The sequence below is a fragment of the Methylophaga thalassica MP genome (assembly GCF_000214595.1).
Classification (GTDB): Bacteria; Pseudomonadota; Gammaproteobacteria; order Nitrosococcales; family Methylophagaceae; genus Methylophaga; species Methylophaga thalassica.
Genome location: NZ_AFIG01000003.1, coordinates 288,358 through 403,700 on the forward strand (window position 1 = coordinate 288,358; position 115,343 = coordinate 403,700).

Sequence of the window (115,343 nt, forward strand, 5' to 3'; positions counted from 1 at the left end):
GGTGTGACAGAACTTATTGCTATGCCTCTGTTGAGTAATGCCGCAATTATTGCTTTGCTTATCAGCCCATTATTAACGATGCGCACCCTTGCTGAAGAAAGACGAAACGAGACCTTGCCTTTGCTTTCATCAGCGCCACTCAGCATATTCGATATTGTGCTTGGAAAATTCTTTGGTACCTTAACCTTTTTCCTATTAATGACATTGCTCACGGTATTCATGATTTGTTCATTGGCTGTTGGCACCACACTAGATTTTTATCAGTTAAGCGCCGGTGTACTAGGGCTTGTTTTATTAGTTGCCAGCTTTACCGCCGTTGGTATTTATATGTCCAGTCTGACCAGACAGCCAACTATCGCGGCCATCAGTACGTTTGCCATTCTCTTTTTATTCTGGATTATCGATTGGGCAAGCCACAGCACCACCGAATTCTCACTGTTTAGTTGGTTATCCCTGCTAAAGCACTTTGAACCGATGATTCAGGGACAAATCAATACACAAGATATCAGCTACTTTTTAATCATTATTGCGGCTTTTCTATTATTGACTGTACGTCGACTGGATAGAGAGCGTTTAGACTAATGAAAATCACCAAACGCGCACAACACCTGATTCGTTTTCAGCAAATCGTTTTCTATGCCTTATTAATTGCAGCTGTGGTCTTATTGAGTCAGCTGTCTATTTCAACTAATAAACAGTTTGACTGGACTCAGAATCATCGGCATACCTTATCTGACACCAGTTTAACTATTCTCCATAATTTAAAAGATAGCATCACTATCCAGGTCTTTGTTAGCCCTGACTATGAGTACCGTTCAGCTATCGTTGAGTTGCTACAACGTTATCAACAACACAGCGATAAACTGAAAATCCAGTTTGTTGATCCCAGCTTCTCACCGGATATAGTCAGACAATTTAATATTCAACAGCAAGGCGAAATGGTCATCAGCCGTGGTGAACAAAATCAGCATGTATTTGATCTCTCGGAACAATCACTGACCAATGCCATTGTCACTGTCTCCAGACAATCGCAACCCTGGTTAGTATTTATCGAAGGTCATGGTGAGAGAAGCCCTTATGACAGAAGTGATTTTGGCCTCGACACACTGGCGAAAAACTTGGAAAGTCAGGGTATAAAACTTCGGTCACAGAATCTTCTGGAAGCGCCCGAACTACCAGATAATACAGCGGCCTTAGTCATTGCCAGCCCAGAAAAAGAATGGCTTCCAGGTGAAATCAAAATCGTTCGTGACTATTTAGATAAAGGCGGTAACCTCTTATGGTTAGCCGACCCGACTCAGACAAAATCATTAGCGCCTTTAGCTGAGCAGTTAGGCATTGAATTCGTGCCGGGCACGATTCTCGATCCCAACTCCAGCATGCTGGGAATTCAAGATCCAAGATTTGTTCTGATTACTGATTATGCGAACCATCCTGTCGGGCAGGCAGTGAAAAGCGTGACCTTATTGGCAGAAGCGACAGCCATACAAAAACGTGATGAAAACACAGAAAGTCCGTGGCACTACATTAATTTGCTCAACAGTCAGCCTAACGCCTGGGTAGAATCAACACCCATTACACAAGCCAATCTTAGCCAGCAAAAATATAACGAGGGTGCTGATGTATCAGGCCCGGTTTCACTCGGCATGCTAATTGACCGTGATACAGAAAAGGACGATAGTCAGCAACAGCGCATCGCGGTTATTGGTGATGCCGACTTTGTCGCCAATAGTTATATCGGTAACGCTGCCAATCTGGACTTAGGTATGGCGCTGATTAATTGGTTAGTTGAAGATGATGGTCTCATTTCTATTCCGATAAAAACCAGTATCGGCACGCAGCTTACCTTATCAAAAACACAATCTATTATTATTGGTTTTGGCTTTTTATTTGCTGTGCCATTACTCCTCCTCACTATCGGGCTGACCTTGTGGTGGCGGAGAAAACGTCGATGAAAAGCAGCTATTTTACAAACTTCATTTTATTGTTATTAGTTGTCGGGTTGTTCTGGTTTTCGCAACATAACACTAACAAGCAAGCTGACAACTCAGTTCAGTTATTAACCTCTTTAAATCCAGAAGATATCAACACGATTGATATCCAACAACGTCAAAAAGACGATATAAAACTAATACGCAATAATCAGTCCTGGCAACTGATGTCGCCTTACCCTGCCCCGGTGAGTCAAACTCGTATTAATCTTATTCTGAGCTTGTTAAAAACGCCGGTGCATGGCGAGTTTCAGCCAATGGACACTTCATCACTTGCCCAGTTTGGTCTGAATACACCCGCCGTCATTGTCAGCATGAATAATGAGAGTTTTGCTTTTGGTGATGTGGAATCAATCAGCAAACGACGTTATGTTCTATATCAGCATATGATTTATCTGATTGAGGATGATGTCACCCCTTTATTAACAGCAAGTGCTGATAGTTTTATTGATAACAGACTGATTACTGAAAATAATACGATTGAAAAACTCAGCCTTCCCCACTCACTGAGTAACTCAGATATAGTTCAGATTGATAATGTCGATGGGCAATGGCATAGCGATGATAAAAAACTCACGGCTGACCAATTAAAAATACTGATAGATGGCTGGCAGTTTGCCTACGCCACTCAGGTAAGAAAACTCGCGCCAGAGGCTTTAACTGCGTTGCCTAGTCCTCAAATACGCGTATGGCTCAAGGATCAGCAACAGCCTGTTTCTCTTATCCTGCAAACCACAGATAATAATCTTACTCTGATTAATCCAGACTCAGGTTTGGAATATATTTTCCCTATGGCAATGAGCACGCAGTTGTTGCCGGACACACCGACTCAAACAAATTAATCGACTATGCCTGAACTACCTGAAGTAGAAACCACTCGGCGTGGTATTCAGCCCTTTATTAAAAACCAGTCCATTACCAAAATGGTGGTGCGTCATCGCGGATTACGCTGGCCGATTCCTGAAGGGCTGGAATCCATCGTAAAAGATCAAACTGTGCACACAATTGAGCGCCGAGCAAAATATTTACTCTTACACTGTGACACCGGCACCTTGATAATCCATCTAGGTATGTCCGGACGTTTACGTGTGCTCGATAATGATAACAACATCAATAAACATGATCATGTCGATATCTTTTTTCACAACGGTTATGTGTTGAGGTTTACCGACCCACGCCGCTTTGGTGCCGTTTTATGGACAGAGAAATCATATGAACACCATCCACTCATTGCCCATTTAGGGCCAGAGCCTTTGTCAGATGCCTTTGATCTTAACTATCTTCATCAGCGTGCCAAAGGTCGGACCAGCCCTATAAAAACATTTATTATGAATGGTGAAGTGGTGGTCGGCGTCGGTAATATCTATGCTAATGAAGCCCTTTTTATGGCGGGCATTCACCCGAGTACTGCTGCCGGTAAAATCAGCAAAAAACAACTTGCTGAATTAGTCGATGCCATCAAAAAAGTATTGGAAAAAGCCTTGCTCGCAGGAGGAACAACCTTACGTGATTTCAGAAAAAGTGATGGCAATCCGGGATATTTCGCACAAGAACTCCACGTCTATGGACGGGAAGGACAAGCCTGCTTACGCTGCCACACCCCGATAAGCAGTATCAGGCAAGCGCAAAGAGCTACTTATTTCTGCCCCCAATGTCAGCCTCGCTGATTATTTCTGCTCTGAAAAATACTGCGCCAGCAAACGAATCTCTTGCTCAGTATAGCCAGCGGCATGCTGTGTCATGACAGTCGCCTCTCGCTGCCCATGCTTGAAAGCCAGCATTTGCTGAACAAAATAATTTTTGTTTAAGCCAGCGAGGCTAGGCGTTCCTCCCTGACTATGACCATTGGTACCATGACAAACAGCACATGCAGATGCCAATAACGCGACATTACGGGGATCAGCCTGTGCAGTATGAATTGAAATCAACATAATCCCAGCTACCATAAAATGAGAAAAACGCATTTTTGTCTCCATAATCCAACGCCAGTTATAAGCCTACGTTATAATGTCGCTTTAATCATCAGCTAAGTTTCCATGTCAGAAAAAATTCAATTAGAAGATATCATTCCGGATGAATTGATGGGTATGCGCATCGATCAGGCGCTCGCCAAAATGTTTCCCGAATATTCACGCGGACAACTGACAAAGTGGCTTAAAGCCGGTGATGTGCTGGTCAATGGGCAGTTACTTAAACCTAAGGAAAGTATTCAGGGTGGTGAGAAAGTCACTATCGGTACAGAACTGCAAGTCCAGGATGAAAGCTGGCTGGCTGAAACAATTGCTTTAGATATCATCTACGAAGATGACGATGTCATCATTATCAATAAACCAGCGGGTATGGTCGTACACCCCGGCGCTGGAAATCACCAAGGCACCCTAGTCAATGCGTTATTAGCCCATGCGCCACAACTGGCCAATATTCCTCGTGCCGGCATCGTGCATCGAATCGATAAAGCCACAACCGGCTTATTGATGATCGCCAAAACCTTAACTGCGCATAACTCACTGGTTTCCCAGCTTCAGGCTCGTAGCGTTAAACGTGAATATCTGGCTGTCGCCTGTGGTGTTTTCACCGCCGGAGGAACTGTTGATGAAGCAATTGGTCGTCATGGTATTGATCGCAAAAGAATGGCAGTCAGCGCAACAGGGAAACCTTCAGTGACCCACTATCGTGTTGAACAACGTTATCGTGCGCATACCTTGATTAAGTGCAAGCTTGAAACCGGTCGCACGCATCAGATCCGCGTACACATGGCTCATATTAGACACCCTCTTTTAGGAGATCCGGTTTACGGGGGCCGATTTAAACAGGCAAAAGGCATGACCGAGTCTTGCCGAGAAGTCATTCAGAATTTCCGCAGACAAGCGTTACATGCCGGTTTACTTGGCTTTATCCATCCAACGACTGGCGAAGAAGTGTCATGGCAAATCGATTTACCTGATGATATGCAACAGTTGGTGGATGCTCTGGCAGCTGATGCAGAAATGATTGACTGACTTTAACCTATGACATTGCATTGAATTCTCTGTCGTGGACAATACTTCACGGTCATGAGTCAATTCATACATCAGTTGGTACGCCATTAGTATTCAGATTATCTCATCAAGGAGACAATACAGCGTGATGACTGTGAATCATCTATATCCATCTCTATCTGCTCTCATTAAAGCAGGATTGTGTGCTTTTTTGCTTTTCTTTAGCCTGTCCAGCCTGGCATCAGCTGAGAATGTCAAAGACGCAAAGTTCAGTCATCAAACAGTGCTTGATTTAGCCAAAAAATTAGCCAAGGAGCCCTATAAGCTTCCTAAACAAGCGCCCATTTCACTTACCCGCCTGGATGCCGAGACCTATCAGAAAATTCGCTTCCAGCAACATGCCGCTATTTGGGGTAACTCACCCTCCCCCTTTTCTATCCAACTATTTGCTCCCGGTTTTTTATATAAGAACCTGGTGAATATTGATATTGTTGAAAGTGGAAAAAGTGTACCAATTAATGTCACCGAATCTTCGTTCAAGGTACCTAATCCGGAAATTGCCAAAGCGCTCGCTCAAGTTGGGAAGTATGCTGGATTCCGTCTGCACTACCCGCTTAATAATAGTCAGGATAAAAATGAGTTCATTATTTTTCAGGGTGCCAGCTACTTCAGAGCCGTCTCAAAAGGTCAGCTTTACGGCATTTCAGCCAGAGGTTTAGCCATTGATGTAGCAGAGCCCAAAGGTGAAGAACACCCTACGTTCACTCACTTCTGGATAGAACGGCCAGGCAGAGAGCAAAAAGCGATCGTTGTTCATGCCCTACTTAATAGTAAAAGTGTCACCGGCGCATACCGTTTTGGGATTTATCCTGATGATCCCACCCATATGGATGTCAAAGTTACTCTATTTCCACGTGCTGATATCCCACATATTGGTCTAGCACCGCTGACCTCAATGTTCCTACATGGCGGGATGGTGCCTGCGAAATCAACGGATTACCGGCCAGAAGTGCATAATTCACAAGCATTGGCCATCACCACAGGGAATAACGAACATTTATGGCGCCCCCTGAATAACCCTAGTTCACTACAGATCAGTGGCTTTATGGATGAACATACCAAAGGATTTGGACTGATTCAGCGTGATCGTCAGTTTGTGAATTATCAGGATTTAGAAGCACATTATGAACTTCGCCCTTCTTTATGGGTAGAGCCTATTGAAGACTGGGGTAAAGGTCAGGTTCAACTATTTGAAATTCCTTCTAATGCGGATAGTAATGACAATATTGTGGCTTACTGGCGCCCGGAAGGCGGATTAAAAAAAGGCCAGACCTTTAGTTACAACTACCGTCTTATCTGGTTAAACGATATCAATCCAATGCCCGGCAAAACAAAGATTGTGCGCAGTGCCAAAGGACAATCGTCAGAAGATGGCAACAGAGTGATGATTATCGATTTTAGTCACATTAGTGCCGAACAATTGAAAACGCTGAGCATTAATGCATCCAGCAATCATGGAAAAGTTGTTAAAACAAAGCTGATAGCTAACCCTAATATCGACGGCGCTCGTGTATTTTTGACCTTCAATCCGGAAAATGCAGATGTTGCCGAATTACGATTGCAATTAATGAATAAAAATATTCCTATCAGCGAAACATGGCTATATCGTTGGATTAAGCCAGGTCTATTTACAGGCGAATAATGAAAGCACATAAAGTTTTACCTGAGCGCGCACCACTAGATATGCCACGTCACCGTGTTAATGAACGCGGTCAAGCCTTACGTCAAAATTCAGTCTCCTTTTTTTATTCATTAAGTACTGTTTTTTCACGGTTATTTATTTTATTGGTCACGGTTGGCTTATCCAGCTACGGTATTATCGAAATGCATGGCGTGCTCAGCACCAATAGCATTACGTCATTACAGTGGGTGTTTTTGTTTTTGTTCAGTTTGAACTTTATCTGGATATCATTTGCTTTCTCGCAGGCATTATTGGGGTTTTTAATTAATCTCAAACCACGCCTTATTAAAAAAGCCGAGACCGATCCCGCCTTCAAAACGGCCATTTTATTTCCCGTCTATAAAGAAGAACCCGGCCGAATTGTGGCAGCAATAAAAGCCATGCGTGAAGATTTATTAAAACAGGCACCCGGTAAATATGCTTTTTTTATATTAAGTGACACCAATCAAGCCAATGCCTGGCTGGCAGAAGAAAAAGCGTTTATTGAATTATTTGAAACCCAGGATGAAAACTGCCCGGTTTATTATCGCCGCCGTGCCAATAATCAGGAGCGTAAGGCCGGTAATATTGCGCATTGGGTCACTAACTGGGGTGGCGCATATGAAGCGATGATCGTGCTGGATGCAGATAGCTTGATGAGTGCACAAAGCATGCTCACATTATCTCGCAGACTGGCAGCAGCGCCCGGTGTTGGATTAATCCAGACGCTACCCACTTTAATTAGCGCCAGTAGCCTGTATGGCAAGTTACAACAATTTGCCAATCACTGTTTCGGTCCTATTTACGCTGAAGGCCTGGCCGCATGGCATGGATTGTCTTCCAACTTTTGGGGTCACAACGCCATTATTCGCACTCAAGCGTTTGCTGAATCATGCTCATTACCGATATTACCCGGTAAAGCCCCTTTTGGTGGTCATATCCTCAGTCATGACTTTATAGAAGCAGCGCTGCTTCGACGTGCAGGCTGGGGCGTCAGATTTGATACCGATATTCAACACTCTTATGAAGAAGCACCTCCGTCATTAACCGATGTGATTGTGCGTGACAGACGCTGGTGTCAGGGTAACTTACAGCATGGGCGCATTCTGCTTGCGCATGATCTGGCATTTCCAACCAGACTGCATATTTTCTCTGGCATGATGTCCTACCTCAGCGCTGTGCTCTGGTTATCGTTAATCATGGTCGGTTTAGCCATTGCTGTTCAGGCTCAGTTAGTTCGCCCCGAATATTTTGCAAACCCGTCACTGTTCCCTATCTGGCCAGTATTTGATGCTGAACGTGCACTGGAGCTGTTTATTGTGTCTATGGCGATTGTTCTCGCACCAAAACTGTTTGGCTGGTTTGCTGCTTTGGTGAATTGGCGCCGTTGCAGACAATTTGGCGGACCAATTTTATTAACCCTGAGTACGCTTTTTGAAACGTTAATGTCGGCACTCTATGCGCCTATTCTAATGGTTGCTCAGTTTGGTGTTGTCTGTCATATCCTTATGGGCAAAGACAGTGGCTGGAACCCTCAGTCGCGAGATGATGGTGCCCTGAGTTTAGGACAAGTTACCCGTGCCCACCGGGGCCATACCTTGTTTGGTTTTATCCTGGCAGGTATTTCTTACGGCTTAAGCATCGAAATGTTTTATTGGCTGTTACCCATATCCGGTGGACTGATGCTGTCTATTCCTCTTTCATGGTTAAGTGGAGGAGCAAAACGGGCGAGACCCTTTACGATTTTCGGCTTCCTAAGGGCACCAGAAGAAAAACGTCCTAGCGCCATTGTCAAAAGCCTACTTGAACAGATTAACAACACGCCTAAACAAGAGCCTATTGATACTCCGCTTATTTGTCTGGATCAACATGCCGGACTCTGTAAATGGCATCTGGCTCAGTTGCCGTTAATTGATGCGCCGAAGCCTGACGAATTCCATGCACCGACAGTAACGGCCGAATGGAAAATTCGACATGCCTCCTCTCTGCAACAACTGGAAAAGACATTAGAACCCGTTGAGTTGATTGCCTTACTCTCACAAGAGTCAGCCGTGAAACAACTCAAAACACATGGCCTGGTCAAACATCATGACTAAACCTACAAGCTAGTGGTTAGCCTTCTATGACAACACTTTTACATATATCCGACTTACACTTTGGACGTATTCTGACTGATGTTTTAGAAGGCTTAAAACGTAGTATTCGTGTCTTAGCACCCGAGATGATTATCATTAGTGGTGATCTGACCCAGCGTGCAACAGCCAAAGAATATCAGCAAGCCGCTGAATTTCTTAGCTCACTCAATACACCTTATTTTATCGTTCCCGGCAATCATGATCTCAGTACATTCCGAGTTGTCGAGCGGTTTATCTGTCCATGGCGTAATTGGAAAAAGTGGATTCAGTCTGATTTAGAGCCCCAGTTTTCAACAGAAGACTATCAGCTTATGGGTATTAACACTGCCAGAAAAGCCGGTTTTTATATGGATTGGTCCAGAGGGCGAATCAGTCCTTCACAAATACAACAAATTACACAGCAGATGAGTCATGCACCGCAGCAACAACTTCAACTGCTTGTGGCACACCACCCTTTCTGGCTACCTCCGCAATATGAAGCCAGGCATCTCATCGGCGGTCGCGATGAAGCGTTAGCATCATTTAAAGGCCGTGGTCTTGATTTAATACTCAGTGGGCATGTGCATATTGATTATTGTCACGTGCTTGACGGTATGATCATCTCTCATGCTGGCACCACCACATCAGATAGGCTTCTACCCGATACGCCAAATAGTTTTAACGTGATTCAAGGTGATAAAAACCGTTTGACTATTACCCGTCACCATTGGCAGCAAGGTGAATTTCAACTATCTCAGTCACAGACTTTTCAACGTAAAAACGGGCAATGGCATGAAGCCTAATCAAAACAGAAGGCCCGAAACCAAAATACCGGTTTTTGTGAATAAACACGCGGGTAGTGCTGAAGCCGTAATAAACAGCTTAACAGCATATGACAGCATTACTCTCCACAGCTTATCTGCCACCGATATGCAAACGGCTATTCAAAATGCCATTGATGATGGTCATAAACGCATTATCGTCTCAGGCGGTGATGGTACGTTGGCATTAGCCGCTGGGATAATCACCGGTACAGAAACTGAACTGGCCATTATTCCAGGTGGCACGCTCAACCATTTTGCCCAGCGCTTATCCATTCCGACCGATACCTCTTTAGCCATCGAACTGGCTACTCATGGTAAGGTGGCCAGCACCCATGTCGCTTATGTTAATGATCAGATATTTCTCAACACAAGCTCTGTTGGCGCTTATGTGACTTTTGTTCGCACCCGTGAATATCTGGAACGAAAAATGCGATATATGATGGCCAGCATATTGGCAGGTATCAGAAGACTCTACCATTTTCGCCATACTCACATTATTCTGAATGAACAAAAAATCAAAACGCCTCTGGTGTTTGTTGGCGTCGGTGAACGCGATCTTCAAATCCCATCAGCAGGACAAGTTAAAGCTGGTGGCCGTGAAGGTCTGCACCTTATCGTTATTCGCTGCAACAGTAGCTGGTCAGCTATCAAACTCGTTTTTAGTGCGATGTTAATGGGAATTGATCCCTTAAAAAAAGCAAAGCTTGTCGATAACGCCATTATTGACGAGGTGAAAGTGACCCTGCGTTCACGTAAGAAATGGCTTACTGTTGCTGTTGATGGGGAGTTAATCAAACTCAAACCACCATTACACTATCGTTTCAAACGCGATAGCCTGAATGTTGTTGTTCCAGATGCGAAGGATGGAGATACATGAGTAATCGAACACGGTTTATACACCGACTTAGTTGGTTTTTAGATGAATCGATCACCTTACCCGGTGGCTATAAAATCGGCGCTGACGGATTTCTAGGTCTTATTCCTGGCTTTGGTGACTTTATTGGTGGCCTGCTTTCCAGTGTGATTATTTATCAGGCTCATCAGCTAGGTGCACCAAAAATGATTCTGTTAAAAATGGCTATCAATATGTTAATTGATACCACACTTGGTGCTATTCCGGTCATTGGTGATGTCTTTGATTTTGTCTGGAAAGCTAACCGGAGAAATGTCGCTCTACTCAGCGAGTATGAGCAACAACCCCGGCAGGTATATCGTAAAACACTGCTGGAAAATATCGCTATTATTCTTATCTTAATCACCATGATTGGCCTGGCGGTAGCCTTTGTCGGCTGGATTATCAGCTTAATCTGGACGGCATTGTTTCAATCATAGTAAGAAAAACAACTATCAATAAAAGGGAGTTATTATGGACTTAATACGAATTCTGATTGCTATTTTGTTACCACCGCTTGGCGTATTCTTACAAGTCGGCTTCGGTGGTGCTTTCTGGCTAAATATCCTGCTAACTATTCTCGGCTATATTCCAGGTATTGTTCACGCAGTATGGATCATTGCCAAGCGTTAATACCGAGTATGATGCCTTTTGTAATCAAGGCATCACGTCAAAATCGAATTTTTTTTGATGCCGGGACTTATCCCGGCATTTTTGTATTTGTCTATGATCAATAATGTTGCGATCATATAACGCTAGATCCTGCAAACCTCTCTAAGGTGAAAAATGAATAAAGTATTAATTTCTGTTCTGGGAAGTGATCAACCCGGAATTATGGCCGTTATTGCAGATGTGATTAATCAGCGCAATGGCAATATTGAGAATTTGAGTCAAACGCTGCTCAACTCTGTTTTTGGTGCGTTATTACTTGTTGATGTTCAGCATGAGGAAGTGGCTGAAGAACTTCAAACAGCATTAGAAAACGCCTGTAACAACATGGGGCTATTCATCCGTGTACACCCATGGAATGAAAAAGCATCAGACTGGTATCAAAATAAACCTGAGGTTCAACCCTATATTGTCACGGTTATTGGGCCAGATCGTCAGGGCATTGTGGCTGAAGTGGCTGGACAACTGTTTAAACACGGTGTGAATATCACCAATATGCAAGCTATTTTCAAGGGTGGTAAAAACCCCATGGATAATTTAATGGTATTTGAAATTGATGTACCTAAAGCCACGATCATGAATGATTTACGTGATGCGCTTGCAGAAATCTCACAACGACTGGATCTGGAAGTCAGTGTGCAACATCGTAAAATTTTTGATTCCGTGAGCAATATACTTAATTAATCGCCGTTATATTCTTACCCGTTCATATCAGGACATAAAATGATTAATCCCAAAGACATTATTTCTACCTTACAAATGGTACGTGAAGAAAATCTGGATTTACGTACTGTGACCGTAGGGATCAGTCTTGCTGATTGTGTCAGTGACGACATTAATACTTTTAAACGCAAAATCTACGACAAAATCACCCGTATCGCCGGCAATCTTGTCAGTACCTGTAACCGTATTGAAAGACGCTACGGCATCGAAGTGGCTAATAAACGCATTTCTATTAGCCCCATCGGAGTAGTGGCTGCCCCCTTTAACTCTGATCAAATGGTGGAAATTGCGCTCACGCTTGATAAAGCTGCCTCAGAATTAGGTATCGACTTTATCGGTGGCTTCACCGCTCTAGTGGAAAAAGGTATGACACATGGTGATAGAGCACTCATCAATGCTATTCCACAAGCATTAACTGAGAGTCAGCGCGTCTGCTCTTCAGTCAATGTCGCCAGCACCCGTGCCGGTATCAATATGGATGCCATCAAAGATATGGGCGTCATCATCAAACAAGCCGCTGAGATGACAGCAAAAGACGATGGCCTGGCAGCAGCAAAACTGGTTGTGTTTGCCAATATCCCGCAAGACGTGCCATTCATGGCCGGTGCTTATCTTGGCATTGGTGAAGCTGATGCCGTTGTCAGTGTCGGTGTTAGTGGCCCAGGTGTGGTCAAAGCGGCCCTGGAACGTGCTCTTGAAGAAGAAGACGGCATGGACTTAAGTCGTGCCGCAGATGTGATTAAACAGACAGCAGCGCGCCTTACAAGAGCGGGCGAATTAGTTGGCCGTGAAGTCGCTCAATTATTAGGGTTACCCTTTGGTATTGTTGATCTTTCACTCGCCCCTACGCCGAATAAAAACGATAGCGTCGGTGAAATTTTTGAGGCTATCGGTTTACCTGCGATAGGCGCACCTGGTAGTACGGCCTTTTTATCAATGTTGAATGATGCGGTTAAAAAAGGTGGTGCGTTTGCCAGTTCACACGTCGGCGGACTCAGTGGCGCCTTTATTCCGGTTTGTGAAGATTTGACGATTGCTGATTCCGCAGTGAATGGCACATTATCACTGGAAAAACTGGAAGCCATGACAGCCGTATGTTCTGTTGGCTTGGATATGGTCGCTATACCTGGTGACACCTCTGCAGAGATGATTTCAGCCATTATTGCAGATGAAATGGCCATTGGTGTTATCAACAAAAAAACCACGGCAGCACGTCTGATTCCTGCGCCAGGCAAGAAAGCCGGTGATCATGTTGTCTATGGTGGTTTATTAGGTGAAGGCCCGGTCATGGCTGTTAACATGGGTAGTCATGAGAACCGCTTTGTTCGACTCGGTGGACGTATTCCATCTCCAATACAAAGTCTAGTTAACTAAATCTAAGGCATAAAAAAAGGGCTGATAAATCAGCCCTTTTTTATTTTCTCTAGAAATAATAACTTATTTCTTAGCAGCTTCACGCTCTTTTGTTTCTTTGATAACTTCGTCAGCTACATTACGTGGACATGGCATGTAGTGTAAGAACTCCATAGAGAACTGACCACGACCCGATGTCATTGTACGTAGTGAACCGATGTAACCAAACATTTCACTCAGTGGTACTTCAGCTTTAATACGGACACCAGTTGCACCCGCATCCTGAGACTTGATCATACCGCGGCGACGGTTTAAGTCACCAATAACGTCACCGACATTATCTTCTGGTGTAAACACGTCAACTTTCATGATCGGCTCAAGTAACTGAGGACCCGCTTTAGGAATAGACTGACGGAAACCACCCATTGCGGCTAATTCAAACGCGATGGCAGATGAGTCAACGGCGTGGAATGAACCATCAAATAAATTCACTTTAACGTCCAGTAATGGGAAGCCGGCTAATACACCTCTACCCATCATTTTCTTGAAGCCACCCTCAACAGCAGGCCAGAATTCACGAGGAACTGTACCACCAGTTACTGTAGATTCAAAAGCAAAACCGCTACCTGGTTCACCTGGTTCAATGATGTAATCAATGCGACCGAACTGACCAGAACCACCTGATTGTTTCTTGTGCGTGTAGCTGTCTTCCACACGTTGCGTGATAGTTTCACGGTAAGCCACTTGCGGTTCACCAACGATAACGTCCACACCATGAGTACGCTTCAGGATATCTACTTTGATATCCAAATGCAGCTCACCCATACCTTTCATGATGGTTTCGCCACTGTCTTCATCGGTTTCAACACGGAATGAAGGATCTTCTTTAATCATTTTACCCAGAGCGATACCTAATTTCTCTGCCGCACCTTTATCTTTAGGTGCAATAGCGATTGAGATAACAGGATCAGGGAAGACCATTGGTTCAAGTGTTGCTGCGTTCTTCGGATCACATAATGTGTGACCTGTTTGAACATCTTTCATACCTACAATAGCGATGATGTCACCCGCGTGAGCGTAATCAAGCTCGTTACGGTCGTTCGCATGCATTTCCACCATACGACCAACGCGTTCTGTTTTACCTGTGAAGGTATTCAGAATGGTGTCACCTTTGCGAATTTCACCAGAGTAGAGTCGAACGAAGGTCAGTGCACCAAAACGGTCATCCATAATTTTGAATGCCAATGCACGTAGTGGACCATTGATATCAACAGTCGCCACTTTACCTGTTTCGTTACCTTCTAAATCGACTTCTGGTTGTGGATCCACTTCTGTTGGATCAGGCAGGTAATCAACAACAGCATCTAGTACTAATTGAAGACCTTTGTTTTTGAACGAGCTACCGCAGTAAGTTGGGAAGAACGCTAATTCTAATGTACCTTTACGGATACATTTTTTCAGTTCATCAATAGAAGGCTCTTCACCTTCCAGATATTTTTCCATCAAATCATCGTCCTGCTCAACCGCAGTTTCGATAAGTTTTTCACGCCATTCTTCGATCTGGTCAGCCATCTCTGCAGGTGGCTCTTCAATGCTGTAGTTTTCAGGATCTTTTTCGTCAGGCCAGTACCATGCTTTACGCGTTAACAGGTCAACAACACCTTTGAACTCATCTTCGATACCGATTGGCAGAACCATAACTAAAGGTGTGGCAGCAAGAACATCTTCAACTTGCTTAACAACGCGGTAGAAGTCTGCACCCATACGGTCAAGTTTGTTAACGTATATCAGACGAGATACTTCTGATTCGTTAGCATAACGCCAGTTAGTTTCTGATTGAGGCTCAACACCACCACTACCACAGAAAACACCAATACCACCGTCAAGTACTTTTAATGAACGATATACTTCGATAGTGAAGTCAACGTGTCCCGGTGTATCGATAACATTTAAACGGTAACCTTTCCATGCACACGTGGTAGCAGCAGACTGAATGGTAATACCACGTTCAGCTTCCTGATCCATGAAGTCCATAGTTGATTCACCTTCGTGAACCTCACCAGTTTTATGAATTTTACCGGTCAGTTTCAGGATACGCTCAGTTGTTGTGGTTTTACCCGCATCAACGTGGGCGAAGATACCTATATTTCTGTACTTGGATAAATCAGAAGCCATAATCCTGTCTCTATTATTTAAATGAACAATTCGTGCATTTACACGGAGTTAAACCCGCCAATTCTAAACTAGAATCTTTGTATATGCACACATTTATAAGTAAAAAAGCGACAAAGACTGCTATGTCGCCATTCAATAAATCTACTATCAGGTAATGACAGCGTGATGTTAAATCATTTGCGGAATCTATAAAGGCTATTTAAACCTGTGTTGCATCGGTACCCATTGATAACGATATACAACCCCTGGTACCGACAGCACCAAAAACAAACTCAACACTGTCACAAAAAATTCCCAACCTTGTGAGTAAACATCTCCGGAAAAGCGGATTTCAAAAGCAATACCGATAAGCAGGCTGATAAAAAAATACACGACTAATTCAAGTAACCGTATCCAGTTGGATTTTTGTTCCAGTGCATAAACAAAAAATACACGTTCGCCTATCCACGGTAGATTTGCCAATATAAAAAACAGCCCTAACATAAGCCAAATAGACATGTTGTTTCCTAAGAAAAAACGGTAGAACAAACCGACATTAATAATCCTGGAAATATCCCCAGTGCTAGCACCAATAAAGTATTAATGCTCAATACAAAACCAGCTGAACCTGAGGTATTCGCTTCATGATGGTGTTCGGCATCATCAAAATACATGACTTTTATGACACGTAAATAATAAAAAGCACCAATCACTGACATCACCACCGCAACCAACGCAACGGCTAACATATCTGCATCTACCACCGCTTTAACTACACCTAATTTGGCATAAAAACCTGCTAATGGTGGTATTCCTGCCATTGAAAACATCAAAATCAGCATTAACAAAGCCAACCACGGATGTTGTTTGCTCAGTCCTTTAAAGTCATCAATATTATCTGCTTCAAAGCCGTAACGGCTCATCAACAGAATCACACCAAAACTGCCTAATGTCATGAGGGCATATACCAAGGTATAAAACATCGAAGCGGCATAACCTGCTTCCGTACCGGCAAGTACACCCATCAATAAAAAACCGACATGAGAAATCGTAGAATACGCCAGCATGCGTTTAATATTGGTCTGAGCGATAGCCACAACATTACCGATTATCATCGATAAAACAGCCATCAACATCAACATCGGTTGCCAATAGCTTTGTAAGTCTATCAGTCCATCGACTAATAATCGAATCAACAAAGCAAAAGCAGCAATTTTAGGTGCGGCGGCAATAAAAAGCGTCATCGCTGTCGGTGCACCATGATAAACATCCGGTAACCACATATGAAACGGCACCGCGCCAAACTTAAAGCCGATACCAATAATAATAAAAACCAGTGCAAAGCTTAGAATTGTGTCATTGCTGGACGATGAATACACAGCTGTAGCAATATCCTGCAACATCAAACTTCCTGTAATGCCATAGATAATAGACATGCCATATAACAACATTCCCGAAGCAATCGCACCGAGGATGAAATATTTCATCGCAGCTTCAGTCGCAATCGCCGAATCACGATGCATTGCTACCATGGCATAAAGACACAAGGACAATAACTCCAGCCCTAAATACAAAGTCAGAAAGTGATTCGCCGACACCATAATCAACATACCCAGCGTGGCGAACAAGGCTAAAACATAAAACTCGCCTTGAAGTAATTGGCGTACCCGTAAATATTCAACGGAATATAACAAGACACACATATTCACCAGACAGATGGCTATTTTTAATACATCACTCAGGCCATCTTTAACATAAGTGTCGGAAAAGGTCTTTCCGGCTTCGCCCCAGGAAGAAACCAGGATAATCAGTACAGCAAGTAAACTTAACTGGCTGAGCCCATAGACCCAACTCACTTTTCTACTGCCGGTAAAAGCAACAAATAATAAGACAACACAAGCCATTGCCAGCATGACCATTTCAGGTAATGCAAACAACATATTTGGCACTTGGTAGTTCATTATCAATTGTCCTTTTAGAGCTTGGATTGAGACACTTGTGTTAATAAATTTTCAACAGAAGCGTGCATCACGTCTAACAATGGATCAGGCCAGAGACCTAACACTAAAACAATCACCGCTAAACTCGCTAACAGCATAAATTCACGGGTATTAATATCTTCCAGTTCAGCAACGTGTTGATTTGCCACTTCACCAAAAAAGACTCGTTTCACCATCCACAAGGTATAGGCTGCACCAAGAATTAAGGTTGTCGCTGCCAGAAAAGCAAACCAGAAATTCGCCTGAAAAGCAGCCAGAATCACCATAAACTCACCCACAAAACCTGATGTGCCTGGTAGACCGGCATTTGCCATGGCAAAAAATACCGCAAATGCCGTGAATGTCGGCATGGTATTAATAACCCCACCATAGGCACTAATTTCACGGGTATGCATCCGGTCATACAATACACCGACAGCCAAAAACATCGCTGCGGAAATAAAGCCATGTGACACCATCTGCACCATGGCCCCTTCCACCGCCAGCACTGCCCCACTACCTGTTGCTGAGTTAAAAAATATTCTGAAAACAATAAATAAGCCCAGCGTCACAAAGCCCATATGAGCAATACTCGAATAGGCAATTAATTTTTTCAGGTCCGACTGTACCAGTGCCACAAAGCCAATATAAACCACAGCAATCAATGACAAGGTAATCAATAACCAGTCAAAAACCATACTGGCATCCGGTGTAATAGGTAAGGCGAATCGGATAAAACCATAACCGCCAATCTTTAAGGTAATAGCCGCCAAAATGACTGAACCGCCGGTAGGGGCTTCAACATGTGCATCTGGTAACCAGGTATGCACTGGCCACATCGGTACTTTGACTGCAAATGCAATCAAAAAGGCAAAAAACAGCCAGGTTTGCTCGGTCATGGATAAAGTGACCGCATGATAATCCAGCAATGAAAAACTGCCTGCAACGTGATGCAAATACAGCAGAGCAATTAATAAAAACACCGAACCAAAAAACGTATACAAAAAGAATTTGATCGTGGCATAAACGCGATTCGGCCCACCCCAGATGCCGATAATCAAAAACAATGGAATCAGCATGGCTTCAAAAAACACATAAAACAATATGGCATCCAATGCTGAAAATACCGCCAGCATCAAACCTTCCATAATCAAAAAGGCAGCCAGGTAATGATTTAAGCGATATTCAATGACACGCCAGCCTGCCACTACAACCAGCAATGTCGAAATCGTTGTTAAAATGATTAACGGTAAAGAAAACCCATCAATACCAAGATGATAATTAATGGCAAACGTCGCAATCCAGGGATGCAACTCCTCAAACTGCATTTGATATGAGGTATTGTCAAAACCGATATACAGAGCGATGGATAATAAAATAGTCAGTGACGCTGTCCCCACCGCGAGCCATTTACTCAGGCATTCCCGATCATTCAAAAACAGGCATAACAAGCCTGCAGCAATGGGTAACCAGATAATCAGACTTAACAATGGGAGTTGTGTCAGCATGGTTTTCTATTCCGTCCCTGTCATGCTACAAAAAAGGTGAGTAACAGGCCCACACCAATAATCATTGCAAAGGCATAGTGATACAAATAGCCAGTCTGTATCTGTCTGGCTAAACGTGAACACCATGCCACCGTCTTGGCTGAACCATTCACCAGGGCACCATCAATCAGAATACGATCACCAACTCGCCATAAAAGCTGGCCTAGTTGACGGGAGCCACCAGCAATCACCGTCTGATTAAAGTCATCAAAACCATATTTATTGATCAGGATTCGATAAATAAACTGACCTTTATTCTGTAAAACAGCCGGTAAATCAGGTCGCCGTAAATATAAAAACCAAGCTATCACGATACCCGCCATGGCCAACCAGAACGGAGCCGCCGTGAGCCCGTGCAATATAAAGCTCAACACACCATGAAATTCTGTTGCCTGCTCAGCTAGAATTTCATGAGTTGCTGCCACATAAATAGCATCCGCAAAAAACTCACCGTAGACCACGCTACCGATCCAGTAACCAGCAATAACCGAAGGGATTGCCAGCAGTATCAATGGCAAGGTGACCACCCATGGAGACTCCTTAGGCTGATGTCCGTGCTCAGTGTTAAATCGTGGCTTACCATGGAACACCATAAAAAACAGGCGGAAACTATAAAGGGATGTGATTAATACGCCCGATAACACAGAAAAATAGGCAAAGCTATGACCGGGTATATTCGAAGCATGGACAGCCTCAATGATGGCATCTTTAGAAAAGAAGCCGGCAAAACCAGGGAAACCGATCAACGCTAAGGAACCAATCAGGCTGGTCCAGTAAGTTATCGGCATATACTTTTTCAGCCCGCCCATCTTGCGCATATCCTGCTCATGATGCATAGCGATAATCACCGAACCTGCCGCCAAGAAAAGTAAGGCTTTGAAAAAAGCATGCGTCAACAGGTGGAAGACACCAGCGGCATAGGCTGACACACCTAATGCCACCGTCATATAACCTAATTGTGACAAGGTCGAATAAGCGATAACACGCTTAATATCGTTTTGAACTAACCCCAGCAGCCCCATAAAAAAGGCAGTAATGGCGCCAATAATCAGTACAAATGACAATGCCGTTTCTGAAAGCTCAAACAAAGGTGACATACGCGCCACCATGAAAATACCGGCCGTCACCATGGTCGCCGCATGGATCAGTGCTGAAATAGGCGTCGGCCCTTCCATTGAATCTGGCAACCAAACATGTAATGGTACTTGTGCAGACTTACCCATAGCGCCGATAAATAATAATATGCAGGCCAGTGTCATTACCGACCATGTCACATCAGGAAATAGGCTAATGGTTTCTTCTGCCATATATGGCGCTTGTTGGAAGACCGTCACATAATCCAGACTACCGGCATACATCAGTACCGCAGCAATACCCAGTAAAAAGCCAAAATCCCCGACTCTATTGACCAGAAAAGCCTTAAGATTGGCGTAAATCGCCGTCGGTTTTTTATACCAAAAACCAATTAATAGGTAGGACACCAGCCCTACGGCTTCCCAACCAAAAAATAGCTGCATAAAGTTATTCGCCATCACCAGCATCAGCATGGCAAAGGTAAACAACGAAATATAACTAAAGAAACGACAATAACCATCGTCATCGTGCATATAACCAATGGTGTAGATATGCACCATCAGCGAAACAAAGGTCACCACGGTCATCATGACAGCACTTAAGCTATCAATCATAAAACCGACTTCAAGCTGCAATGAGCCAGCCTGTAACCATTGATAAACCATACCGTTATAAGTCAGCCCATCAACAGTAACGAGCTTCAGTACCCAGGCAGATAAAAAGAAAGCAACACCTACAGAAAAAATAGTAATCCGATGCGTCCAGCTTCGTCCCAAATGGCGACCAAACAAACCTGCAGCGATACTGCCAAACAAAGGCGCGATGACAATGGCAAGCAGCAAGCTCTGTGGCATTCGTTACCCCTTTAACCTATCAAGGTCAGACACATTAATGGTACTGAGATTACGGAATAAAACCACCAAAATAGCCAGACCAATAGCCGCTTCCGCTGCTGCCACCGTTAAGATAAAGAACACAAACACCTGACCAGCGGGGTCTCCCAGAAAGTGCGAAAAAGCAATAAAGTTAAGATTTACCGCTAACAGCATTAATTCAATACACATCAATAAAATAATGATGTTTTTACGATTCAAAAAAATGCCCGCTAAAGACAAGCTGAACAATATGGCAGCGAGAATAAGATAGTCAGATAACACCATCATGGCTCTCTCCCCTCTCCTTCCTGTGTCTGCCGAAGATCCACCATTCTGAGCCGATCTGTCGATTTAACTGTCACCTGTTTAGCCGGATCCTGCAATTTACGGTGGTGCTCACGCAATGTCAGTGTGATGGCCGCCACAATGGCAACCGTTAAAATGACAGAGGCAATTTCAAACGGATACACATAGACGGTATACAACAAACGTCCCAACATTTTGGTATTGCTGGCATCAGTCGCTGCAGCGGCGCTAATATTAAATTGTGGAGCATTCAACACAGCAATCATCTCCACCACAATCAACGCCGCCACAATAATGCCGAGTGGTAAATAACGCGTGAAACCTTCTTTGAGTGGTGCCAGATCAATGTCCAGCATCATCACGACAAAGAGGAATAGCACCAACACCGCCCCCACATAGACAAGGACCAGACTAATGGCAAGGAACTCTGCTTCTAGCATTAGCCAGATACCAGCACTGGTGAAAAAGGCTAATACCAGAAATAACGCTGCCCGCACTGGGTTACGTACTGTTATCACCATCGTTGCAGCAAACAATAAAATAACCGCAAAGGTATAAAAGATTATGCTTTCCACTAGTCAGTCATCCTAACGATATGGTGCATCAGCCGCACGATCAGCAGCAATCTCTGGCTCATATTTATCCCCTATTGCCAGTAATTTATCTTTAGTCATAATTTGTTCGCCTCGATTTTCAAAGTGAAACTCAAAATGACGAGTTTCGACAATGGAATCGACCGGACAGGACTCTTCACAAAACCCACAATAAATACATTTAAACAAATCAATATCGTAACGTGTGGTGCGACGACTGCCGTCATCCCTGGGCTCGGTTTCGATAGTAATGGCTAATGCCGGACAGACCGCTTCACATAATTTACAGCCAATACAGCGTTCCTCCCCGTTCGGGTAACGTCTTAATGCATGAAGTCCTCTGAACCGGGGTGACTGAGGTGTTTTTTCTTCAGGGTATTGAACCGTCACCTTACCAGCAAATAAATAACGCCCGGTTAAACGAAGTCCCTGAATGAGCTCCCACAATAAAAAACTCTTAAAAAAATGACGGAGACCTGACATCATCCCCCTCCCGCAGTTAATACTGCACTTTCTGTGAACCAAGGCCCGATATCCAATACTTGAGCCGTCGACACAATCACCAACCAGACAAGTGTCACCGGAATAAATATTTTCCAGCCCAAACGCATAATCTGGTCATAACGATAACGCGGAAATGTTGCTCGAAACCACAGATACATAAACAAGAATATGGCTGTTTTTGCTAATAACCACACCAAACCAGGTACCCAGGCAAAAGCCGATTCCAACACAGGGATACCGTCAAACGGTGATAACCAGCCGCCCATAAATAACGTCGCAGCCAGCATGGAAATCAAAATCATATCGGCATATTCAGCGAGGAAAAAAATAGCAAACGCCATACCGGAATATTCCACATGGAAACCGGCGACGATTTCAGACTCCCCTTCAGCAATATCAAACGGCGCCCGGTTGGTTTCGGCCACCCCGGAGATAAAATAAACAATAAACAGCGGAAACAGTGGTATGAAATACCAGTGCCAGAAGCCACCTTGCTGAGCCAGCACAATCTCACCAAGATTCAGACTGCCAGCCGCAATGAGTACACCGACCAGAGCAAATCCCATAGCAATTTCATACGACACCACTTGTGCCGCACTACGTAATGCGCCTAAAAAGGCATAACGAGAATTAGATGCCCAACCTGCCACCACCACGCCATACACACTCATTGAGGTGATCGCTAAGATGTACAAAAGACCGGCATCAATGTCAGCCAACACCATGCCATCATCAAACGGCATTACCGCCCAGGCCGCCAGCGCCGGGCCAATCGCCAAAACTGGCGCTATCAGAAACAAATATAAATTGGATTTTGCTGGAAAAATCACTTCTTTAAGTAGCAGTTTCAGGCCATCTGCTATCGGTTGTAATAATCCCCAGGGACCGACTCTGTTAGGACCAATCCGCGTTTGTATATAACCAATCACTTTACGCTCGGCGTAAGTCAGATAGGCGACTGACAGCATTAAAGGCACAATAATTAATAAGATCTTCAGCAGATTCGGCAAGATATCCTGTAAAAACATATCGATCATGTGGCTGCCTCACTTTGAGAAACAGAGACCTGACCAAATAAGCTGACTAAGCGGTTAGCCGCATCTGTAGTGGCCGCGACATACACGCAGCCATCTGCAATATTGTCATCAATCTCTAATGGTAAGCGTACCACTTTGTCTTCTTGTGTCAGCGTCAACGGCGTTTGATGGTTCAAATCCCATTTTTCTGCTTCTTTTCTGTTGATACGGGCAAACTGGGCACGCTGAGTTTCAGGCGTTTTTTGTAATGCGTCACTGTGTCTTAGTAAAACATCAGTCCGATACATTGGCACTTCAGAAATCATCATCAACTCTGATTCCGCCGTCAACGAATCAGGAATATAAGCTGAAACCGTCTTCGCCTGCATCTCAGACTGGTTTTGTCGAATCTCATCCACCACATCCTGTGACGAAATATAGTCAAACCCTTGTATTTGGCTGACATTGCCCAGTACACGCAGAACTTTCCAACCAGGCCGACTATCACCTCTGGGAGCAACAGCACCAGCAAACTGCTGCCATTGTTTATCCATTCCGACAAACGTGCCAGATGTTTCAGTAAAACAGGCCGTGGGTAATATCACATCGGCCGTTTGTCTTAAAAATTCACTGTCAAAACTATGCAGCCCCACCACAAAACTAGCGCGTTTTAATGCCTGTTTGGCTATTACTGGCACCGCAGTATCCTGTAATGCATCAAAGTCCATCAGCACATAAGCCCGCAGACTCTGTTGCCACATTTGCAGACTATTCTTAGCTGCACCACCGGGTAGCGTATTGGCAATCAAATGAGCCTGACTATTGGCTGATGGCATAACAACACAACGGCTGCCAGATAACTCGGCAATCTTCTGCACTAAAGCACGAATTTTCGCTGCATTGGGATGGTGATTGGCTAAATCTCCTACAATAAGTGTTGCGGTAGTGGCATTGGATAATTGCATTGCCACATTTTGCTCAAACGCACTGGGCGTACGTTCCGGATACAAAGCTTGCCACTCATCATCAGTGTCATTGGCAATTGACGATAAGACTTTGGCAATACCAGCTAATGTTGTGAGCATCGCATTGATATCAACAGCCATTTCATACTCAACCGGCATCAGCATATCGGTCAGGAAAAAATTGATATTAGTTACTGCCGCTCCAACCAAGGCCGCCTGTCTTATCCGATGAGCAAGGATAGGTTGTTCAGCCCGGATATTGCTGCCAATCAAGACAACAGCATCACTTTCCTGCACTTCTGCCAATGTCCAATTATTCAGAGGATACTGTTCTGGATGATCTGAAAAATCCTGTTGACGCAGGCGATGGTCAATATTCTCAACACCTAAGCCCCGTAACCATTTCTGAAAAAGAAACGCTTCTTCCAAGGTCGCTGTCGGGGAAATTAAGCCACCCACCTCTTCTGTTCCATGTTTGTTAATAACGGTTTGCAAACCTTTTACCGCTGCTTCCAGCGCGGTTTGCCAGTCAACCACCTGCCAGTCACCTTCCACCTTAATCATCGGATCAGTGAGTCGCTTTGAATGTGCCAAGCCTTGGTAGGAGAACCTGTCTCTATCTGATAACCAGGCCTCATTGATAGACTCGTTATCTCTTGGCACCACTCGCATCACATCATTTTGTCTGACATGCAGCTCAATATTGGAACCAATGGCATCATGAGGTGCGATAGAAGGATGGGCTTTCATTTCCCAGGCACGCGCCTTATAACGAAACGGTTTTGAGGTTAAGGCACCCACAGGACAGAGATCGATAATATTGCCGGACAGCTCTGAAACCAGACTGTGCTCGACATAGGTACCGATTTCCATATGTTCGCCACGCCCAGTTGCCCCAAGCTCTTTAACGCCGGCGATTTCCACACCAAAACGAACGCAACGAGTGCAATGAATGCAGCGTGTCATATCGGTACGAATCAAAGGCCCAATATCTTTGTCTTTGACAACACGTTTGCCTTCTGTAAAGCGGCTAACGCCTTCGCCATACCCCATGGAAAGATCTTGCAACTCGCATTCACCACCCTGATCACAGATAGGGCAATCCAGCGGATGATTAATCAGCAAAAATTCCATTACACTGCGTTGAGCATTGACCGCGACTTTGGAATGAGTAAACACCTTCATGCCTTCCGTAACGGGAGTCGCACACGCTGGTAACGCTTTACGGGATTTATCAACTTCAACCAGACACATCCGGCAGTTCGCCGCTATCGACAGCTTTTTGTGATAACAAAAACGTGGAATATCAATGCCCGCCTCATCAGCAGCCTGAATAATCATTTTTGTTGAATCCACTTTCAGCGGAATACCGTCGATTTCGATATTAACCATGTCTACTCAGCCTTCACGCTGTGTTATCCATACACCGACCGTGATCGATGTGGTATTGAAATTCATCACGAAAATGTTTGATGAAACTGACAACCGGGGCCGCGGCAGCATCACCCAAGGCGCAAATCGTATTGCCATTAATATTCTCAGCAACATCCACCAGCCGATCTAAATCTTCTTGTCTGCCTTGGCCTTCTTCAATCCGTTTCACAACCCGATATAACCAGCCAGTGCCTTCTCGACATGGCGTGCACTGACCGCACGACTCCTCATAATAAAAATAAGCAATACGCTGTAAGGCCTTCACCATACAAGTTGAATCATCCATAACAATCACCGAACCGGCACCCAACATTGAACGTGCTTTTGCAATGCCGTCATAACTCATATCCAGTCCCATCATGATGTCAGCGGGCACCACAGGGGTCGAGGAGCCACCTGGAATCACCGCTTTTAATTGATGGCCATACCTGACGCCACCGGCTAATTCCAATAACTCAGCAAAGGGAGTACCGAGCGGTACTTCATAGTTACCGGGTTTATTGACATGGCCGGTCATACAGAAAATTTTGCTGCCACCATTATTCGGTGTTCCCAAGTCATGAAACCAGTCAGCACCATGCTGCAAAATCACGGGGATAGACGCCAGACTTTCAGTATTGTTAATCGTGGTCGGCCTGCCATATAAACCATAGCCGGCTGGAAATGGTGGTTTATAACGTGGCTGGCCTTTTTTGCCTTCCAGTGATTCGAGTAAGGCGGTCTCTTCCCCGCAAATATAAGCGCCAGCACCGATATGGGTATGCAACTGAAAATTAAAGCCACTGTCCAGAATATCCTTACCTAGATAACCTGCTTGCCTGGCTTCTTCCAATGCCGCCTCAAAGCGTTCTATTGGCTCATAAAATTCACCACGGATGTAGTTGTAACCCGTTTGGGCACCGATGGTGTAACCGGCGATAATCATGCCTTCTATCACCTGGTGTGGATTAAATCTGAGAATGTCACGGTCTTTACAGGTACCGGGCTCGCCTTCATCAGAATTACAGACAATATATTTATCGCCGGGCAAACGTCTGGGCATAAAGCTCCATTTCAACCCGGTAGGGAAGCCGGCGCCACCACGGCCACGTAATGCCGAGTTTTTAATCTGTTCGATGATAGATTCAGGTTTGAGTTTATTACTCAAGATATTTTCAAGCACCTGATAACCACCCACCTGACGATAGGCCTCCAAGGTCCACGATGGAGACAGATGGCTGGTACGAAAGCAGACTTGATCCAGCTTCATGACTGAACCCCATCAATTAAAGCATCAATTTTTTCTTTAGTGAGGTATTCATGATATTGCTTATCCATCAACAACATTGGTGCACCGACACAAGCCCCAAGACACTCCACCTCTTTTAGCGTGAACAAACCATCTTCTGTTGTTTCCCCTGGCTTAATGGATAAGCGTTGCTGCAAATGTTCGAGAATTTCTTCTGATCCACACAACATGCAAGAGATATTGGTACACAGGCTGATCTTATGTTTACCGACCGGCTCCAGCTCAAACATGCTGTAAAAGGTCGCCACCTCATAGACACTGATGTTTGACATGGATAAGTATTCCGCCAACGCATCCATAATGGCTCTGGAAAGCCAGCCACCATTCGCTTCTTGCAGAATATGTAAACATGGAATGACCGCCGACTGAGCCCGGCCTATCGGGTATTTGGCTATCCACTTATCCAACTCAGCACGAAGTTGCTCAGTAAATAAAGTCTGTTTAGGTCCGGTCAATACCATTTCTGTCATCGGTCAATCTCACCAAACACAATATCCATCGTACCGATAATGGCAACCACATCCGCCAACATATGACCTTTTGCCATTTCATCCATAGCTGCCAGGTGTGGGAACCCTGGCGCGCGAATTTTCACGCGATAAGGCTTATTGGCTCCATCCGAAATCATATAAATCCCAAACTCGCCTTTGGGATGTTCAATCGCAGTATAGACTTCACCTTCCGGGACACAATAACCTTCGGTAAATAATTTGAAGTGATGGATCAAGGCTTCCATATCGTTTTTCATCGTACTGCGTTTAGGTGGGGCGACTTTAGTATCGTCAACGATCACAGGCCCCGGATTCGCTCTGAGCCAATCCACACATTGTTTGATAATGCGGTTAGACTCACGCATCTCGGCTACGCGGACTAAATAGCGATCGTAGCAGTCGCCCTCCTTACCTATCGGAATGTCAAAGTCCAATTGGTCGTAGACTTCATAAGGCTGTTTACGGCGTAAATCCCATTCAATACCTGAACCTCTTAACATCGGCCCTGAAAAACCAAGTTGTAAAGCTCGCTCCGGACTGACCACACCAATACCGACAGTGCGTTGTTTCCAGATACGGTTGTCGGTTAATAAGGTCTCGTATTCGTCGACACAATGAGGAAATCGTTGTGTGAAGTCTTCTATAAAGTCCAATAGACTGCCTTCACGATTTTGATTCTTTTTCTTTATCTCTTTTTCGTTGTGCCATTTCGATGTTTGATATTGAGGCATCTTATCGGGTAAATCACGGTAAACGCCGCCGGGACGGTAATAGGTGGCATGCATTCTTGCTCCTGATACCGCCTCGTAACAATCCATCAAATCTTCACGTTCACGAAAGCAATAAAGAAAAACAGTCATTGCGCCAATATCAAGGCCATGCGCTCCCAGCCACATCAAATGATTTAACACCCGGGTAATCTCATCAAACATGACGCGGATGTATTGCGCTCTGACGGGCACATCGATACCAATCAGTTTTTCGATAGCCATCACATAGGCATGTTCGTTACACATCATCGACACATAATCGAGACGGTCCATATAACCGATGCTTTGATTAAACGGCTTGGATTCAGCCAGTTTTTCTGTACCCCGATGCAGCAGACCAACATGCGGATCCGCTCTGACAATGACTTCACCATCCATTTCTAGAATAAGGCGGAGTACGCCATGTGCAGCCGGATGTTGTGGACCAAAGTTCAGTGTGAAATTTTTTATCTCAGCCATTATTTCTCATCCCTGAGATAACGGTTATCGTCACGAATCACCCTGGGTACCAGGGTTCTTGGTTCAATGCTGACCGGTTCATACACCACGCGTTTTTTGTCTTCATCGTAACGCATCTCAACATTGCCAATAAGTGGGAAATCTTTGCGAAACGGGTGGCCGACGAAGCCGTAGTCGGTCAAAATGCGACGTAAATCAGGATGACCTTCAAATAAAATACCAAACATATCAAAGGCTTCACGTTCATACCAATCCGCACTTGCCCAGACACTTGTTACGCTGTCGACGAGGGGCTGTTCGGCAGCCAGTCTGACTTTTAGCCGTAAGCGTTGGTTATGTTTGATTGACCGCAACTGATAAACCACAGCAAAGCGATAACCATCCGTCACTGGTTCTGCATGACCCAATCCATCTACAGCGCGGCTAAAGCCAAACTCTGTTGATTGTTTCGTTTCCCAACTGCTGCCACCGTACTCTGAGTAATCCACTCCCGCCAAATCCATCAATTGCTCAAATTGATAGTCATCACGTAGTGTTGTGCAAACGTTGATAAGGTGCTCTGCTGCCACATGCAAAGTGATTTCATCTCTAACCAGCTCACAGTCCAGCAAGGCTTCTGAAAAATCCTGTTCAAGTTTAGCTTTTAGGGTTTGCATCATAAAACAGGTCGCTTTCAGGGTTGTCTGGCTATGGTATTAGTACGGTGAATTTTTTTCTGCAGTTGTAATATTCCGTACAGTAATGCCTCAGCCGTTGGGGGGCAGCCAGGCACATAGATATCTACGGGTACAATCCGGTCACAACCACGGACTACAGAATAAGAGTAATGATAATAACCGCCGCCGTTAGCACAGGAACCCATTGAAATCACCCAGCGTGGTTCAGACATCTGGTCGTATACTTTACGAAGTGCCGGCGCCATTTTATTTACCAGTGTACCGGCAACGATCATTACATCAGATTGACGAGGACTGGCTCTGAATACAATGCCAAATCGGTCCAGATCATAACGTGCAGCACCCGCATGCATCATTTCCACAGCACAGCAGGCCAGGCCAAATGTCATTGGCCATAAGGATCCGGTTCTTGCCCAATTAATCAGCTTGTCAGCAGAGGTGGTGACAACGCCTTTTTCAAGAACACCTTCTATTCCCATTCCAGCGCTCCTTTTTTCCACTCATACACAAACCCAACCACCAGAATGCCCAGAAATAAGAACATGGCTAGGAGTCCGAATACACCGATCTCATCTAATACGATGGCCCAGGGGAACAGGAATGCGATTTCTAAATCGAAGATAATAAAGAGAATAGCGACGAGATAATAACGAACATCAAACTTCATGTGAGCATCTTCAAAAGGCTCGAACCCACATTCATACGCTGAGCGTTTTTCACTATCCGGATGACGAGGTCCTAATACAAAACCAGCCAGCAATGGCAGAACACCAAAGCCGATGCCGATAATGATAAACAACAAAATCGGGAGATAATTCTCCAGCATGCTGCGCTTCCTTACGATGTCTCGACAACTCAGCATGAGGGACTTGCGTCACTGCTCATGCCCCTGATTGCATTATCAACTATGACCGCAATCATCAGGATTGATACTACACACTAAAAACGCTGATGAGAAGTCACAATATTTGATAAATAACGATTTTTACCAAGCTTATGAGACTGGACAGAACTGAATAGATTGTGCTCGAATATGCCTTACTTTGATTTGAGCAATGCTCAACTCCCAACAAACCAATGTCTCAGATAAAAAAACAATAAGGTGCATCATTTCAGGTGAATAAGAATAAGTGGTTAAGTACACCTGTTGTGGTAGCGATCATCATTTTATTAGCGGCTTTAATAGCCGCTGGTGTGGCAGCTTCGCATTTATTCTCACTGATTCAGGAGGATGTCACGTCACGTCTAAATACGGCATTAGTTACCTCCATTAACAGAGTCAAACAATCTTTCACCAATCACCAGCGAAATAGTGTTTATTGGGCAGAGAATACCGTTATTCAGCAAATCGCTTTATGCTAATAAACATGAAAACAGAGCGATGCAGCAGGATTTATATCAACTCGTTGATGGCAGTCTGAAAGCAACGATCACCAATGAAGGTTACCGAGACTACAAATTATTTAACCTCAACGGTGAGTTGATTTTGTCAGGCATCAGCGGTTTCGCAAAGCCTGAACAGAATATTACCCTGCCAGATAATATTCTTGCTGCATTATCGAAAAAGGATGTCTATACCTCTCATCCATTTATGCCTTCATCCGTATGGCAATCAACATTACGGCATCAATATCCCTTACCAACCATGTTATTTATTGCTCCTATCCATGATTGGGCGGGAAAAACAGTCGCTTTTTTTGCGTTTGAAATTAATCCAGACAAGCTGTTTAACCCGGCTTTTCATGAAAATCAGGTCGGACAAACCGGTCAAGCCTATGCCATAGATGAACAAGGGCGGATGCTGACCCAAAGTAAATTTACTAACCAATTAATTCGAGCAGGATTAATCGATGCTTCGAATCCGCTCACTGAGTTGAAACTCGAAGTCCGTGACCCCGGTTTTGATTTACTGGAGTCACCCGACAAAAAAGTGAAAAGCCCTATGCCATTGACACTGATGGCTAAGTCCCTGACCCAGCATAAAACTGGGGTCAACCTGAAAGGCTATCGTGATTATCGTGGCGTCAAAGTCATCGGCAGCTGGCGCTGGGATGAGCAACTCAATATGGGGATTGTCACAGAAACAGAGGTTTCCGAAGTATACAAACTATACCGTTCGCTGTTATTCAGCGTCATTGTCAGTATTGTGTTTATCATTTTTATGACGGCATTTGGTACCTATTTCTATCGCCGTTCCACCCAGCAACAAATTGTCTCACTGCAACAACGAGATGCCATTATTAAACAAACAGATGATGGTTTTGTCACCATCGATGATCAGGGAAGAATCACCATGGTCAATCCCGCCATCTGTTTACTATTTGGCTATCAGGAAGCCGAATTGATTGGCCAGCCGGTATCCATTTTAATAGATGAAGAACAGCGACATAAACATGATAATTATCTGAAACAAGCTGATATACATGAACCGAAAATTATTCATCGGACCCGTTCATTATCAGCGACCAGGAAAGATCGCAGTCAATTTCCGATTGAACTCAATGTCAGCCCGATGCAGTTTGGCCATCGTAAATTTTATATCGGCGTGATTCGTGATATTTCTGAACGTTATCAATATCAGCAAGAACTGATCAAAGCCATGCAGCAGGCTGAACATGCTAATCAGGCTAAAAGTGAGTTTCTTGCCAAGATGAGTCATGAGCTGAGAACACCGCTCAATGCCATTATCGGTTTCTCTCAGCTGCTACAGATGGATAAGTTAAATGATGACCAACGCGAATCGGTCAGTATGATTGAAAGCTCAGGAAATCATTTGCTGTCATTAATTAATGAGGTACTTGATCTGTCTCGTATAGAAAGTGGCCATATGTCAGTGTCTGTTGAAGATGTTGAGCTAAAACCACTCATCGATCACATCCTACCTTTTATACAAACGCATCTTAAGACACTTAATTTAAGTATTACAGAGAGTTACCCAAAACAAACCACATCCCTCTTTGTGCGTGCCGATCACGTTAAATTAAAACAGGTATTGCTTAACTTATTATCCAATGCAGCAAAATACAATAGACCTAATGGCAGTATAGAAATTATTATCAGCCACACAGATAACCAATCAACCCGCATTGCTATCAAAGATACGGGCTATGGTATTGATGAAAAATTACAGCAACGGCTATTCGAACCTTTTGACCGTCTCGACAAAGACACCTCAGATATACAAGGAACCGGAATAGGACTGGTCATTAGTCGTGAACTGATTAAGTTGATGAATGGACGTTTTGGCTTTGAAAGTGAGCCAGATAAAGGATCGACATTCTGGATAGAGCTGCAACGCTCATCTGCTAACAATAGCTCGATCTTATCTCCTGCAGATAGTGAGCCGGATCAACTGAGTGGCGCTCAAATTAAACATATCAAAATTTTATGCATAGAAGATAATCCAACCAACCTGAACCTGATGCAGCGCGTGTTTAAACAATATCCGCAATTTGCTCTGTTAACAGCCGCTGATGCAGAAGCAGGATTAGAGCTGGCCAGACAATTTGAGCCCCAAGTTATTCTTATGGATATTAACTTACCAGGCAAGAGTGGCTTTGAGGCGTTAAAAGACCTTAAGCGTTCAGCAATCACCCGGGATATTAAAACGATTGCTTTAAGTGCTAACGCGATGCCACAAGACATTGATAAAGGTCTGAAAGCAGGCTTTGATTATTATCTGACTAAACCGCTTAACTTTGAACTGTTAATTGAAACTATCAACCAAGCTATAGAAAAAGCTATCAAACACTAAGCTCAGTTGAGTCACCCTAAACAGGTATAAGTTAAACTGACCCGGCCCAAAGTTGTATGGCGTCTAACGCCTGCTGGTTTAACGCTATTGCACGTTTTTCGTGATTGGCTTCAATGTAACAACGGAGTTCCGGGGCATTGCCAGAGGGCCGAATGTGAATGATTTCATCATCAGCAAAAGACATTCTCACACCATCGGTTGTATCAACAGCTTTGACCTCACCCATGAATGGGAATAGCTGTTTAACCTGCTCTCGACTCAGCTCATTATCAGGTAATAATGTTTCAAGCAGTAAACGACTTTTTTCCAGTGCGAAGTTTTTCAGTCGATCACTACTGGTGTAAATCGCTGGCATAGAAGAATTCAGTTCAGACACGCTCTGTTGTCGTTGTTTGGCCAATAACAACACGCTTAAAATAACAATAACCGCATCCCTTGTAGGCAAAGGGCTTAATGTATTTCCTGCTAATTCAATGGCTGATTGCTGTAAAAAACCACCATTGGCTTCATAACCCACAATACGTTTTTTTGATTCTCCGACGGTCGTTTGCATGGCTGAAATAACATAAGGTGAACCTATTCGGGTACGTATGACCTGCTCAAAAAAGTCAGCATTGACAGCGGAGTTACTGCTGACAGGGGTCACGACAATATCAGCAGCAAGATAGATCGCCGTTAACAAACCGACAATATCACCTCTAAGCCAACGCCCTTTTTCATCACTGATAAGCGGTCGATCACTATCACCATCCGTGGACACAATCGCATCCAGCTCATGTTTAGAAGCCCATTGTTGAGCAAGTTGAACATCTTCAGGACGAATCGCTTCAGTATCCACTGATACAAATTGCTCACTTCGCCCGAGACAAATAGTGTTTGCACCTAACACAGATAAAATCTGTTGAAGTAAATCCCTACCCACAGCAGAATGCTGGTAAATACCAATAGTCATGCCTGACAAGCAATTTTCTGGGAAAAAATGTGAGAAGCGTTCGATATAGAGCGTTTCAGCTAATAAAGATGGCTCAGCGAAAACATCATCTTGTTTGATAAAGTGGCCGTCGTTATTAAACAACTCATCAGGAATATCAACAAACTGTTGTTTTATGGCTTGTTCATCCGCCTGCAGTATTTCCCCAATCGGCAAATTAAATTTCATGCCATTGCGGTCATCGGGGATATGACTTCCGGTCACCATAATGGTCGGCATTTTATGTTGAATACCGTACAAAGCAACCGCTGGCGACGGAATAAACCCCAGGTTAACGGGACGTAAACCATAATACTGGCAGGCTTTAGCCACGGCATTCATAATACGCGGACTGCTTAACCTCAGATCGCCACCAATACCGAACTCATCACCTGTTTGAATCTGATTACCAGCTATCAGATGCTGCAAGAATGCTGCGGTATAAGCAAAACAAACACGATCTGTCATATCAGTGACCAGACCACGGGTACCACTAGTACCAAATTTGACGCCAGAATCTGACATCAATTGTTCAATATGAATTTTCATCTGGATAGTTTAGTTGCGGTGGTAATTATCCTGGAAGCGAACAATATCATCTTCACCAAGATAACCACCGGATTGAATTTCAATAATTTCTAAAGGCACTCGCCCCGGATTATGCAGTCGATGCTTTTGTCCGACAGGAATGAAAGTTGATTCATTTTCAGAAAGTAAGAAAACCTCATCATCTCTGGTTACTTCAGCCGTCCCCTGGACTACCACCCAATGCTCAGCACGATGATGATGCATTTGCAGAGAAAGTGATGCGCCCGGTTTTACTCGGATACGCTTGACCTGAAACCGTTCACCCAAATCAATAGAATCATAATATCCCCACGGGCGGTAACAAAGACGATGATTTTCAGCTTCAGGGCGTGATTGTGATTTGAGTTTTGCAACGATATCTTTGATATCCTGCGCCTGTGCTTTACTGGCGACCATCACCGCATCCGCCGTCTCTACAATTACCAGATCTTCAACACCAATTGCGGAAACAAGTCGGTGCTCACTGTGAATATAAGCGTTTTTCACATTCTGTATTTCGACATCGCCTTTCAGTACATTATTGTTCTCATCCTGTTGTGAACACTCCCACAACGATGACCAGGAGCCGACATCATTCCAGCCAGCATCAAGCGGCACGACGACGGCCTTATTGGTTTTCTCCATCAAAGCATAATCAATGGAGTCCGATGGGCAGGCTTCAAAAGCAGTTTTATTCAAGCGGACAAAATCTAAATCCTGTTCACTTTGTGATACGGCTAAACGGCATTTTTCAACGATATCAGGATTGAATTTGTTCATTTCTTCGATCAATAGCGAAGCTTTGAACATAAACATCCCACTGTTCCAGTAATACTCGCCAGAGGCCAGGTATTGCTCAGCGGTTTCTAAATCCGGCTTTTCAACAAATTGTTTAACTGCAGAAATCGCCTCTTTTTCTTCAGCCTGTATATAGCCATAACCTGTATGGGCACAATTCGGAACAATACCAAATGTCACTAAATTTCCCGCTAATGCTTGCTGTTCAGCGATTTTTATTGCTTGATGAAAGGCTTCAATATCCGCAATAACATGATCAGCAGCCAAAACTAACAGTACCGGATCCTGTTCACGAGAAAGTGCTTGAAATGCAGCACTCACAATAGCAGGCGCTGTATTTCTACCAGCAGGCTCCAGTAAGATACTGGGAGATTCAATACCAATTTCTAGTAATTGCTCCGCCACCATAAACCGGTGACTCTCATTACATACCACTATAGGAGATGCACTATCTAAACCTTTCAGTCTAAGAATAGTTTGTTGAAACATAGAGTCATCACCAAACAAATTCAAAAATTGTTTGGGTTTATGTTTACGTGAAAGTGGCCACAAACGCGTACCACTTCCTCCAGACATTACAACAGGTATCATTTAAAATTCCGCTTTAACAAGTTAATAGCTTTAGTTATCTAGTGCACTCAATGCCGTGTCAATATCGGCCATTAAAGTACTATCATTATCTTGTGATGCTTGTTGCTTAGCCGTGTTCAGATATTGTCTGGCTAAATCATTATTGCCCTGTTTCGCATGTAAAACACCGAGGTGATAATTAAATACCGCAACATTCGGCTCTAATGAAACCGCCTGTTCCAGCACGGGTTTTGCTTCATCGAGCTTATTCAGTTTTACATTGACCCAACCATAACTATCCAGAAAATAAGGTTGTGTTGAAGACTTAAAGCGTTGGGTGATTTCCAACGCACGGTTCAAGTTTTCTGGCGACTCGAACCGATCGGTTAATAAGCTGGCTAAATTATTAGCAGCAATATCCACATTATTATTCTTTTTCAGAATTGCATCATACAAATTACGTGCTTCACCATAATTACCTCGCGACTCTTCAATAGAAGCCAGTTGTAGTGAAAAACGGATATTGTCATCTATATTATCAACCGCTTGTTTCAATACCTTTGCAGCGTCATTTAATTTGTCATTACGTAAGTAATAATCTGTTAAGAGCGAGTAACCCAGCGTCCAGTTTTTCTGTTCAGCAATTTTTTTCTCAAGAATACTGACAGCCTGTTCCGCTTTGTCGACCCTAAAGTAGTGAATAGCCAGAGTGGCATAACCATTCATCGAATTAGGGTATTTTTGGTTGAAATTGTTCAAATAACTTTCTAGTTGTTCATTTTCATCCAATGCTTCCATACTGGTAGCCAGTCCCTGCATTGCACGACTTGAATTAGGTTCCAACTCAAGAGCAGCTTCATACTCGGCCTTGGCAAGCGCGTAGTCACCCTGCCCTTCGTATAACTGTCCAGATAATAAATGGGAAAGTAAGGTATCACCTTGCTGGTCTTTAAGAAGGTCAATGGTTTCAATGCCTGCTTTCCAGTCTTTCTTAAGAATTCTGACCTCTGTCAGTTGTTGCAGCAATGTAGCGTTGGTCGGATTTTTGTCTAAAGCCGTCACCAAAACTTGTTCAGCCTTATCGTAATTACTTTCTTGAACCAACATACTCGATACTGTTAATGCAGCAGTTGCGTTATAAGGGTTGGCTGCTAAAGCTTGTCGGAAGCTGTCTTCTGCCAGAGCTTCAGAACCTTGTTTCTGATAGGCTTGTGCAAGTAATATCATAGCTTCATCAGAATCAGGCGAGTTTCTTAATACGGTTCTTAAATCCGTGACTGCCTGATCATACTTTTGATCGATTAAGTCCAGTTTGGCTCTGACCAACAATGCACCACTTTCCTCAGGAGCAACATCAAGAACCGCCTGTGCTAATTCACGTGCCTTGTTGAAATCCTGTTTTGACGCATAGTAAGACGCTAACATCACCCGCGCCTTATTTCCGTTAATACCCTGTGGGTCTTCCTCAACAATACGGTTAAGTTCGCTGACAGAACCATCCACATCACCATTTTTATCTAACAAGGCCGCTTTAGCAAAACGCAAGTCATAGTTCTCGGGTGCGGCTTTAATCATCTCGTCCAGTTTAGTGAGTGCTTCTTGAGGATTTTTCTGATTAATTAGTCCCAGTAAAAATTGCTGAGCTTCAGCGTCATCAGGATGTATTTTCAGGAAAGACTGTAAGATGTTTAGCGCATCGTCATATCTATCCAACTGTGAGACTAAAAGTTTAGCGTAAGACAATACCACTTCGCGTTCATCAGGCTTTCGCTCTAAAATCTCTTCATAGACATTAGCCATACCCTTGTAGTCTTTCATTTCGTTATAAAGACTTAATTCGATTAATCGCAACGACAGATCTTCAGGATATTTTTCAACAGCCTCTTGAGCTTTTGCCAGTGCGGCAGGTAACTGGCCTTTGTCTTTCAGGATTAAAACTTCTAAAGACAGAATGTCTTTATGATCAGGATAATCTTTTGCTACTTCAGCAAGCAGTTTGGATGCTTCATCAAACTTCTGCTCCTTAGCCAGAATAGAGGCTTTGAGAATTCGACCATCAAAACTCTCAGGTTTTAAAGACAGCGCTTTGTCGGCTCTGGTCATCGCTTCATCAAGTTTACCGCCCAGCAGGTAGAGTCGTCCCAGTTTAATCTGAGCATCTACATGGTTGGGGTCCAGCTGTTCAACCGTGGTCAGATTAGCAAACATTTGCTTCCAGTTTTTGCTTTGCTCATCTAACAGGGCTAATCGATAGTAAGGTTCTGCTTGTCGGGGATCAATCTGAATAGCATTTTTATATTCTAACCGAGCTTTGTCATAATTCCCGTTATCAAAAAACTCGTTACCACTTTCAACATAATCCGCTGCACTATCAGCAGAACTTCCACATCCCGCTGCCATCCCCAGCATCAATACCAGCAATAAACCTTTACTCGCTTTCATATCCCTACCTTATTCCGCAATATATTGTTTTAACTTTGGCTCGGCGACCTGCATAAACGACAATATTCGTTGTTCTGCCTGCGCCACTGTTTCATTGTCTGCCACCATGGTGACCATTCTCACCAATGAGCCATCAGTTCTGTTTTTAATGATTGAATCTTGTAATAAATACCACTTGTTAATGTATTCATTCGCGACAATACGACCATGCCCCTGGAACCAGTAATACACGAGTTGTTCTTGTGTGCCTTTTTTAATGATGACACGATTCGCGGGGTGGCCATTCGCTTCGATTCGGTCAAATGCAGCTATCTCCCAACCACCGCCAGGAATACATACGCGTGGTGAATGCGGTGACTCACCTTTACGTTGCGTTTCATAATAAGCCACATAAAAGTTGACTGTTTGTTTTTGCTTATTTTGATAGTTTGCTAATAAATAATCGGTCATGGCCAATTTGGACTCAACCCTGTCATCCAAAGGCATTTGATATCCTGTCCACTCCTCCAGTTGCATCGGAAAATTTACTAAGGCATTATGCTCTGGAATGATTTCCTGACGATTATCAATATAGTGTGTTACACCATAGCTGGATAAAAGAGTGAGAACAGTCAGAGAAAAAATTATCAGATTACCCGATGACGAAGCATTATTTTCATAAAATATTGGTTTGGTTTTATTATATTGCTCTACCCCGAAGACATCGGCAAACGAATAGCCCGTTGTCAGTTTTTCCATTAACCAAATCAGCAATGCAAGTAGGCCAGCACAGGCCATGAAGATAATCCAGCCCTCAAAATCATGTAAAAAACCTTCTGCTTGGGCAATACCCCAGTTATCCACCAGCACACCAATTACACCAATTCGGAAACTATTCATCAAAATCGTAATAGGGATGGTTGCCAGAAAAACGACGGCTTTTTTCCAGAAGCTGGCACGGTAAAAATAAGCTGCAATAAACCCAAGGCTCATCAATGGGAATAAGTAGCGCAAACCACTACAGGCCTCAACCACCTGAAGTTTGTAGACGCCAAGATCAATGATATTCCCTTCCAGATAAACAGGAATATCAAACAGACGAATAACCTGAACACCTAACCAGGATGACACCAACTGCAATTTCGCCGTCAGCACGACCTCAATGACGTATGGTAAAGGTATGGCAAATAACAGTAGCAAGATAGGAGCGAGTGTATATCGACTGGCTTTACCAAGAAAAATCATGGACAAGCCAACCAGAGTCAGAACAAAGGAATATTGAATCAGAATAAATAAGGCGCTTAATTCTCCAAGTATGTATACGAGTAGTGAAAGAAGAATTAAAAAATAGCCACTCCACATGGGCCGAGAGACCGATGAGAGAATCAGATCTTTTTTCTCCCAAAGTATATACAGACTGACCAGTGGAATGAGGAAACCATGACTATACTCTTCCTGTGTATTCCACCGCGTATATGCTTCAGCAATTCCCCCCCAATAGGTGATAAAAGCCAACACAAGCGTGACTATAAATACACTTGCTTTTTGATAGCTTAACACTGTGCCTGCTCCTTGCTGTTTCATGTAATGAATTAGCCTGAGATTACCTTGAATCGTTTTAAAACACCAGCTAATGACATTAATCGTTTTATTTTCTGTTTGGGGTTCAAAACAATAAGCTCACAACCTGCCAAATTAAGCTTGCCCTGAAGTGTCAATAATCTCGCCATAAATGCACTATCAATATAGCTAACACCAGACAAATCGATCTTTAATTGGGAGCGATTAGCTAACACCATGGTACTTATCAATGCATCTAATTTTTCAAGATTACTAGACTGAAAACAGCCGGCTAAAAATAAGGTGTATGTGTTTGGCTGCCAGTTGACGGCATTATCCTGACTCACACCACGCTTATACTTTTTATCGACAAAATAATAGGGAAGTTGCTTTGTCAGTAATAACCAACTCAAACTCCAGCCATCTTTTACATACCGTTTCCACAAGTTTGGCTCTTGTTTTATACGCCAAAGCCATTCCAGTCCGAATTTACGCCATTTCTCAGGCGCTCTGATAACTGAACCAGCCACGAAATTAATCACCGCCCCCAAATGGCTAATCACTGGCGCGTTTAGCTTATCCATATTATTCATAATCCAGGCCTGACCTTTTTTGGCACCCAGCGCAACAAGCAAAAAATCAGGTTCTGCGTCATTAATTTTCTGGATAATATTGTCCTGACTCATTTCTTCAATACTGATAAACCCCGGATCATAAAAACCAACACTCACCATACCCGCGGAATCAATATTAAGTTGTTTATGTGCTTTTTCGGCAATACCGCTTTCACCACCGAAGAAAAAGACTTTAATCGGCTGCTCTCTCTTTTTTTCGGACAAAAACTGAAATAAATCTGAACCGGCTACTCGTTCTTTGACCGGTAATTTCATCATTTTAGCTAGCCAAACTAAAGGCATGCCATCAATCACAGATAAATCACTGACAGCGACTGATTGATAAAATGCATCATCCTCATTCGCTGTTATGGTGAAATTAATATTTGGGGTAGAGAGAAAACAGCGTTTTTTTGATGAAACCGCCTGCTCAATTAGGCTTGCTGATTCAGCCATACTGACAAAGTCAAAAGGCAAGCCCATCAATACATGTTGTTTGTTTCGCTGATGGAGGTCAGGAAAAAAAGATGTGTTACTCATTTTATAGTCTCATCGCGAGGTAATCCCCACATTTCCTGGTGAGAGTTCCTGGCTGGTAAATCAAAACAACAATGAGCATAAATCCAGCCGATTAATTCAACCAGTACCGTTTTGGCTCCGGCACTGGTTTGCCACCAATATTGCAAAGTGAAGTCCTCAGGCACAGCACGGATAATACCAATAGGTATGGGCAAAGCATTAAAAGCCTGTTGATATAAAAACTGAGTTCTACGGCTGTGAACATCAGCAGAAAATACATTAATGCCTATCACTTTATCTCCGACAATTGATGACTCAATAAATTTTCTCACCATAACGGCACTTAAATAGGTTCTATCCTGAGCAGAAGCTGGGGTGGCAACAACCTGTAACTTATTCTCGTCAAGCCCCAATAAGGCTAGCTGATATGCCGATTGTTCGGCATATGAATCGAACTGGTCGGTAAAATTTCTTGCTTCAGGGCCGCCGGTAGTAATGACCAAATCATAATGACCTGTTTTATATTCAGTGTAAGCCTGACTGAGTGCGGCTGGCTTGAGCCAGCCTTCTACCACTAGAATATTAGCTTCAACTGGCTCTTGTTTCGCTAAAAAGAAGGCAACATTGTTTACAAGAAATACGCTTATGGTAAGCAATAACAATATAGTAATAATTACTGTCCATGGCGTAGGAACAAGAATATATCGTCGTCTGAAAAACCGTCCCTGTTTTTGCATCTAAAAACGACCGATTGTTTCAGTAAATAATGTCTGCAAACGCCTGGCGTTGATATCCTGTGCAAACTCTTGTTGAACTTTTTTCTCGGCATTACTGATCAGTGTCGTCCTTAAAGCCTCGTCCTTTATTAGCCCGAGCATCGCTACAGCCAATTGTTCGCTGTTGTCAGGCTCAATCAGCATACCGGTTTGTTCATTAACCACCAGCTCAGGAATACCTGAAATCTTTGCGGATATAACGGCCGTCCCCACCATCATAGCTTCCATCAGCACGACCGGGATACCATCCATATCGCCCTGCTTGTCTTTTTTACAGGGTAAGACAAACAAATCCAATCCAGTAACAAATTTAACCACCTGATCGTGAGGTAATGCCCCTAAAAATGTAACTTTATCGGTCAGCTCAAGTTGGTTGACTTGCTGTTTTAATTGCTCTTCCAGTGGACCTGAACCAGCAATCTCCACTTTAAAATCAGAAAATTGAGTTTGCAGAATAGCTAGAGCAGAAATAAGCGTATCAATGCCTTTTTTTTCTACCAATCTGCCGACCACACCGATCCGAACAGGATCTGATAATGCGATTGAAGACTTGCGAGTGAACACACGACTATCTACGCCACAGCGAATAATTTCTAATTTACCAGGATCAACTTGATAGGTCTGCTGAATATAGTGACGATTAAAGTCAGAAATTGTGGCAAAAAAACCTGACCTTTCGACCTTTTTATCTAACAATAAACCGCGCTCAAATATATCGTTGGCATGAGCTGTTACGCTGAAAGAAATACCTGAAAGCATACTGGCATACATCGCAATATCAGTGGGCACATGTGCAAAATGCACATGTAAATGCTGAATATCATTGTCTAATAAATCTTGTGCCAGCTTAGCTGCATAGAAGAAGCGATAAAGAAGACCTCGTGCATCACGCGATAGAATGTTCACTTGGAACATATCTTTCACACACTTACTAAGTGCTTTGATGTAGTGAATAGGTTTTTTAGTCAGTAATTTGAGATGACTAAAAAAAACAGTCTTTTTTGACATTGCATAAAGGTATATAACCTTCGACCTCAATTCATCAAGGTGTTGATCAGTGGCAGGCATGATTGGTTTATGCACAGAGAACGGTATTATCTCATGGCCTAGTTCAGTCAAGGCCAGAATTTCGTTATATACAAATGTGGCAGATAACGCAGGAATCTCAGGTGCCAGATATGCCAGTTTCAAACGTATTCCCTTCTAGCCGTGAGATTGTTGCCAAACAACAGTTTGTTGTTCGTTTAACTGTCGGGTTGCTTCAGCTTTCCCTTTGACAAGACATTGCCATTGATAATGACGAATAAACGCAACGAGAGGTTTGTCAGCAAAGCGTGGCTGACGGGTCAGCATGCTTTTCACATAGCCCCACCACATAGCAGCTCCCCCCAGAAAGTATGGAGGATGCAACATACGGAAAACCGAGGAAGCGGTCATATAAATCAGCCCAGTTCCCATAAAATACTGACCAAAACCATGACGCATACGACCAGTAAATATCCCCTTCTGACTTGACCCCATAGGTCTAAGGTGGATGAATTGTAAATCAGGCTCATCCCAGCTCACCGCTATCCAGCCCAATTGACGGCACTTATGACAGTCAATTCCATCCCACATCACCTGTCGAACAAAGCCACCAATTTCTTCAAAACAGCTTCGGCGATAAAACTTTGTCATGCCAACAGACATCTCATCACCACATTTCTCACTTATAAGCTCACCAGATTTTTTATCTCTGAAATACGCTTTACCGCTGCATGTACCAATACGTGGATTTTGCTTCATGCGGTCAATCAAAATCTCAAAATAACGTGGGGGTAAATCTAAATCCAAATCAAATTTACAGATAAAATCAAACTGACTGACATCCACCTGATCATAGCCATAATAAAAGGCTTCGATCACACCAGGCCCTACGCTACGGTGACCACGATTCTCACGTGTTATCACTTTGATGAAGGGATATTTCTCTGCGTAATCAGCCAAAATTTGTGGCGTCGCATCAGTAGAACCATCATCAACAATCACCCATAGATCAGGCTGAATAGTCTGATTCACAACACTATCCAGCGTTATCCGCATATAGTCAGATTCATTGCGACATGGTGAAACCAATAAATAGCTCATAACTTCTTCTCTATAATCCGTTAAAGGGTTTTATCTTGCTAATAACACAACACCAGACACAATAAGCAATGTACCCGCAAGTTTTTGAATCGTTATCGGTTCTTGCAGAAAAAAATGTGCAAACAGCATCGTACCGATAAAGCCAAGACCAACAAATGGATAAGCACGACTTACATCGACTCGGGTCAGTACATACAACCAAAACACCATACTCATTCCATAACACGTCAAGCCTAAAACAACATACTTATTAATGACTATATTGATAAAGTCCCATGAAAGCCATTCTGCCGGAAGAGCTAAACGACTCATGCCAAATTTTAGAAATATCTGTGCTAAAACAGAGAGTAAGACGCTAGTTAAAATGGCTGAGATAGTAATGAATTGCATTAAAACTTCGCTAGTAATGTAATAAAGATAATAAAAGCGATAGTAACTACACTCCCCTTATCCTTAATTGAAAAAACGATAGGATCATCATGCATCTCAGCGCGATTTGTTTTTAACCACATACGACAAAGCCAATAAGCGAATGCTGGTAATGTTGCCCAAAGAAGAATTGGTGTTTGATAAAAACCATCATGCAAAGATGTCTGTACATAAAAAGACATTATCAATAAGGAAACAAAAGCTGAAGTCACACCAAAAGATTGCATCAGATTGTAGTCATCAACATGATAATCTCTTCCAGATGTCTTTGTTTTGTTCATTTGTGATAATAATTTTAACTCTGCACACCGCTTGACTAAAGCTAAACTAAAAAAAGTAAACATAGAAAAAGCCAGTAACCAGAATGATAACTCGACATTAATTATCATCGTTCCGGCAATAATTCTGATAGTGAATAAACTGGCAAGTGAAATCACATCAGCAATCACATAATCTTTGAAATAAAAGGTATATGCTAAAGTTAAAAATAAGTAAGCCAACACAGCTATCTGGAAATTCAGTGGCGTCAACAATATCGACAATATTACTACTAGAAAAAATAATGCAATAGCCGTGACTATTGCATTTTGCAAAGGCCAAGAACCAGACGGGATGGGGCGATTTTTTTTACGAGGATGCAGTCTATCGGCTTCTAAATCGCTCAAATCATTTAAAACATATGTCGCAGAAGCCAACAATGAGAACAATAAAAAACCAAGAATAGAATATCCGATAGATTGTATGTCGAGATAGAGACCAGAAACAAGCAAAGGTACAAAAATTAAAAGATTTTTAAGCCACTGGTGGACACGAAGTCCTTTTAAAACAACTTTAACTGGATTTTTTTCAACTAACCAGACTCTGTCGACAGGCGTTACTTTATTTCGCGCAAGTGCCTTTGCCGTTGGATTAACCAGATATGACTGTTTAGCATGTTCAAAAATTGTAAAATCTACCGCTTCATTACCTGCATATGCAAAGTCTGGAGAAATTTCACGACACTTTTCTAATTTGGCTATGCCTTTTAAATTTGATGACGCTGAAGTTGCTATAACCCCATCAAAAATTCCCATGTGTGTAGCAATCTGATCAGCATATTTAGCAATACTTGCTGTAGCAAGATACAGTATTCTGCCTTGACGCTTTTCTTCCTTCAAAAATGCTATAAATTCATCGTTATAGGGTAGTGACTCAATATTAAGATCAACATGAAGAGCAAGTTGAGACTTAAGGTAAGCTTTTCCGTGAAATAACCAAACCAGTAAATAAATAAAGCCTAATGGGTTTTGTTTTAGAAACTTTAAAGATGATTCAACAAGCAAGTCTGAAAAAATTAAAGTACCATCCAAATCTACAAAAAGTGGCAATCGCTGATTATTTCCGTTTTTCATACCAATCCATTCATTGATTTACTCAATCTTATTTTTACATCTAAAATACTTTAAAAATATATAGCAACAGGAAGCCAAATGAAGCAGGATACATTACTCACCAAACATCTAGTATACATTCTAATACTTGCCGCTATATTACGAATCGTATGGATGTTATGGATACCTGTCGTACCAGTTTCTGACTCAGTAATGTACCATGAATTTGCTAAAAGCATCAGCGAAGGAAAAGGCTATGCCTACCCTGCAGGCAACCTAACGGCATACTGGCCTGTTGGCACTCCCGCGATTTATGGCAGTCTGTATGCGTTGTTTGGACAGCACTACGAAGTCATCGCCATATTCAACGTTTTTGTAGGAATATTAACAACGTTGTTCATCATCTTATTAGCACAACAATGGTTCTCAGCCAGAACAGCAGCCATCGCTGGTCTCATATACGCTCTCTGGCCATCACAAATACATTACACAACAATACTTGCGAGCGAACTACTCTTCAATCTTTTTATGATAATCGGACTATTTTGCTGGTACAGATTCCAAAACAAACCAGTATTATCAGTTTTGACTGCCACACTATTCTTCGTATGTGCAGCCTATGTTCGACCTATAGCTTTATTACTACCTTTCATTTTGCTCGCTCTGCACTTTCTGAATCATGCTGATTGGAAAAGGCTATTTACTTCATCTATGTTGGTGGCTATCACCATGGCAGTTCTCATTTCACCGTGGGCTGTTAGAAATTATCACCTGTTTGGGGAACCTGTTCTAATCTCAACTAATGGCGGACCAGTTTTATGGATGGGAAATAATCCGGCGTCAAGTGGCGAATACATGCCATTACCGGATATTCATTTTGACTCTGAAGTTGAAAGAGCTAATTACTTTAAAGAAAAAGCACTTGAACACATCAAACAAGAACCTATGCTATTTCTTAAACGAGCCGGCAAGCGGTTTGTGGATTACTTCCGTTCAGAAAATATTGGTGTTAATTGGAATATAGAAGGTATAAAACAAAAAGGGGCTGAAAGTTTAGTCTTGCCCATGAAACTTCTCAGTACCATCTATTGGCTTAGTTTGGTTGGCTTATCTGTATATGCGATCGGCAATCTAATCAAAAAGAATGGTTTCTGGCAGGCGTCCATCAGCACGCCAATATTTGCTTTGCTGGGATACTTTATTGTTCTTCACATAATAATTGCGTCTGGCGATCGTTATCATTTTCCAATCATCCCTCTTATTGCTTTACTATCAGCTACAAGTATTCAGGCTGCATATGAGAAACTCAAAGAGAGGAAACAGACTTAAGCGTTATTTATATTCAATTAATCGCTGCTTTTTACCTAATATGACATTTCTGTAAAACATCATAATTCCTAGAGTTTGTGGCAATTTGGAAAACACGTTGGAGACAGAGGTTATCAGCGAATGATAAACACTACCTGACTTTAATCGCTCTCGAAGTGTTAATCGTACAATTTGAATTAAATAAATAATTATTGCCAGAAAAAATAGGGGATTCCAGAATGATAAACAAAGAATTGTGAGTAATAATACCGTCCAAAACATGTTGCTTCGGACTTCTTTTAAACGAAATTTTTCTTCAGTATGTCCATGAAGAAAATAAGACTCAGCATACGCATGCCCTGCCCGTTTATGCCGTTTCCACCATTGTGAGACTTTAGTCATAGCAGCGTCATGCAGTGTCATTTCGGCATCTAAACGCCTAATTTTCCACCCCTGCTGACGCATGCGAAAACACATTTCTGGCTCTTCACCCGCGATCAAACTTTCACGGTAGCCATTCACTTGCAGGAATGCTTTTACGCGTATCAGGGCATCACCACCACAAGATTTTGTATCGCCGATAGGCGTATTCCACTCAATATCACAAAGTTTATTTAATACTGAAGCATCTGGGTAGCGTTCCCGGCGTCTCCCACAAGCAATCGCATAATCAACTGATTCTTTGAGAAAAACATAGGCTTGATCAAGCCAACCCGCTTGAACCTCACAGTCACCGTCGACAAACTGAATAAACTCAATTTGTGGGGTTAGCTTTAGTAAAGCTTTTGCCCCTTCATTACGGGCTCGTGCAGCGGTAAATGGAATAGTGAGGTCAAGATTAACTACATAAACGCCTAATGACTCGGCTAATTCGACACTAGAGTCTGTGGAACCAGAATCTACATAGATCACATATTTCAACTGCTCTCTAATTGATTCGAGACAAACTCTCAGGCGCTCGCCTTCATTTCGACCAATAACAACAGCACCTATTGAATTGTTATTCAAAATCAACTATCCATTTCTTTTGTCGAACCAATGACTTTCGCAGGTACACCAGCAACAATAGCAAAGTCTGGAACATCTTTCGTTACTACTGCATTAGCACCAATCTGAGCATGTTTGCCAATAGTGATGTGCCCGATTATTTTTGCACCTGCCCCAATATCTACATGTCCTGCAATTATAGGTGCGCCGTCATTGCTAGACTTAACGCCAATCGTGACTTGTTGATGAATCAGGCAATTAGGCCCAATCATAGCTGCAGAGTGAATAACAATTCCATTTGGATGTGGAATCAACACACCGCCACCTATCTGGCAATTCAATGGAATATCAGCTCCAGTAATCACCGTCCAGAACCTGTGACGTAAAACAGCTAGTTTCTTTAATAATTTATTCAAAAATCCCGTGTTGGCTGTATATTTCTGATAGTCTCGTGTGGCACGTAATAATTTTTTGGAAGGTGACCAAAAACATTGACTCTGTTCGCGTGTCCAGTCAGGTACTTCAGCTGAGATATTATTCATTTATCCTCACTTCTGATTTTATTTTTATTACCTTCGCTGGAATACCAACAGCAACTGCGTAATCAGGTATATCATGTGTTACAACAGCATTGGCTCCAATAGTGACATGATGGCCAATAGTCACTTTACCGAGTATTTTAGCTCCAGCACCAATATTGACATAATTGCCGATAACCGGCGCATCGAATGGCGATTCAAGACTTTTATTTCCAATAGTGACACCTTGTCGAATAGTACATCCATCGCCAATTTTGGCATTACCGTGAATCACAATGCCGTGTTGGTGCTCAAAAACGACGCATTTCCCTAGCTGAACTGTATAGGGAAGTTCGATGCCATACTTGAAGCGAACATGCCTCTCCATCATCCGATATATCAGACTCAACCCTACCCTTAAAAAGCGAGGTTGAACAGACATACGCCAACGACCAAAGCGATAAACAGTCAATGTTCTAAAACCAGCGAGGTTAATCGCTTTATTATTCGCTTTACGGTCATCCCTGATATTGGAGAAAAACATGTTACAACCTATCTAACCATGAAAAGAAAATACTATTTCGCCAAAAATCGAGCCATAAATACTTAGTATCATTTTTAAAACGGAGTCTTATCATGTCTAAAACCTTGTGGATTGTGAACATAACTCCCCACGACAAATCGGCCAATATCGTATAAAAAAAACCATAATTCTTAAGAAAATAGTACTGACGTGACTGAAACCAATATTTTGGACGCCTTCTTCGAAGACTATCACCGCTTACAATCCCAGTACTTTGTCCCACATAGTGGATTACACGACTCGAGGGAACATACCAGCATTGCCAACCTGACCTTTGAGCCTGTAAACAGTAGTCTGTTTCCTCGTAGTAAAGAAAATAGTTTTCATCCATTAATCCAATATCGTCAATGATGGAGTAACGAATGAACATACTTGCTCCTGCTAACCAATCAACAACTTCAGGCTGAGATGGGATGTCTTTCGAAGAAACTAAATATCGATGGAACAGTTTATCTGTGATCCCTAACCTTAGACCAGATAATAACTCACTTTTCAGGGAATGAAATCTAAATGAAGAACGTTGAGGCCGACCAGCTTCATCTTCTAGACGACTACCGATAATGCCTGCTCTAGAATGTTCCTCAGCGAAATTAAGCAGGTTAGTTAAAGCATCATCTAAAAGGCTTGTATCAGGATTAAGCAACCATACATATTCAGGAGAATTCATAAATTTATCTTTAGCTTCTTTTATTGCTAAATTGTTGCCATAAGAAAAGCCGCCATTTCTCTCGGCAAGGACGACCAATACATATTGGTCATATTGCGACTCCGAAACAAAAGACTTTATCTTTGCAAATGAATCGTCGGGCGACATATTGTCAACTATGATGATTCGATCACAATCAATATCAATCTGTTCAATTAACCGTGGAAGTAAGTTGCAAACATGTTCTGCTGTACAGTAGTTTACGATAGAGACTAACGTCCTAACGTCCAATATTTGTGACATGGTTACCCTCAGTTATTATTTACTTTTCAATATTGATATTGACAAGACACATACATAACTAATTACATAGCGTGTTTGCCAGAATTATCTAGTTTGACTTATTGAGTATTTAGTTGATATTAAATCGTGAACTCTACCGGCTAGGCTACCGATCACGCACCAATATAAAGGGTTGATTGATGCATTTGGCATCTGATCCATAATAATTAATCCTACAACAAGAGAATGCGCAGAGATAAGGTACTGGCTCTGAATAGGCATAGATTTGATTCGTTTATCTTTACTAAAAATCAACCAAATCGGAATAATCATAAAAAGAAAAGTAGACAAAAACCCAATCCATCCTGAAACACCAATTGATATTATCCATGCACCATCTGTTGTGCTAATGTCTTGACCAGTCTCTGGGTCAAACACTCGATTCCTTCCCCAATCTCCCCAGCCGAACCAGGGCTTTTCATTAGCATGCTCCAATAAAATATGTTCATTATCAAACCGATATTGCAATGAACCAGCCCTATCAGCACTTACAGAAGCAGCAAGTTCAACTAAGTCCTGATGAGGGAAAATTTTAGTAGCTGATAATATTGGATAAGTAACAAACACAATAGTAATCAACACTGAAACTAAAATTATTTTTCTTGGACTGGAAAATTTTATAGCTACGAACGCTAACAAGCCATAAAGCAATGCAGCAAGACTTTTGGATAAAAGCAATGTAAGAAAAACAACTAATAATCCTGAGCCTGTTTTAAATCTAAATACCTTAACTTTTAATTTGAACATACAAGTCCAAACAGCTACCCCCACGGCGAAAAACATTGCAACTAATAAGCCATGCCCCATAAATACTACGGCTCGGAACCCACCATCACGGTATTGCTGCCCCCATGCATGTGGAAAATAACCATATATCATGCTGTGTAATTGTGGACTCATTCTTATTTCATAAAGGGCCAAGAATGCATAGACAAAAGTTGCTATAGCAAAAGTTTTGAATAAATATATTTGTTGATTTTCCTCACGAAAATAAGTAGCTCCTATAAAAAAAGGAAAAAAATTCAGTAATGTAGTTATTGAGCTACTTATTCCATCATATAAGGTCAAACCAGGTAAAAAGAGATAACGTTCCTGATTACTCAAAGCCGTAAAAATGGGTGATAGTATTAGTATAAATAAAAGTACTTTATACACTCGACTTAGTAAATTTAATGAAGATAATGACCCACTGAACAGCATATACACTATTATGGTCAATATAGTGATTAGAAACCTGTCCAAGTCTGGCAGGCCACTGATTTCTATCGACATGCGAGCGGGCAAGAACATATAAGAACATAATAGCGCTAACAGTGCACCTTTCCCGATCCCATAATTGCGCAAGAGCACAAATGTTACAAATGGCCAAACAGCCATTACAAGGTAAGCAAAATTATTAGGTGTCATATTATTAAATCGGGATTGAAAATAATTCAATAAGCTTCACAAGGCGACATGTTTGCCTATATTCACTCATCTACCAATGCGCTTTTAGAATACTGCATCGCTTGACTTTTTCCATGGTTTGTATGTCACTATAAAAAGAAGATAACCAGGGTCCATTTTCATTGTGTTAAATAAGTGAAATAGAAATTTTGGAATCGAGGAAACATTGAATTGTGTATGAAAAGAAAGAACATCTCTCCAGATGCGAAGTCTGTGTCTAACTAACCTTAAATTGATTAACTCTTTAAGCTTAGAATCGGATTGAACTTCAGGATGTTCAAGTAATTTCTTAATTAATTTGACTGCATAGTAGTGCAATCTACCAGACTTTGTTATGGAATTTTCAACCCGTCTATAGACACCAAAGCCACCTTTAGTTCTTACTACCTTACCGTTACTCAAAATAATATTGAGCCTTAATGTAGAATCAGCAAATCCCTTCATGTCTTCATCATAACCACCAAATTTTCTTACTGTAGCGGCTTTATACATTTCGCAGGCAGGAAATGGGGGTGGATACAAAAGAAATAACTCTACTGGTGTGCCGGGTTCATCTGGCCAATTGATTCGATTTAGTGGACCAATCTCACCTTTCTCATCCACACCTTTAAAGTCTGAACAAAATATATCAACCTCTTGGTATGTTCTGGCCATTTTCACATGACATTCAATAAGATCCTCTGAAATCCAATCATCTGAATCTAAAAACACAACATACTCCCCCGATGCCGCTCTAAAACCTGTGTTTCGAGCGGCACTCACACCTTTATTTTTCTGTGTAATGAGAGTGACATTACTACCATACAAAGAGCTAATTACAGAAACAGAATTATCTGTAGAACCATCATCAACAACTATAACTTCTATATTTCCATAAGTTTGAGACATTGCGCTATCAATAGCGGTTTGGATATAACGCTCTCTGTTGAAACAAGGGATGATAATGCTCACTAAGGGGCTATAAGACATGATGGTTTCCATTAAACAGTTAATGATTTAAACGCTTGGAAGTAACTCGTTACTATAAAAAGAGAAGTAAAATATTGTGAATGCTATAACGATCAATATAAAAATAATATCTATATCTGGTTGCCATATTCCTTTTTTGTATGCTAAATAGGCATTTAGAGGATACATAAACCAGGTTACAAATGTGTAACCTATCACTAACCCCAATACTCCAAATAAATAATAGCCACAGATTATTGATGTGATCTGAACGAGAACTTGGGTTGTATTCAATATAGTAAGTAGTTTTGGATGACCTAATGCAAGAATAACATTTTGATATGACATCGATAACACACCAATTAGCATTGATAATGGCAATATTTTTAACATCCAAACAGCATCAGAGTATCTTTGATCGTAAAGTATTCCTATCAACTCAGACCCTAGGGTCATCATAGCAACAGAAATAGTCCATGCACTCAAAACCATCAACTTGAGTGTTTTTCTCAAGGTCACACAAACATTGGATATATTTTCTGTTCTAGCAATATTCGCAAAAGAGGGAAATAATATTTTATTGCTGATAAGTTGGATAACATTTTGTGAAACCATGTTAAACATTGCTGCTATGGTATAAACCCCAAGCATTGTCGTACCCATGAAGTATCCAAATAGCACTCTATCTATCTGTGAAAGTAAGAATGTCACCCCAGTACTCAGAAATATCCACTTTCCAAAGCCAAAAAGCTCATATATAGCAGATTTATCCCATCTGAATTTGTTCTGGATCCCATCTAATAAAAAGTGGCTCAAACCTAGCTTAACAAATACCCCTACTAAACTTCCTGCTACTAAACCCCAGACCGTAGGACTAAAATAAACCCATAATAGCGTGGCAACCACACCGAGGAGTTGTGAAGACAGATCCATTAAGGTGTATCGTTTCAAACTTAAATTGCGATTCGCTGAACTTATCGATGTCGAATAAAAACCTGAAACGATGGCTGATAGAGCAGCGATGGGGATTATATCTATCAATCTTGGTTCATCAAAAATACTCGCATAAATTGGACTCGATAAACATGCAACGGCCCAAATAATCGCCCCACGTATTATCTGCAATGTCCATGCTGTATTTAAAAAATCCGGATCCGCTCCTCTTTTATTTTGAATAATACTAGCCCCGGTCCCCAAATCAGAAAACATACTTATTCCCTGTATAAAGACATTTACAAGCATCATTAATCCAAATACTTCTGGAAAAAGTAGTTTAGCTAGAAGAACATTACTAACAAGTCTCAAAGATTGAGATATGCCATATCCAACAACGACCCAGACAGAACTGTTAATTGCTTTTTTTCTCAGGCTTGAAGAGCTTGTATCAAGGTCTTGTGTAGACATTATGTGTAGAATTATCCATGTTTTTATTATGCCTTAATTGCAAAACCATATCGCATATGACAAATTATTATTCAGATTTCAGCTCAAAACTGTTTCACTAATTCTAATCATGAAATCATATTTTATTAATTAAATGCTTGTATTCGTCGGTGAATCTTATATCGCCTTCAGGAATGCCCCATTTATCTCCAGCAAAATATCTAAAATCACTGAACGAGCTTGCTGTAATGCAATAACCCGCATTGATCACTCTCGTACTGATACCAATTTCCCCGTCTAGAATCAGTTTTTGTTTATCGTAGTTAATACTTTTATCGAGGAATCCATCAGGGAAAACATGCTCAAGTACATCCATGTTTGTATAGAGGAAGAAAGACTGTATGTGGGGCATGAATGCTTTTTCATCACTAATTGTATTATGCGAATTCAGTGAAATACCACACATTCCAGTGCTGTCATTTTTATAAAACAATAATTGATATTTTTTCAACCAATTATCGTCTTTTGGCCCAACAACTGATGAGTTTAAGAACAATACATCTCCAGTATAATTTTCCTTTCTCAATAGTTCTAACCCATAATCGTATGCGCCAATATCCATGCCTTGATTATTTCTGAAAAAGATTTTTTTAACAAATGGATACTTAGATTTCAATGAAATATATTTCTTCTTTGGAACACTTCTTTTACCGAATATTGAAGCAAATACTGAATCGGGAACTAGCTTGTCAGTGTTAATAACCAGATAAAGTTCGAAATCAACCCCAGAGTTCTGGCTATTAATTGCTCTAAGAAGCCTACCAAGTCCACAATTGATTTTGTTTCGACCTAAAACCTTTTTTCTTTTAAGTGAGTAACCATTCCAATCTGCCAATATAACTTTAACTCTATTCATCGGTAGCCACTTAAAACCTGATTACTAATATACGATAACCACATATTTATAAATCTTTGATTCAGCCATTATGCAAGTTACAAAATAAGCAACATACTTACCTAAAAGCACATAAAATGAATTTCAACAATATAACTAAAACTCAATAACAGTAAGGCATTTCCTACTAAATGTGTTTAATTATTCTAGTAACCAAGAGTCTGTAACGCAAAACTCTCTCAGTAATTTTTAAAGTATATTAGCCATACTCTAACCACACCAGTAATATATAAGCATAATTTTGTTATGAGTATAAGTCGTATACAACCCAAAAGTATCGATTTTTTAGCTGAATCATTATTAAGTGCTCACTGCCACTGTAGTCAAAAGTTTAACAAGGGGTATTTACAATGATAGCTAATCGTTTGTCAGTATTGCTGATAATGATAAATTAGAGATCTAATCTCAATATAGGCGACGTTATTGGTTTCAGAAAATATACTCGACAAATTTTTGAAAATTGAAGCTAGTAATGTTTATTAGCTTTTCTTAATGCTACCAAAATTAATGCTCACTAATGTAAGTATAAAATTTACTTCCATTAGTGAATTTCAATATCACACCTAACTCAAATTTGAATAACTATATGATCAAAATCGGTTACTTAGTACACGACAATCCGCATGATGTAAAAAGTTTCAGTGGTACAGGCTTTTATATGTTTAATGCACTCTGTAAAACTAAAAATGTCGCAGTGCATTTGTTAGGAGAAAAATATTTAAAAAAACAAAGCCTCATTAGTCAAGCAAGCAAATTACTGAGAAAACTTTTTTGTTTTTCTTCAAAGCTTAGAGAGAAAGTTGATCTGATTGAACAATATTTTTTTCTTGAAGCAATAAAAAAAGAACTCAAAGAAAATACTTTCGATTTCATCGTTGCTCCAGTTTGCAGTCACCTCATCGTAGAAATTGGTAAGCTCCCAAGTATCCCAGCAATCCTCTTTGTTACTGATGCTACTCCAAGTTTTCTGAAAGACTTCTATCAATGGGATATTCCAGATAATGCTTTTGTTACTGAACAAACGGCAATAAAAAACGCTACTTATGTCATTTACTCATCAGATTATATGAGAAAACTCGCATCTACTGAGTACGGTGAATTCGATCAGAAAAAGTTTTTAACAATCCCTTTTGGATTGAATATGAGTACTGCCCCCGAAACCATTCCAAATAAAAATTATTCGGACAAATTAAATATTCTGTTTGTTGGAAGAGATTGGGAACGTAAAGGAGGTGAAAAAGTATTATCTGCATTTAAGATTCTTGTTAGTTGGGGTTATAACGTGGATCTAACGATAATTGGCGCAAACCCGGAACAAACTCGTAATATTGACAATATCAGAATAATTGAATATGTGAATAAGAGTAGTGAAAGTGATCAAGCAATGTATTTTGAAATACTTAGCAAAGCTCACTTTTTATTACTTCCAACAAAAGCAGATTGCACCCCCATGGTGATTGCTGAAGCAAATGCTTTTGGTGTACCGGCTATCACTACCAATGTTGGTGGCATACCAACACTTGTAAAGGAAGGGCAAAATGGATTTCTATTTAATATAGATTCAACAGCAAACGAATATGCCAGTTTAATACACAAGATATTTTCAGATAAAAAACTCTATCTCGATTTATCAAAGTCATCCCGAAAAGAGTATGAAGATAGACTAAACTGGACAATATGGGCGGAACATATAATAGAAACCGGAATGACCGTCGGAAGACGAAATAAGGGCTGATTTTGAATAATTTTTTAATCGACTTAATAAATATTTACTAGTTATCCTTTGAATAAGTTATCGACTGAACACCTATGGAAATAAATCTATTAACATTAAGTCATTTTGAAATAAGTTTTATTCCCAGAAAACGGGTTTTTTTGAGCTATTTCCTAGTACCCAGTCATAAACTTGTAAACTTTTCTTTGCTTTAGCTTGCCATGCATAAAATGTCATAACATGGTTATAGGCGTTATTTGATAGTTCTTTTAAACGTAAATTATCACTAACTAGTTTTTCTAGCTCGAATATCATTTGTTTGGTAATTTCATTTTTATCAGCTAATTGCAATTTAATCCCCCTTGTCTGATCAACCAATTCGGCAGAAGCACCATAGTCGACAACAATAGGTGTCATTTTACAAGCCATAGCCTCTACTAATGCTCCAGCCCCTAGCTCTCGAATTGTTGGATATGCAAAAATAGCACACTCTCGCATATACTGGCTTACTTCAGCTTGTGTTTTCCAGCCTACAAATTTAATTACATGCTCTAAATGGTAGTCTTTAACTTTTTTCTCCATTTCTTCTCGCATAGGCCCATCTCCAACGATGACTAACTCATGCTGCTGAAGAAGTTCGCTAGAAATGAATGCTTGCAACACAACATCTGGAAGCTTATACGGAACTAATCTACTTGCGAAGAGGATCTTCTTTTTTTTCTGATAAGTTCTTTCTGAGTCATTATTAAAGAGTTTAGGGTCAATTCCTACCTCAGGGAAATTAATTATCTTTTCTCTAAATTCATTGGGTAAGTCATCAATAGAGTGTTGAAATCCTGCAAGTATAGAGGTAGCTTTTCTTAATGTTGTTTTCCTGAATGGTAAATATTTATATATATTTCTTATTGGAGAAAGCCACTCTTTTTCCTTACTTCTCTCATCATAAAAGTGTTCCGGCCATTTCAAACCACCATTAAGAGGCCCGAGAACAAATGGAGTATGTGTTTTTGTGGCAATTATGCTTGGAAGAGTGGGTGACATAGGCGTTACACGATGAATTAAAGAAAACTCTTCAGCATTAATTCTATCTTTGAGTAGCTTCCATGCTTCCCATTCAAAGGCAAGATAAGAAGGATAATTAAAGGCCATAGCCGTTGTCCACCCACCTTCGTTACCTCGTATAAACTTAGAAAGTTTATATATAGGCTTTGCAATATACTCATTATCAATATAGATGATTTCTGCATTATGAAATCCAGATTTCTCTATGTTTGCTTTATTTCTAATATGAGTTACAACCGTACAGTCGATTAATTCAGCTATGGCTTTTGATGCTTTATATCCTACAATTGGAAGAGAAGGCCACTCTGGGTTACACTGTTCTGCCAAGATCAAAACTTTCATTCTTTTAATTTATTCCTTTAACTCAAAAGTTTGTTTTACATTTATAGTCTTAGCATTAATGTAGTTAATGATATTGTCGACATTATAGTAAGATTCTGGATTGTTCTTAAGGTTATTCAACACTGAAAGTACATAAGACTGATAATCTGAAAACCCTTGGCTTGCAACAAACATATCCAATAAATTTACATTATCAACTTTTGATAAGTAGATATTGTTACTTCCTGTTACATTCTCTGCTGAGTCAAGTACGGATGAATCTTTATCAATTCCAAGATTTACATAATTGTTATTTACAATTTGAGTATCTCTAGTATGACCAATTACCTTCAGACCATATGTATTAGTGAGCTCAGCAGCATTATCAGAAACAGTATTTCCGCATATCAGCCCTGACTGCCAATCATTTGCCTCAATATTAAATGCAATATTTCTATTAGTAGGTTGTGTGCGTCCAATATTTGATAACACATTGTTAGTTATCTGGATGTTATCCCATCGGTAACCATTATCGAAGTCAGTATTTCCACCAATAGAAAACCCAACTTCACCTTCAACTATTATATTTTTATTAAGCAAGATATTGTATGAATTTATGGCATCAATTTTCGTAGCAGAATCAGAGTTCGATGTAAATTTCATGCCAATGCTTGAGGATCGAGATGACAAATTCTTTTCGATGATCAAATTTGAGCTATTTTCGATATATACATTGTGATTGAAAAATGTGGCATAGCCATAATCTTTTGTATTAATTGCAACATTTAAGGGTCTTTGTTGATACCAACCATTATGATCGAAAATATTTTCTTCTATTAAAGCCGAATTGATTTTACTGAGAAAAATCCCTTGAGAATGACTTTTAGTACTATATGAATTCAATATCTGGTTTCGTCTAATTACAATATTCTGATTTATAGCTCCGGTCATCGCACCAAGAACTACGGTACCTGCAAAGAAGTTAAAACGGTTATTTTCAAAATGCAGACCTTGAACAAACTTACCACTCACATTCGCAAATACAACTGGCGATTGTAAATCACCTGTCCATCCTACAAAACTACTAGATTTAGGATCTCGCCCACTTGCGTAAAACTCAATGCCAACGACAGTAATGAAACTTCTATCCTTAATACCCTGCATTACGTCTGCCGTATATGAATCTATTATCGGCCTTTTTGTTCCTTTGTCACCATAAGCACCAAAAACAAGATGAGCTGCTTGTGATTTACCTGATTTCAACCAGATTTTGTTCTTCAGTTCAAATACATCACCTTTTTTAAATAATATCCAATCAGGCTTACCATCTCGTATCTGCTCGTATGCTTTTTCAATCGTTTTGTATGGTTGAATAGTTTTTGGATTGAATGGATTATCCAACTCAGCACTGAGATATGTTTTTGCAGTGCTATCATTTCCGTCCGTTGAGCTAACATAAACTATTCTGGTTTCACTATCAGGAGTTATAATTGACCAACCATTGCTATCTTGTGGATAAGTTTGTATGGCCGCTCTCCATGGGGCATCTACTTCGCATTGAGGATAGTTACTGCTATCAACAACATCTGTGACAGTCTCAGCAACTGAGTCAGATTGATTATTATCGGAGGTAGCGTCGGTATCATTTAAAGTCAGTTTTTCTGACACACTGTTTCTAAAGTTCCTGGTTGATGATTTTTCTATCAGATTTTGACGTGTAGATTGTGTAGTTTCCGATGAAGCTTGACTACTACTTCCACCACCACTATTGTTTCTGCTAAATCTATTATTGCTGGTACTTGAACTGGATGTTGTGCTTGCAGAGCGATCATCAGAATATCTATCGTTTGTTTGAGTATTTGGAAATCTCAAAGATTCTGTTTCTTGTGTTCTCGCCAGAGTTACTGAATCACTACCATTACCACTTGAATACTCAGTTGCGCTTGGATTACCAGAAGGTATGGTTTCTATAACAGAAGATGGCACCCATGTTAAAGACTCCCCTTGACACTCCCCTTGAGTTAGGGAATTTGCTTTCATGACTTCTTTATTAAAATCCGAGAGCTTTTTATCTTCCCATGCTTGGTAGTTAGTCCATTGACGGCCTGTTTTTATAAGTATGAGATCACCATTACTGGCGTTGGCTAATAACTTGGCTTTTTCTATACTTTCAAAAGCTGCTACGTTATTAGCTTGGTACGGATTCCGTATATTGTTCAGTGTATAAGTTTTAGCCAGTTGATCACTACCATTATAAGGATTGACGAAGATAATTCGTGATGACTCATTAAATTTGTTATTGGTTACGATACAGTCAGCAAAAAGTTGACCAGCTGTCAGGAACATGCCAAAAAACACTAAGAATAGTTTATATTTCATATACATAACATGCACCTCAGGTAACAGATAATTCAAAAACTACTTTACCGCTATAATGCACGGAATACCAGCTTCCTTTATGATGGAGTTCTCATTTAGATTAAAATATTAGTTGTGCAAAAGTATATCTTGGTTAATTCAGCAAAGATTATACTAGATGAATATTGTAAAGCTCTAGAAGCCAACTACGAACACGTTTAACATCAGGGTTTTGGCTTTCTTTCATTTTAATAATCGTAGATGATCGTTTGTCTTTGATCATGTCAATCACTGTATTGACGTTCACCTCTTTAGAGTCGTCAGCAAATGCATAAACCAAAGCAAAATCACATAAGTTATTAATACGTCTTGGAACACCTTCGCTATAACAAAAAATGGCAGCACAGGCTTCATTGGTAAAAATCTTATGGTCAGCGCCTGCAACTTCCATCCTATGCTCAATATATTTTTGCGTTTCAGGATAACTTAAAGCTCTCAAGTGATACTCAACCCCTATTCTCTGTGCGAACTGTTCAAGTTCAGGTAAGTTTAATTTATCACTGAGCTCAGGCTGGCCCGTTAATACCAATTGCATAAAAATATCAGCATCGATATTCACATTTGATAGTAGCCTTAACTCTTCTAGTGCTTTAACCGATAGGTTTTGTGCTTCATCAACGATCAGAACAATTTTTTTACCTTTAGCGTGTTGTTCAATAACAAAGTCGACATAGTCACGATAACGCCCGGCATTATCAGTAGCAGATGAGGGAATCTCCAAAGCATCCAACACCCATTCCATTAATTGTCCGAAAGACTCACTGGTATTATTGATCAGCCCAATGAGATATTCGTCATCCAATTTGTTTAACAAGGAGCGCACTAAGGTTGTTTTCCCTGCACCAATTTCACCGGTGACCACAGTAAAGCCAGCCTGACTCATCAAGCCATATTCCAACATGGTCAGAGCTTTTTTATGTACTGGGCTAAGATATAAAAACTTAGGGTCGGGTACCAGGTTAAATGGCTTGAAGTTCAGACCAAAATGTTCTGTATACATGAATCAATAATTCTGATGGGTTGGATGTGTTTCTGCCTTGTTAAGAACAGTACCGACAAGGTGCGTGCCCTCTAAAAGCTGCAATGACTTTTTGATGTTCTCTTCATTGTTTTTACCGTCTTCCAGTACTAACAATGTGCAGTCAAAATAGTTTGAGGACATTAATACATCATCCGTTTGTAATAGAGGGGGTACATCAAAAATAATCAAACGTGAATTGTATTGTGACTTAATATCTTTCACTAACGAGGCCATTTTCGGACTGGACAATAACTCGGCAGAGTCTTCAGCCCTTCCCATACCAGGTAAGATAACCAGTCTTTCTATTCCAGGGTTGACCAGAACATGATGGAGGTACAAATCGTCTTCCAGGTATTCTTTTAAGCCCGCTTCCACATTTAGTCCAAAATAGCTGGCAATGGATGGATTACGCAGATCCATATCCACTAGCAAGACTGTCTGGTTTAACTCCATGGCAATCGCTACAGCAAGGTTAGCTGAAACCAATGATTTACCCTCTCCCGCAGTGGGGGAAGTAATGGCTATTGTCTGCCAATCATTCTGACGCATTTTCTGCAGAACCTGGGTACGCAACATCCTGAAGACAGCGGATTGTGGATTATTGTAGTGTCCAGCGATGACTCTATTATTTTCTAAAACACTTTGAGGTGTTTTAACGACTTTTGTCTGTGTATATTCAATATTCTGTAGAGGTGGCGCTAGCGGATCTTCGGGAAAAGATGTCTTTTCCTGTGTCTCCGTTTGAATGACTGTGTTATCTGGTTCGACCTCGATCCCCGCATGCTTCTGCTTGGCTTTATCTAAGGCTTTTTGAATTCTATCCATTCTTATTTCCTACTCAGAAGTATAACGTCACGATTACAGCAAGCTGACTTTACGCATCAACCGATACCAGAGCACTTCGAGATTAATGACATAAAAATGTATTGCAATGACTGAAATTATCGCGAGGATGATAGCCACTATAATCCAGCGGTTTCTTAATGTTTTCCTACGAGCAAGCTCTCTGGTGGTCGTAATCATAGGAATCACAACAAGTGGCGATTTCCCCACTATATGGGCCACCTGTGTATAGCCTCTGACACCACCAAAAAACATCTCCACTAAAAAGGCTAGACCAAGCCCTGCACCTACTGACGCGCCTAATCCCAACACTAACAATTTTGGCCTGTTAGGCTTTTCGGCTTTTGATGGAACTGCAGGAGGTTCAATCAAGGTAAAGCTTTCACCTTTATTTTCAGACTCAAGATTTTGTGCCAGCTCAGCCTGTAACTGCTTGGAGCGTAACTCACGATATTTTGCGACCGTATTCTCATGGTCACGTGTCAGCTCATCATAAGCCCGTTGTACCTGGTATGTTTCTGAAACACGACGCTCAAACTCGGCCAGTTTGGTTTTAATTTCTTCTTGCCTATTACGTAGCCTCGACACCTCATTCTCAGTAGAGTCAATTTTTGACTTAAGCTGCACATAGGCTGGATTCAAACGATCATTAGATGGTTTCGTTTGAGTCGGCTGACTATCTGCTTTTTTAAGGCGCTCCTCAAGACTAGCAATTTTATTTTTTTGCGCTTTTATATCAGGATGACTATCAGCATATTTTTCACTTAGGGTATTCAACTCCGTTTTAGCCTGCTCTAATTCAGCCTGAATCACTTGAGCATCATTGCCCGTCACGCCTAATTCTTTTTCTAAGGCATCAATTTGTCGCTTGACTCTTACCACATCAGGATGAGTTGGCTCATATTTTGATAATAAGGTGCTATATTCAATTCTTAATTGTTCTAGTCTCACTTCAGAACTACTTGGTTCATTCGTGCTGCTTGCTGTGGCACCTAAAGGCAAATACATTGGAACAGTTGAAAGTTGCAAACTCAGAGTCGTGATTTGATCTTTTAATAGTAATATTTCGTTTTGATTGGAGGTTTGTTCATCTCCTAATCTTTGGATCATTGAAAGATTGTACTGTAATAACTCTGGTAAACTGCCACTATAGCGGTCTTTAAATTCTGCAATTTGTTTTTCCAGTTCACGCACCTTTGCCTGAAACTTATCTCCTTCTTCTTTCAGGAAGTCTTTCGTTTCTGCCGCACGATCAGTTCGAGCTTTGACATTTTCATTCAAAAACTCAGTAACCAGTTCATTTGCGACCTGTTGTGCTTTTTGAGGCGATTTATCCATGAACGAGACAGTAAAAGCGATACTGGCTCGTTTTGCACGACCACTTACAGGGTCGGTAACATTCGCCTGGACTAAATCCACACTGACATTGGACTTAAACAACTCGACGATGGTTGAAGTGGCTGCAGTTTTTTGACGTTCAGTCCTGTATAAATCATATTTGCTAACCATCTCCATCACTCTGGATGTCGTCATCAATCGTTGTTTGATGACTTCGATACGTTGGTCAGCATAACTTGTGACGGTTGAACGAACTAAATCATTTGGAATTTCTTGTGATTCAATCAGGATAGTTCCCTGAGATTTATAGGTGGCAGGAAGTGAAAATACCACTATAAATGTCGCTATGGCTAACAACATAGCAGGAATAATAACCCAAACCTTCCTGCGCCAGAGAAGATTAAGATAATCCCCTAAGCCTTTTACTTCTTCTTCCATTTATTATTGCTCTTTGCTGTAGATTTAGCGAGAAAAACGAATTCCATCCCAATTGTAGTCGATGTTGAATGAAAGCGCATTGCTGTCGACATCCTTGCCATCTGACTCATCAACACTACGATACCGGTATGAAAAAACAAGTGCCCAGTCTTCAGCTAGTTTCCAAGATAGACTGGGTGAAAAATCAATGTATTTTGTCTCTGTACTATCTAGATCATCTGCGCTGCGATATTTACGATAGCTTGCTGATAGACTTCCAGAAAGTTTCTCGGTGAAGTTCCTCCGATATGAGAACCTATAGGCATCCTGTTCATTTACGTCACCTTCACTTGATGGCGTTAATGAGCGACTTGCTGAAAATGTATAACTATTTAACTCATCTTCTCTTGTTGTACTAATTGAGTAATCTAAACCAGTACTCTGATCAGATGTTTGCGGGCCAACGGCAGGGTTATTTTCGCTATCCAAATAACGTGCACCCAATAAACCATTCACTGACCAAAGTTCAGACAATTGATATTCACTTGTGAGTCCTAATGAGTAAGAGTCGTATTCATTATCCAGTCTGTCAGATTCAGCTTGATAGTTAACATAACTGACTGACAAACCCGCGTTTAACCGTTCTGTGTATTGATGTTGCGAGGCCAGGTTAAGACTAGCCGTTTCATTATCTGTTAGGTTAGACGATGAACCCAGTATAGTGTTATTGCTTCCTGAATCTGACTGTTTTCGAGTTTGGTATGAGAAGCTAAAACTTATTGTGTCTAATTCCGTCAATCTGTAGCTATATGATGGCGAGATACTTTTCGTAATTGTGGTGGATGTGTTACTAAAATCGGCCGTATCTTCTTCTGCAATATCGCGTGATTCACGTTCTGCATAATTTAAATTGAGGCCATAGGTACTTCTCTCAGTAGCATAAGATGTACTAAAACTGGCGAAGGGATTTTCTTTATCGAGCTCTTTTAGATCTTGATATCTGCTTATTCTATAACCTAAACGAACTTCTGATGTTGAGTTTTCTAATGATCGCGTTAAGCTTAATGTAGGATCAATATTTAAACTGAAATCATCTAACCTATCTTCACGAAGTAGCTCATTATCGTCATATTTAAACTTAGGATCAGCCTGTGCATTAAATACCCATTCTGCTGCTGATGCTGTATTTATGAGCAGGCAAGGCAATAATAGCGGAATATATTTTCTCATGGACATGTGTCTCTGCTATTTTGCTTAAGGTACGATGATAACGTCGCCACTTTCCAATGTAATGTTGGTATTTAATGCTTTGCCTTTTTTTATCTCTGCATACTTGACAGGTAAGACTTGTTGCTTATTCCCATCTCTGCGAAGCACGATAATGTTGTTTTCTTCTGCATAAGGTGATAAACCACCGGCTAAACTTAGCGCTTGCATGGCATCTAAGGGTTGATTCATTACAAATGAACCAGGGTTTAATACTTTCCCTAAAATATGAACTCTATTACCTTCAACATTTGTGACAGAGACCGTAACAACTGGATCTGCCAGGTATTCGCTGAGTTTTTTAGTTAATTCTTCTTCAACCTCAGCCACCGTTTTGTCTTTGGCTACAACTTCTCCAGCTAAAGGAAAGGTAATAACGCCATCAGGCAGGACCGTTACTTGTTTTTGTAAGGACTCTTCATTCCATACTGAAATATCTAACACGTCACCTGAGTTTAATAAATAGCGTTCTGCAGCAAACGTCGTTGAAGAAAATAGAGAAAAAAGTGCAACAAAAAGTACAAGGAAGCGCTTAAGCATGAGGGAAAATCCTTATCTATAAATAACATTCAAAATTGATATTAACACTCTATTTTTCAAAAAAAAAGGGAGCTTTTGCTCCCTTTCAATTTGTGACAGTTAAGTTACTGTTAACTTAAATCTTAATTCTTATGCAGCAACTGCTGATTTTCTTCTAAGCCCCAAGAAACCTACTAAGGCAGGAGCAAACAAGAATAATGCTGCTGGTACTGGTACAGCAGATACTGATACGTCATATTTCAAAATGTTAGATGCAGCATCAATGATATCAATACCGTAGTAAACACCAGCTGTTAAAAATGCTGTAAAGCTGAAATCACCTGTAATAGCGAAAGTTTGTGCACCAGGTAAATAATAACCACTAGGGCCAGAAATTTGACCAAACTTTATGGTCGCACCGGATAATGCAGTGAATGGGTTAAATGACCATTCCACTTTAATTCCAGTGTCGGTATCAGAGATAAGATCAAACTCTGAATACCAGTTACCAACTTCACCCACAGTACCACCAGCAAGAACAGTACTGTTGTTATTGACATCAACTGACTGTGTTGCGCCACTTGATCCGATACCAGTAAGAGTCAATGTTGCAGCATTAACACCAACAGAGAACATGAGAGCTACTAAAAATAGCATCGCCTTTTTCATAATAAACTTCCTTATGCATAAGTTGAAAAAACAAGCAATGCAACCCAGCCATCTTTAAAAAAGATCTGTGGCTTTCCGACCCCGCCTCACGACGAGTTTGGCTTTTGTTAAATTACCATATCCATAAGATATGATAATCACCTATCTGACTTTTTCAGATGAGTGAATGATATGGAGCATTGTCCACCCGTGTCTATTGTACCTTGGTACAATTTTGCTATTGGAATTTAAAATCAATGCTCTAAAGGATATAAAAAAAGGGAGCCAAAGCTCCCTTTTTTTATATCCTTTGTAACTTTAAATTAAGCTGCAACAGCTGTTTTTCTACGCATACCCAAAAAGCCTAATAAAGCAGGGGCAAACAAGAATAGAGCAGCAGGTACAGGTACCGCAGATACAGAAACGTCATATTTAACAACGCCTGACGTAGCATCAATAATGCTCAGGATATAGCTAGTACCTGCAGTCAACATAGCTGTGAAGCTGAAGTCTTCAGTAATTGCATATGACACAGTGTCACCCAATGTACCAAAAACTAATGTTGCACCAGTAATTGCAGGATTAAATGACCATGCGATTACAACAGGTGTATCAGTATCAGTTGTGAGTGAAAATGCTGAACCCCAGGTACTTTTCTTAGAGACAGTACCACCAGCTAAAACAACTGAACTACCAGATAAATCAACACTTTGACTTGCGTTAGTTGAACCAGCTTCAGTCAGAGATAACGTCGCGGCGTTAACGCTTACTGAAAACAATAAAGCTACGATAAATAGCATCGCTTTTTTCATAATAATTTCCTTATGCATAAGAATTCGAAAAAACAAGCAATGCAACCCAGCCATCTTTAAATGTAGATTTAAAGATCTGTGGCTTTCCGACCCCGCCTCACAGCGAGTTTGGCTTTAATTACACAACATCAAACACGCCGACATTGTGTAAGACCAGTATGATCTTGCTACAAAGCCATCACCGTTGATGTCTATTGTTCTGATTGCTATTAAGATATTTACGATAACTAGTATTATCTGGTGTATATGCTTTACACCGATACCTTAACAGTAAGGATATGATACTGTGTCTCAAAGTAAGTAACAAGTATATTTAGTAAGTAACATTACTAATTAAAACTAAACAAACAATTAATAGGCATTTTTACCGACAAACCCTTTGAACAGGGTTAAAAAAATAATCTCAAGATCGAGTAATAACGACCAGTTCTGGATATATTTCAAATCATAATGCACCCGTCCCTGCATTTTATCCAGCGTATCTGTTTCACCTCTAAAACCATTTATCTGTGCAAGCCCAGTAATGCCCGGTTTCACTTTATGTCTCAGCATATATCCCTGAATCTGCGCACGATATTGCTCATTATGTGCTACAGCATGTGGTCGTGGTCCAACGATGGACATCGACCCACCGAGAGAATTAAAAAATTGTGGAAGCTCGTCAAGAGACGTTCGACGCAGGAAACCACCAAAAGGCGTAATTCGGCTATCATTTTTTTGAGCTTGTGTGACTTTTTCACCATCTTCCGTGACTGTCATTGTACGGAATTTCCATACTTTAATTTTTTCACCATCCACACCATAACGGGTCTGTTTGAAAAATACAGGACCTTTAGATGTGAACTTCACCCCAGCGGCAATAATCAACATGGGTATAGCAATAATCATCAGAATAATGGAGCTGAGGATAATATCTTCTAATCGTTTCAATATACTATCGATACCAGCAAAGGGCGTTTCATAAACTGAAATAGCCGTGATGCCCTGATAATCCACCCAACGTGAATTAAGAAGATTGAACGTGAACAAGTCTGGTACTAAGTATACTGAGGCGGTGCTGTCTGCCAACAGCTCGGTTATATGCCGTATTCTATGCTCTGCTGACATAGCAAGAGTGATATACACCGTATCCACTTTACCTGCTTTGCAGTCCTCAATCAGCTGATTGAAATCACCCACATTTTTATTGGTAACGACTAAGTTAGGTTCCGTTTCGACTCGTTTTTGTGAGCGGTCATCGTAATAACCTACCAGCCTGAATCCTGACCAGTCCATTTCATTAAATGCACGCTCCAGACGTTTTCCCAAAGTTGTTTCACCAACGATAGCAACGTTTCTGGTGTTGACTCCGCGAGCCCGGAGGATTGCCAACGATGTTCTCACAATGGCATGCCAGGAAATTAATTCAATTGGCGTCAATAAAAACCATAAAAAAACAAAGCTATCCAGATAACTACCAGAGTGAATGAAAAAGATATCAATCATCACCAGAATGAAAACACTGGTAAACCATGAAAACATAACTGCCGAAACTTCTTCTCGCAATGCTGTGCCTCGCCATGAACGATAGGCATCTTGAGATTCGGCAAAAAAATTAAACAATAAAATAGCGAATAAGAGACTCCATATATAAAGGACATCCCATCCCGCCTTAAAAATATCAAATAAGGCTAAAAAGGTAAGCAGGATAATGCCACTATCAATCAGGCGTGATATCGCATTAATTTTTGCATCGTATTGTCTAATCCTGCCTTGAGCCATTTGTTCCTTTTTGCCTTATTAGTATTTATTGGTATTGAGTGACATCTATAGTTTAAGTATAAATGATGCAGGATTAATTCGCTTCGCTCTTGTAATAGCTTTCAAGAACAGAGATTAATCTAGGCAATTCATCTTCTTTCATGAAGTTAATACCTGCAGCTGCTTTTCTACCTCCACCAGTATCAAATTGGCCTGCAATATAATCAGCTCCTTCTTGACGTATTTTGGGTGCTCTTATGCTCACCACGTAAGCAGATGATTCAGGTATTTCAGTGAGAATTAAATGTGCCCGTGAAGGATACTGATTGCTTAAATAATTACTATAGGTACCACTAATACGTCTTGCCCATTTATCATCAGGTAGTGTGATTACTCCCACTGTCTCATTTTCATAGCTAAGCTTTTGTTGTTTGGCCTGTGCCAAATCAGAGTTGAAGCCTGAGTTCAGAGTCTCAATTATTTCAGCATTGTCATCAATAAAATCTAGCGGAGAGCGGTAGTTAACACAACATGTATACAACTCATCAGGCGCGAAGAATAAATCGTCAATACTGGCACCATAGCCGTTGTAATTAATATGCTGCCCCAGGGTTTTGAGTTTGATTATGTTACTTTCATCAAGGTGGATTTTTTTAGCATAATCTTCAGCAACACTGGCAAGATTGTCTCCAAAAGCCGCTGTTATCGCCCATAATTCATAGGCATTATTTAGGTACTCATTGATTATCAACGCAGTGCATTTATTGGGATGCATATCAATCAGTGCTTGTAAACGAGGATGACTGATTTGCTCTCCTGGGTTGTGATGATCGGCATAAAACACATCGACATCATTCAATAGCAGATTTAGCAGCGCATCATGATTTTTCTGCATTGAGACATCTAATACTGTGACTTGACACGCTTTTTCTACATCGACCCTACTCAGTAATTTTATATCTCGCTTAACACCAGTAATTAGTTCAGAGCGAATGGGATTAGCTAATCGCAATTGAACTAACGCACAAATACCATCAGCATCGCCATTAAAAACATCAAAGTTTGTCATTAGCTTTAAATAATCTCGTTTTGTTTTAAGTAGGAAATCACTCTATCAACGCACTCATTTACATTGAGTTCAGCTGTATTGAGTGTGACTTCAGGATGGTGTGGTACTTCGTAATCGGAATCAATGCCCGTAAAATTTTTTATCTGTCCACTTCTGGCTTTTTTATAGAGACCTTTCGGATCACGTTCTTCACACGTGCTTAGAGGAGTAGATATATAAACCTCAACAAACTCTTTTTCTTCAACAAGGTCACGAACCATTTGCCTATCACTGCGAAACGGTGAGATAAAAGCACTCATCACAATCAGACCAGCATCTGCAAATAACTTGGCCATTTCCCCAATTCGTCTAATATTCTCAACACGATCTGCATCTGAAAAACCCAGGTCCTTATTCAAGCCATGTCTGACATTATCACCATCAAGTAAATAAGTGTGATGTCCCAGCTCAAATAGCTTTTGTTCTACAGCATCTGCAACCGTAGACTTACCAGCACCACTTAGGCCTGTAAACCATAAAATACAGGGCTTTTGTTTTTTTTGTTTTGATCGCTCTAACTTTTCTACCTTGTGTTTATGCCAAACAATATTTTCCATAACAAAAAATTCCTCATCTAAGTAAGTAATATATTGAGGTAGATATTACCGACTTCACTAATTATTCCTAGTCCCTTGATGTAAAATTTATTATTTCGTTGTTTTTACTAAAGTCTATAGGCAAAAAAAAGAGCCTGACATTAGTCAGGCTCTTTAATTTGGTACCGACGGCCGGAGTCGAACCGGCACACCCGAAGGCACTACCCCCTCAAGATAGCGTGTCTACCAATTCCACCACGTCGGCAAGGGTAATCAAGGTTGCGTATTCTACGGTAATTCAGGCAAATCTGCAGGTGTTTTATCGACTTTTTGTTCTGTTGTTGGCGCAGACTCAGTCACACTTTTTGCTTTTCCTGGTGTTTCCACAGAAAAATAGGCTAGTGTCAGGCTGGTGATGAAAAAGATAGTCGCTAAGATCGCACTTGCACGACTTAAAAATGAAGCTGAACCCTGACTGCCGAACAGACTACCTGAAGCACCGCCACCGCCGCCACCAAATGCAGCACCTGCATCAGCGCCTTTACCGTGCTGAATCAGAACAAATCCAATCAGCAAAAGACAGGCAATAATATGAACTGTGAGAATAATCGCGTGCATGTGTTGTTAACCTAATTTTAAAACTGCGGCCTGACATATTTTAACAAATTCATCGGCGTCGAGTGATCCCCCGCCGACAAGTCCGCCATCAATATCAGGTTGTAGAAACAATGGCGCAGCATTATTACCTTTTATGCTGCCTCCGTAAAGTATTCTTATATTTTTTGCTATCTCTTTATCGTGTTTTGCTACACGTTGTCGCATAAAACTATGTACGTCTTGCGCCCATTCTGGCGTGGCTGAGCGGCCTGTGCCGATAGCCCATACCGGTTCATATGCTAAAACCGTATGAGCGAGCCCTTCAACGCCCTGATGCGCAATAACAGTATCCAGTAATCGCAACACCACTTCTTCGGTACGACCAACAGCATGTTCGTCAGGGCTTTCCCCAATGCAGATAATTGGTGTAATGCCCGCTCTGACTGCCATTTCATATTTTTCAGCGATAATACGGTCAAGTAGACATTGATCCAGGTCTAACTCAGCATATAAACAGCGTCTTTCTGAATGGCCTATTAATACATATTTGCAGCCAAAATCTACCAGCATGCTCGCCGAAATTTCGCCCGTGTAAGCCCCTTTCTCAAACTGAGATAGGTTCTGCGTCCCCCAAGATAATCCTGTACCTGTAAGGGCAGATTGTACTTGTTGCAGGTAAACAGACGGCGGAAATAACGCGACCTCGATATCCGAAAAGGTATCGGCTTTAGAGAGTATGCCTTCAAGTAGTGCTTTATTACTCTCACTAGAGCCGTTCATTTTCCAGTTACCAGCGACTAGTGGTTTACGCACTTAACACTCTCTTTCAATATAAAATGAAACATCAGACTACATACCCACTATGGATAAAGCAATGTATGAAATAGTTCTGGCTAAGCAATTACCAGAATAAGACTCAGCTAATATCAAAACATCTCATTTAATTTTTCAGCTCCTGCTCAATTACAGAGGCAAGTTCCTCAGCCAGTTGTTTGGTTAATGTCGCATCAATACCTTCGACCATGACACGGATAACCGGTTCAGTTCCTGAGGCTCTGAGTAATACTCTTCCTTCATCTCCCAGTCTTTTCTCTACCGATGAAATGGCTTGGTTAATCTCAGCATTTTTATTCAGGTCAATCATTTTATTGACTCTGACATTAATCAAATGTTGAGGATATTTTGTTACGACAGATCGTAACTCATGCAGACTATTGTTAGTTTGCTGAATTTCTGCAACCACTTGAAGCGCTGCAACAATGCCATCACCTGTTGATGTCTTGTCCAGACAAATGATGTGACCAGATGCTTCCCCACCCAGTAAACCACCGACCTGTTGTAGTTTTTCCATGACATAACGATCACCGACTTTTGCCCGATGAAGTGACATATCGAATTTCGCCAGCGCATGCTCTAAGCCAAGGTTTGACATCTGTGTACCAACAACATCAGGCATACTTGCTCCCATCCGTTGTCTTGCTCTGGCGATGATAAATAATAGTTCATCACCATCGACGATTTCCCCGCGATGATCAACCATAATGATACGATCACCATCACCATCTAAGGCAAGCCCCAGATCGGCTTTATTCTCAAGCACAGCTTGTTGTAGAAGTCGCGGTTCGGTTGAGCCACAGTTTAGATTGATGTTAAAACCATCAGGTTCTGCGCCCATAACAATGACGTGTGCGCCCAACTCTTTGAAGACATCCGGGGCGACGTGGTAGGTAGCGCCGTGCGCACAATCGACAACGATTTTCAGCCCACTTAAATCAATGCCAGTTGGTATTGTACTTTTACAAAACTCAATATAACGACCTGCCGCATCACCAATACGATGTGCTTTACCCAAACGGGTAGAATCAACCGTTTTTAATGGTTGTTCCAGCATCGCCTCAATTTCCAGCTCTATTTCATCAGGTAATTTTGTCCCCTGCGCCGAAAAAAACTTAATGCCATTATCATGATAAGGATTATGCGAAGCACTGATGACTATGCCAGCTTGAGCATGAAAAGTACGGGTTAGATAAGCAACTGCCGGAGTAGGCATGGGCCCTAGTAAATAAATATCAACGCCTGCGGCAGATAAACCAGCCTGTAAGGCAGACTCAAACATATAGCCCGAAATACGGGTATCCTTACCAATGATGACTCTGCTGTTACGTTCTTTCGCCAGGACTCTGCCAACGGCCCAACCGAGTTTTAATACAAAGTCCGGCGTGACAGCACCATCACCGACACGACCACGAATGCCGTCTGTTCCAAAATAACGTCTTTGTTTAGTCAAAATCTTCTACCTGCATAACTGCCTGACTTAATTTTACGGCTTGATGAGTCTCTTTCACATCGTGAGTTCTAATAAGCTTTGCACCCAACCATGTCGCGATTGAAGCAAGCGATAAACTCCCAGCTAATCGTTCATCCACACTGACTTTTAACATATCACCAATAATAGACTTACGTGAAACACCAACTAAAACCGGATAAGGTAAATCCGTCAGAGTGGATAAATGTTTCATCAGCCTTAGATTATGGCGGGCACGTTTACCGAAGCCAAAACCGGGATCAAGCATGATCTGTTCAGCTTTAATACCTGCTTTTAGACAGGTATCTACGCGTTCCAACAAGAACGCTTTCACTTCAGCAACCACATCGCTGTAGTGAGGTTCATTTTGCATGGTTTGGGGTGTGCCTTGCATGTGCATTAAACAGACGGGCACATTTAGCTCAACAGCGGCTGCCAATGCGCCTTCAGTTCGCAATGCATTCACATCGTTGATAAGCCCAGCACCAGCCTTGACCGCTGCTCTCATGACTCCAGGCTTCATGGTATCGATAGAAATAGGAATATCGAATTCCGCACTTATCATTTCGATGACGGGTGCAACACGTTCGATTTCTTCTTGCTCCGCAACGATGTCTGAACCAGGCCGCGTAGATTCACCGCCGATATCCAGAATATCCGCGCCTTCGGCGATAAGCTTTTCAGCTTGTTTGAGGGCAGCATCACGATTAAGAAATTTGCCACCATCTGAGAATGAATCAGGAGTGACATTTACGATGCCCATAATACGAGGAACGGACAAGTCCAAGGACTTGCCCGCGCAATCAAAAATCACGTAATGACTTCCTGGTTTTTAATGCAGCTGATCAGCTGGTTTGCCAGAAGGTGTTTCTGAAGAATCAGACTCTGTATCACCAGATGGTGGCGTAGACGAACGATCAGTCCAGTCTTTTGGTTCACCCGGTTCACGACCTTCCATAATGGCATCAATCTGATCACTATCAATGGTTTCATATTTCATTAATAGTTTAGCCATAGTGTGCAATTTATCCATATTATCAATCAGCAATTGTTTTGCACGATCATAGTTACGGTTGATAACACGTCTTACATCTTCATCGATCTGTTTCGCTGTCAGATCAGACACCGCTTTATGCTGAGTCACACTACGGCCCAAGAAAACTTCGCCTTCATCTTCACCATAAGACAATGGTCCCATGTTGTCAGAAAGCCCCCATTTAGTGACCATATTATGAGCGAGCTCAGTGGCACGTTGGATGTCATTGGACGCACCGGTAGTCACCGCTTCCTGACCGAAGATAAGCTCTTCAGCTAAACGACCACCATATAAACTTGAAATTTGGCTTTCTAAGGTCTGTTTGCTGTAACTGTATTTATCTTCTGTCGGTAAGAACATCGTCACACCCAATGCTCTACCCCTTGGAATAATACTGACTTTATAGACAGGATCGTGCCCCGGTACTAAACGACCAATGATGGCATGGCCAGCCTCATGATAAGCCGTTAACTCTTTCTCTTTTTCATTCATCACCATGGAGCGTCGTTCTGCACCCATCATGATTTTATCTTTTGCCAATTCAAGTTGTTCCATGCCAACCAGACGTTTATTACCGCGAGCAGCGAATAATGCCGCTTCATTAACCAAGTTAGCTAAGTCTGCACCAGAAAAGCCTGGTGTACCACGAGCAATCACTCTTGCATCGACATCATCAGCGGCTGGTACTTTACGCAGATGCACATTGAGGATCTGTTCACGACCACGAATGTCTGGGAGCGGTACCACGACCTGACGGTCAAAACGGCCAGGACGTAATAATGCTGGATCAAGTACGTCAGGACGGTTAGTTGCCGCGATAACGATGACACCTTCATTACCTTCAAAACCATCCATTTCTACTAATAATTGGTTAAGTGTTTGCTCACGTTCATCATTACCACCGCCCATACCAGCGCCACGGTGACGACCTACAGCATCAATTTCGTCAATAAAAATGATACATGGCGCATGCTTTTTGGCTTGTTCAAACATATCACGAACACGCGACGCACCCACACCAACAAACATTTCAACGAAGTCAGAACCAGAAATAGAGAAAAACGGTACTTTAGCTTCACCTGCAATCGCTTTAGCCAGTAAGGTTTTACCTGTACCTGGTGAACCAGCCATCAAAATACCGCGAGGGATACGACCACCCAATTTTTGGAACTTGCTTGGATCGCGCAGGAAATCAACAAGTTCAGCCACTTCTTCTTTGGCTTCTTCTACACCAGCGACATCTTTGAAGGTGACTTTAACTTGATCTTCGTTAAGCATGCGCGCTTTGCTTTTACCGAATGACATGGGGTTTTTACCGCCACCACCCTGCATTTGTCGCATAAAGAAAATCCAGACACCAATCAATAGAAGCATTGGGAACCATGAGATAAAGATCTGCATCAGTAAGCTGGTTTTTTCTGCTGGTTCCGCTTTGATGGTGACGCCATTATCTAATAAATCACCAATCAAACCGGGATCGTAATCAGGACTATATGTCGTGAATTTACTACCGTCTGTCAGTTCACCTGAAATGGTTCTGCCCTGAATATCAACTCTGGCTACAGCCCCGTTTTTCACGTTGCTGATAAAGCTAGAATAATCCATGCTGCCTGAATCATTACTTTGTGGACCAAAATTATTAAAAACAGACATCAGCACAACGGCGATGACTACCCACAAAACAATATTTTTCATCATGTCATTCAATGTAAGGTACCTCTGGTTACCATTAAATGTTATTTGAGACCACGCCCCAACAAATAAACTTCACGACTTCTCGCTCGAGAAGCCCCCGGCTTACGGGTAACAACTTTCGTGAAGTTGTCTCTCATTTCTTTCAAAAAAGCTTCGAATCCTTCGCCTTGAAACACTTTGACAAGAAAGCAACCGCTTTTACTTAAATTATTCAATGCAAAATCTAAAGCCAACTCGACCAAGTACATACTTGAAGGCTGATCTATCGACCCTACACCTGTCATATTGGGGGCCATATCCGATAATACAAGGTCTATTTGCCGACCATCCAATACTTTATTCAATTCATCTAGTACATCGTCTTCACGGAAGTCACCTTGAATAAAATGTACTCCCGTCAGAGGTGTCATTTCTAATATATCTAGTGCGATAACTTTACCACTATCGCCAACCTTGGCTAAGGCATAGTCAGACCAACCGCCAGGTGCTGAGCCAAGGTCAACGACACTCATACCAGGACGAATAAGTTTATCTTTATCATCAATTTCTTTTAATTTGAAAGTCGCACGTGAACGATGGCCTTCTTTCTGAGCCTGTTTGACATACTGATCATCAAAATGTTCTTTTAACCAGCTTTGACTTGATTTACTTCTAGCCATATCAGGATATTTGCTCTGCTTCTGAACGCTTATCTGAAGTTAATACTAACATCAAACCAAGTAAGCTCATTAACATATACATACTCTCACTTAGTTTATGCAGCGTATCAAACCGTTCAGTTAAAATTGGATCTGTACGCCAGTCTAATAATTTTATCGATGCCATATCAGGCTGGATAAAAAGTAGAAAGACAACACTCATGATTAGCATGGCTAAAATAAGCCAGCTTCGCCAATAGCGATGAAATGTGGTGACACCAAAAACAAATAACCGACTTATCAACAAAATACAGGCACTTATAAGACTTAGAATATTGACGGCATAAAACAATTTGCCGGCGTAATCACCGGCAATTGTTAGTTCTAAATTCGCAAAGGCCATTGGCACGGCTAAATATCCTATCGACCACAGTGAACCGATCCAAAGGGTCAAAAGTAATCGTTCACCTGAATAGCCAGACAGCATTCTACGCCTCGTAGCCTATATCAATAATTTCATATTCGATATTACCACCTGGCGCTTGCACTGTTGCCACATCATCAATTTCTTTACCAATCAGTGCACGAGCAATCGGCGAAGATACAGAAATACGATTTAATTTGATATCAGATTCATAGTCACCCACGATCTGATATTTCACTTCCTGATCAGTATCTATGTTTAATAAGGTTACTGTCACCCCAAATACCACGCGGCCTTCTTTAGGTAAAGTAGCCGGGTCGATTATCTGAGCATTAGACAATACCGACTCCAATTCCTGAATACGACCTTCGATAAAACTTTGCTGCTCTTTTGCTGCGTGGTACTCCGCATTTTCTTTTAAATCACCATGTGCGCGGGCTTCTGAAATAGCCGCAACCACTTCAGGCCTTGCCACCATCTTCAGGTGTTTTAATTCTTCTTTAAGTGCTTCAGCACCACGTGAAGTAATAGGTACAGCCATTAATTTAACTCTCCATGCAAAGATTGCAGCCTGTTTACTGAGCCAATATCTTCGCTATTTAGTGCTTGAACAGTGGCTCTAGCAGCTGCCAATGTTGTCGTATAGTTGACTTGATGCTGCAGTGCTGCACGACGAATTTCTCTTGAATCGGCAACAGATTGGCGACCTTCGGTCGTATTCACAATCAAGTCAATTTCATCATTTTTAATCATATCGACGATATGAGGCTGGCCTTCCGCGACTTTGTTCACAGGCTCACAATTCACACCCGCTTCTTCTAATACACGCTGTGTGCCTCGTGTAGCGAGCAATGCAAAACCAAGTGAGGACAAGTCTTTCGCAATTTGTATAACAGCTACCTTATCAGCCTCACGCACACTGATAAAGGCTTTGCCTCCAGTAGGCAGTACAACTGAAGCGGCTAACTGTGATTTTGCAAAAGCTTCACCAAATGTTCTGCCAACCCCCATGACTTCACCCGTCGATTTCATTTCAGGGCCAAGGATAGGGTCGACACCTTGGAACTTAATGAATGGGAATACCGCTTCTTTAACAGAGTAATAAGAAGGAATGACCTCTTTCGTTACGCCTTGGTCTACTAGTGAGCGACCCGCCATGGCTCTCGCAGCGATCTTGGCTAATGGCACACCAATGGATTTCGATACATAAGGCACTGTACGTGACGCACGTGGGTTGACTTCAAGAATATAGATTTGCTCACCCTTAATGGCAAACTGCGTATTCATTAAACCTTTTACACCGAGCTCTAACGCCATTTGACGTACTTGCTCACGCAACTGGTCCTGTGTTGCCTGACTCAGGCTATATGGCGGTAAGGCACAAGCAGAGTCACCAGAGTGAACACCGGCTTGTTCAATGTGTTCCATAATGCCGCCAATCAGCACATCTTTACCATCGCAGATAGCATCTACATCGACTTCAATAGCATCATCAAGGAAACGGTCTAATAAAACGGGCGATTCATTCGATACTTTCACCGCATTCAGCATATAACGTTGTAATTCTTCTTCGTTATAAACGATTTCCATCGCGCGTCCACCCAATACATACGAGGGACGTACTACTAAGGGATAACCAATTTCCGATGCTAATGCGACAGCCGTATCAACAGAATGAGCTAGTCTATTTGGTGGTTGTAACAAGTTCAGTTTTTCAACCATTTGCTGGAAACGTTCACGATCTTCTGCGTGATCAATGGCATCTGGTGATGTTCCGATAATAGGAACACCCGCAGCTTCAAGCGCACGTGCCAGTTTCAATGGCGTTTGACCACCAAACTGCACGATCACCCCTTTTGGTTTTTCCAGCTCGACGATTTCTAATACATCTTCCAGCGTCAAAGACTCGAAATACAGACGATCTGAAGTGTCATAATCCGTTGAAACCGTTTCTGGATTACAGTTGACCATGATGGTTTCATAACCGTCTTCACGTAATGCTAATGCCGCATGAACACAGCAATAATCAAACTCAATACCCTGACCAATACGGTTAGGCCCCCCCCCCAGAATCATAATCTTGTCACGATCACTTGGGTTGGCTTCACATTCCATATCGTAAGTTGAATACATATACGCCGTGCCAGTTGCAAACTCAGCACCACAGGTATCAACGCGTTTATAGACCGGACGTACTTGCATCGCCTGACGATACTCACGGATCTGTTTTTCTGTTTTTTGTAACAGTTTAGCCAATCGTGAATCAGAGAAACCTTTGCGTTTTAAGGCATACATTTCCTGCTGATCGATATCGTTAAGCGAGCGTTCTTTAAGTTGATTTTCTAATGTCACCAACTCTTCAATTTGAATCAGGAACCATGGGTCTATATGTGTCAGCTTTTGAATTTCATCAAAACTGAAACCATAACGGAAGGCATCTGCTACGTACCATAAACGATCTGAGCCCGGTAAGCTCAGCTCACGGCGTAATGTTTCTGCTATGTTTTCCTCTGTCAGATCTATGACTTCTGTCAAACCATCACGATCAATTTCAAGGCCACGTAAAGCCTTTTGTAATGATTCCTGGAAGTTACGCCCAATAGCCATCACCTCACCGACAGACTTCATCTGCGTACTTAGACGGTTATCAGCCTGTGGGAATTTTTCAAATGTAAAACGCGGTACTTTTGTCACCACGTAATCGATTGTTGGCTCAAACGAAGCCGGTGTCGCGTTACCGGTAATTTCGTTTTGCAATTCGTCTAGTGTATAGCCTACTGCCAGTTTTGCAGCGACTTTCGCGATAGGGAAACCTGTTGCTTTAGAGGCCAGGGCTGAAGAACGCGAGACACGTGGATTCATCTCAATGATAATCAGACGGCCTGTTTCTGGATTAACAGCAAACTGTACGTTTGAACCACCGGTATCCACACCAATTTCACGCAATACTGCCAGAGAGGCATTACGCATGATTTGATATTCTTTATCTGTCAGGGTTTGAGCTGGGGCAACGGTGATTGAATCACCTGTGTGTACGCCCATAGGATCCAGATTTTCAATGGAACAGATAATGATGGCGTTATCTTTACGGTCACGCACCACTTCCATTTCATACTCTTTCCAGCCTATGATTGACTCTTCAATCAGTAATTCAGAAGTTGGGCTGAGGTATAAACCTCGCTGACAGATTTCAATAAAATCCTGCTTGTTATAAGCGATACCACCGCCACTACCGCCCATCGTAAAAGAAGGACGGATAATCACTGGGAAACCAAATTTTTCTTGAACCTGTAAGGCTTCGTCCAGCGTGTGTGCAATATCAGATTGTGGCATATCCAGACCGATTTTACGCATGGCCTCACGGAATAAGTCACGGTCTTCAGCTTTGTTAATCGCTTCACTATCAGCACCGATCATCTCGACACCGAATTGTTCTAAGATCCCGTGTTTTTCCAGATCCAGTGCACAGTTAAGCGCTGTCTGTCCGCCCATGGTAGGCAAAATGGCATCTGGACGTTCTGCTTCAATCACTTTGCTTACAGCTTGCCAGGTAACAGGCTCAATATAAGTGGCATCAGCCATATTAGGGTCAGTCATGATCGTGGCTGGATTCGAGTTCACCAGAATGACACGATAACCTTCTTCTCGCAGCGCTTTACACGCTTGTGCACCAGAATAATCGAATTCACAGGCTTGACCGATAACAATCGGTCCTGCACCCAGAATCAGAATACTTTGAATATCAGTACGTTTAGCCATCGTGTGTTATTTACCCGTTGCTTGTTCAAGTAGATCGATGAAGTGATCAAAAAGTGGAGCTGCGTCTTGCGGACCAGGACTTGCTTCAGGATGTCCCTGGAAACTAAATGCTGGCTTGCTGACGTGGTGGATACCTTGCAAGGTGCCATCGAATAGTGATCTGTGCGTTGCTGTTAATGTGTCTGGCAGTGTTTCTTCATCTACGGCAAAGCCATGATTCTGGCTGGTGATCATAACCAATCCCGCCAGCAGTTCTTGCACAGGATGGTTAGCACCATGATGACCAAACTTCATTTTGACTGTTTTGGCGCCACAGGCGAGACCTAACAATTGGTGACCAAGGCAAATACCAAAGGTCGGGATATCTTTTTCCAGCAACGTTTGAATCGCACTTATCGCATAATCACAGGGTTCTGGATCACCAGGTCCATTTGATAGGAATACCCCATCCGGATTAAGGGCTAAGACTTCTTCAACAGGGGTTTGTGCCGGCACAACAGTGAGTTTGCAACCACGCTCCACCAACATTCTCAGAATGTTTTTCTTGGCACCATAGTCATAAGCCACCACATGATATTTAGCTTCAGCCGCTTGAGACTGGCCATCAATATGCCAGCAAGCCTCATCCCAGACATAGGATGCTTTTGTGCTGACTTCTTTGGCAAGATCCAGCCCTTTTAAACCCTGAAAGCCTTTTGCAGCAGCGATAGCCGCTTCAACATCGATGTTATCACCAGCGACGATGCAGCCTTTCATTGCCCCTTTTTCACGAATCAAACGTGTTAATGAGCGTGTATCAATACCTGCCAAGCCGACAATATTGTGTTTGACCAGGTAAGCATCCAATGCTTGTTCACTTCTCCAGCTACTTACAACAGGAGAAAGTTCTCGAATAATAAGTCCACTTGCGTAAACGTTGTCAGATTCTTCATCCTCGTCATTAACACCGGTATTTCCGATATGAGGATAGGTTAATGTGACTATTTGTCGACAATAAGAAGGATCAGTCAGGATTTCCTGATAGCCAGTCATTGACGTGTTAAAAACAACTTCACCGACTGACTGGCCAATGGCTCCAATCGATTCGCCGTGATAAACCGTGCCGTCTTCAAGAGCAAGTAACGCACTCGTTCGCAAGGGAAACCTCCACCAGATAAAAATAATGGGGCAAACATGACGTTCTCCCCAGACAAAATCTTTGTAATTTTATCGCAAAACAGCCGGTCGAGTCCACGCTAAAAACGATTATCCTCTGGCGCTGGTGCTAACTATTTCAATTTCCTGAAGTGTATCTGCGATTCTATATATAAAGTTCCGGTCTGCGATGTGTGTGTAGCGGCATATTTGACCGAACCTGACGCAGATACTCAATATCAATTCGACTCAGGGTGAGGCCGACTCTTTCAGGCGCACAGCACAGGATGCTTCCCCAGGGATCAATAATGACGCTGCTACCGTATGAAATCCGATCACCATAATGTTTCCCCCACTGATTTGGCGCGACAATGTAGACCTGATTTTCGATAGCCCTTGCAATTAACAGCGGTAACCAGTGATGTTTACCTGTATGGAGAAAAAATGCCGCCGGAACAAAAATAATTTCAGCTCCCTTGTCTGACAGTGATCGAAACAAGTCCGGAAAACGTAAGTCATAACAAATGCTAAATCCCAGCCGACCCAGCTCATGATCAAGCACTACTGTTTTACTACCGGGCTTTATGCCGGCTGACTCCATATACCCCAGTGGAACGGCGTCACACATATGAATTTTCTGATAGCGGGCTTTTTCACTGCCATCGCGGTCGATGAAGATAGACGTATTGAACAACCTTCCACTGTTTTCATCAGTGATTTCATACACACTGCCCAGCAATAGAGCACAGTTACTCTGTTTGGCAAGCTGGCTAAAGCGAGGCAGGATATCCGTTTCCAGTTTCTCGGCCACATCATGCTTCGCTGAATGGTCATTACCGACATAGAGAAAGGTTTCAGGAAAGGCTAAAAGATTGAGCTTTCGCTCAGCGGCTTCTGCAATCATATGCTCAGAAAAAGCCAGATTATCTTCATAGCTTTCGGACGAATTCATCTGCACGATGCCTACATCAATTACCATCACATCACCTTATCTTTTACGCGGCTAATCCCCTCTAGCGAAAATATAACAAAAATAAGGTCTACACAAACTCACGCCAGACACATTAGAAAATCACTGGTGACATTAGGATTGCTTGGGTATATTGAAGCGTTTAATGTGTAATCAATGAGGTCAGCCATGACACAATCAATAATCAATAGTGGTTTCCCCAACCAACGCCCCAGAAGAATGCGTAAAGATGATTTTTCTCGACGTTTAATGCGGGAAAATGTGCTGACGGTTAATGATTTAATCTACCCCTGTTTTGTTCTGGAAGGTTCTAATCAGCGTGAAGAAGTAAAATCGATGCCTGGCGTGGATAGGCTTAGTATTGATCTTCTTCTAAAAGAAGCCGAAACCATTCATACGCTTGGTGTGCCAGTGATGGCCTTATTCCCTGTCACGCCTATTGAGAAAAAAACAGAAGATGCAAGTGAAGCTTATAATCCTGACGGCCTTGTTCAACAAGCCGTCCGTGCATTACGAAAAGAATTCCCTGAGCTGGGCATTATGACTGATGTCGCGTTAGACCCGTTCACAACACATGGCCAGGATGGTTTACTCGATGATGATGGTTATATCGTTAATGATCAGACTGTCGATGTGCTGATTAAACAAGCTCTATCTCATGCCGAAGCCGGTGCTCAAATTGTCGCACCGTCAGATATGATGGATGGCAGAATTGGCGCCATTCGTGATGCACTGGAATTCAACAGTCATATTCATACGCGCATCATGGCTTACTCCGCCAAATATGCTTCCAGCTTTTACGGGCCATTTCGTGATGCCGTTGGCAGCTCAGGTAATTTAGGTAGTGGTAACAAATTTACCTACCAGATGGATCCGGCCAACAGTGATGAAGCCTTGCATGAAGTCGCATTGGATATTCAGGAAGGGGCTGATATGGTGATGGTCAAACCAGGTATGCCCTATCTTGACGTTTTATACCGTGTCAAAGAGACATTTAAAAAGCCGACCTATGTTTATCAGGTCAGTGGTGAATACGCCATGTTAAAAGCGGCAATTCAAAACGGTTGGTTATCAGATGCGGTGATTGAGGAGAGTCTGCTTGCCTTCAAACGCGCTGGTGCTGATGGCATTCTGACCTATTTTGCCAAAGATGTTGCTCAGCGCCTGAAAGCTGGGATCTGATTCTCAAGAAATTTATTAGCTATATCTATGACAGATAAATATGCCGTTATCGGCCACCCAATTAAACATAGTAAATCGCCCTTTATTCATGCTGAATTTGCCAAACAATGTCAGCAGGATATTGAATACACCGCAATAGAAGTGCCACTGGACTCGCTGGCTTCAAGTCTTCAGCAACTACGTGACGTTCTGAAATTAAAAGGCATTAATATCACCGTTCCATTTAAGGAACAGGCATGGGAGCTGGCAGACAATTTATCGGACCGTGCTCAACGTGCCGGTGCGATAAACACCCTGATGTTTGAAAACAACGGTTCGATGTTTGGAGACAATACTGATGGCATTGGTTTATGTCGTGATCTTGAAAACCATGATGTTAGCTTAAAAGATAAACGGGTTTTATTAATTGGTGCAGGCGGTGCGGCGCGTGGTGTGATTGCACCGTTAATGACCTACCAGCCTACTGAGCTTTTTATTGCTAATAGAACCGCCAGCAAAGCGAAAAAACTGGCAGAGCTATTTGCTGATTTAGGCCAGATTCAGGGAGGTGGCTTTAGTGAGGTAAATAATCACTTCGACGTGATTATCAATGCCACTGCTGCAAGCTTACAAGGTGAAGTGCCTGACTTACCAGTCAGCATTTTTACTGAACAAAGCTGTTGTTACGACATGATGTATGCAGATACCGACACCGCTTTTATTGCATGGGCCAAGAAACATAATGTCAGCAAAACGGTAGATGGCTTAGGCATGCTTGTCGAACAGGCTGCCGAAGCTTTTTATCTCTGGCGAAAAATCAGACCTGACACCGGCTCAGTCATGCAAAAGCTTCGAGACGGTATGCAAGCAAGCTGACTGTGTCCTACTCTAAAAAATAAAGCCTGCGTAAGCAGGCTTTATTTATTCTGAAAGCATTCAAAACTATTTATGCTCTTGCGCTAATTCCGGATGCGTATTGTGAACATGATGTTTGTCTCTTACCGGACGGATAGATAAATTTGCAATGAAGGCAATGATCAATAGCCCCGCCATGGCGAACATGGTTGAGTTATACAAGCTAGGGGTTGGATCCAAAGTCCCTGCAGGTGCAATTTCCATCAACTGCGAAATAGACACCGTTTTTGCCGCAATCAATTGATCAAGATTATCAATACTCGCCCCGAATTTCTGCAAAAAGGCTGCCGGATCCACTTTGGCAGCTAATTCATGTAACACTTTATTCAGCGAGTTTTCGCGTAAATGCGTAATGACATAAGGCCCCAAAATACCTGCCGTGCTCCAGGCGGTTAATAGTCTTCCATGGATACCGCCGACATGCATGGTCCCAAAAATATCGGCTAGATAGGCAGGAATGGTGGCAAAACCACCGCCATACATTGTGAAAATAATCATGGTTACCGCATAAAACATGACTAATGCGGTCACACTCGGACTCACACTTGCTTGCGTTGCAATATAGGGAATAGATAAATACAGCAATGCGCCCAGAACGAAAAAGCAATGATAGGTATTCTTACGACCAATATAGTCAGATGCTGTTGACCATAAAAAACGGCCTGACATATTAAAGACACTGATCATCAACACATAGGTGGCAGCAAAACTGGCATCGACGATACCTGGCAAGCTAGGGCTAAAGATATCGGTAATCATGGTTTTTGCAACACCAATCACCCCTATGCCTGCTGTCACGTTAAAACATAAGACGATCCATAGTTGATAAAACTGAGGAGTTTTTAATGCTTGATCAATATGAACGTGATTATCTGTAATCAGACGATTTTTTGTTGATTCATTTTTAGCAGGAGGAGTCCAGTTTTCAGGTTTCCAGTCTTTGGCTGGTACGCGGAAGCTAAACGCTGCTATTGTCATCACGATGAAGTAAACAATGCCCAGCGTAATAAATACGCTTGTAGCACCAGTATCACCAGTACCGACGACATACACCCCTTCTGGCCCTGGAATCGGGGTTTTTAACATATCGGCAGCAGAAGCAATAACCACTTCAACTTGTTGGCCAGCGACGTCAGCATAACGTCTGCCTGCCTCTGTTATCAGATTAACATCCGCCACTTTGCCCAGATATTCCGGCATCTGATAATACAAACGCAGTAGGTAAGTTATCAGTGGTGCGCCAATCATCGCGCCACCGCCAAACCCCATAATGGCAATCCCCGTTGCCATTCCTCGTCGGTCAGGGAACCAACGAATCAGTGTGCTTACCGGTGTGACATAAGCCAGACCCAATCCACAGCCACCAATAGCACCATAACCTAAATAGATAAGCCAAAGTTCATGTGTGGCAATACCGATACTACCAACAAGAAAACCACCGCCCCACAAACAGGCAGCGAGAAATCCAGTGGCTCTTGGTCCGACTTCTTCCAGCCATTTACCGCCAATAGCAGCAGCTAAACCCAAAAAAACAATGGCCGTTGAAAAAATCCAGACTACTGATGAAAAGCTCCAGTCATCGGCGGCACTCGCTACTACACCAAATTGTTTGGTTAATGCAGGATTAAAAATACTCCACGCATACACTGAACCAATACATAAATGGATAGCAACAGATGCTGGTGCGATTAACCAGCGATTAAATCCGGGTTTGGCGATGATATGTTTCTTGGATAGCCGAGCGGCTAGGTTATCGAACAATGACATCAGTAATATTCCTCTCTAGATATAGTTATTATGTTTTTCAGCAACATATCACAACTATTCATCAAGACGGAACCGCCATAGCAAAAAAGCCGAAAAAAGCGACTCAGATAATATTTACAGTGGCGTATAAACAGACTAAGAAAAACATCCCCACCGATAATGACCGGCTTCTTTTTTATGATTAGGATCAGGTGAGGATGAAGGGGAAATTGAGCCCCACAGTGTCGGTGCGACGGGGGTTCTTGAACCATGAGATTCAAGAGGGAAACTTCATGAAGATGGCAAACTTCCCGTCAAGCGGGCTTGTTTTTCAACTTCTAATTTTCAGTTTCCTTAAGCATTTGCTTATCGGCTCAAGACACACATGTCGCTATCGAGCACCGCAGGGACATAACTAATGATACGCAAAATAAGTTGGCTTAGCTCAAGTTTTTCAGAGCTCTAACTGTCTATCTTCTTCCAGAAAAGCGCTAACACGCTCTTTCAATTGTAGAATTTTATTGTTTACTTTTTCCATGTCATGACCTTCGTCATGTTTAAAAATAAGCAACTCATGCGCTAAATTTAATGCTGCCATCACAGCAATCCGATCCACCCCCACGACTTTTCCGGTGTGGCGGATTTTTTCCATATTGTCATGGACCATTTTTGCGGACGCAATCAATGCTTCTTTTTCTTCCTCAGGACAAGCAATTTGATATTCCTTACCCAGAATGGTGACGGTTACCGGTGAACTCATAATTCGCTATCCAATTCTCTCAAACGACTAACCATTTTCTCAATCCGGCTTCGAGCAACATCGGTTTTTTCGATCAGTTGCGTACGTTCTGAAAGCCATGCTGTCTGCTGTGAGCGTAACAACATGTTCTCTTCCCGCAATCGACGACTGGTACGAAGTAGCTCATCCACTTGTTGTTCCAATTGTTGTATCGCGTTTTTATCCATTAATATGAGTTCTTTCGCTGTGCGAGAATAAAGCCTAACTATAGACGTGCGCTGCCGACTCGGTCAACAACTGTCATAATAGGAACAATTTGTGTTCCAATGCATCACATTGAACAAGATATCTTTTTAGTCATTATTCAGGTTTTAACTTTATGTCACAACTCTATTTTCCATCCTTATCTCCCGATAATCAGACAGGTGATGGCCCGGCAAGCCTGGCAGAACTCCAGGGCGCATTATGCGGTTTGCTGTGTATGGATGCATTAGCTGATCGAAAAAACTGGTATGTACGGCTGTTTGAAGACTTTTCGCCAGCCGAAGAAGAAAAACAAGATTTAACACATTTATTTGACGAGACCATTCAGTCATTAAACAGCCTCGACTTCGATTTTCAGATTGAACTTCCGGATGATAATGCTCCGATAGTTTCGCGTTTATCTGCGATGGCTGATTGGTGTCAGGGACTAGTCTATGGCCTCGGTACATCAGGTATGACTAATGAGACCGAGTTATCTGATGATTGTCAGGAATACGTCACCGATGTGATCAAAATCAGCCAGGTAAACTTTGAAAACGTGGAAGATACAGAAGAAGAACGTGCTAACTTTGAAGAGTTAGTTGAATACATCCGCATGGGACTCTTTTTATTATATGGAGAGTTACAACCTGCCGATCCTACAGACGAAGCTACCGAACACTAATGCAAAAGAAAGAATTCGCCAAACGCCGTCAACACCTGATGGATATTATGGGGCCTGACACGATAGCCGTGCTACCGAATGCTCCCGTCGCCAACCGTAACCGTGACGTTGACTACCCTTACCGTAGTGACAGTAATTTTCATTACCTTACCGGTTTTGATGAACCTGAATCAGTGCTTGTGCTGATTCCAGGCCGAGAACATGGTGAATATATCTTGTTTTGCCGTGAACGTGATTTGGACAAGGAAATCTGGGATGGTTACCGTGCTGGTCAGGATGGCGCCATAAATAACTTTGGTGCGGACGATTCCTACCCTATCAGCGATCTCGATGATATTTTACCGGGCCTGCTGGAAGACAAAGAAAAAGTCTATTACACGATGGGAAACCAACCCAGCTTTGACCAGCATATGGTGTCTTGGTTAAACCACCTACGACAGGCCTCTCGCTCAGGAAAACATTCACCGACTGAAATTATTGAGTTAGAGCATTGCCTCAATGAGCTTCGCTTATTCAAAAGCAGTCAGGAAATCAAAGCGATGAAACAGGCGGCAAAAGCCTCTGTTCAAGCGCATATTCGTGCAATGCAATTTACTAAACCAGGCAAATGGGAATATGAAGTCGAAGCCGAGATTATTCATGAATTTATGAAACATGGCTGCCGTTCTCCGGCTTACCCTTCTATCGTCGGTGGTGGTGAAAATGGCTGCATCCTTCACTACATCGAAAATAACGCCAAACTGAAAAATAACGACTTGTTATTAATAGACGCTGGTGCAGAGTATGAATGTTACGCAGGTGACATCACCCGGACGTTCCCTGTTAATGGCAAATTCAGCCCAGCTCAGGCGGCCTTATACCAGGTGGTATTAGATGCGCAAAAAGCGGCTATAGCGGCCGTCAAACCTGGCAATCATTGGAATCAGCCTCACGAAGTGGCGGTAGAAGTGCTGACACAAGGCTTGGTTGATCTGGGTATTCTGAAAGGCGATGTCGCTCAGCTTATTGAAGACGCCGCCTATCGCGAATTTTATATGCATCGTACCGGTCATTGGTTAGGTATGGACGTTCATGATGTCGGCGATTATAAAGTGGGTGGCGAATGGCGACTGCTTGAACCGGGCATGGTCTTGACTGTTGAACCCGGTCTGTACATACGTGATCAGGCTCATGTTGATAAAAAATGGCACTTCACCGGCATTCGTATAGAAGATGATGTGTTGGTAACAAAGGACGGCTGTGAAGTATTAACAGAGGCGGCACCCAAAGAAATTGATGAAATTGAAGCTTTAATGGCGGAGGCAATATAAAAACGTGAATCACGGCGTATTTGATGTGCTCATTGTAGGGGGTGGCATGGCAGGAGCCAGCCTTGCTATCGCGTTAAAAAATAGCCAGTTAAAAATTGGACTTATTGAAGCCAAATCATTAGAGACTGATTCACAACCCAGTTACGATGATCGTGGTATTGCGCTTAGTTATGGCTCACAGCGCATATTTGACACCATGGGTATCTGGTCTCACATTGCTCAGCATGCCAGCCCCATTCATCATATTCATGTGTCTGAACGCGGCCGATTCGGCGTTACCCGCTTATCTGCTGAACAAGAACAAGTGCCTGCTTTAGGGCAAGTTATCACTGCCAGACATTTAGGTCACAGTCTTAACCGCCAATTACTGAAACTTAGTAATCTGACATTATTCTGCCCTGCCATGGTGACGAGTGTATTAACTGAGACTGATAAAGTTAAGGTCACCTTGGGTGATGGAGCAGTATTAGAGACAAAATTGATTGTCGCCGCTGATGGCCGCAATTCCACTATCCGCCATTACCTGAAATTAGGGGCGTGGGAACAAGATTACAATCAGGTTGCTGTCACGGCCAATATATCTACGGATAAACCTCATCAGGGATGGGCATACGAACGTTTCACAGCCTCTGGTCCTATGGCTTTGTTACCAATGACTGACAAACGGAGTAGTCTGGTATGGACTGTTAAGGCAGGTGAGAAAGAGGCGCTGCTGGCCATGCCAGAGCATGCGTTTCTGGAACGATTACAGAGCGAGTTTGGCTATCGTGCCGGTCGTTTTACTCGTGTAGGCCAGCGAAATAGCCATCCCTTAATTCTGATGCAAGCGGATATGCCTGTTCAGCCAAGGATCGTATTTATTGGTAATGCTGCTCACAGTCTGCATCCGATTGCCGGACAAGGGTTTAACCTCGGACTGCGTGATGTTGCCGTATTAGCAGAACATCTGTTTAACGCAAAAGACTGCGGTGATGCAGAACTACTGAAAAACTATCAGGAACAACGCCAACAAGACCAGAATCAAGTGGTCAAATCCACTGATCATTTGGTCAAATTATTCAGTAACAATATCCCTGTTTTGGGTCATCTGCGAGGCGCAGGCCTGACATTAGTTGACGCCATGCCAGTGATGAAACACTGGCTTGCCACAAAAAGTATGGGCTTGGCGCAGGCACAGCCAAAATTAGCCAGAGGTGTTCCACTAAGATGAAACAAGAATATGACATTGCGATTGTCGGTGGCGGTATGGTTGGCTCTTGTCTGGCCTTAGCATTATCGCGCCACAGTGACTTTAGTATTGCCCTGATTGAAGCGCAGACATTTGAAACTTTAGCTGAAGATGCCCCTTTCGATATCCGGGTTAGCGCCTTAACCAAGGGCAGTGAGAATATTTTAAAAGCTCTTAAGATCTGGTCATTGATACCGCCGTCCCGGTTATCCGCATTTTCTGATATGAAAGTCTGGGAAACGGCAGGCAGTGAACTACATTTTAATAGTGCGGATATGGGGGCAGCTAACCTCGGCCACATTATCGAAAACAGACAACTGCAGCAAACCAGTTTCTCTTTATGTCAGCAGCAGCCCAATATTGATGTGATTACACCGGCAAAACCGATCGCTATTGAACACCAGCACCTTCATCTCGACAATGATCGTACACTGAAAACGAAACTGATCATCGCTGCTGATGGCGCACATTCCGCCATAAAAGCGTTCGCTGACATTGAAACAAAAGGCTGGACGTATCAACAAAAAGGCTTGGTATGCAACGTCACTACAACAGCCTCACATCAACAGACGGCATGGCAACGCTTTTTACCGGAAGGCCCTCTTGCTTTCCTGCCTCTCGCAGATAGTCACCAGTGTTCTATCGTCTGGACTTTGAGCTCTGACAATGCCGATCATTTATTGGCACTGCCTGATGATGAGTTTATCAACGAGCTCAATATCGCTTTTGAAGAACGTCTTGGTAAAGTCACAAAAATCAGTCATCGCAATGCTTTCCCTTTACAGTTACGCCATGCTGACACCTATATCAAACCAGGTTTAGTTCTTGTCGGTGATGCTGCTCATACAATTCATCCACTGGCTGGCCAAGGCGTTAATATTGGTCTACTAGATGCGGCAACCTTGGCTGAAGTCATTATTGCTGCAGCCCAGCAAGGCCGGGACATCGGCCAGTTACATACATTACAAAAATATCAGCGACAACGACATGCGGATAATCTGCTGATGCAAATGAGTATGGATATGTTTAAGCGTGTATTCACTAACTCTCTGACCCCAGTAAAATGGTTACGTCAATTGGCTTTACGCCAGGTCAATAAAAGCCGTTTACTAAAAAACCTGTTTATGCAGCAAGCGGCAAGTCGATCCTTTGCCACTCCCAAATTAGCTCAACGCCTTCATGATCATCACTAGTTGAAAAATCAGGCTGACAGACCTGTCTGTTTTTTTTGATGACTTACCCTACTCCACGGAGCCATGTATGTTTCGATTTCTTACCCGTCAGTTTCTGACCGGCCTTATCACAATACTGCCTATCACCATAACGCTCTATCTGATTTACTGGGTTATTTCCTCAACTGAACAAGCATTAAGTCACGTCATCAAGTTTATTCTGCCTGATTATATGTATTGGCCTGGCATGGGATTTCTCGCTGCCATTGCCTTGATTTTTTCACTCGGCATCATGATGCGGCTCTATGTTTTCAAACGCTTATTCAAATTTGCAGAAAGTCTGCTTTATCACTTACCTGTTATCAAATCGATATATGGCAGCATGCATGACTTTTTCCATTACTTCACCCCCGGTCGAGAAACAGAGTTTCAACAAGTTGTCGCCGTCAAACTCGATAATGGTATGGAAATGATTGGTTTTATTACACTGGATAATGCCGAACATTTACCGACACAAGATGATGAAGAACGCGTGCTGGTCTATTTTCCGATGAGTTACAACATCGGTGGTTACCCAGTCATTATGCCAAGACGATTGTTGAAACCTGTTGATATGACAATGGAACAGGCGATGCGTTTTGTATTAACCGCTGGTGTCGCGGGTCATACAAAACCTAAATAGGCAGGAAAGCTAATGTGGCCGCCCTGACGACAAAAGTCTTGATAATACGGCCATTTTTCTGGGCTATGATTTGAGCAAGATTATCTTGTGTCGCTATCATTTTTCCAAATATACGCTGATAGCTTAAATTACGTACTTCCCCTGAAAGGCTGTCACTGAGCATGAGTAAATTACCCTCAGAGTCACGTTTTTTTGCCAGTAACCAGGCAGCAATTTCGATGTTACGCGCACTGTTGTATAGTTTTTGCTGATCGATAGAAGTCAGATAAAAAAACTCGCTATGATTATCGTAAGACGCCATCAGCATTTTTCTTAAGCCGATAATATAGGCCAGTACACGATCTCCCTGAAAGCGTTCATCCAACGCAAGTCGTATAATATCGGTGGGTTTTCTGATGATGGCCCATTCGGGATAGATAAAGTCGACCTGTCTGGAGAATGTTCTCTCTACACTCTCTTTTATGGTTCTGACATCCCTGTCATGGCGCAGATTTGGATTACGTTTATAAAGCTTAAACATCAACCTTTTGAGCTGAGCCATAACAGCTTGCTGGTGAACTTCTATCACCTCATCTATATCGCTCTTAGCCAGTCGAGAAACGCCAGGCTCAGACTGTCCGTTATTTCCGCTTGTCGCGCACCCCACTAAAAAGCAGACAAGCAATAAAACACTAAACCATCTCATCCACTATTTGCCCTCCTGATGGCTTGGTGTTATCTAAATTCTCAATATACAAATACTGCTGCACTGTTTTTGGTAACACTGTCGATTTTTGTTCAGACTGAGACGATTCACTTTCAGTGCTAATAAAATAACGAATAAACTGTGCTTGTTGGCTATCTTGAGCAGATACCACAGGGGTAACAATATTGGAGGTATCGGCTTGTTCTTTATCAATCAGCGTTAAACTGGTTTCAACAGCAGAATCAAAAGTAACAGGTAAACGTGAGCTATTGCGTGATTCAGCGGGAACCAGCGGATAGAAATTAGCTTGTCTGTTATTGTTTATCTGCATGTGAATTTACGCCATTTCTCGGCTTGTTACGCCTGCGTCTGGGTTTTTCTGGTTTATTCACGTCATGTCTTTTTCGCTGCGGTATCGCTTCTTTTTCTCTTTTTACCCGCGGTTTTGGTGTTTCCAAGTGTTCATCAGACGTCGAAGCCAAGGGTAATTTATGCTTAATATAAGCCTCAATATCCGGTAATGAAAACACATATTCTTCGCAAGCTAAACTAATGGCGACACCACTAGCGCCGGCACGGGCTGTACGGCCTGTTCTGTGCACATAATCTTCCACATCTTGAGGTAAGTCATAATTAAACACGTGACTGACTGCAGGAATATGCAGGCCTCGCGCAGCGACATCGGTAGCGACAAGAAAAGGAAACTCACCATCCTGAAAATGCTGTAACAGACGCTCGCGTTTTTTTTGCGGTACATCGCCAGAAAGTAATGAAGCTTTGTACCCATTTCCTTCTAAATAGCCCCAAACTACTTCAGCAGCTTGTTTGGTATTCACAAAAATAATGCCTCGCTCTGGGTTTAACCGAGCAATCAACGCAAGTAATAATGGAATCTTTTCATCATTCGCCGGGTAATACACCCATTCTTCAATACGATCGCCCATCATTTTTTCAGGCTCAACCTGAACCTTTTCCGGGTTATTCATATGTTCATAGGCGAGTTCACTGACTTTGTAACTCAAGGTGGCGGAAAACAACATGCCTAAACGTTGTTCGGGTTTGGGAATGCGGCGCAGGAAATAACGCACATCTTTAATAAAGCCAAGATCAAACATCCGATCCGCTTCATCCAGCACCACCACATCAATAAATTTTAAACTGAAAACATGCTGTTTCTGATAATCCAGCAAGCGTCCGGGTGTACCAATCAAAATATCCAGACCACCAGTAATCATATCTCGCTGACGTTGGTAATCTTTACCACCATGAGCGATGCCTATGCGTAAATTTGATTCCACATTCAGTTTTTCCGCATCCTTGGCTATCTGAATGGCTAATTCGCGGGTTGGCGCCAGGATTAGTGCTCTGGGTTGTTTTCCATCCCAGTTTTCCGCAGGGGCTTTTTCAAGTAAACACTGGAAAGTCGCCAGTAAAAAAGCGATGGTTTTTCCTGTTCCTGTCTGTGCCTGACCAGCGACATCGCGCCCGGATAATAATAGTGGCAGCGCAGATGCTTGGATCGGCGTGCAAAATTCGAATCCGGCCTGTGCCAGCCCGGCTTTTAGTGAAGCGTGGAGTGGCAAGGATGAGAAGGCCTGCTCGGTTAGATGTGCACTCATAGAATACTTGCATTACCTTTTATGATAGGAAAAAATGTTAGGCTATATCGTATGGGAGTATAGACCCACGATACTTTATATACCACTGGAGATAAAACATGAGCGAAAACGTCACCCACGTGACCGATGGCGACTTTGATAGCCAAGTACTACAGTCTGACCTGCCTGTGTTGGTCGATTACTGGGCTGAATGGTGTGGTCCATGCAAAATGATCGCCCCTGTATTGGATGAAATCGCGACCGAGTACGCTGGTAAATTGAAAGTTTGCAAACTGAATATTGACGAAAACCAGGACACTCCACCACGTTACGGTATCCGTGGTATCCCAACATTGATGCTATTTAAAGATGGTGAAGTGGAAGCAACAAAAGTGGGTGCTTTAACGAAATCACAATTGGCTGCGTTCTTAGACAGCAATATTTAAAAAAATGAACTCCCCGCCGGATATCCTCAGCGGGGAGTTTGCTTTTTAAGCTTGTGAGTTATGCCGGCTATTCATCAGCCCCCCGCCTGGCTGGTAATGCATGACCACCCTCGACCAGTACATTCAGTCACATCTGATAATGCGCTGGTTTCTTTATGCCTGAACTATATGATCACAAAATGGATGTCTCAGAACTTTTAAATGACCTAAATAAACCACAACGTGAAGCCGTTGCTGCTCCGTTGGGCCACGCCAGAATATTAGCGGGTGCCGGCAGTGGTAAAACGCGTGTATTAGTTCATCGTATCGCCTGGCTGATTCAGGCTGAAGGTTTCTCGGCGGGCAATATTCTTGCTGTTACCTTTACCAACAAAGCTGCTGCTGAAATGCGTGGTCGAATTGAAGACATTCTGGGCTATCCACCCGGCGGAATGTGGGTAGGCACATTCCATGGTCTGGCACATCGTTTACTCCGATCTCACTGGAAAGAGGCAGAACTGCCACAGAACTTTCAGATTCTTGATAGTGATGACCAACTGCGTATGTTAAAACGCATCATCCGAGCCATGGAACTTGATGAAGCCCAGTGGCCACCCAAACAGGCTCAGTGGTACATCAATGCTCAGAAGGACGAAGGTCTCAGAGCTAAAGACATTCAAGCCGGCCATGATCCTTATTCAAAAAATATGCTGGCGATTTATAGTGCCTACGAACAGGCCTGTCAGCGCGCTGGTGTGATTGATTTTGGTGAAATATTACTCAGAAGCCATGAACTGTGGTTAAAACGTCCCGATATTCTGGCGCAATATCAGCAGCGGTTTAAACAAATTTTAGTCGACGAATTTCAGGATACCAATACCCTGCAATATGCCTGGTTACGTATGTTAGCTGGCAGTAGCGGACACCTTTTCATCGTCGGTGATGATGACCAATCGATATACGGTTGGCGTGGTGCTCGCATTGAAAATATCCAACAGTTTGATAAAGACTACCAAGGTGCCAGCACCATCCGTCTGGAACAAAACTATCGTTCCACAGGGAATATTCTCAAAGCGGCGAATGCGGTTATCGCCAATAATAGTGAGCGTTTAGGCAAAGAACTCTGGACTGAAGATGATGATGGTGATCTCATCCAGATTTACAACGCTTATAACGAGCGCGATGAAGCTTCTTATCTGGTAGAACAAATCCGCAAATGGGTTGAAAATGGCGGTAAACGCAGTGATGCTGCCGTGCTGTATCGCTCCAACGCCCAATCACGTGTCATTGAGGAAGCCTTATTACAAGCAGCCATGCCCTATCGGGTTTATGGTGGCTTACGCTTCTTCGAGCGAGCCGAAATCAAGGATGTGCTTTCTTATTTACGGCTGGTATCAAATCGTCTCGACGATGCCGCCTTCGAACGTATCGTTAACACCCCGACCCGAGGCATAGGGGCGGCCACGCTGACACAATTGCGTCAATATGCCCGTGAGCGCGGTATTTCCATGTGGCATAGCGCTATTGAAATGCTGAATGCTAAAACTTTCGCTGCCCGTGCTGGCAATGCATTAGCGGCTTTTCTCACCTTGATTGATTCGCTAACGCCTGAGCAAGAAGGTGTGATGTCTTTAAACGAAATCACCCAACTGGTTATCGATGAAAGTGGTTTAAAAGCCCATTATGCGAAAGATAAAACTGAAAAAGGTCAGGGCCGGCTAGACAATCTAGAGGAATTAATCTCCGCCACCAAACAGTTTCACAAGCCTGAAGAAGCTGAAGATATGTCCGATCTGGATGCGTTTCTTGCCCATGCCGCACTGGAGGCAGGTGAGAATCAGGCCGATCGCTGGGAAGACTGTGTGCAGTTAATGACGCTTCATTCGGCTAAAGGTCTGGAGTTTCCTATCGTCTTTATGGTGGGAATGGAAGAAGGCCTTTTCCCTGGACAGAAATCCAGTGATGATCCGGTTCGACTCGCTGAAGAAAGACGTCTTTGCTACGTCGGTATGACACGTGCCAGAAAGACGTTATATCTGCTATTCACAGAATCGCGCTTTCTTTACGGGCAGGAAATGATGCAACGGCCTTCCCGTTTTTTGAGCGAATTACCCAGCAGCTGTACAGAAGAAGTTCGTGCTCGCAATAATCACATTAGCCCAAGCATCAATGGTGTTCGAGGTCGGGAAAGTCAGACATTAAATGAAACCGGCATCAAAACCGGACAACATGTACATCATCAAAAATTTGGCCCCGGTGTTGTGGTAGATACTGAAGGTTCAGGTAAAAATGCACGGGTACAAGTCAACTTTAAGCATGCAGGAAGTAAGTGGTTGGTACTTGCTTATGCTAAATTAGACATACTTTAATCAGGGATATTATCTATGTTGGCATCATGTTTATCACGTTCATTCATTGTGGGTTTTCTCGCCCTGATGTTGACCTCATGTGGACAGAGTGATCAATCTCAGTCCGTCACTGATAATACATCGAACAATAAGACCTACCGCTGGAAAATGGTCACGACATGGCCACCAGGCTTCCCTGTTTTACAAGAGGGGGCTGAACGTTTTGCCGCCAATATCAAAGCGATGTCCAATGGTCGCCTGGAAATCAAAGTCTATGCGGGTGGCGAACTTATTCCTGCATTACAAGTATTTGAAGCCGTGTCACAAGGTACAGTTGAAATGGGTCATGGCAGTGCCTATTACTGGGCTGGTAAGGTGCCTGAAGCCCAGTTCTTTTCTACCGTGCCTTTTGGTATGACAGCTTTAGGTATGAATTCATGGCTATACGATGGCGGCGGTCTCCAATTATGGCGTGAAATCTATAAACCGTTTCATGTCATCCCCTTCCCACTTGGTAATACGGGTGTTCAGATGGGTGGTTGGTTTAATAAAGAAATCAACTCAGTTGATGACCTGCAAGGTCTAAAAATGCGTATTCCGGGCTTAGGCGGCAAAGTATTAGCGAAAGCCGGCGGTAACCCTGTTTTATTAGCCGGTAGCGAAGTTTATAGTGCGCTTGAACGTAATACCATTGATGCCACTGAGTGGATTGGCCCATACCATGATGAGCGTTTAGGCCTTTACCGTGCTGCACAGCATTATTATTATCCGGGCTGGCATGAACCGGGCACCGTACTCGAATTAACCGTCAATGAACGTGCTTGGAATAGCTTACCGGCAGATCTACAGGCAATCGTCACTAATGCCGCACAAGCAGAAAACCTGACTATGTTGTCAGAAATGGAACACAAAAATGCCGAGGCATTACAGATTTTAAAAGCCCGCGATGACATCACCATTGCACCATTTCCTGATGATGTTTTACAACGTTTAAAAACCTTATCTGAAGAGACATTAGCCGAAGAAGCGGCGAAAAATCCTAAGTTTAAACGTGTGTATCAGGCATATCAGGCATTTCGTAAGAAAGATGCTGCCTGGTCTGAAATCTCTGAGCGTAGCTATCTTAATATTGAACCGGCACAATGATTTTTTTGATCTTTACCGCTGAAGGCTTAGCAGAAGCCGCTGCAGAGATAAAAGCAGAGAAAACCACACTCTGGCTGAATCCTGGTCTACAAGAAAATGATAAATTGTCTGGGTTTATCGCTGCAGGTTGTGATTGTTATTTTCTACCCGAACAGGTTGATGCAGGCAATGAGAAAGCGGTATTAAATGCCTTAAGTCACGTAGAAAAAAATAGTCGTGACAATGAAATCTATGTTGAATATTTATAAATGAAAAATGTCCTTTTTATCGTCTTTTGTTTGATCAGTTTGTCTGTATTTGCCGACTCAGAGTGGGCTGCCTCAGATGTCCAAGTGGATAAACCGATTGATATCAAGGTTTACCGTAACCCTGATTGCCAATGCTGCCACAAATGGATGACTTACCTGGAAGATCACGGTTTTCATGTTATTGATCAACCAACACACAATCTTGATGCCATAAAAGAGAAGCTCGGTGTGCCCAGTGCGATGCACTCCTGCCACACTGCCTTGGTAGACGGTTATGCTATTGAAGGCCATGTACCAGCAGAAGACATTATGCGCTTATTAACCCAAAAGCCGGATATCACCGGACTTGCCGTCCCACAAATGCCTGTCGGTACACCCGGAATGGAAATGGGACTGCGTAAAGATAACTTTGCTGTTATCGAATTTAATCAAGCACAGCAATATTCTATTTTTACAACATACCAAGTTGATAAGAATCACCAATATCAGGCCAGCACAACCGAGGAATAACGATGGAAGTGCTCGTTGTGCTGAGCAGGTTACTGTTCTCGGCATTTTCTAATGTTTTTCAAAAGCAGCTGACTCACCGTGGTTTTGACTCACTGTTTATTGTGTTTAGTGCTTACATTGTTCTGGCTGTAATTTGTCTGCCATTACTGTTCTTATTTGATCCGTTTTCGCTGACGGCCACGTTCTGGATCAACATTTTTTTTGCCGCTTTACTCGACATGGCAGGTACGGTGTATCTGGTGATCTCATTGTCAAAAACTGATTTATCTGTATTTGGCCCATTGAATGCCTATAAAGTCGTTGTTTCAATGATTTTGGCAATGATCTTTATTGGTGAAATACCAAACCTGCAAGGTTTCTTTGGTGTCGCTGTCATCGTTGCCGGTAGTTATTTTTTATTTCCAGCTAAAACAGCTCAACAGAGCCGTATATGGACCTTATTGAAAGATAAGGGTGTGCAATACCGTTTTTTATCTATTCTGCTTTTTTCTATCGGCACCCTGCCACTTAAAACAGCAGTGGTTAATGGTGGCGCTTTAGCGACAACTGTCTTCTGGTGTCTATTGGGACTACCACTGGCTGCCATGACCCAATGGTTTTTCATCAAAGGCAAGCTGCAAGAAAATATGACAAAAGCACAGGCAAATATTCAGTCGTTTATTTATCTGGGTTGTCTGATCTTTCTGATGCAATACATGACAATGCTGGTATTTTCACAACTATTCGTCGCTTATTCTCTGGCATTATTTCAGTTAAGTATGGTGTTACAGGTTTTCTTGGGCTACCGTATTTTTAATGAACAATATATATGGCGGCGTCTATCAGCCTGCCTGGTGATGGTTGCTGGCAGCTTACTGGTGTTAAACGCTTGAGCGAGATCAGGCGTCGCCTGTTATCATGCACTCAGATTGCTAATGGAGAATACAATGAAACGGTTAACTGTCATGCTGACCGGCCTGTTCATGTCAATGCACGTTTTTGCCAACACCATACTGACACCGGTATGGACGAGTCCGGCAGAACTCAAAAACCCTGAGTCCGTTATCTACGATCCGATAACAAAATTGTTATACGTCTCGAACGTCAATGGTAGCCCGCTTGATGTTGATGGCAATGGCTTTATCAGCCAATTATCTGTAGATGGCAAGATACAAAAACTGCACTGGCTGGATGAACTCAATGCACCCAAAGGCCTGGCACTGAATGGCAATAATCTCTATGTTTCTGACATTAATGAATTAGTCGTCATTGACATTGCAGAGCAACGGATTATTAAACGTTATCCTGCCGAAGGGGCAAAATTTCTAAATGATGTTGCGGTGGATAAACAAGGTAATGTCTATGTAAGCGATATGATGACAGATCGCATCTATCGTTTAGCTGATGACAAATTTATTATCTGGATGGAAGACCCCGCGCTGGAAGCTCCCAACGGCTTACTGGTAGAACACAATAATTTAATCGTCGCCAGCTGGGGTCATATGACCAATGGCTTTGAAACCGAAACACCAGGTCATTTAAAAATCATTGATCTTATTACTCACCAAATGAAAAGCCTGGGAGATCAATCTCCTGCAGGTAATCTTGATGGCATTGAAGCCGATGGCCAGGGTAACTATCTGGTCACTGACTGGCTTAATGGTCGTTTATTAAAAATTACACCTCAGGGTCACAGTGAAACCTTGATTGAGTTTAATCAGGGTAGTGCTGATCACACCGTGATGCCAGAGAAAGACCTCGTTATTGTTCCGATGATGATGGATAACGTCATCACCGCATTCCGGATAAATCGTTAAATGTCATTTGAAGATCTTTTACTAGAAGACAGCCTGTTAAGTGCAATTTCTGCTCAAGGCTATACTGAACCCACCCCAATACAAACAGAAACTATACCGCTTATTCTGGCAGGTCAGGATGTACTGGCCTGTGCAGCGACAGGTACCGGAAAAACAGCGGCCTTTGTGCTGCCTTTGTTGCAAAAACTGTGGGATAGAAAGCAGCGTTCGCATGAACCTGTTGCCTTAATTCTGGCGCCGACACGTGAGCTAGCATTCCAGATCCAGCACGTGATAAAAACATTTAGTAAACAAGATCCTATTGATATTGCGATGATTACCGGCGGTCAGGCGCCCGCAGCACAGCAAAAGTTTTTGGATGAAGGTTGTGACGTCATTATCGCCACCCCTGGCCGTCTATTAAATTTAGTTGAACAAGATCAGGCCGATTTATCACTGATTGAATTTGTGGTGATTGATGAAGCTGATCGTATGCTGGATATGGGCCAAGGTCCGGATGTGGCAACACTGTTAGCCTCCATTACAACCGCTTTTCAAACCTGTTTATTTTCCGCCACCCTGGCCGGTGCTGGTGTCGAGATTTTTGCTAATACCTTATTGCCTGATGCCACACGAGTGGATGTGAATGCCTCAAATCAGTACGCAGAACAAGTACAACAACGTGTTTATCTGGCTGATAACCGTGAGCATAAACAGGCTTTATTAACAGCCGTTATCAACTCAGATGACTGTAAAAGTGCTTTAGTGTTTTGTAATAAAAAAGAACGCGCTGATGAAGTCGCTGACTATCTGCAGTCACAAAACATTTCTGCCCAAGTTGTGCATGGTGAGTTTTCACAAGCAGATCGGCGCGAACGTACCCGCAAATTTCGCCAGGGTAAAACCAAAGTATTAGTGGCAACTGACGTTGCCTCTCGCGGCCTGGATTTACCACAGGTAAGCCATGTCATTAATTATGACGTGCCATTCCGCGGCGACATCTATATTCACCGAGTGGGCAGAACCGGTCGGGCCGGGCAGTCAGGGATTGCTGTCAATCTAGTGGAAGCGCACGATCAAAAAAACCTGGAACGTATCCAGCATCATATCGGCCAAACTCTGCCGGTGGTCAAAATGAAAGGTCTGGCACCAAAAGGTAAAGCCAACAAACAAAAAAGCAAAAAATCAGCAAGCAATCGCTATATCGCTAAAAAAGATCGTGCTCCGGAATAAATCAGCTAAGTCAGTCAATCTGTTACGCTGCTTATTAGTCATAAGCAGTGTGTTGTTGTTGGCAGGGCTGTTTATGCCCATGCTGACGATTACGCAATTTCTGGTCATCAGTGATGATTTCTCGGTGATTTCCGGTATCACTGAACTATGGAAAGCACAAAAGTACGTATTATTTTTTATAATCGGCATTTTTAGCATTGTGATGCCATTAGCCAAAATCGGCCTGCTGTTTCGTTTATTACGGGCAGACTCGCATCCGACACCGGTAAAAATGAAATTATTAAATCTCATGCATGACTATGGTCGTTGGGCAATGCTCGACGTTATGGTGGTTGCCATGCTGATTGTCACCGTCAAACTAGGCGCTATTGCCAGTATTCAAATTCACCCGGGCTTGTACGTGTTTGGCGCAGCCGTATTACTGATTATGCTGACCACGCAACTGACAGTGAATGCATTACGCAGTCAGACAGACTAACCCGTATTTCGCATCCCTGCCGAAATTGCACTAATGGTTCGTAACAGCGGATCAAGCCATTTATCGCGTTCTTCTTCGGAAAGGGCATTTTCACGATAACGCTGCAATAACAGAATCTGGATATAGTTAATCGGGTCCAGATACGGCTCGCGTCTGCGCAGAGAGGAGCGCAGTGCCGGTGTTTCCGACATGAGTTTATCTTCATTCACCACCAGCAACACCTGTTTCACCGTACGATGATATTCGGCTGAAATCACCTCAAACACCTGCTGCCCCTGAAACGCATCTTCACACAACGCCGCATAACGGCGAGCGATATTCATATCCGCCTTCGATAGAGACATTTGAGTATTACTCAACAGTGCACTAAAGAAACGCCACTCCTTCACCATTCTGCGTAATGTTTCAATTTTTTCAGGGTCATTCTGATGCCATTGTTCCAGCGCAGTGCCGATGCCATACCATGCCGGTAAAGTATGTCGTGACTGTGCCCAGGAGAAGACCCAACCGATAGCCCGTACTGAGGCTTTGGAACGATCGCCCTGTTTACGGTGCGACGGCCTGGAACCAATATTCATCATGCCGATTTCTGTGACCGGACACACCTCATAAAAGTAATCCAGAAAACCCGCTGTATTTTCTGTTAATTTACGGTAACTCTGCTCACCCACGGTGGTGAGTTGATGCATAACGTCCATAAAGGCAGGTTCATCATGGCCGGTCTCGGCCACCAGACTACGCGAAGCCTTCATTAATCCAGACACACCCATACCTAATTCATAGGCGGCTGTTTCGATATTGCCATACTTAAACGACAACACTTCGCCTTGCTCAGTGAACTTGATCTGTCCCTGCACCGTACCAACAGGCTGAGAGAGAATCGCATCATGAGTTGGGCCACCACCGCGACCAATGGTGCCACCACGGCCATGGAACATGCGGCATTTCACACCATGTTGTTCTGCCAGATGGCTTATGCGCTGCTGCGCCTGATATAAATTCCATACCGAAGCCAGAATACCGCCATCTTTACAGGAATCAGAATAGCCGAGCATGACTTCCTGTAAATTGCCCGAAGCCGTTAATAAACGACGATAATGTTCATTTTCCAGCAAGGCCGACATCACCGGTTCAATGTGTGATAAATCTTCAATGGTTTCAAACAGAGGTGAAACCCGAAGCAGACAGAACGTCTCTCCATTCTCCTGATAACCACATAAGCCCGCAAAGCGCCCCAGTGTTAACACTTCGAGAATATGGCTCGCCTGATGTGTCATCGATATCACATAGCTGCCAAATGCATTCGCGCTGACTTCTTTTTGTAATCGATTCATCAGTTGAAACACTGACAATATCTCTTTATTTTGTCCTTCTAATTCGGGTAATGGTGGTAATTCATGCCTTGCCAGCAGATCGGTGAGTAAAGACTGGCGTTGTGTTTCATCCAACTGTTGATAATCTTCACATAAGCCCGTTTGACGAAGAACCTGAGCCACTGCCTCAGTGTGTAATGTCGATTCCTGACGTACATCCAGGTGATATAAATAAAAGCCAAACGTTTCTACCAGTCGAATCAAATCGGTCAGTTCACTGCCGGCCAGATCGGCATCACCGTGTGAGACTAATGAATGATGAATGATGCGGAGATCCTGCAATAATTCCTCTTCATTCTGATAAGCCAGCCCCAATGAAGTGGGTTCAAGATCAGGACGAAAATATTGCTGCAATAGACGTAAATTATCTTCCAGCCGATGCCGCATCATATAAAGTTTTCGACGGTAAGGCTCGTTCAGGAACCGATCTGGTTTGGCTCTGAAGGCACCAGCATAACGCTGCTCGGATTCATCAATATTCGCCGCTAATTCGTCACTGATTTGGCACAAAGGCTGTGAATGCGTGAGTTGGTAACTCAGTTTAGTGACATCTTCCAGATAACGCCGGATCACCGTACGTTTCTGTAACTGAATTGCCATATCAGTTGTTTCTGCGGTCACGAAAGGATTACCATCACGGTCACCACCAATCCATGAACCAAACTGAATATAACCCGGCACTTTAAATGTCGCACCCGCCGCGATTTCCTCTTTATAAACCCGGCGAATCGCATTTTCCATATTGCGATAACTTCTAGGCACCGCATCAAACAGGCTCACGTTGAAATAATAAAGACCATTCTTAATTTCATCACGCACGGTGGGTTTAACTGCACGCACTTCATCCGTTGACCACAGTAGTTGCACCTGTTTTTTTATCTCTGCCCGTGTGCGCTCTTCTTCAAAAGCCGTTAACGGATCATTGGTCAGCTTTTCATCAAGTAAGAAAATACGACGCAGGATTTCCATCAAGGTACGACGTTTTGACTCGGTCGGATGCGCCGTAAATACAGGCATATACACCATGGTATCCATCATATGCTGTAATTGCTCGAGGGTGACGCCTTCCTGTTTAAACTGGGTCAGGGTATCTAGATAGGACCCGTGCCATAAATCACGACCGTTACGAAGCTGGATCAGTCGGTTATGGTAGTTAAACGCTTCTTCCGCCGTATTTAGCAGACTGAAATACAAATTAAACGCCCGAATCACTTCACGGAGTGTCGTCGCATCCAGGGTATTCAGAAAACTTAATAACTCTGTTCGTAATAAAGCGTTATCGTCCTTGCGAAGATTGATAAAGCCCTTACGTAATCGCTCTACCGTCTCATAGACCTCACGGCCGGCACGCTCATCAATAACTTCACCAAGGATATGGCCAAGAAAGCGGACGTGTTGGCGCAGCTCTTTATCGTCAAGCATAGATAATTGCTCGACCGTACTTAGTACAGGTTCATAATCTGTCATAGTTTCAACGTTCGTTTACATGGTGATAGAGATCGATATAGATATTGGCGCTGTTTTCCCAACTGAAATCCCCCTCCATTGCGGTGATCATCAGTTTTCGCCATCTCCGCGGATGCTGAAACAGTGCGATAGCGCGTTCCAGTGTTTCATATAAAGCTTCTGCTGAAGCCTCGTCAAAACAAAATCCATTAGCGGTGCCGGATTTACGGTTGTCGTCGTTAGCATCAACGACGGTATCAGCCAGGCCGCCGGTATTACGCACAATTGGCAGGGTACCATAACGCAGACTATACATCTGATTCAGGCCACAAGGCTCGAAACGGGACGGCATCAGAAAAACATCAACGCCAGCCTCAATCTGATGCGAAAGCTTTTCGTCATAGCCAATTGTTAATGCCACTTTATCAGGAAAACGGGCACGAAGTACACGTAATGCTTGCTCAAAATCTGATTCACCACTGCCCAGACAAATCAGCTGAACATCCTGTCCTTGTTCCAGTAAGCGTGTCACGGCTTCTATCGACAGATCAATGCCCTTTTGTGACACCAAACGGCTTATCAAGCCAATGAATAATGTCTGTTCAGATTGAGGTAAATAAAACTTTTGCTGCAATGCCTGCTTATTTTTCTTTTTACGGTTCGGTGTTTTTACTGAATAGTGATAATTCAAATAGGGATCAATGGCCGGATTCCACTCTTCATAATCAATCCCGTTTAAGATACCGCTTAAACGCCCCTGCTCAGCCCGATAAGATAATAAACCTTCTAAACCGTAACCAAATTCAGCATGACAAATCTCTTTGGCATAAGTTGGACTCACCGTTGTAATCTGATCACTAAAAATCAGGCCTGCTTTCATAAATGACATCAGCCCATAAAACTCTAGCCCCTCAATAGACCAGAGCGTTTCAGGTAAGTCGAGCGCATCAAACACCGGGCGTTCAAATAATCCCTGATAGGCCATATTATGGATAGTGAAAATGGTGTCAGGTTTATTTTCTCTCGGCGATAACAGAGCCGGCGCCAAACCCGTTTGCCAATCATTACAATGCAAAATATCCGGTTTCCAGTCCAGACCAGCTTCATCTATAGCCAAGGCTACAATGGCGCGACAAAACAGACTAAACCGAGCCGCATTATCCTCCCAGTCGTAACCATCAGGGTGGCTGTAAGGGCCACCATTTCTGTCAAAGTGATATGGTGAATTTAATAACCATACGATAACTTCGGTACCAGGTAATCGCGCTTCGATAATCTCTACCGGCATGTGGTAACCATCCAGTTTCAATGTTGCGACTATTTGAATCTTTTCAATTTTTTGCAGGCATTGGCGATAGGCAGGCATAAAAATTCTGACATCTTGTCCATGTTGCGCCAGAGCAGTCGGTAAGCTGGCAGAAACATCAGCCAAGCCGCCGGTTTTCATTAAAGGATGAACTTCACTACTGGCAAAAAGAATTTTTCGCACGCTTATCTCCCAAAAATTGTACAATTCTCCAAATTATATACGGTCAACGGCTGAGTAATAGCCTGCAACGGGAGAAATCATGCAATCTTGTACCATTGTTATTTTTGGCGCCACAGGCGACTTATCTAAGAAAAAGTTATTGCCTGCTTTATACCATCTTGATGCGGAAAAGCGTTTAACGGCAGATACACGCATTATCTGTATGGGTCGTCGCGAATCCAGTCAAGAAGATTGGAAAGCACAGGTCACAGAATTTGTCAGCCCCAAAGCACGTGGCGGCGTGAATAGTGATCTTCTCAACACATTCCTGGACCGTATTCATTATTTCCAATGCGACATTAATGATGCATTCAGCTATCACGAATTGAATACATTAATTACTTCAGAAGAAAATAATTTCTCACAGAACATTGTTTTCTATCTCTCTATCGCACCTGCTTTATTCGGTGTTGTGGGAGATCAGTTAGCCGCCGTTGGCCTGAATAAAGAAGATAATGGCTGGCGTCACTTAGTAGTGGAAAAACCCTTTGGTTACGACCAGAAGAGCGCGGAAGAATTAGAAGGTATTTTGCGCAAAAACTTCACAGAACAACAAACCTATCGTATTGATCATTATCTGGGTAAAGGCACTGTACAGAATATTTTTGTATTCCGCTTTGCTAACTTGTTGCTGGAGCCATTATGGAACCGTAACTATATTGATCACGTCCAGATTACTCATGCTGAACAACAAGGCGTTGGTGGCCGCGCCGGTTACTACGATACCTCTGGCGCGCTGCGCGATATGATCCAAAGTCACTTGATGCAAGTCATGGCACTCGTGGCAATGGAACCGCCAGCAGACTTAGGTGATGAATCATTACGCGATGAAAAAGTAAAAGTCCTAAAAGCAATTCGTCCTATTACTGAAGATATCGTCGATGACCATGCCTTCCGCGCACAATATGCGGCAGGTGAAGTCAATGGTAAAAAAGAACCTGGTTATCTGGAAGATGATGAAGTACCTAATGACAGCGTGACAGAAACTTACGCCGCTATGAAGCTTTATATCGATAACTGGCGTTGGCGCGGTGTACCGTTCTATTTAAGAACGGGTAAATGCATGCCTGAATCTAAAGCGATGATTGCTATCCGCTTTAAGAAACCACCTCAAGAATTATTTAAAGATACGGTGATTGGTGACAGTCATGCCAACTGGATCGTCATGGGGCTGCAACCAGACAATACCTTACGTATTGAACTGCAAGCCAAACAACCTGGTTTAGAATTAAGCAACCACACAGTGGCACTTGAAACAGTTGAAACCGAAGACACAAAACACCGCTTAGATGCCTATGAGGCATTAATTCTGGATGCTATTTTAGGTGACCGCTCACTGTTCCTTCGCTCTGATGAAGTCAACCTGGCATGGAAAGTCGTTGATCCTGTCATCGAGAAATGGGCAAAAGATAAAAGCTTTGTTCACACCTACCCTGCGGGTACATGGGGACCTGAAGAAGTAAGCCGTATTCAGGACAATTCATGTCACGCATGGCGCAACAACATTTAATCTGTTCTACAACAAAAAAGCCGGCTTTATGCCGGCTTTTTTATTTCATCTACAAACAAACTTAATTCATTGCCTGCCCGAGTTGAATTTTTTTCTCTGGCTGCCATTCTTGATTAAAGGGTTTCATACCAGCAGGTAATAACATCACTACCGTCGAGCCCATATTAAACCGGCCCATTTCCTGGCCTTTTTCAAATGATAGCGCTTCATCTCCTACGTAAGTCCAGTTTTCGATTGTTTTACCATAAGGCGGAGTTATCTGGCCGGCCCATACCGTCTCCATACTACCAACAAAAATAGCTCCCACCAATACCAAAACAACATCACCAAATTCCGTGTCGAATACACAAATAACACGTTCATTACGAGCAAATAATCGGGGTACGGCTCTCGCGGTTCGAGGATTAACTGAAAATAATTTTCCAGGCACATAACGCATTGCCTTTAACTTTCCTGCTACCGGCATGTGGATACGATGATAATCGCGAGGTGATAAATAAATAGTGGCAAATTGCCCATTATCGTAGCGCTGCGCCAACGACTTATCGCCCCCCAATAATTCTTCAACGCTGTAACTTCGACCCTTAGCCTGAACAATGGTTTGCTCAATGATAGGTCCTATTTGACTCACGGCCCCATCGACGGGTGAAACAACCACATCCTTTCCTGCGGCAACAGGACGAATGCCCTGACGAAGTTCACGCGTAAAGAAAGCATTGAAGCTTGGATAAAAATCACGATCAGACACCGCAGCTTCACTCAAGTTGACGTCAAACTTCCAAGTAATAAAACGGATAAATGCATTCTTAAACCATGTCATCTGACTACGTGTCAGCGCATGCATGATGACAGATAAGGTATGCTGCGGAATCACATACTGCGGCAACGTCAAAATCACATCAGATAGTTTGCTGAACCAAGAAGGTTGTTGGTGTTTTTGCGTTTTACTCATGCCTGCCTCTTTAACCAATTGCCCAAGCTTGTCATAATTCTGTGTAAACCTTTATCAAATAAATCATGGAGTATAACAAGCAATGAAGAAGTCGCTGTCGCTAATCACCATCTTATTAATGTCTCTGTTAGTGACGCCGATTCATGCTGCTGATGAAAGCGAGAAAACACCACCTGTTTATTACAAAATCGAAGAACCCTTCACTATCAACTTTGTTAATCAGAGTCAGAAACGCGCACGCTACCTGCAAATCAAAGTTGCTTTAATGGCTTCAAGCCAGGAAGCTATGGATAGTGCTGTACTCAATCTGCCCATGATTCAGGATGAGTTAAGAACATTGTTTTCACAACAAACATACGAGTCGGTGACGACGATACAAGGCAGAGAAAAATTAGATGCTCTTGCAACTGAACGCGTACAAAAAGTACTACAAGAAGAAACAGGCAACAGTGATATTAAAAAAGTCTATTTTACGAGTTTCATTCTCCAATAAACGGCACGCTCTTTGCTTAAATTAAACTAACAAAACGGAATAACAATACCATGGCTGAAGAACGCGAAGACATTGAAATTACTGAAGGCAAAGGTGGTAAGAAAAAACTGCTGATTATCATCATTGCTGCATTAGTACTTATCGGGGGCGGTGTAGCAGCATTTTTGCTAATGAGTGGCGGTGACGAACAGGCTGAAGAAGAGAAAGTTGAAGTCAAACACCCCCCTATTTATTACGCCATTGAAGAACCTTTCATTGTGAATTTCTCTGAGCAAAGCAAAGGCGAAGTGAAATACATGCAGATCAAACTCAAGGTTAAAGCCCGCTCTCAGGATGTGATTGATGCGGTCACGCTTAACCTGCCAGCGATTCAACATGAGCTAAATATGCTGTTCTTTAGTCAAAATTATGACGAACTTCAGACTGTCGAAGGTACCAAAGCCTTGCAACAAGCTTGTTTAAATACCATAAATGAAATTTTGAAAAATGAATCTTCCGTTGATGGACAACTGGAAGCCGTCTACTTTACCAGCTTCATAATGCAATAATCATGGCTGTTCATGACATCCTTTCACAAGATGAAGTAGATGCGCTGCTTAATGGCTTGGGTGATGGCGATCTTGAAACTGATTCATCAGACAATAATGCCAATGTAGGCACCCGACCATACGACTTCGGTAATGAAGAACGTATCATCCGTGGCCGGATGCCAACCCTGGAAATGATTAATGAGCGTTTTGGTCGTTATTTAAGGATCAGCCTTTTTAATATGCTGCGTCGCTCTGCTGAAATCTCAGTGGGCGGTGTACAGGTGATGAAATTCTCCGAATATATACACACCTTATTTGTGCCGACCAGTCTGAACTTGATTCATCTGCATCCGCTCAGAGGTACCGGCTTGGTGGTGTTTGAGCCCAAATTAGTCTTCACATTTTTAGATAATTTCTTTGGTGGAGATGGTCGTTTTCAAGCACGTATTGAAGGAAGAGAGTTCACCTCAACCGAGCTACGCGTCATCAATATGGTGCTCAACCTCTGTTTCAAAGATCTGACTGAGGCCTGGTCACCAGTGATGCCGGTTGAATTCGAATTTGTAAACCACGAAGTTAATCCACAATTTGCCAATATTGTGAGTCCAAGTGAAGTCGTGGTTATCTCTACCTTCCATGTCGATTTAGACGGTGGCAGTGGCGATATCCACATTACTTTCCCCTACTCTATGCTTGAACCTATTCGTGAGTTGCTGGACACCGGCTTACAAAGTGACCGCAGCATGGATGATGGACGCTGGGAAAAATCCATGCGTGAAGAAATTATGCTGGCTGATGTAGAGCTCTGGGCAAACTTAGCTCAAGCCACATTATCACTTGGACAAATAATGAAATTAAAACCAGGGGATATCATCCCGATTGATATGCCCAAGCAAGTCACGACCATGGTAGAAGACATTCCCATGTTTCGTGCCACATTTGGTGAACATCATGAAAAAACGGCATTAAAAATCATGGAAATTATTGAACATCCTCACGATACAAGTTCAACGATCCACCTGAAAAAAGGTAAAAAATTATGAGTGAAGACACCCAGACACAAGATCAGGAATTGGCTGACGAATGGGCGGCTGCACTGGAACAACAAGGTGATGCCGATGGTGCTGAAGAGGATCCATGGGCAGCCGCTTTAGAAGAGCAAGCTGAATCAGAAGCCAGTCAAAAAGCGAATCCTGCTCCAGTAGCCAAGCTTGATGATGAAGGAAGACCAAAATCAGATGTCGATCTGGATATGGTGATGGATATTCCTGTCACTATCTCAATGGAAATTGGTCGTACCAAAATCAGTATTCGTAACCTTTTACAACTCAGTCAGGGCTCAGTGGTTGAGCTAGATAGACTGGCGGGTGAACCGATGGATGTGCTTGTCAACGATACTCTAATTGCCCATGGTGAAGTTGTTGTGGTTAACGATAAGTTTGGTATTCGTCTGACGGATATTATCAGCACATCAGAACGTATCAAGAAATTGCGCTGATGAAAAAACTCTGGCCTCTCATAATCGGCTTGGGCTTTTCAGTATCAAGCTATGCTGCTACTGAGTCCGCGACGCATAGCCTAAACCAGTCACCACTGTCCGCCCTTAATTTATTGCAAACCTTATTTGGTTTGTTACTGGTTCTGGCCTGTATTGTCGCCGTAGCTTGGCTACTGAAACGGACAAATCGCTTTCACGCCGCCGCCAACGGTAAATTAAAGGTCATTGCGGGCATTCCGTTGGGTACCAGAGAGCGTGTCATTTTGGTACAAATCGGTGAAGAACAATTATTACTTGGGGTAACGGCTCAACAGATTAATACCTTACACAAACTGGAAACGCCGTTAACAGAGACCGAATCGTCATCTCCCAATGAATTCGCCAATAAACTTCGCCAGTTAATGCAACGAGGTGATACATGATACGACTGTTGCTGAGTCTATGCTTATTGGCATTTCCATTAATCAGTCTCGCTGATCCCGGCATTCCGGCTGTGACGGTGACTGATGGTGAAGGTGGACAAAGCTATAGCGTCACCTTACAAATTCTGGCATTAATGACGGCGCTCACATTACTGCCTGCTGCTTTAATGATGATGACCTCTTTCACCCGGATTATTATTGTCTTAGCAATATTACGTCAGGCGATTGGTGTGCAATCCACCCCCTCCAATCAGGTACTCATCGGCTTAGCCTTGTTTCTGACTATTTTTATCATGCATCCGGTGTTTAACCATGCATACAATGATGGCATTGTGCCGTATATGAATGGCGACATCGAGTTTACGCAAGCTATTGAACAGACTGGGCAACCGTTTAAAGAATTTATGCTTGCTCAAACACGGGAAAGTGATATTGCCTTGTTTGCCTCTATTGGCGGCTATGAAGAAATGCAAACACCGCAGGATATTCCCTACAGTTTGTTACTACCCTCATTTGTGACCAGTGAACTCAAAACTGCTTTTCAGATTGGGTTTCTGATTTTTATTCCGTTTCTGATTATTGATTTAGTGGTGGCCAGTGTACTGATGGCAATGGGGATGATGATGCTTTCTCCTATGTTGATATCACTACCCTTTAAATTAATGCTGTTCGTACTTATTGATGGATGGGCACTCCTTATGGGAACCTTAGCTTCGAGTTTTTACGTGTAATTATGACGCCAGAAACCGTTCTCACCGTGATGCAGCAGACCTTACAGATCATCTCGATTTTGATCGCTGCTATCTTATTGCCGGCGCTATTGATTGGTCTTCTGGTCAGCATGTTTCAGGCCGCGACTTCGATCAATGAACAAACGTTGAGTTTTATTCCTAAACTGTTTATCACCCTGCTTGTCCTGGTGATGGCCGGACCATGGATGCTGGAAATGGTGCTTGGCTTCACTCGTCGTTTGTATGAAGAAATACCGTTTCTTATCGGTTAATGATGGAAATCAGCACCGCTGAGATTACCGGTATGTTAGGGCTTTATATGTGGCCCTTCATTCGTATTGCAGCCATGATCATGGTCTCCCCGATTTTTAGTAGTAATTTTTTAAGTACCCGCACACGCATCATTATCGCCTTGGCCATCAGTATTATTCTGGTACCGAATATCCCCGCCAGTATGCCTAGCGTTGAACCGCTAAGTGTCGAAGGTTTATTGATCATCGCTCAGCAAATTCTGATTGGCGCATGCATGGGCTTTATGCTGCAATTACTGTTCAATGCCTTTATCGTTGCCGGGCAAATCATTGCGATGCAGATGGGGTTGGGCTTTGCCTCCATGGTTGACCCACAAAACGGCGTACTGGTCCCGGTCATCAGTCAGTTTTATCTGATTTTTATCACACTACTGTTTATCACCGTAGATGGGCATTTGATTCTAATTAAGGTGTTATCCGAAAGTTTTGTCACCATGCCGATTTCTGCAAGCGGCTTACCCCCTACTGATCTTCGAGATATTGCTGCTCAGGCAAGTTGGATGTTTGCTGCTGGCGTCATTATTGCTTTACCTGCGATAGGTTCCATTATGATGGTCAATTTAGCGTTTGGTATCTTATCGCGTGCTGCACCGCAAATCAGTCCATTCTCTATCGGCTTTCCGATGACCATTGTGATGGGGTTTGTCATTATGTTTGTGACCTTGCCATTAGTGGCTGATCACTTACTGGAGATGACAGATCACATATTACAACTGATAAGGTTAATGGTGGTTCAGGATGGCTGAGCAAACTGGACAAGAAAAAACAGAACAGCCTACGGGCAAGCGTTTAGAAGACGCCCGACAAAAAGGCCAGGTTCCACGTTCAAAAGAATTAACTACGGTGATGGTTCTGGTAGCCAGTGCCATCGCTCTTTTTTTATGGGAAGCAGTCTGATTGCGGATATGGCTGCG

Annotated in this window: 109 protein-coding genes, 1 tRNA gene, 1 other RNA gene, 1 pseudogene and 2 riboswitches (2 of these 114 only partly in view); of the genes and pseudogenes, 43 read left to right on the forward strand and 69 right to left on the reverse strand. The window is 42.5% G+C overall.

From position 1 onward, the window contains the following. The 4 genes in view from MAMP_RS12960 to mutM are tightly spaced (at most 6 nt apart) and all read left to right on the forward strand, a layout consistent with a single transcriptional unit that may run on beyond the window. Positions 1-582: the 3' portion of an ABC transporter permease subunit gene (locus MAMP_RS12960; protein WP_007146531.1), read on the forward strand. It extends 162 nt beyond the left edge of the window; 582 of the gene's 744 nt are visible here — the last part of the coding sequence; its start codon lies off the left edge, out of view; its stop codon occupies positions 580-582. Next, on the forward strand, positions 582-1,955 hold the full coding sequence (locus MAMP_RS12965) for a GldG family protein (protein ID WP_007146532.1): 1,374 nt from the start codon (positions 582-584) through the stop codon (positions 1,953-1,955). Before MAMP_RS12960 ends, MAMP_RS12965 begins: the two co-directional genes overlap by 1 nt. Beyond that, positions 1,952-2,833, forward strand: coding sequence for a DUF4340 domain-containing protein (locus MAMP_RS12970; protein WP_007146533.1), 882 nt, complete (start codon positions 1,952-1,954; stop codon positions 2,831-2,833). The genes MAMP_RS12965 and MAMP_RS12970 overlap by 4 nt, the downstream gene beginning before the upstream one ends. 6 nt (positions 2,834-2,839) lie before the next feature. Next, on the forward strand, positions 2,840-3,658 hold the full coding sequence (gene mutM / locus MAMP_RS12975; protein WP_007146534.1) for a bifunctional DNA-formamidopyrimidine glycosylase/DNA-(apurinic or apyrimidinic site) lyase: 819 nt from the start codon (positions 2,840-2,842) through the stop codon (positions 3,656-3,658). On the opposite strand, the gene MAMP_RS12980 is transcribed toward mutM, so the two are convergent. Then, positions 3,659-3,955 carry a c-type cytochrome gene (locus MAMP_RS12980; protein ID WP_007146535.1) on the reverse strand — a complete coding sequence of 99 codons (297 nt, stop codon included), beginning with the start codon at positions 3,953-3,955 and terminating at the stop codon, positions 3,659-3,661. Between the two features lie 72 nt (positions 3,956-4,027). Here MAMP_RS12980 and rluD point away from each other — a divergent pair, with 72 nt between their 5' ends. From rluD to MAMP_RS13025, 9 genes are all read left to right on the forward strand, one after another. Continuing rightward, positions 4,028-4,990: a 23S rRNA pseudouridine(1911/1915/1917) synthase RluD gene (gene rluD, locus MAMP_RS12985; RefSeq protein WP_007146536.1), complete on the forward strand. Its 963-nt coding sequence runs from the start codon at positions 4,028-4,030 to the stop codon at positions 4,988-4,990. Between the two features lie 127 nt (positions 4,991-5,117). Continuing rightward, the gene (locus MAMP_RS12990; RefSeq protein ID WP_040576604.1) at positions 5,118-6,671 is read left to right on the forward strand and encodes a glucan biosynthesis protein G; all 1,554 of its coding nucleotides are present in this window, start codon (positions 5,118-5,120) and stop codon (positions 6,669-6,671) included. Then, complete coding sequence (mdoH, locus tag MAMP_RS12995; RefSeq protein WP_007146538.1) at positions 6,671-8,785, forward strand: glucans biosynthesis glucosyltransferase MdoH; 2,115 nt, start codon at positions 6,671-6,673, stop codon at positions 8,783-8,785. Before MAMP_RS12990 ends, mdoH begins: the two co-directional genes overlap by 1 nt. Before the next feature lie 26 nt (positions 8,786-8,811). After that, a complete protein-coding gene (locus MAMP_RS13000; protein WP_007146539.1) occupies positions 8,812-9,606 on the forward strand; it encodes a metallophosphoesterase family protein in 795 nt (264 codons plus the stop codon). Beyond that, positions 9,596-10,504 (forward strand): diacylglycerol/lipid kinase family protein, encoded by a 909-nt coding sequence (locus tag MAMP_RS13005; protein WP_007146540.1) that lies wholly within the window; start codon positions 9,596-9,598, stop codon positions 10,502-10,504. Before MAMP_RS13000 ends, MAMP_RS13005 begins: the two co-directional genes overlap by 11 nt. Continuing rightward, positions 10,501-10,959 (forward strand): DUF4112 domain-containing protein, encoded by a 459-nt coding sequence (locus MAMP_RS13010; protein ID WP_007146541.1) that lies wholly within the window; start codon positions 10,501-10,503, stop codon positions 10,957-10,959. The genes MAMP_RS13005 and MAMP_RS13010 overlap by 4 nt, the downstream gene beginning before the upstream one ends. Before the next feature lie 34 nt (positions 10,960-10,993). Then, entirely contained in the window at positions 10,994-11,152 is a 159-nt protein-coding gene (locus tag MAMP_RS15970; protein WP_007146542.1) for a YqaE/Pmp3 family membrane protein, read from the forward strand. A 153-nt stretch (positions 11,153-11,305) separates the two neighbouring features. Then, complete coding sequence (locus MAMP_RS13020) at positions 11,306-11,872, forward strand: glycine cleavage system transcriptional repressor (RefSeq protein ID WP_007146544.1); 567 nt, start codon at positions 11,306-11,308, stop codon at positions 11,870-11,872. A gap of 39 nt (positions 11,873-11,911) precedes the next feature. Next, positions 11,912-13,285, forward strand: coding sequence for a PFL family protein (locus tag MAMP_RS13025; protein WP_007146545.1), 1,374 nt, complete (start codon positions 11,912-11,914; stop codon positions 13,283-13,285). 63 nt (positions 13,286-13,348) lie between these two features. Here the strand turns inward: MAMP_RS13025 and fusA are convergent, their stop codons facing one another. The 16 genes from fusA to MAMP_RS13105 form a co-directional block, all read right to left on the reverse strand. Beyond that, positions 13,349-15,439, reverse strand: a complete 2,091-nt coding sequence (fusA, locus tag MAMP_RS13030; RefSeq protein ID WP_007146546.1) for an elongation factor G — start codon at positions 15,437-15,439, stop codon at positions 13,349-13,351. Between the two features lie 195 nt (positions 15,440-15,634). Then, positions 15,635-15,937: a DUF2818 family protein gene (locus MAMP_RS13035; RefSeq protein WP_007146547.1), complete on the reverse strand. Its 303-nt coding sequence runs from the start codon at positions 15,935-15,937 to the stop codon at positions 15,635-15,637. A gap of 8 nt (positions 15,938-15,945) precedes the next feature. Next, on the reverse strand, positions 15,946-17,379 hold the full coding sequence (nuoN, locus tag MAMP_RS13040) for an NADH-quinone oxidoreductase subunit NuoN (RefSeq protein WP_007146548.1): 1,434 nt from the start codon (positions 17,377-17,379) through the stop codon (positions 15,946-15,948). 14 nt (positions 17,380-17,393) lie between these two features. After that, positions 17,394-18,905 (reverse strand): NADH-quinone oxidoreductase subunit M, encoded by a 1,512-nt coding sequence (locus tag MAMP_RS13045; RefSeq protein WP_007146549.1) that lies wholly within the window; start codon positions 18,903-18,905, stop codon positions 17,394-17,396. Between the two features lie 20 nt (positions 18,906-18,925). Beyond that, on the reverse strand, positions 18,926-20,872 hold the full coding sequence (nuoL, locus tag MAMP_RS13050; protein WP_007146550.1) for an NADH-quinone oxidoreductase subunit L: 1,947 nt from the start codon (positions 20,870-20,872) through the stop codon (positions 18,926-18,928). Positions 20,873-20,875: 3 nt separating this feature from the next. After that, a complete protein-coding gene (gene nuoK, locus MAMP_RS13055) occupies positions 20,876-21,181 on the reverse strand; it encodes an NADH-quinone oxidoreductase subunit NuoK (protein WP_040576605.1) in 306 nt (101 codons plus the stop codon). Further along, positions 21,178-21,774: an NADH-quinone oxidoreductase subunit J gene (locus MAMP_RS13060; protein WP_007146552.1), complete on the reverse strand. Its 597-nt coding sequence runs from the start codon at positions 21,772-21,774 to the stop codon at positions 21,178-21,180. Before MAMP_RS13060 ends, nuoK begins: the two co-directional genes overlap by 4 nt. Positions 21,775-21,786: 12 nt before the next feature. Then, positions 21,787-22,278, reverse strand: a complete 492-nt coding sequence (gene nuoI / locus MAMP_RS13065; RefSeq protein ID WP_007146553.1) for an NADH-quinone oxidoreductase subunit NuoI — start codon at positions 22,276-22,278, stop codon at positions 21,787-21,789. Next, the gene (gene nuoH, locus MAMP_RS13070) at positions 22,275-23,333 is read right to left on the reverse strand and encodes an NADH-quinone oxidoreductase subunit NuoH (protein WP_007146554.1); all 1,059 of its coding nucleotides are present in this window, start codon (positions 23,331-23,333) and stop codon (positions 22,275-22,277) included. Before nuoH ends, nuoI begins: the two co-directional genes overlap by 4 nt. After that, complete coding sequence (nuoG, locus tag MAMP_RS13075; RefSeq protein WP_007146555.1) at positions 23,330-25,669, reverse strand: NADH-quinone oxidoreductase subunit NuoG; 2,340 nt, start codon at positions 25,667-25,669, stop codon at positions 23,330-23,332. The genes nuoH and nuoG overlap by 4 nt, the downstream gene beginning before the upstream one ends. Before the next feature lie 13 nt (positions 25,670-25,682). Continuing rightward, the gene (nuoF, locus tag MAMP_RS13080; RefSeq protein ID WP_007146556.1) at positions 25,683-26,960 is read right to left on the reverse strand and encodes an NADH-quinone oxidoreductase subunit NuoF; all 1,278 of its coding nucleotides are present in this window, start codon (positions 26,958-26,960) and stop codon (positions 25,683-25,685) included. After that, positions 26,957-27,469, reverse strand: a complete 513-nt coding sequence (gene nuoE, locus MAMP_RS13085; protein WP_007146557.1) for an NADH-quinone oxidoreductase subunit NuoE — start codon at positions 27,467-27,469, stop codon at positions 26,957-26,959. Before nuoE ends, nuoF begins: the two co-directional genes overlap by 4 nt. Beyond that, positions 27,466-28,719, reverse strand: coding sequence for an NADH-quinone oxidoreductase subunit D (locus MAMP_RS13090; protein ID WP_007146558.1), 1,254 nt, complete (start codon positions 28,717-28,719; stop codon positions 27,466-27,468). Before MAMP_RS13090 ends, nuoE begins: the two co-directional genes overlap by 4 nt. Next, positions 28,719-29,378, reverse strand: coding sequence for an NADH-quinone oxidoreductase subunit C (locus MAMP_RS13095; protein WP_007146559.1), 660 nt, complete (start codon positions 29,376-29,378; stop codon positions 28,719-28,721). Before MAMP_RS13095 ends, MAMP_RS13090 begins: the two co-directional genes overlap by 1 nt. Positions 29,379-29,392: 14 nt before the next feature. Then, positions 29,393-29,875 carry a NuoB/complex I 20 kDa subunit family protein gene (locus tag MAMP_RS13100; RefSeq protein WP_007146560.1) on the reverse strand — a complete coding sequence of 161 codons (483 nt, stop codon included), beginning with the start codon at positions 29,873-29,875 and terminating at the stop codon, positions 29,393-29,395. Beyond that, the gene (locus MAMP_RS13105; RefSeq protein ID WP_007146561.1) at positions 29,866-30,222 is read right to left on the reverse strand and encodes an NADH-quinone oxidoreductase subunit A; all 357 of its coding nucleotides are present in this window, start codon (positions 30,220-30,222) and stop codon (positions 29,866-29,868) included. The genes MAMP_RS13100 and MAMP_RS13105 overlap by 10 nt, the downstream gene beginning before the upstream one ends. Positions 30,223-30,512: 290 nt before the next feature. On the opposite strand from MAMP_RS13105, the gene MAMP_RS13110 reads away from it, so the two are divergent. Next, complete coding sequence (locus MAMP_RS13110; RefSeq protein ID WP_007146562.1) at positions 30,513-30,758, forward strand: hypothetical protein; 246 nt, start codon at positions 30,513-30,515, stop codon at positions 30,756-30,758. Between the two features lie 19 nt (positions 30,759-30,777). Next, positions 30,778-33,150, forward strand: coding sequence for a PAS domain S-box protein (locus tag MAMP_RS13115; protein WP_007146563.1), 2,373 nt, complete (start codon positions 30,778-30,780; stop codon positions 33,148-33,150). 31 nt (positions 33,151-33,181) lie between these two features. Here MAMP_RS13115 and MAMP_RS13120 read toward each other — a convergent pair whose 3' ends face one another. From MAMP_RS13120 to MAMP_RS13165, 10 genes are read right to left on the reverse strand one after another with little or no spacing between them, the layout of a single operon-like run. After that, positions 33,182-34,669, reverse strand: coding sequence for a phosphomannomutase (locus tag MAMP_RS13120; RefSeq protein ID WP_007146564.1), 1,488 nt, complete (start codon positions 34,667-34,669; stop codon positions 33,182-33,184). 9 nt (positions 34,670-34,678) lie between these two features. After that, on the reverse strand, positions 34,679-36,076 hold the full coding sequence (locus MAMP_RS13125; RefSeq protein WP_007146565.1) for a mannose-1-phosphate guanylyltransferase/mannose-6-phosphate isomerase: 1,398 nt from the start codon (positions 36,074-36,076) through the stop codon (positions 34,679-34,681). A 30-nt stretch (positions 36,077-36,106) separates the two neighbouring features. After that, complete coding sequence (locus MAMP_RS13130; protein WP_007146566.1) at positions 36,107-38,497, reverse strand: tetratricopeptide repeat protein; 2,391 nt, start codon at positions 38,495-38,497, stop codon at positions 36,107-36,109. Positions 38,498-38,506: 9 nt separating this feature from the next. Further along, the gene (gene xrtD, locus MAMP_RS13135; RefSeq protein ID WP_007146567.1) at positions 38,507-40,060 is read right to left on the reverse strand and encodes a VPLPA-CTERM-specific exosortase XrtD; all 1,554 of its coding nucleotides are present in this window, start codon (positions 40,058-40,060) and stop codon (positions 38,507-38,509) included. 8 nt (positions 40,061-40,068) lie between these two features. Further along, a complete protein-coding gene (locus MAMP_RS13140; protein WP_007146568.1) occupies positions 40,069-41,190 on the reverse strand; it encodes a WecB/TagA/CpsF family glycosyltransferase in 1,122 nt (373 codons plus the stop codon). After that, positions 41,187-41,906 (reverse strand): hypothetical protein, encoded by a 720-nt coding sequence (locus tag MAMP_RS13145; RefSeq protein WP_007146569.1) that lies wholly within the window; start codon positions 41,904-41,906, stop codon positions 41,187-41,189. Before MAMP_RS13145 ends, MAMP_RS13140 begins: the two co-directional genes overlap by 4 nt. Beyond that, entirely contained in the window at positions 41,907-43,136 is a 1,230-nt protein-coding gene (locus MAMP_RS13150; protein ID WP_007146570.1) for a glycosyltransferase family 4 protein, read from the reverse strand. 12 nt (positions 43,137-43,148) lie between these two features. Then, positions 43,149-44,072 carry a glycosyltransferase family 2 protein gene (locus MAMP_RS13155; RefSeq protein ID WP_007146571.1) on the reverse strand — a complete coding sequence of 308 codons (924 nt, stop codon included), beginning with the start codon at positions 44,070-44,072 and terminating at the stop codon, positions 43,149-43,151. Between the two features lie 30 nt (positions 44,073-44,102). Beyond that, positions 44,103-44,462: an SMR family transporter gene (locus MAMP_RS13160; RefSeq protein WP_040576607.1), complete on the reverse strand. Its 360-nt coding sequence runs from the start codon at positions 44,460-44,462 to the stop codon at positions 44,103-44,105. Next, the gene (locus MAMP_RS13165) at positions 44,462-45,892 is read right to left on the reverse strand and encodes a UbiA family prenyltransferase (protein ID WP_007146573.1); all 1,431 of its coding nucleotides are present in this window, start codon (positions 45,890-45,892) and stop codon (positions 44,462-44,464) included. Before MAMP_RS13165 ends, MAMP_RS13160 begins: the two co-directional genes overlap by 1 nt. Before the next feature lie 78 nt (positions 45,893-45,970). On the opposite strand from MAMP_RS13165, the gene MAMP_RS13170 reads away from it, so the two are divergent. Then, on the forward strand, positions 45,971-47,200 hold the full coding sequence (locus MAMP_RS13170; RefSeq protein ID WP_007146574.1) for an ArnT family glycosyltransferase: 1,230 nt from the start codon (positions 45,971-45,973) through the stop codon (positions 47,198-47,200). Positions 47,201-47,203: 3 nt separating this feature from the next. Here the strand turns inward: MAMP_RS13170 and MAMP_RS13175 are convergent, their stop codons facing one another. The 8 genes from MAMP_RS13175 to MAMP_RS13210 form a co-directional block, all read right to left on the reverse strand. Further along, positions 47,204-48,187 carry a glycosyltransferase family 2 protein gene (locus tag MAMP_RS13175; protein WP_007146575.1) on the reverse strand — a complete coding sequence of 328 codons (984 nt, stop codon included), beginning with the start codon at positions 48,185-48,187 and terminating at the stop codon, positions 47,204-47,206. A gap of 2 nt (positions 48,188-48,189) precedes the next feature. Then, entirely contained in the window at positions 48,190-48,708 is a 519-nt protein-coding gene (locus tag MAMP_RS16570) for a serine O-acetyltransferase (RefSeq protein ID WP_007146576.1), read from the reverse strand. Next, on the reverse strand, positions 48,701-49,228 hold the full coding sequence (locus MAMP_RS13185) for a serine O-acetyltransferase (protein ID WP_007146577.1): 528 nt from the start codon (positions 49,226-49,228) through the stop codon (positions 48,701-48,703). The genes MAMP_RS16570 and MAMP_RS13185 overlap by 8 nt, the downstream gene beginning before the upstream one ends. Before the next feature lies 1 nt (position 49,229). Further along, entirely contained in the window at positions 49,230-50,216 is a 987-nt protein-coding gene (locus MAMP_RS13190) for a glycosyltransferase family 2 protein (RefSeq protein ID WP_007146578.1), read from the reverse strand. Between the two features lie 84 nt (positions 50,217-50,300). Next, the gene (locus tag MAMP_RS13195) at positions 50,301-51,662 is read right to left on the reverse strand and encodes an O-antigen ligase family protein (protein ID WP_007146579.1); all 1,362 of its coding nucleotides are present in this window, start codon (positions 51,660-51,662) and stop codon (positions 50,301-50,303) included. 84 nt (positions 51,663-51,746) lie between these two features. Then, entirely contained in the window at positions 51,747-52,670 is a 924-nt protein-coding gene (locus MAMP_RS13200; RefSeq protein WP_007146580.1) for a glycosyltransferase family 2 protein, read from the reverse strand. A gap of 27 nt (positions 52,671-52,697) precedes the next feature. Next, positions 52,698-54,053, reverse strand: coding sequence for an oligosaccharide flippase family protein (locus MAMP_RS13205; RefSeq protein ID WP_007146581.1), 1,356 nt, complete (start codon positions 54,051-54,053; stop codon positions 52,698-52,700). Positions 54,054-54,168: 115 nt separating this feature from the next. Continuing rightward, entirely contained in the window at positions 54,169-54,948 is a 780-nt protein-coding gene (locus MAMP_RS13210) for a rhamnan synthesis F family protein (protein ID WP_007146582.1), read from the reverse strand. A 625-nt stretch (positions 54,949-55,573) separates the two neighbouring features. Between MAMP_RS13210 and MAMP_RS13215 the strand changes: the two genes are divergently transcribed. Further along, positions 55,574-56,722, forward strand: a complete 1,149-nt coding sequence (locus MAMP_RS13215) for a glycosyltransferase family 4 protein (protein WP_007146583.1) — start codon at positions 55,574-55,576, stop codon at positions 56,720-56,722. A 117-nt stretch (positions 56,723-56,839) separates the two neighbouring features. Here the strand turns inward: MAMP_RS13215 and MAMP_RS13220 are convergent, their stop codons facing one another. From MAMP_RS13220 to MAMP_RS13335, 24 genes are all read right to left on the reverse strand, one after another. After that, complete coding sequence (locus MAMP_RS13220) at positions 56,840-58,105, reverse strand: glycosyltransferase family 4 protein (RefSeq protein ID WP_007146584.1); 1,266 nt, start codon at positions 58,103-58,105, stop codon at positions 56,840-56,842. Between the two features lie 9 nt (positions 58,106-58,114). Then, positions 58,115-60,463, reverse strand: coding sequence for a right-handed parallel beta-helix repeat-containing protein (locus MAMP_RS13225; RefSeq protein WP_139031938.1), 2,349 nt, complete (start codon positions 60,461-60,463; stop codon positions 58,115-58,117). A 148-nt stretch (positions 60,464-60,611) separates the two neighbouring features. Further along, positions 60,612-61,502: an ExeA family protein gene (locus MAMP_RS13230; RefSeq protein ID WP_007146586.1), complete on the reverse strand. Its 891-nt coding sequence runs from the start codon at positions 61,500-61,502 to the stop codon at positions 60,612-60,614. Between the two features lie 3 nt (positions 61,503-61,505). Beyond that, positions 61,506-62,348 carry a CpsD/CapB family tyrosine-protein kinase gene (locus tag MAMP_RS13235; RefSeq protein ID WP_007146587.1) on the reverse strand — a complete coding sequence of 281 codons (843 nt, stop codon included), beginning with the start codon at positions 62,346-62,348 and terminating at the stop codon, positions 61,506-61,508. A 33-nt stretch (positions 62,349-62,381) separates the two neighbouring features. After that, positions 62,382-64,142: a Wzz/FepE/Etk N-terminal domain-containing protein gene (locus MAMP_RS13240; protein WP_007146588.1), complete on the reverse strand. Its 1,761-nt coding sequence runs from the start codon at positions 64,140-64,142 to the stop codon at positions 62,382-62,384. A 24-nt stretch (positions 64,143-64,166) separates the two neighbouring features. Continuing rightward, a complete protein-coding gene (locus MAMP_RS13245) occupies positions 64,167-65,357 on the reverse strand; it encodes a porin family protein (protein ID WP_040576609.1) in 1,191 nt (396 codons plus the stop codon). A gap of 18 nt (positions 65,358-65,375) precedes the next feature. Then, on the reverse strand, positions 65,376-65,927 hold the full coding sequence (locus MAMP_RS13250) for a polysaccharide biosynthesis/export family protein (RefSeq protein ID WP_007146590.1): 552 nt from the start codon (positions 65,925-65,927) through the stop codon (positions 65,376-65,378). Positions 65,928-66,056: 129 nt separating this feature from the next. Continuing rightward, positions 66,057-66,575, reverse strand: a complete 519-nt coding sequence (locus tag MAMP_RS13255; protein ID WP_007146591.1) for a hypothetical protein — start codon at positions 66,573-66,575, stop codon at positions 66,057-66,059. Between the two features lie 35 nt (positions 66,576-66,610). Then, positions 66,611-66,687, reverse strand: a riboswitch (cyclic di-GMP riboswitch). Positions 66,688-66,877: 190 nt separating this feature from the next. Beyond that, positions 66,878-67,366: a hypothetical protein gene (locus MAMP_RS13260; RefSeq protein WP_007146592.1), complete on the reverse strand. Its 489-nt coding sequence runs from the start codon at positions 67,364-67,366 to the stop codon at positions 66,878-66,880. Positions 67,367-67,403: 37 nt separating this feature from the next. Further along, a riboswitch (cyclic di-GMP riboswitch) is annotated at positions 67,404-67,489 on the reverse strand. Between the two features lie 228 nt (positions 67,490-67,717). After that, positions 67,718-69,127 carry an undecaprenyl-phosphate glucose phosphotransferase gene (locus MAMP_RS13265; RefSeq protein ID WP_007146593.1) on the reverse strand — a complete coding sequence of 470 codons (1,410 nt, stop codon included), beginning with the start codon at positions 69,125-69,127 and terminating at the stop codon, positions 67,718-67,720. Positions 69,128-69,200: 73 nt separating this feature from the next. Further along, on the reverse strand, positions 69,201-70,175 hold the full coding sequence (locus MAMP_RS13270) for a DHHA1 domain-containing protein (RefSeq protein WP_007146594.1): 975 nt from the start codon (positions 70,173-70,175) through the stop codon (positions 69,201-69,203). A gap of 5 nt (positions 70,176-70,180) precedes the next feature. Continuing rightward, the gene (cysC, locus tag MAMP_RS13275; protein ID WP_007146595.1) at positions 70,181-70,771 is read right to left on the reverse strand and encodes an adenylyl-sulfate kinase; all 591 of its coding nucleotides are present in this window, start codon (positions 70,769-70,771) and stop codon (positions 70,181-70,183) included. Between the two features lie 159 nt (positions 70,772-70,930). Further along, a tRNA-Leu gene (locus MAMP_RS13280) sits at positions 70,931-71,015 on the reverse strand. Between the two features lie 23 nt (positions 71,016-71,038). Beyond that, complete coding sequence (secG, locus tag MAMP_RS13285; protein WP_007146596.1) at positions 71,039-71,368, reverse strand: preprotein translocase subunit SecG; 330 nt, start codon at positions 71,366-71,368, stop codon at positions 71,039-71,041. Between the two features lie 6 nt (positions 71,369-71,374). Continuing rightward, positions 71,375-72,160 (reverse strand): triose-phosphate isomerase, encoded by a 786-nt coding sequence (gene tpiA, locus MAMP_RS13290; RefSeq protein ID WP_007146597.1) that lies wholly within the window; start codon positions 72,158-72,160, stop codon positions 71,375-71,377. Positions 72,161-72,287: 127 nt separating this feature from the next. Further along, positions 72,288-73,634, reverse strand: coding sequence for a phosphoglucosamine mutase (gene glmM / locus MAMP_RS13295; RefSeq protein WP_007146598.1), 1,347 nt, complete (start codon positions 73,632-73,634; stop codon positions 72,288-72,290). Next, complete coding sequence (folP, locus tag MAMP_RS13300; RefSeq protein ID WP_040576610.1) at positions 73,627-74,466, reverse strand: dihydropteroate synthase; 840 nt, start codon at positions 74,464-74,466, stop codon at positions 73,627-73,629. Before folP ends, glmM begins: the two co-directional genes overlap by 8 nt. A gap of 18 nt (positions 74,467-74,484) precedes the next feature. Beyond that, a complete protein-coding gene (gene ftsH, locus MAMP_RS13305) occupies positions 74,485-76,386 on the reverse strand; it encodes an ATP-dependent zinc metalloprotease FtsH (protein ID WP_040576611.1) in 1,902 nt (633 codons plus the stop codon). 38 nt (positions 76,387-76,424) lie between these two features. Then, positions 76,425-77,042 (reverse strand): 23S rRNA (uridine(2552)-2'-O)-methyltransferase RlmE, encoded by a 618-nt coding sequence (rlmE, locus tag MAMP_RS13310; RefSeq protein WP_007146601.1) that lies wholly within the window; start codon positions 77,040-77,042, stop codon positions 76,425-76,427. A gap of 1 nt (position 77,043) precedes the next feature. Further along, the gene (locus tag MAMP_RS13315) at positions 77,044-77,508 is read right to left on the reverse strand and encodes a DUF4149 domain-containing protein (RefSeq protein ID WP_007146602.1); all 465 of its coding nucleotides are present in this window, start codon (positions 77,506-77,508) and stop codon (positions 77,044-77,046) included. A gap of 1 nt (position 77,509) precedes the next feature. Beyond that, entirely contained in the window at positions 77,510-77,986 is a 477-nt protein-coding gene (greA, locus tag MAMP_RS13320; RefSeq protein ID WP_007146603.1) for a transcription elongation factor GreA, read from the reverse strand. Next, positions 77,986-81,204 carry a carbamoyl-phosphate synthase large subunit gene (gene carB / locus MAMP_RS13325; RefSeq protein WP_007146604.1) on the reverse strand — a complete coding sequence of 1,073 codons (3,219 nt, stop codon included), beginning with the start codon at positions 81,202-81,204 and terminating at the stop codon, positions 77,986-77,988. Before carB ends, greA begins: the two co-directional genes overlap by 1 nt. Positions 81,205-81,210: 6 nt before the next feature. Then, positions 81,211-82,341 carry a glutamine-hydrolyzing carbamoyl-phosphate synthase small subunit gene (gene carA / locus MAMP_RS13330; protein WP_007146605.1) on the reverse strand — a complete coding sequence of 377 codons (1,131 nt, stop codon included), beginning with the start codon at positions 82,339-82,341 and terminating at the stop codon, positions 81,211-81,213. 163 nt (positions 82,342-82,504) lie between these two features. Continuing rightward, positions 82,505-83,317, reverse strand: a complete 813-nt coding sequence (locus MAMP_RS13335; RefSeq protein WP_007146606.1) for a carbon-nitrogen hydrolase family protein — start codon at positions 83,315-83,317, stop codon at positions 82,505-82,507. A 159-nt stretch (positions 83,318-83,476) separates the two neighbouring features. On the opposite strand from MAMP_RS13335, the gene hemB reads away from it, so the two are divergent. Together hemB and aroE are read left to right on the forward strand one after the other, a co-directional pair. After that, positions 83,477-84,490 (forward strand): porphobilinogen synthase, encoded by a 1,014-nt coding sequence (gene hemB / locus MAMP_RS13340; protein WP_007146607.1) that lies wholly within the window; start codon positions 83,477-83,479, stop codon positions 84,488-84,490. Between the two features lie 27 nt (positions 84,491-84,517). Then, complete coding sequence (aroE, locus tag MAMP_RS13345) at positions 84,518-85,345, forward strand: shikimate dehydrogenase (RefSeq protein ID WP_007146609.1); 828 nt, start codon at positions 84,518-84,520, stop codon at positions 85,343-85,345. Between the two features lie 66 nt (positions 85,346-85,411). Here the strand turns inward: aroE and MAMP_RS13350 are convergent, their stop codons facing one another. The 4 genes from MAMP_RS13350 to MAMP_RS13360 form a co-directional block, all read right to left on the reverse strand. Then, positions 85,412-87,151: an OFA family MFS transporter gene (locus MAMP_RS13350; RefSeq protein WP_007146611.1), complete on the reverse strand. Its 1,740-nt coding sequence runs from the start codon at positions 87,149-87,151 to the stop codon at positions 85,412-85,414. A gap of 209 nt (positions 87,152-87,360) precedes the next feature. Beyond that, a non-coding RNA gene (gene ssrS, locus MAMP_RS15975) (6S RNA) lies at positions 87,361-87,543 on the reverse strand. A 41-nt stretch (positions 87,544-87,584) separates the two neighbouring features. Further along, on the reverse strand, positions 87,585-87,890 hold the full coding sequence (locus MAMP_RS13355) for a cell division protein ZapA (RefSeq protein ID WP_007146612.1): 306 nt from the start codon (positions 87,888-87,890) through the stop codon (positions 87,585-87,587). Continuing rightward, a complete protein-coding gene (locus MAMP_RS13360; protein WP_007146613.1) occupies positions 87,887-88,096 on the reverse strand; it encodes a TIGR02449 family protein in 210 nt (69 codons plus the stop codon). Before MAMP_RS13360 ends, MAMP_RS13355 begins: the two co-directional genes overlap by 4 nt. A 152-nt stretch (positions 88,097-88,248) precedes the next feature. On the opposite strand from MAMP_RS13360, the gene MAMP_RS13365 reads away from it, so the two are divergent. The 5 genes from MAMP_RS13365 (at position 88,249) to MAMP_RS13385 (ending at position 93,189) form a co-directional block, all read left to right on the forward strand. Next, positions 88,249-88,797, forward strand: a complete 549-nt coding sequence (locus MAMP_RS13365) for a UPF0149 family protein (RefSeq protein WP_007146614.1) — start codon at positions 88,249-88,251, stop codon at positions 88,795-88,797. Continuing rightward, positions 88,797-90,107: a Xaa-Pro aminopeptidase gene (gene pepP, locus MAMP_RS13370; RefSeq protein ID WP_007146615.1), complete on the forward strand. Its 1,311-nt coding sequence runs from the start codon at positions 88,797-88,799 to the stop codon at positions 90,105-90,107. The genes MAMP_RS13365 and pepP overlap by 1 nt, the downstream gene beginning before the upstream one ends. A 25-nt stretch (positions 90,108-90,132) precedes the next feature. Next, entirely contained in the window at positions 90,133-91,317 is a 1,185-nt protein-coding gene (gene ubiH, locus MAMP_RS13375) for a 2-octaprenyl-6-methoxyphenyl hydroxylase (RefSeq protein ID WP_319946205.1), read from the forward strand. Next, positions 91,314-92,528 carry a UbiH/UbiF/VisC/COQ6 family ubiquinone biosynthesis hydroxylase gene (locus tag MAMP_RS13380; RefSeq protein ID WP_007146617.1) on the forward strand — a complete coding sequence of 405 codons (1,215 nt, stop codon included), beginning with the start codon at positions 91,314-91,316 and terminating at the stop codon, positions 92,526-92,528. The genes ubiH and MAMP_RS13380 overlap by 4 nt, the downstream gene beginning before the upstream one ends. 67 nt (positions 92,529-92,595) lie before the next feature. Beyond that, the gene (locus tag MAMP_RS13385) at positions 92,596-93,189 is read left to right on the forward strand and encodes a DUF502 domain-containing protein (RefSeq protein ID WP_007146618.1); all 594 of its coding nucleotides are present in this window, start codon (positions 92,596-92,598) and stop codon (positions 93,187-93,189) included. On the opposite strand, the gene MAMP_RS13390 is transcribed toward MAMP_RS13385, so the two are convergent. From MAMP_RS13390 to rhlB, 3 genes are read right to left on the reverse strand one after another with little or no spacing between them, the layout of a single operon-like run. Then, positions 93,182-93,874, reverse strand: a complete 693-nt coding sequence (locus MAMP_RS13390; protein ID WP_007146619.1) for a hypothetical protein — start codon at positions 93,872-93,874, stop codon at positions 93,182-93,184. The genes MAMP_RS13385 and MAMP_RS13390 overlap by 8 nt on opposite strands. After that, positions 93,861-94,205, reverse strand: a complete 345-nt coding sequence (locus MAMP_RS13395; RefSeq protein WP_007146620.1) for a hypothetical protein — start codon at positions 94,203-94,205, stop codon at positions 93,861-93,863. The genes MAMP_RS13390 and MAMP_RS13395 overlap by 14 nt, the downstream gene beginning before the upstream one ends. Then, entirely contained in the window at positions 94,189-95,493 is a 1,305-nt protein-coding gene (gene rhlB / locus MAMP_RS13400; protein WP_007146621.1) for an ATP-dependent RNA helicase RhlB, read from the reverse strand. Before rhlB ends, MAMP_RS13395 begins: the two co-directional genes overlap by 17 nt. 98 nt (positions 95,494-95,591) lie before the next feature. On the opposite strand from rhlB, the gene trxA reads away from it, so the two are divergent. From trxA to MAMP_RS13445, 9 genes are all read left to right on the forward strand, one after another. After that, positions 95,592-95,918, forward strand: coding sequence for a thioredoxin TrxA (gene trxA / locus MAMP_RS13405; RefSeq protein WP_007146622.1), 327 nt, complete (start codon positions 95,592-95,594; stop codon positions 95,916-95,918). Between the two features lie 179 nt (positions 95,919-96,097). Further along, positions 96,098-98,266: a DNA helicase II gene (uvrD, locus tag MAMP_RS13410; protein WP_040576676.1), complete on the forward strand. Its 2,169-nt coding sequence runs from the start codon at positions 96,098-96,100 to the stop codon at positions 98,264-98,266. A 15-nt stretch (positions 98,267-98,281) separates the two neighbouring features. Then, positions 98,282-99,391, forward strand: a complete 1,110-nt coding sequence (locus MAMP_RS13415) for a TRAP transporter substrate-binding protein (protein WP_007146624.1) — start codon at positions 98,282-98,284, stop codon at positions 99,389-99,391. Further along, on the forward strand, positions 99,388-99,639 hold the full coding sequence (locus MAMP_RS13420; RefSeq protein WP_007146625.1) for a hypothetical protein: 252 nt from the start codon (positions 99,388-99,390) through the stop codon (positions 99,637-99,639). Before MAMP_RS13415 ends, MAMP_RS13420 begins: the two co-directional genes overlap by 4 nt. Continuing rightward, positions 99,640-100,149: a DUF411 domain-containing protein gene (locus tag MAMP_RS13425; protein ID WP_007146626.1), complete on the forward strand. Its 510-nt coding sequence runs from the start codon at positions 99,640-99,642 to the stop codon at positions 100,147-100,149. Between the two features lie 2 nt (positions 100,150-100,151). Then, positions 100,152-101,021, forward strand: a complete 870-nt coding sequence (locus MAMP_RS13430) for an EamA family transporter (protein WP_007146627.1) — start codon at positions 100,152-100,154, stop codon at positions 101,019-101,021. Between the two features lie 54 nt (positions 101,022-101,075). Then, positions 101,076-101,945 (forward strand): SMP-30/gluconolactonase/LRE family protein, encoded by an 870-nt coding sequence (locus tag MAMP_RS13435; RefSeq protein WP_007146628.1) that lies wholly within the window; start codon positions 101,076-101,078, stop codon positions 101,943-101,945. Beyond that, positions 101,946-103,157, forward strand: a complete 1,212-nt coding sequence (locus MAMP_RS13440) for a DEAD/DEAH box helicase (protein ID WP_007146629.1) — start codon at positions 101,946-101,948, stop codon at positions 103,155-103,157. It begins immediately after the preceding gene. Further along, entirely contained in the window at positions 103,144-103,635 is a 492-nt protein-coding gene (locus tag MAMP_RS13445; protein ID WP_237701233.1) for a paraquat-inducible protein A, read from the forward strand. The genes MAMP_RS13440 and MAMP_RS13445 overlap by 14 nt, the downstream gene beginning before the upstream one ends. Here the strand turns inward: MAMP_RS13445 and ppc are convergent. Together ppc and glgA are read right to left on the reverse strand one after the other, a co-directional pair. Then, on the reverse strand, positions 103,632-106,475 hold the full coding sequence (gene ppc, locus MAMP_RS13450; protein ID WP_007146631.1) for a phosphoenolpyruvate carboxylase: 2,844 nt from the start codon (positions 106,473-106,475) through the stop codon (positions 103,632-103,634). The two genes, MAMP_RS13445 and ppc, sit on opposite strands and share 4 nt — an antisense overlap. Positions 106,476-106,479: 4 nt before the next feature. Further along, on the reverse strand, positions 106,480-107,943 hold the full coding sequence (glgA, locus tag MAMP_RS13455; RefSeq protein WP_007146632.1) for a glycogen synthase GlgA: 1,464 nt from the start codon (positions 107,941-107,943) through the stop codon (positions 106,480-106,482). A 79-nt stretch (positions 107,944-108,022) separates the two neighbouring features. Between glgA and zwf the strand changes: the two genes are divergently transcribed. Further along, positions 108,023-109,492: a glucose-6-phosphate dehydrogenase gene (gene zwf, locus MAMP_RS13460; protein WP_007146633.1), complete on the forward strand. Its 1,470-nt coding sequence runs from the start codon at positions 108,023-108,025 to the stop codon at positions 109,490-109,492. A 61-nt stretch (positions 109,493-109,553) separates the two neighbouring features. Here zwf and asd read toward each other — a convergent pair whose 3' ends face one another. Then, positions 109,554-110,444, reverse strand: coding sequence for an archaetidylserine decarboxylase (gene asd, locus MAMP_RS13465; RefSeq protein WP_007146634.1), 891 nt, complete (start codon positions 110,442-110,444; stop codon positions 109,554-109,556). 82 nt (positions 110,445-110,526) lie between these two features. Between asd and MAMP_RS13470 the strand changes: the two genes are divergently transcribed. From MAMP_RS13470 to flhB, 9 genes and pseudogenes are all read left to right on the forward strand, one after another. Continuing rightward, complete coding sequence (locus MAMP_RS13470) at positions 110,527-110,937, forward strand: flagellar basal body-associated FliL family protein (RefSeq protein WP_007146635.1); 411 nt, start codon at positions 110,527-110,529, stop codon at positions 110,935-110,937. A 50-nt stretch (positions 110,938-110,987) separates the two neighbouring features. Beyond that, entirely contained in the window at positions 110,988-111,485 is a 498-nt protein-coding gene (locus tag MAMP_RS13475; protein ID WP_007146636.1) for a flagellar basal body-associated FliL family protein, read from the forward strand. Between the two features lie 2 nt (positions 111,486-111,487). Continuing rightward, on the forward strand, positions 111,488-112,510 hold the full coding sequence (gene fliM, locus MAMP_RS13480; protein ID WP_007146637.1) for a flagellar motor switch protein FliM: 1,023 nt from the start codon (positions 111,488-111,490) through the stop codon (positions 112,508-112,510). Next, positions 112,507-112,965, forward strand: coding sequence for a flagellar motor switch protein FliN (fliN, locus tag MAMP_RS13485; protein ID WP_007146638.1), 459 nt, complete (start codon positions 112,507-112,509; stop codon positions 112,963-112,965). The genes fliM and fliN overlap by 4 nt, the downstream gene beginning before the upstream one ends. Next, positions 112,965-113,387: a flagellar biosynthetic protein FliO gene (gene fliO / locus MAMP_RS13490; protein ID WP_007146639.1), complete on the forward strand. Its 423-nt coding sequence runs from the start codon at positions 112,965-112,967 to the stop codon at positions 113,385-113,387. Before fliN ends, fliO begins: the two co-directional genes overlap by 1 nt. Continuing rightward, positions 113,384-114,118: a flagellar type III secretion system pore protein FliP gene (gene fliP / locus MAMP_RS13495; RefSeq protein ID WP_007146640.1), complete on the forward strand. Its 735-nt coding sequence runs from the start codon at positions 113,384-113,386 to the stop codon at positions 114,116-114,118. Before fliO ends, fliP begins: the two co-directional genes overlap by 4 nt. Before the next feature lie 2 nt (positions 114,119-114,120). Further along, the gene (gene fliQ / locus MAMP_RS13500) at positions 114,121-114,390 is read left to right on the forward strand and encodes a flagellar biosynthesis protein FliQ (RefSeq protein WP_007146641.1); all 270 of its coding nucleotides are present in this window, start codon (positions 114,121-114,123) and stop codon (positions 114,388-114,390) included. A 2-nt stretch (positions 114,391-114,392) separates the two neighbouring features. Continuing rightward, positions 114,393-115,175 carry a flagellar biosynthetic protein FliR gene (gene fliR, locus MAMP_RS13505; protein WP_007146642.1) on the forward strand — a complete coding sequence of 261 codons (783 nt, stop codon included), beginning with the start codon at positions 114,393-114,395 and terminating at the stop codon, positions 115,173-115,175. Beyond that, positions 115,168-115,343, forward strand: a pseudogene (gene flhB / locus MAMP_RS13510) (flagellar biosynthesis protein FlhB); it runs 957 nt beyond the window's last position. Before fliR ends, flhB begins: the two are co-directional and overlap by 8 nt.

What these genes read in the sequence shown, in the direction of transcription:
- MAMP_RS13475 (WP_007146636.1), top strand. Translation starts at nt 110,988, where the DNA reads ATGGCTGAAGAACGCGAAGACATTGAAATTACTGAAGGCAAAGGTGGT.
- MAMP_RS13095 (WP_007146559.1), bottom strand. Translation starts at nt 29,378, where the DNA reads ATGATGCAAACCCTAAAAGCTAAACTTGAACAGGATTTTTCAGAAGCC.
- MAMP_RS13360 (WP_007146613.1), bottom strand. Translation starts at nt 88,096, where the DNA reads ATGGATAAAAACGCGATACAACAATTGGAACAACAAGTGGATGAGCTA.
- MAMP_RS13245 (WP_040576609.1), bottom strand. Translation starts at nt 65,357, where the DNA reads ATGTCCATGAGAAAATATATTCCGCTATTATTGCCTTGCCTGCTCATA.
- MAMP_RS12990 (WP_040576604.1), top strand. Translation starts at nt 5,118, where the DNA reads ATGACTGTGAATCATCTATATCCATCTCTATCTGCTCTCATTAAAGCA.
- nuoH (WP_007146554.1), bottom strand. Translation starts at nt 23,333, where the DNA reads ATGATCGATATGTTTTTACAGGATATCTTGCCGAATCTGCTGAAGATC.
- fliN (WP_007146638.1), top strand. Translation starts at nt 112,507, where the DNA reads ATGAGTGAAGACACCCAGACACAAGATCAGGAATTGGCTGACGAATGG.
- pepP (WP_007146615.1), top strand. Translation starts at nt 88,797, where the DNA reads ATGCAAAAGAAAGAATTCGCCAAACGCCGTCAACACCTGATGGATATT.
- fliM (WP_007146637.1), top strand. Translation starts at nt 111,488, where the DNA reads ATGGCTGTTCATGACATCCTTTCACAAGATGAAGTAGATGCGCTGCTT.
- MAMP_RS12965 (WP_007146532.1), top strand. Translation starts at nt 582, where the DNA reads ATGAAAATCACCAAACGCGCACAACACCTGATTCGTTTTCAGCAAATC.
- MAMP_RS13130 (WP_007146566.1), bottom strand. Translation starts at nt 38,497, where the DNA reads ATGAAAGCGAGTAAAGGTTTATTGCTGGTATTGATGCTGGGGATGGCA.
- mutM (WP_007146534.1), top strand. Translation starts at nt 2,840, where the DNA reads ATGCCTGAACTACCTGAAGTAGAAACCACTCGGCGTGGTATTCAGCCC.
- MAMP_RS13415 (WP_007146624.1), top strand. Translation starts at nt 98,282, where the DNA reads ATGTTGGCATCATGTTTATCACGTTCATTCATTGTGGGTTTTCTCGCC.
- MAMP_RS13425 (WP_007146626.1), top strand. Translation starts at nt 99,640, where the DNA reads ATGAAAAATGTCCTTTTTATCGTCTTTTGTTTGATCAGTTTGTCTGTA.
- greA (WP_007146603.1), bottom strand. Translation starts at nt 77,986, where the DNA reads ATGGCTGTACCTATTACTTCACGTGGTGCTGAAGCACTTAAAGAAGAA.
- MAMP_RS13225 (WP_139031938.1), bottom strand. Translation starts at nt 60,463, where the DNA reads ATGAAATATAAACTATTCTTAGTGTTTTTTGGCATGTTCCTGACAGCT.
- zwf (WP_007146633.1), top strand. Translation starts at nt 108,023, where the DNA reads ATGCAATCTTGTACCATTGTTATTTTTGGCGCCACAGGCGACTTATCT.
- ftsH (WP_040576611.1), bottom strand. Translation starts at nt 76,386, where the DNA reads ATGATGAAAAATATTGTTTTGTGGGTAGTCATCGCCGTTGTGCTGATG.
- MAMP_RS13100 (WP_007146560.1), bottom strand. Translation starts at nt 29,875, where the DNA reads ATGGGAATAGAAGGTGTTCTTGAAAAAGGCGTTGTCACCACCTCTGCT.
- nuoK (WP_040576605.1), bottom strand. Translation starts at nt 21,181, where the DNA reads ATGATGGTGTTATCTGACTATCTTATTCTCGCTGCCATATTGTTCAGC.
- asd (WP_007146634.1), bottom strand. Translation starts at nt 110,444, where the DNA reads ATGAGTAAAACGCAAAAACACCAACAACCTTCTTGGTTCAGCAAACTA.
- nuoE (WP_007146557.1), bottom strand. Translation starts at nt 27,469, where the DNA reads ATGACAGAAATGGTATTGACCGGACCTAAACAGACTTTATTTACTGAG.
- MAMP_RS13000 (WP_007146539.1), top strand. Translation starts at nt 8,812, where the DNA reads ATGACAACACTTTTACATATATCCGACTTACACTTTGGACGTATTCTG.
- nuoN (WP_007146548.1), bottom strand. Translation starts at nt 17,379, where the DNA reads ATGAACTACCAAGTGCCAAATATGTTGTTTGCATTACCTGAAATGGTC.
- MAMP_RS13210 (WP_007146582.1), bottom strand. Translation starts at nt 54,948, where the DNA reads ATGAATAGAGTTAAAGTTATATTGGCAGATTGGAATGGTTACTCACTT.
- MAMP_RS12980 (WP_007146535.1), bottom strand. Translation starts at nt 3,955, where the DNA reads ATGCGTTTTTCTCATTTTATGGTAGCTGGGATTATGTTGATTTCAATT.
- nuoL (WP_007146550.1), bottom strand. Translation starts at nt 20,872, where the DNA reads ATGCCACAGAGCTTGCTGCTTGCCATTGTCATCGCGCCTTTGTTTGGC.
- MAMP_RS13365 (WP_007146614.1), top strand. Translation starts at nt 88,249, where the DNA reads ATGTCACAACTCTATTTTCCATCCTTATCTCCCGATAATCAGACAGGT.
- MAMP_RS13430 (WP_007146627.1), top strand. Translation starts at nt 100,152, where the DNA reads ATGGAAGTGCTCGTTGTGCTGAGCAGGTTACTGTTCTCGGCATTTTCT.
- MAMP_RS13385 (WP_007146618.1), top strand. Translation starts at nt 92,596, where the DNA reads ATGTTTCGATTTCTTACCCGTCAGTTTCTGACCGGCCTTATCACAATA.
- MAMP_RS13240 (WP_007146588.1), bottom strand. Translation starts at nt 64,142, where the DNA reads ATGGAAGAAGAAGTAAAAGGCTTAGGGGATTATCTTAATCTTCTCTGG.
- MAMP_RS13120 (WP_007146564.1), bottom strand. Translation starts at nt 34,669, where the DNA reads ATGAAAATTCATATTGAACAATTGATGTCAGATTCTGGCGTCAAATTT.
- MAMP_RS13125 (WP_007146565.1), bottom strand. Translation starts at nt 36,076, where the DNA reads ATGATACCTGTTGTAATGTCTGGAGGAAGTGGTACGCGTTTGTGGCCA.
- MAMP_RS13170 (WP_007146574.1), top strand. Translation starts at nt 45,971, where the DNA reads ATGAAGCAGGATACATTACTCACCAAACATCTAGTATACATTCTAATA.
- MAMP_RS13010 (WP_007146541.1), top strand. Translation starts at nt 10,501, where the DNA reads ATGAGTAATCGAACACGGTTTATACACCGACTTAGTTGGTTTTTAGAT.
- MAMP_RS13140 (WP_007146568.1), bottom strand. Translation starts at nt 41,190, where the DNA reads ATGAGTAACACATCTTTTTTTCCTGACCTCCATCAGCGAAACAAACAA.
- ppc (WP_007146631.1), bottom strand. Translation starts at nt 106,475, where the DNA reads ATGACAGATTATGAACCTGTACTAAGTACGGTCGAGCAATTATCTATG.
- MAMP_RS13260 (WP_007146592.1), bottom strand. Translation starts at nt 67,366, where the DNA reads ATGAAAAAAGCGATGCTATTTATCGTAGCTTTATTGTTTTCAGTAAGC.
- MAMP_RS13440 (WP_007146629.1), top strand. Translation starts at nt 101,946, where the DNA reads ATGTCATTTGAAGATCTTTTACTAGAAGACAGCCTGTTAAGTGCAATT.
- MAMP_RS13115 (WP_007146563.1), top strand. Translation starts at nt 30,778, where the DNA reads ATGCAGCAGGATTTATATCAACTCGTTGATGGCAGTCTGAAAGCAACG.
- MAMP_RS13255 (WP_007146591.1), bottom strand. Translation starts at nt 66,575, where the DNA reads ATGAAAAAGGCGATGCTATTTTTAGTAGCTCTCATGTTCTCTGTTGGT.
- MAMP_RS13155 (WP_007146571.1), bottom strand. Translation starts at nt 44,072, where the DNA reads ATGAGCTATTTATTGGTTTCACCATGTCGCAATGAATCTGACTATATG.
- MAMP_RS13090 (WP_007146558.1), bottom strand. Translation starts at nt 28,719, where the DNA reads ATGGCTGAGATAAAAAATTTCACACTGAACTTTGGTCCACAACATCCG.
- MAMP_RS13380 (WP_007146617.1), top strand. Translation starts at nt 91,314, where the DNA reads ATGAAACAAGAATATGACATTGCGATTGTCGGTGGCGGTATGGTTGGC.
- MAMP_RS13195 (WP_007146579.1), bottom strand. Translation starts at nt 51,662, where the DNA reads ATGACACCTAATAATTTTGCTTACCTTGTAATGGCTGTTTGGCCATTT.
- uvrD (WP_040576676.1), top strand. Translation starts at nt 96,098, where the DNA reads ATGGATGTCTCAGAACTTTTAAATGACCTAAATAAACCACAACGTGAA.
- hemB (WP_007146607.1), top strand. Translation starts at nt 83,477, where the DNA reads ATGACACAATCAATAATCAATAGTGGTTTCCCCAACCAACGCCCCAGA.
- MAMP_RS13335 (WP_007146606.1), bottom strand. Translation starts at nt 83,317, where the DNA reads ATGGTAATTGATGTAGGCATCGTGCAGATGAATTCGTCCGAAAGCTAT.
- MAMP_RS13035 (WP_007146547.1), bottom strand. Translation starts at nt 15,937, where the DNA reads ATGTCTATTTGGCTTATGTTAGGGCTGTTTTTTATATTGGCAAATCTA.
- MAMP_RS16570 (WP_007146576.1), bottom strand. Translation starts at nt 48,708, where the DNA reads ATGAATAATATCTCAGCTGAAGTACCTGACTGGACACGCGAACAGAGT.
- MAMP_RS13395 (WP_007146620.1), bottom strand. Translation starts at nt 94,205, where the DNA reads ATGCAGATAAACAATAACAGACAAGCTAATTTCTATCCGCTGGTTCCC.
- nuoF (WP_007146556.1), bottom strand. Translation starts at nt 26,960, where the DNA reads ATGAAGCTGGATCAAGTCTGCTTTCGTACCAGCCATCTGTCTCCATCG.
- fusA (WP_007146546.1), bottom strand. Translation starts at nt 15,439, where the DNA reads ATGGCTTCTGATTTATCCAAGTACAGAAATATAGGTATCTTCGCCCAC.
- MAMP_RS13270 (WP_007146594.1), bottom strand. Translation starts at nt 70,175, where the DNA reads ATGACAAACTTTGATGTTTTTAATGGCGATGCTGATGGTATTTGTGCG.
- MAMP_RS13435 (WP_007146628.1), top strand. Translation starts at nt 101,076, where the DNA reads ATGAAACGGTTAACTGTCATGCTGACCGGCCTGTTCATGTCAATGCAC.
- cysC (WP_007146595.1), bottom strand. Translation starts at nt 70,771, where the DNA reads ATGGAAAATATTGTTTGGCATAAACACAAGGTAGAAAAGTTAGAGCGA.
- MAMP_RS13020 (WP_007146544.1), top strand. Translation starts at nt 11,306, where the DNA reads ATGAATAAAGTATTAATTTCTGTTCTGGGAAGTGATCAACCCGGAATT.
- MAMP_RS13230 (WP_007146586.1), bottom strand. Translation starts at nt 61,502, where the DNA reads ATGTATACAGAACATTTTGGTCTGAACTTCAAGCCATTTAACCTGGTA.
- MAMP_RS15970 (WP_007146542.1), top strand. Translation starts at nt 10,994, where the DNA reads ATGGACTTAATACGAATTCTGATTGCTATTTTGTTACCACCGCTTGGC.
- MAMP_RS13165 (WP_007146573.1), bottom strand. Translation starts at nt 45,892, where the DNA reads ATGAAAAACGGAAATAATCAGCGATTGCCACTTTTTGTAGATTTGGAT.
- MAMP_RS13315 (WP_007146602.1), bottom strand. Translation starts at nt 77,508, where the DNA reads ATGCTGTCTGGCTATTCAGGTGAACGATTACTTTTGACCCTTTGGATC.
- MAMP_RS13350 (WP_007146611.1), bottom strand. Translation starts at nt 87,151, where the DNA reads ATGTCATTGTTCGATAACCTAGCCGCTCGGCTATCCAAGAAACATATC.
- fliP (WP_007146640.1), top strand. Translation starts at nt 113,384, where the DNA reads ATGATACGACTGTTGCTGAGTCTATGCTTATTGGCATTTCCATTAATC.
- MAMP_RS13235 (WP_007146587.1), bottom strand. Translation starts at nt 62,348, where the DNA reads ATGGATAGAATTCAAAAAGCCTTAGATAAAGCCAAGCAGAAGCATGCG.
- rluD (WP_007146536.1), top strand. Translation starts at nt 4,028, where the DNA reads ATGTCAGAAAAAATTCAATTAGAAGATATCATTCCGGATGAATTGATG.
- MAMP_RS13205 (WP_007146581.1), bottom strand. Translation starts at nt 54,053, where the DNA reads ATGTCTACACAAGACCTTGATACAAGCTCTTCAAGCCTGAGAAAAAAA.
- fliR (WP_007146642.1), top strand. Translation starts at nt 114,393, where the DNA reads ATGGAAATCAGCACCGCTGAGATTACCGGTATGTTAGGGCTTTATATG.
- nuoI (WP_007146553.1), bottom strand. Translation starts at nt 22,278, where the DNA reads ATGATGTCAGGTCTCCGTCATTTTTTTAAGAGTTTTTTATTGTGGGAG.
- MAMP_RS13220 (WP_007146584.1), bottom strand. Translation starts at nt 58,105, where the DNA reads ATGAAAGTTTTGATCTTGGCAGAACAGTGTAACCCAGAGTGGCCTTCT.
- MAMP_RS13215 (WP_007146583.1), top strand. Translation starts at nt 55,574, where the DNA reads ATGATCAAAATCGGTTACTTAGTACACGACAATCCGCATGATGTAAAA.
- MAMP_RS13250 (WP_007146590.1), bottom strand. Translation starts at nt 65,927, where the DNA reads ATGCTTAAGCGCTTCCTTGTACTTTTTGTTGCACTTTTTTCTCTATTT.
- secG (WP_007146596.1), bottom strand. Translation starts at nt 71,368, where the DNA reads ATGCACGCGATTATTCTCACAGTTCATATTATTGCCTGTCTTTTGCTG.
- MAMP_RS13390 (WP_007146619.1), bottom strand. Translation starts at nt 93,874, where the DNA reads ATGAGATGGTTTAGTGTTTTATTGCTTGTCTGCTTTTTAGTGGGGTGC.
- rlmE (WP_007146601.1), bottom strand. Translation starts at nt 77,042, where the DNA reads ATGGCTAGAAGTAAATCAAGTCAAAGCTGGTTAAAAGAACATTTTGAT.
- MAMP_RS12970 (WP_007146533.1), top strand. Translation starts at nt 1,952, where the DNA reads ATGAAAAGCAGCTATTTTACAAACTTCATTTTATTGTTATTAGTTGTC.
- MAMP_RS13145 (WP_007146569.1), bottom strand. Translation starts at nt 41,906, where the DNA reads ATGCAAAAACAGGGACGGTTTTTCAGACGACGATATATTCTTGTTCCT.
- MAMP_RS13355 (WP_007146612.1), bottom strand. Translation starts at nt 87,890, where the DNA reads ATGAGTTCACCGGTAACCGTCACCATTCTGGGTAAGGAATATCAAATT.
- MAMP_RS13420 (WP_007146625.1), top strand. Translation starts at nt 99,388, where the DNA reads ATGATTTTTTTGATCTTTACCGCTGAAGGCTTAGCAGAAGCCGCTGCA.
- MAMP_RS13105 (WP_007146561.1), bottom strand. Translation starts at nt 30,222, where the DNA reads ATGCTGGAGAATTATCTCCCGATTTTGTTGTTTATCATTATCGGCATC.
- MAMP_RS13185 (WP_007146577.1), bottom strand. Translation starts at nt 49,228, where the DNA reads ATGTTTTTCTCCAATATCAGGGATGACCGTAAAGCGAATAATAAAGCG.
- MAMP_RS13160 (WP_040576607.1), bottom strand. Translation starts at nt 44,462, where the DNA reads ATGCAATTCATTACTATCTCAGCCATTTTAACTAGCGTCTTACTCTCT.
- MAMP_RS13265 (WP_007146593.1), bottom strand. Translation starts at nt 69,127, where the DNA reads ATGGCTCAAGGCAGGATTAGACAATACGATGCAAAAATTAATGCGATA.
- nuoG (WP_007146555.1), bottom strand. Translation starts at nt 25,669, where the DNA reads ATGGTTAATATCGAAATCGACGGTATTCCGCTGAAAGTGGATTCAACA.
- trxA (WP_007146622.1), top strand. Translation starts at nt 95,592, where the DNA reads ATGAGCGAAAACGTCACCCACGTGACCGATGGCGACTTTGATAGCCAA.
- fliO (WP_007146639.1), top strand. Translation starts at nt 112,965, where the DNA reads ATGAAAAAACTCTGGCCTCTCATAATCGGCTTGGGCTTTTCAGTATCA.
- mdoH (WP_007146538.1), top strand. Translation starts at nt 6,671, where the DNA reads ATGAAAGCACATAAAGTTTTACCTGAGCGCGCACCACTAGATATGCCA.
- MAMP_RS13045 (WP_007146549.1), bottom strand. Translation starts at nt 18,905, where the DNA reads ATGCTGACACAACTCCCATTGTTAAGTCTGATTATCTGGTTACCCATT.
- carB (WP_007146604.1), bottom strand. Translation starts at nt 81,204, where the DNA reads ATGGCTAAACGTACTGATATTCAAAGTATTCTGATTCTGGGTGCAGGA.
- fliQ (WP_007146641.1), top strand. Translation starts at nt 114,121, where the DNA reads ATGACGCCAGAAACCGTTCTCACCGTGATGCAGCAGACCTTACAGATC.
- xrtD (WP_007146567.1), bottom strand. Translation starts at nt 40,060, where the DNA reads ATGAAACAGCAAGGAGCAGGCACAGTGTTAAGCTATCAAAAAGCAAGT.
- aroE (WP_007146609.1), top strand. Translation starts at nt 84,518, where the DNA reads ATGACAGATAAATATGCCGTTATCGGCCACCCAATTAAACATAGTAAA.
- rhlB (WP_007146621.1), bottom strand. Translation starts at nt 95,493, where the DNA reads ATGAGTGCACATCTAACCGAGCAGGCCTTCTCATCCTTGCCACTCCAC.
- MAMP_RS13005 (WP_007146540.1), top strand. Translation starts at nt 9,596, where the DNA reads ATGAAGCCTAATCAAAACAGAAGGCCCGAAACCAAAATACCGGTTTTT.
- MAMP_RS13190 (WP_007146578.1), bottom strand. Translation starts at nt 50,216, where the DNA reads ATGTCACAAATATTGGACGTTAGGACGTTAGTCTCTATCGTAAACTAC.
- MAMP_RS13025 (WP_007146545.1), top strand. Translation starts at nt 11,912, where the DNA reads ATGATTAATCCCAAAGACATTATTTCTACCTTACAAATGGTACGTGAA.
- MAMP_RS13470 (WP_007146635.1), top strand. Translation starts at nt 110,527, where the DNA reads ATGAAGAAGTCGCTGTCGCTAATCACCATCTTATTAATGTCTCTGTTA.
- MAMP_RS13200 (WP_007146580.1), bottom strand. Translation starts at nt 52,670, where the DNA reads ATGTCTTATAGCCCCTTAGTGAGCATTATCATCCCTTGTTTCAACAGA.